This window comes from Collinsella sp. AM44-11, from assembly GCF_003467145.1.
GTDB lineage: Bacteria > Actinomycetota > Coriobacteriia > Coriobacteriales > Coriobacteriaceae > Collinsella.
The window spans coordinates 1-115,343 of the sequence record NZ_QSFE01000007.1 but is presented as its reverse complement, the minus strand read 5'-3'; the positions used below and the strand labels follow the sequence as shown (position 1 = coordinate 115,343).

Below are 115,343 nucleotides of genomic sequence, written 5' to 3'. Positions count from 1 at the left end.
TCCGGCGGTGACCCATACGGAAGAGCGCTCAATTTGCAACGGCTGCGGAGCAGATATCACGGGCAATGAACGAGCTCATGCGTATAATGCACTTATGGCAGGCAATAAAGCATGTGGCGCATATCATACGGTATACAATACCGTAACAGATTCTGCGGCATGGGAGGAAACGGTTACGACTACAGATTCTGCGGCATGGGATGAAACGGTCACCGTGACGGATTCTCCTGCGTACTACACCTGCTCCTGCGGTGCCACGAAGTAGCGGAAGCCGCCGAATTCTAGGCCGTAGCGGTCAGGCATCAGATTGAGATCTAATGATGCCACCCGGGCGCACGAGTCTCAGTATCCTCCATGTTCCCGAGTCACCTTAGCCAAGGTTCCAAGGAGCACCGCCCCTTGGCGCGCAGGGGTTCGGGGATGGCGCGAGGCATCCCCGGAAAAGCTGGCGCGGGCACGCCGATGGCATGCCCGCGTTCTCTGCATGTGCTTCACCCCTCTCCGGCAACGTACACGGTCCGGCCGCTCTCGCAGTCAATGCTCTCCATGTCGCCAAATCCGATGCGGACGGCAGCCCATCCGCCCCCGTCCTCCACCAAGGCGTCGGCCTCGTCGCGTGCTTCCGAGACGAGTCGCCCGAGTTCGGGCGACCCCTCCGGAGCGGTGCCCATCTCGAACGCCCCGCCCTCGCCGCACGACTCGAACTCGACAACGACAGTCAGCCGGACGGCCCCACCCGGGGACTTGCCGAATCTGCCCACGGCGCCAAACTCGTCCATCTCCATGTAGTTACCTCCCCCCGACGGCGCTGAGCGGCTTCGGCTCGAAGTGCTCGTCGCGCTCGACGACGGCAAACCCCATCTGGCGGTTCAGCTCCTCCATCTCCTTGATGCTGAAGTAGCCGAGCTCGTCGTCGTAGCCCTCGACGAGACCGAACGCCTCGTCCGTGCCGTCGAACTCGAGCAGCCACCAGTCCCATCCGTTCACGCACGAGAAGTAGTGGACGTATACCGTGGGGTCCTCCGAACCGTCTTGCTCATAGAGCCTCGGTAGCTCCTCCGCAATCTCCCTCGTCATCAGCTCCCGCATGTCTTCCTCCGTTTCCGGGCACGTTGCCCTGAACATCTCGCCCTTGCGGGCAAAGCCGAATGGCGACGCCGCGCGTCGTCGTCGGCTTTGCTCCCCGCAAAGCCGCACCGGAGCGAAGACGGGTCAAGGGAGTCCATGACGACCTCCACCAACCGGAGCGGAGCGGAGGTTTGTGCGGGGTCTCATGGGCCCCTTGACGCGGCGTAGCGGAGGTGCCACCCACGTAACGGATACGAGGTCATGACCGGCGAATGCCACCGAAACGCTTGAAATCATTGGTCAAGACTGAAGAGAGGCGGCCGCCCCTAACGGACGGCCGCCTTAGCGAGCCTTACTAATTCGGTTCTGGTATATGATCCGAGACGCCTGACGGGCAAATCCCGACAATCCTAGTGATAGTCGTTTGCGAAGGAGCCGTAGAAGAGCGCCTTACAGTCGACATCGCTGTAGCTCATCACGGCATCCTGCACATCGGATCGCAAGAGGTTGAGCACCTTGTACACGCCCTCGCCCATATCCCCAACGAAGAGTACCTGCTTGAACACATCGGGATAATCGCGCAGATAGGTCACATAGCCCCTAAGCTTTGCTAGCGTGTCGCCGAGGAACTCGCCATGAGGGTCAACGATGGACGGCCTGATGACGCCCGCTGCATCCTTCACGAAGAAGAGGAAGTCTGGATGCAGGGCCTTGCGTCCCACCGAAGACATGTACGGAATCGAAAACGCCTTAGCAGACATGCTGCCCGACGGATTGCGATAGAAGGCAACCGTGCGATTCTTTGCCAATTCGTTCCTAACGATATAGTCTTCCGCCGGGTTCAGGTCGAGCGGGCAGAGGCCGTCCTCTTTCTGCACGATATGGCACGGATATTTAGCGAAGTCGTCCGACGTGCTGGTAGACGTGGGCCACTCTATCTTTGTGAGGCGCTTGCCCTCGGTTTCACGGGCCAGCTCGTCGTAGCGCTGCTTTGCCGCGTCGTTAAGGTAGTCATAATCGCCAGATCCATCGACCTTATCGAAGTATTCCTTTCGGCATTGAGCCGCCCAGCCCTCGAGCGCATCAACGATGGTCTGCGTGCGCACCGCTGCGGCAAGGCGCAGGTCGCACTCGGGCCGCCCAAGCTCCTTGAAGTTGGCGCGACGATACTCATTCGCAAACTCCTTAGTGAAATGCATGTCGGCGTCGCGGGCGGCCTTTCTGAGGCCTTCGGCGTCCGTGCGGGCCTCCTCCTGCTCCTGGTCCTCGGTCTCGTTGAGCTTGTCGAGCGTGATCTTGACGGTCTCGGCAACCTCTACGTCGTGTTTGGCTTCGCGGTACTCGTCCTCGTTAGCAACGATGTATCCCTTGAGCTTCTGGACGAACTGTTTTTTCACGTCGGCCGCGGCATTGACATCGAGGCCAGTCTCGACAAGCAGAGTCGCCGTCTTAACCAGGCTCTGGAATTCGTTCCTGGCCTTTTTCGGAATGCGCTGCACGGGAATGGAATCGAAGGCTGTGCGGATACCCTGCCACTCCTGATGCGTGAAAGACTGCTCGCGCTTGGTGGGCGGCTTGGGCTTTGCCATGGGCACGGGTATTACGATCGAGACGGGCTGGGTCGGCTCGGTCCGTGCGGAACTTGGCTCAGGTGTCGCAAGTTGCTGCGGGGCAGACGCTGCAACGTAGTTGCCTGTTGCGGGCTGAGGCGCCAGCTCCGCTTCTGGCGCCGGGACGTCGACGGGCCTGACCGCCGAGGCAAGCGAGGGCTGCGCTCCCTGCATGTCCAACGGCTCCTGAATCGCGATGCCGGCAAGCGACGCCTGGTAGCCGGGTTGTGCCTGCCGCGCCGTCTCGATGGCCTTCTCGTTCTCCTCGTACGCCTTGAGCTCCTGTTGATAGTCGGCTTCGGACTTGGGCACAGCCGCCGTGATAGTCACGGGGTTGAGAACGATGTTCTGCTTGCCGATTGAGCTCTCGCCCATGTCGTCCTTGCGGCCCATGAGGTAGTCGACCACGTCCTGAGTGCTCTCGGGATTGAACTGGGGCAGGTAGCAGGCGACTGAGTTCAAAAGATCATCGGATTCGATGCGCCGCGCAAGTGGAGTGCGTACCATACGTCCCACGAGCTGTGCGATATAGGTCGAGTCCGAACGCCTGCGCTGCGAGAAGATGACCTCCGCTCGCGGGCAGTCCCATCCGTTGGAGACAGCCTCCTTGGCGAAGAGCACGCGAATGCGTGAGGCGTCCTGAACGAACTCGGGCTCGACATAGGGAATGAGGTATTTTCCCGCCGCGATGTCCTTATGCTCGCCGAAGACGTTGGCGAACGACATCGCCTCGGAAAGGCCGGGGACCAGGCCCGTGATCTGGTCGCACATCTCAGCCAGGGCCGAGCTGCTCGCGTTGTCCGCCGCTTGGATGAGCAGCAGCGGGTTGACGGGACTCTCGCCCTCACGGGCACAGTACTCGCCCCACTCGCGGCAGGCCAAGGCATAGCGCTCGCACGCCATAGTGAGGTACTGGTGCTCGACAGGGTCGTCCTTCTCTGGCACGCGCAACTCGATGATGTCCTTGAGCAGACCTGACTCCTGAACCTCGCGAGGGGTCACAGCGACCTTTGGCATACGCACGCGATCGGCGCGCTGGTCCATGGCCGCCTCGAACCTCTGCGGCGTGGCAGAGACCCCAACGACGATGGGCATCGCTGCACGGCCGTCGAGCCCATCAATGAGGCTGGCGTAGATCGTCGCGGTGCCGCGCTCGCTCGAGGCATTGGCCCCCAGACCGCGATGAGCCTCGTCTATGAACAGATAGAGGTTACGCTCCGGATCCCTGATGGTGCGGTCAAGGATGTCCCAGAACACGCGGCCGGAGTTGGCCTCACTACCCTTGGTGAGCAGGCCGTTCTTACTGAGTAGGTCCTTGCTGAGGAAATAGACGTGGCGCGGCTCGAGAATGTCGTGCGCGGCTCCGAAGTCGTTGGTAATTGTGACCAGGTGGCGCCTGTCAAGGATGCTGTCTGCCAGCTTGTCCGCCACGTTTGAGAAACGCACGCTCGTCTGCTCGTTCAGGCTCGGGGAATCCGAGAGCCAAAGAACGACGGCATTCTCGTCGGGCATGAGGCTCAGATCGTCGTCTCCGAAGAAGAGCGCTTCGATCGTCGCTGCGCACATGACCGTTTTGCCCGACCCCGTGGGAGATGCGAGGCATATCGAGGACAGCTCGCCGTCCTGCTCGTAGCGTCGGCGCATCGACTGCAACTTGTTCGCCAGGGTCGCGACCGCACCGGCTTGGAAATCCTTAAGTTCGACTCTCATGTTTACCTCACCGCATCCTCGGCGGCAATCTTGAACGATTGCAGGTAGTTCTCGTACAGGCGGACGACGTCGAGTCCAGGCAGTTGTGCCTTGACGGAGGCGTATCGAGCCGTGTCGTCCGTGATCACATAGGCGCACCCTATGCTGGCATTCTGCTTGACGGCGTCTATGAAAGCGCCGACCGAAGCAAAGTCGAAGAGGACGGCGTAGGCGTCGGCCATGGCAAAGCCCGGCTGCTCGTGCTTGATGATGCTGCCACGCGAACCAGCGCGCAGCCAGAGCAGGGGCGCGATCTCCTCGAAGGCCACGCCCAGCTCGACGGCGTCCGGGTCTTCGTAGGTGAGGTCAAAGAAGACGGCGTTTTCCTCGAAGCCGTCGGCCATGGGGAACTCGTCGGTGAACTTGTAGTCACCCTTGATGGGGTCACCCTCGGGCGTCTTGCCCGTGATGGCCGCCGTGACGCGTGGTTTGGTAACGTACTGGCAGATGCCCAGCGCTTCCCATTCGGGGTCGCCCTGGCGAAGACCGCGCTTGGTGAGCTTTTTGGATTCGTCCTCGGAGACCTCGTTATTCGTTACGCTGATGGAGCGCCTGCGCCCGCCGTCCTGATGGTTCAAGCGCATGACGGCATGTGCCGTGGTGCCCGATCCTGAGAAGAAATCGACTACAAGGGCGTCGGGCTTGTCGGCAACAACGGAAGCGATTGAGAGCTCGGTCGCATAAAGGGACTTTGGAAATGTGAAGCGCCTATCGCCGATGAACTTTTTGATATATCGGCTCCCGTATTCACCGGCAGAGAACTGCGTACCACTCCAAACAGTTGTTGGAATGGCAGAGCGCTCTCCCTGCTCTTCGAGAAGCAAGGACCCATCCTCAGCCTTGCCGATGAGTTTAATTTCTCCATTCTTGAGACGCTCCTCTTGGGAATCTCCTAGGTAAAGGAGGGAGTACCGATTACTCTTTTTGTTGTACTCACCTACTTTTGCGCACCCGCGATCAAGCTTGGCCTGTAGAGCATTCTGGGAGATCCTCCAAGTCGCCTCTCGGCCATCGGTCCTAATAGGCCAAACTGCCCTGAGACCCGTTTTTGTCGGTATCTTTGTCCAGTCTTGTTCAAGGGGGAGAGAAGCGCCGAGCTCCTTAATGGTCGCGGTCTCCTCATCGATATAGATGGGATAGAAGAGATTCGGCCTTGCGGTGCGAGCGGCATTGGGACCGCCCCTCAGCAGCCACTCCCAACGTACTTTACGTTGGGAGCGGCTGCTCGACGCGTCATCAGCCACTTTTTCCTCAAGTTCTCCGAACTCAACGGAATAGAGTCTGCGGTCCACTTGGCACGGCGCGGCGGTGCCAAAAAAGCAAAAGACAGCGTACTCGTCAGCTCTCTTGAACTGGTTGCCGCGGGCAACCCCGTTCTTGTTTATGGTGATTGAAACCGTCTGGATACCGGTCGCGTTGGGAAAAACGCTCTCTAAAAGAAGCTCAAGCCTTGCGTACTCCTTCTCGTCGATCGTCACGATGAGTACGGAATCGTTGGGGTTGAGCAGCTGCTTGGCGAGTTTGAGGCGGCGCTCCATGAAGGCAAGCCACTTGGAGTGGCGATAGGCGTCGGAGCCGTCGACGTAATCGTTGTTGTATTTCCAGTCGCGGGCGCCAGTGTTATAGGGTGGGTCAATATATATGCAGTCCACTTTGCCTGCATAGGCAAAGGCCAAGGTTTCAAGAGCATGGTAGTTTTCGCCGTTAATGACTACTTGATAGGGCTTATCGCCAGCGCGCTCGACACGCCCAGTCTCTTTGAGGCCAGCATAAATCGGCTGGTCATATTCAGCAACAGGCACGACATCGTCGACAGCAACGGAGCGGGGCTCACATTCGTTTTCGTCATATGAGGGCGATTGATATGGCTTTAGATCAGCAACCCCCCCCCCGAACGGCATTTACCAACCATAGCAGTTGGGAGCTAGAGTCCTCTTTTTTACCACGCTCGGGAAGCACCTGTACGACATCGCCCTCCATGATAGGTTTGCCATAAAGGCGAAGTCGCTCTGGACGGTTGTGTTCAAATACAAGCCCAAACTGGCGCTGCGCCGCAAAGGCGCGGATGTCGGCAGCGAGCTGACGATCGCCCAGCTTGACAGCGCGATCAACAAGGTTCTGAACGACTGCTTGCGCCGTCTGAGACATCACTTCTCCCCCTTGCATTTCTCGTCAATCCATTCGCGCAGGACTTTAGCCACCGTCTTATCCTGGCGCGCGGCATAGGACTTAAGAGCCCGCTTATCCTCGCGGGTTATCGAGAGCGTGAACTTATCTAACTCCCTTTCGGCATGAACAGCCTGATCTTCCTCCATGGTCGCCCCTCCGAATTGACCTGTTCTACGTTCCTTAATTGACCGAAATCATTTTACTTCAGAATACGTAATTACGTAATTACGTATGCCAATTTGAGCCATGCATCAATCAATCACTAGTCAGTATTCGTTGACGAATCGTTGGGGATAACGAATATATCGAGGTAGACAGTCGTTTTTACCGTCTGTGAGTACCAGCAAATCGATACTCAAAACGTCGTGAGTACATTTTGAGTACCAGTCCGAGCGGCCTCTTGCGGGCGGACGCAATCTGCCGGTCAGCATTAATTAGAAATAAATTGATGGCGTTGCTTCGGTAATTGAAAACACTTTAAAACATACCAGCAAACAATAATCCCAGCTAAACAGCTTGAGAGATTGCGTGGCTGGTTTGCATGTACCACATACACCACAATGCACAAGCATCCATGGCACGCAAATAAAAAACGAGGGAGGCCGCATCCGACCTCCCTCGCAAAGAGCTATTTACTATTCCCGCTCGATGGCTTTGGTTCTGTCGTCCCGTCATTCCAGTTGCACCCAGTTTTCGGCATCGGCACGGAACGCGTGCCGCCGAATGACGCGATGTCGCGTTTCGTCGGCTTCGGGGACAAAAGTTGGGACAACCTCAAAAACTTTTTTCAAACTCAGGGGTTTGAGTTTTTGTTTTTTGTCCCAAAGGGCGCGGCGGGACGCCTTTGCAAGCTCAATATTGCCGAAAACGCCCGTTTTGAAACTCAATCGCCCTTTTGCCCGCAAGCCGCCAGCTGCAATCGCAAGTGAATTAACGCGGGTGGCTTGCGCGCCATTTGCAAAACCCCAGGTCGCAGGTCTTCGCCATTCGTGAACAAAGTGAGTAGTCTCAGGTGGCTTGCTTATGAGTTGGCGAACGGGCCTTCAGGATTCAGGGCAAACATGCTGGTAGAATAGGATTCTCAAATCAATGACAGGAGACCGAGCATGGCCGAACCCCACGATAGGAAGCCGATCCTCACGATCGAGCAGCAGATAGAGCACCTCAAGCAGAAGGGCGTAGCCTTCGAGCTGTGTTCCGAGGAAGAGGCCGCGGACTACCTGCGTGACAAGTGCAACTTCTTCAAGCTCGCATCCTACCGCAAACTCTTCTCGAAATACGAGGGAGGCCCGCGCGACGGCCGCTACGTAGACCTCGACTTCGGCCAGCTGCGCCTGCTCGCGGCGCTCGACCAGGAGCTGCGCCACGCCCTGCTCGGCATGACGCTCGACATCGAGCATTTCCAGAAGGTGACACTGCTTCGCGAGATGGAGGACCGCGGAGAGGACGGCTACGCCATCGTGGCCGACTACATGGCATCGCTTACCGCTGCAAACAGGGAGTACCGCCTGCGCGAGCTCAAGATGAGCGGCCGCAGCCCCTACAGCTCGAGCCTCTACGCGAAGTACTCCGGCGACATGCCCGCCTGGGCCTTCCTTGAGCTCACCTCGTTCGGCGCCCTCATCGACTTCGTGCGCTTCTGCGCCAGGCGATGGGGCGACAGGCGCCTCGAGGCCTCCCACTACGACCTCAAGCGCGTGAAGTCCGTCCGCAACTGCGCCGCGCACGGCTCGTGCCTGATCAACTGCTTCGCCGAGAGGGGCGCCGCCCGGGGCTCGGCGTCCAGCGGCGTCTCCCGAAGGGTCGCCGCCGTGGGAATTCCCAAGGCGACCAGGAGGAAGTGGATGGGGAATACGGCCATGCAGGAGGTCGCGACCGTGCTCGTGGCGCACTCCGGCTTGGTACCCGAGGGCTCCTCGCGCTCGCGCGCCGCATCCGAGCTCGCCGAGATGTTCGCCAGGGCCGACGGCGGAACCGAGGCGCTGCCCGACAAGGGGCCCGACGCCGCAGCTCGCTCCGCGCTCGAGTTCCTTCGCAGGTTGACAGAATCGCTCGGGTTGGTAGAATAGCCTGCAGATAGCAAAACCTTCACGGTTTTAGGGGCGGACTTGCGCAAGCGACTCTGCCCTATTTTTATATTCACTCGCTATAGGAGACGGGTGATACCTGGGTCAATGACAGAACTGAGAAGCCCAGAATAATGGAGCCAGTTAGAAACCCTCGGGTTTGCGGGGCAGGATCGTGAAAGCGGTTCTGCCCTATTTTTTTCCTCCCTCTGCCCCAAACCAAGTAGTTCGAAGATAGCCTGCAGGTGTCCTCGTGGGCGCCTTTTATCTTCAGGGAATCGATCGTGAGCTAATGAACGCGGCCATCGGCCGTTTCATGATTGAGCGACCAGCTTGACCTAGATCGAACCGCCTTCATCTCCGTCTAGGCGCCGGCGATCAACATCGTAAATCCGCGCGTGCTACAATGCGGGCACCAGAGATGTAACCGATTACCGACCGACAAACAAACGCTTGTGGTTGATCCTGTGGCTTCTGAGGTGGTAAAGCGTATCTTTCTGCTTGCCAATGAGGGAAAAGTCCACGAGCCATAGCGGAAATACTGACCGAAGAAAAGGTTTTAATTCCTGCCGCATATGCAAAGGAATATCACCCGGAACAGTACAACGGGATTAAGTTTGCAGACCCTTTGAGCGACAAATGGAATTTATAAAGGAGAATATTGATGAAACTATTTTTATGTTCGCACTTTTCAAGTGTGGGAAGTCTGATAAAGGAAGAAATTGAAAATAAGAAAGTCGCATTTATTCCAACAGCTTCACTGCGTGAAGGCTACACCGGCTATGTCGGCTCGGCTCGAAAATTATTCAAAAAGTTGGGAGCAACCGTAACTGAAATTGATATTTCAACGGAGGCTTATTCAACGATACAGTCTGTTTTTGAAGAAGCAGATGTTATATATTTTACCGGCGGAAATTCTTTCTTTCTTATGGACCAGCTCCGTAAAACGGGAACTGATGGGCTACTGAAAAAGGAATTGGCAAATGGAAAATTGATGATCGGCGAGTCGGCAGGCGCAATTATATGCGCCCCAAGCATCCAATATATCGAGCAAATGGATGAAAAGCCAGAGGACTACTCACAAGAAGATGATGCAGGGCTTGATTTGATTGATTTCTATGTTCTTCCGCATTATCTTACAGCACCATTTAAGAAAGTTACCGAGAAAATAATGACTGAGTTTTCGGATTTAAATCTATGCCCAATTAACAACCGTCAGGGAATTGTATTTGATGGTGAAGATTCAAAGGTTATTTGCAAAGATTAATTTAAAAATTCCAGTTTATCAGTATCAAAAATAGAATATGACGGCACACGGCGGCATTTCCCCTGGATACTCCCCTCATTGGGACGGCGAGATTCTTTACTCCCTATTAACGACCTGGGAAAACGCTGTGCAGAGACCGCCAAAAAGCCTGTTGAGTTTGATTTGAGTTTCGCGGACCCCGAAACGGCCTCGTTTCGCCCTCGGGGACAAAAACCGCGCGTCCACCCACTTGGGATGAATCCTTACTCCCATTCCTCCGAATACCGCCCTGTACTTTGTTGTCTTGAAACGCGGGGAGTAAATGGCGAAATCGCAGGTGAAAGGGAGTAAATAGCCAAAGAAAAAGCCTCCGTCCCAACATGGGAACGGAGGCTCGATAATCGGTTTTACTCACCAATGTCGCTGGCGGCTTTGCCGTGGCTTTCGTACGAAACGAAACTCAGCAGCACAGTGCGGCACTCAAAATTGCAGGTCAGAACCCTGTCGTCCTACTCAAACTCTACAAAGACTAACGCTTTTTGTTTAGGAATTATTCTCTGTAATGTTTCTCGTTCTTTTGATTATTTGATATATCCATATTATCCTGCCTATACGAGCTAATGTTATCATTTTGTTATCGGCATTGATAACACCTACTCGATAACTGTGGATAATAACTATATGTAGCATGTCAAATTATAAGCTATTTTGCTTAGAGATTCAACACAAAACTGAAATTTTACTTTTCCTTATATTCATCTGGTATTGCTATTTGAAATGTTTCACACAACAGCATCACATCATGCACATCATTTTTATCGTGTTCATATCCCAAATGAAGCATTACCTGACTCAATGGTTCAATACAAGAAACAGTTATATCTCCAACTTTTCCAATACCGGAAAAAGTTTTTGATGGAAATATATCTCCCTCATAAACAATTCCGTCATCTGTAAATTCAAAACAATGTAAATCAATGATTCTTTGTTTATCATCTTTCCAGACAGTATGACCATCCGTTGTATAATCAGTATTTACTTCCTCAAATCCATGCTGCTTAATCACATAAATATAATCATGATAATGTTTCAGTTCAACAAACAAATCAATATCATTGTGTATTCTTGATTCTCTTTTAAGAAGTGCATCAACACCCCATCCGCCATCTAAATATACTTTAATTTCGTTTTGCAAAGCATATTTTATAATTTCACATGCATCTTCTGTACGTACCATAATCTATCCTCCAAATTCAAATCTTTGTATGCTTTCCAACTCACTAAAAGCCTGAAATTTGTCAGTCTTTCATCCTTTTTGTTATCAATCACCAATTAGCTGTAATCCATTAGGATTTAGCTGATATATTTTATCGCACACCTCTTCAATATACTTTCTATCGTGAGAAATGCTAATGACAGCCCCCGGAAATTCTCGGAGCATTTTTCTTATTACCGGACCGGACAATGGTGAAAAATTTCTTGTCGGTTCATCCAGAATAAGAACATTTGCACCACTTAAGCTCATCCTCAAGAGAAGCACTTTCGCCTTTTGTCCGCCTGATAACTCCCGAATCGGATGCTCCATTTCATCTGGTGTGTATTTAAGTGAACCAAGGTATGTTCTAATTCTTGTACGCTCTTCTTTATCTCCTGTTTTATCAAGGTAATCAACCGGTGTAACATCCAAATCCAGCAGGTCTTCATAAGTTTGAGGCATATATTCTGCTTTAATGTCATTCCGATTTAGGAGTTCTTCCGCTATCTTTTTTAGAAGAGTCGTTTTTCCTGCCCCGTTGGCTCCTATCATACAGATTTTTTCTGAACCTTTTATTTTTAAATGAATTCCTTCTGCTAAAATTCTTTTGCCATCCGGAGTCACAAGCTTTGAAAGTTCATATTCTATGACCGTTTTTCCTGCGGGAATGTGTGAGTTTTCATCCCCTAATTTGACAAAGATTGCTTCTTCCTGTTCCGGCATCTGAGTCATATTTTCATCTTCTTTTTCAAATCTTCGTTCCATTGCCTTAACCGTATGCATTTTGTCCTTTAAGTTTTTGGCAACAGACGGTGCTTGTCTGGTACAACTTCTTAATGCACCTTGTACACTCTGCATAACTCTTTGATATTTTTCATCGCGAATCTTTTTCTCCCTACGGTCACTCAGTGCCCGCTGTTTTTGGATTTCAAATTTATGAAGCCGTTCTTCCACATAGCGTCTATAGGGAAGCTTTGCCACGGTATATCTCGCCTTTGTTTTTCGTATAATCTGCTCGATATGTATCACCATGTTGGCAGTACGCTCTATCAGCGTTTCATCGTGTGAAATAAAAAGCACAATGTGCTTCCAGTCATTTATGATTTTTTCCAGTAATGTAAGCGTCGCAATGTCGATGTCATTGGAAGGTTCGTCCAACAACAGCACAGAAACATCGCGAATGAAAAGCCTCATAAGTTGTGTCTTGACTTTTTCGCCTCCTGAAAGACTACCCATTGTCTGGTTACTGTAGAAAAAATCATTTTTCATTCCAAATTTTCCCGCAATAACAGACAATTCTTTAGGCGTTTTCTCCCAGAATATTTCCTCTTCAGAAAAATATTCGTATATTGTTTTTTTCCTTATCTTCATCGAGCATCTCCTGCGGAAGATAACCAAGACGTTCGTGTCCCATTATCCTTTCCCCATCTGCTTCTATATAGTTTTCTACAAGCGACGGATTGTATATCCACTTCATTAATGTCGATTTCCCATTTCCCTCTTCTCCAATAATAACTGCCTTATCTCCATCATTTAGCACAAGGTTGAAATCATTAAGAATTATTCTCAGGTCTTTTTTATGTGTTAAATTTAATTTTTTTATCTGCAACATTAAAGTTTCTCCTTTTCGAAGTCTGAGCCAATTATTATTTTGAACACACAAAAACGAGTCTTTTTTGCATACGCAAAAATAGACTCGCTAAATAGCCCCTTATTTCTTTTCCAAAAGGAAAACAAAGGAAATGCCTCTTGCGATAATCCAACTTAAGCGTACACAAAACAAACCTATTCTCTACAGGCTCAATAACTATATGTGTCTTACTTAAATCAAATTATCTATTAATCATTTCCTCACCTTACACAAAATGTGCCTTTCTTTCTTCTAATGGCAATACTATCATACTGTATTTTTTGTGTCAATACATTTCACCTTATGGAAGTGCAAATTAAAATTTTCACTTCCTAATTATACATCCAACCATTACGAAATTCAATCTTTCACAACCTCTTTACAACCACAACCACAGCACTCCAGCAAACGCAGGAGCACCATACCGTAAAACGCTTATGTGTAAATCAACTCCGTTCCTACAACTTCCCTCACACAAGCCTGAATATTATTCATTCTTCCAATCCATTCGTAGGGATTATCTTTCTTTAATTGTTCCGTCACATCTTGTCTGTCGGCATATTCCTTTACCAGTCGAAGAAACATATCCTCTGCTTGCTTATCGACTTCTGCAAGATAACTATGCAGCTTTCCGCTTGTCAGCAGGTTCATATATAACACTTTATAGTGTTCCTTTAAATGCCTTGCATGTCGTTTCCCCCATAAACCAATCGGCTCTATTTCTTCTTCGGCTGGTACTGTGATGTTCGGCAATAAATAATCACCCACCTGTCTATAAGTTCCGCCCATTTCTTCAAAAATTGTCTTTGTCATTTTCCTTTTCCTCCTGTGATTTTTGTCTATCGTGATCGTGTATTATCACGCTTGCGACCTTTAACTGTTCTTGCCTGCTCCAACAAATCATCTATCTGTTTGCGACCAAAAACCTTACGGAGCAGGCTGTAATCTTTATTTTCTGCTTTTAGGATTTTGTTTTCTTCGGTCAATCTTTCATTGACTTTCTCCAAACGCTGATTGGTGCGGTATAACTGTGCATTCGCTGTATTCAGCCTATGATAGTTGTCCCACCCCTCAAAGCAGCGGGCAAGCACCGTTTTGACAAGTTGCTTCAATTTCCTTACAACCGGCTCTGCCATTTTGGTTTTATATGCCTTTGCAGTCATAAATTTCTCTGGTTCTGGCAACTGATATTTCGGTGCAGTATCAAGCTCTATTTCAAGATTTGACAGCTCGTCTTTTGCCTTATCATAGTTCAATACTCGTTCCGACAACACATCAAATTCAATCTGTTTCTGCTCGATTTTCGCACCTAATGCCGCCACTTCTTTTTCTCTTTCCTGCTTTTTATAATCCAAAACAGAAAGATGTTTTTCGTGTGTGCCTAAATGTTCCCACTCAATCCCATAACGTTCCATCACCGCCGCAAGCTGTTCTTTTTCGGACTGTATCCATTGCGACCACTCCGTATCGCCACGACTGCCGCCCTTAAAACCTTGCGTTGCAAGAGCCTGCTTTAGTGACACTCTTGTATCAAGTCCACGCTTGCTGCCTGTGGTAAAAGGTACAAAATCTATGTGCAGATGTGGTGTAGCTTCATCCATATGCAGATGAGCCGAGAACACCCGAAGCTGTGGATTTCGCTCCTGAAAACCCTGATAGTATTCATCTAAAATCTGCTTTGCCAGTTCTCCGTTTTCCGTATCGGCGTTCATATTTCCCTTACCGCCCACCTGTAAAATGATTTCGTGGAACGGTTTTTCCTGCTTGGAACTTCGGATTTTTTCATAATAATCTTTTATCTTTCGGTCTGACCTTATCTGCTTGGCATTGTATCTTTCCAATGCTTCATCAAACAATTCGTGATAAACTGTCTTTATATTTTCATTGCAGTAGTCGATATTGAGATGAGTACGAGTTCCGTCTACATTTTCTGCTCGGAACTTTCGGCTATTGTGATTGACCGAGCCTTTACCGACCATTGCACTTATCGTTCTCTGCATTTTTTCATCTCCCATCTGTAAATTTCAACATTCTCAGGTTTTGTTACTTTTGTCAAAAGTAACGCAAAAGCACTTTTGACGGGTACACCCATCAAAAATGCGACCTGTAAACAGGTTTTGCGTTCTCCGAAGGCTCTCCGAGGGGTGAGCGTGTGCCGGTGGCACACACGCCTGCGAACCGACCGAGCCAGCAGGCGAGACCAAAGAGCCGCCTTTGAAAAGGCACTCTCTGCACACTCCCCTAAACTTTATCCGGTGTCAAAGTGTGACGATGGTGACAATGTTTTTCACAGCGTGCTGCTCTCAAAAACATTGACACCTTTGACACCGTTTGTCACGCCGTCTGCTCGGTTTCTTTCCAAAGTGAAACCTTTCTTCCGTCGTGTGTGCGGCTGTTCTGATAACGGATACCGTAATCACGAAACAGCCTGCTTGCGTTGATACTGAGCCTTAAAGAAAGTACATTCGGCTTTATATCCACCGCAAGCCTTTCGCAAAGTTCCGAAGCAGTTCCTTCCCATCTGTCACTTTCCGAAAAGAGCGTATCCGCTATCTTCTCAAGCAGAGGTTCGGGCGGTTCTTTCCACATCTCCGTTTCCGATTTTGCAAAGTTCCACACCAATCGCTCGCTGTCCCTTACAAGATGGATTTTCATATCCTGCTGGTCTCTGCCAGCAACATCAAGTGTGGCATTGTTGGAAGTACGCTTGTCCTTACTGAGAACAAATGCACCGTCTGCCGCACCCATCAGACCATTCGTGCCTGAAATCATATCGAATATATCTTCCGATTTTTGTTTGCGTGTATGATGAACAATAAGCATTGAAACCTTGTAACTGTCTGCCAACGCTTTCAGCCTTGCCACAACATCATAATCACTTGCGTAGCTGTAATCTGCTCCGCCTGCTTCACGCACACGCTTTAAGGTGTCTATGATAATCAAGCCTGTGTCTGGGTGTTCCCTCATAAACCCTCTTATCTGTTCTTCCAGTCCGCCATTGACCGTTTTACATTCCGTTGCGAAATACAGATTGCCTGTCTCCTTTGCACCGAACATCTGAAACAATCGCTTCTGCAAACGTGGGTAATCATCTTCAAGGGCAAAATAAAGCACCGTTGCCTTACGCACCTTATACTCCCAAAGCGGTGTGCCTGTGCTGATATGATAGGCAAGCTGTGCCATCATAAAGCTCTTTCCCACTTTCGGGGAACCTACGAAAAGGTAAGTTCCCCTTTGGAGCAGACCGTCGATAAGTGGTGTCTGAACCTCAAACACCGTATCATACAGCGTTGTCATTGATACTGTTTTCAGATAGGAAGGGTCTAACTGTCTGAGTATTTCCCTTTGCATTTCTTCAAAAGATTGCTCGTACCCCTTGAAATCCGTATCCTGATTGACTATACTATTGTCAGTACATTTGGAAAGTGACTGTTCCGCATCTGTTGCCGCAGATACATTTGGAATAGTCATTTCTTTTTTATTCTCCATTCGCATCCTCTCCTTTCAAACCGCCGAGAATAATGGAAATCAGTTCTATTACACTCAGCAGTTCATCATCCACACCTTTTCCTGCTTCAATCCTTTTCAGTTCCGCAAGGACTGTGGCAAATTCCGTTTTCAACGCCTTATACACTCTCGGATTGCCCTGTACCACCACATCCTGATTTAAGCAACGGCGGTAACAATACTCCTGTTTTGGCAATCCTGATAGAGCTACAGCTCTGTTAATGAGTTCGTTTTCTTCGGGCGATACTCGAAACCCTACTGTGATATTCCTCCAACGATTTTTGTTATCTCTGTTCTTAGCTGACATTTTCAAAATCTCCTTTCCCTAAATCATCTAATTTTTCTGCCATCTCAATCTGCTTTGACGGAAAGAGGTGTGCGTACTGATAAGTAATATCAATACTTTCGTGACCAACTCGGTCAGCAATCGCCACCGCAGAAAAGCCCATATCAATCAAGAGTGAAATGTGGCTGTGACGGAGATCGTGAATGCGGATACGCTTCACGCCTGCCGCCTTTGCCCCTCTGTCCATCTCGTGATGAAGATAGCTTTTCGTCACCGTAAAGATACGGTCTTTCTTCTTCAATCCGTAAAGCATACCGAGATATTCTTTCATTTCCTCACACAGAAACTTCGGCATTTTAATCGTGCGGTTGCTCTTTTTCGTTTTCGGAGAAGTAATCACATCCTGCCCTTTCAAACGCTGATAGGATTTATTGATTGTGACTGTTTCCTTATCAAAGTTGAAATCTGCCGGAGTCAAAGCTAACAGCTCGCCCTCTCGGATACCGCACCAGTAAAGCATTTCAAACGCATAAAAGGAAACAGGCTTGTCCATCATCTCAAAAGAGAATTTCTTGTATTCTTCCTTTGTCCAGAACAGCATTTCCTTGTGTTCCTCACGTCCCATATTTCCCACCTTTGCCGCAGGATTGGAACGCAGTTCATAGTAGCGGACAGCGTGATTGAAAATGGCGGACAACTGATTGTGCAGCGTTTTCAGATACGTCTGTGAATAAGGCTTTTTCTTCTCATCACGATAGGCAAGCATTTCATTCTGCCAAGTAATAATCTCCTTTGTGGAAATCTCGCTGATTTTCAGTTTCCCGAAATACGGAAGTATCTTTGTGCGTATGATATGCTCTTTGGTAAGCCACGTGTTTTCCTTCAAACGGTTCTTCACATCATTGATATAAAGCTCCGTAAAGGCTTCAAAACTCATATCAAGGTCTGAAGAAGTCTGCAATTTGAACATTCTTTCCCATTCCTGTGCTTCTCGTTTGGTAGCAAAGCCACGCTTGCATTTCTGCTTGCGTTCCCCTTTCCAGTTCACATACCTTGCCATCACATACCAAGTACCGTTATCTTCATTCTTAAATACCGGCATTTACATTTCCCCCTTTCCTGCTCCGTAGAGCCTTTCGTAAAAATACTGGCGATTTACACGCCCTGCAATCGTAATAAAGCCCTTTGCTTTCAATTCCTCATTTAATTGTCTGATGAGTTTATATGCATAAGGTTTTGATACGTTTAGTTCCTGAGCCACATCTTCGGCTCGGATAAATCTGTTTTCCATATCCTTTTTCTTCCTTTCTTAAAATAATTTTTTGCTTGCCGCTTTCTCCGTGTTAAAGTTCCAACAGGCACTCCTGCTTGTCGGCAGGCGCTGTGCTGTCCCAATGCACCGCAGTACATCAGGCGCTCGCTCGTATAGGGGTTCCCGAAAAGTCGGAGACTTTTGGGGAAGAGGAGGAGCAGTGCAGCGAATGAGCTTTTGTGCTTGCACACAAGCGAACGATACGGAACTTGCTCCGACGAGGTCTTGGCGGTTTGGCTTTTCGGACGGTCATTCAGTTGTCGCATTAAGCATATTTGTTTAATTCGTAATTTATTTTACTAAACATATTTGCTATTGTCAAGTGGTTGCAAAGAAAATATTAAACATTTTTGTTTCGGTTTTTCTTGACTTCCACTAAACATTTCTGCTATACTTATTTCACTAAATATAAAAGGAGCGTATCATTATGGCTATCAGCGAAAGAATACATTTTTTCAGACTAATGCGTGGTATGACACAAAAGTATCTCGGTACAGCAATCGGTTTTCCAGAAAAGAGTGCTGATGTGCGTTTGGCACAGTACGAAACTGGTACACGCAAACCGAAAGCAGACCTTACAAATGCATTGGCACAGGTGCTTGATGTTTCTCCACAGGCTCTTGATGTTCCTGACATAGACAGCTATATCGGTCTTATGCACACTCTGTTTACCCTTGAAGATATTTACGGTCTTACTGTCAGTGAAGCAGACGGAGAGGTATGCTTAAAGGTCAACAAGGACAAAGGCAGAGAAGCATATGAACTCCTCAAAATGCTGTATGCTTGGAAAGAACAGGCAGACAAGCTATCTTCCGAAGAAATCAACAGAGAAGAATACGATAACTGGCGTTACCATTATCCAGAGTTCGACACCACACAGCGTTGGGCAAAAGTTCCATCACAGGAATTAAGTGACGCTCTCGTGGAAGCATTCAAAGACCACTTGAAAGATAAATAAGCACCTACAGGACCTGCCACTGGCAGCTCCCTACAGATGCTTTGGCAACGACAAAAAAGCCCTTAACTATGGTTATTAACCACAGCTAAGGGCTTAGTTTATAATATGGAATTTGTTCAGAGCCAAGCTCCGAACTTTAGTCTGCAAGCCACCTGTTAATTGTTCCGTTACCCATAAACCACTGGATAACAAGAATAATGGCACTTGCTATGACTGTTATCAATTTGTTATCAAAAGACTAATCGAAATCGCTGAAACCCGCATAAACACTGGCTTTTTTAAGCAACTCGATTTATTCCCACTCAATCGTCGCGGGCGGCTTGGACGTGATGTCGTAGCACACGCGGTTGGCGCCGGGAACCTCGGCCACGATGCGGCCGGAGATGCGGGCCAGGACGTCGTAGGGCAGCTTGGCCCAGTCGGCGGTCATGGCATCGCTGGACTCGACGGCACGCAGGATAATTGGGCGCTGGTAGGTGCGCTCGTCGCCCATAACGCCGACGGACTTAATGTCGGGCAGGACGGCGAAATACTGCCAGCAGCTATGCTCGGAGTTGCGCTCGCCGGTCTGCTCAAACAGACGCTGGTTATAGGCGTCGAGCTCCTCGCGCACGATGGCGTCGGCATTCTTGAGGATCTCGAGCTTCTCCTTGTCGACCGCACCGATGATGCGGATGGCCAGACCCGGGCCCGGGAAAGGCTGGCGGAACACGATATGACCCGGCAGACCGAGCGCCAGACCAAGCGCGCGGACCTCGTCCTTAAAGAAGTGGTCGAGCGGCTCAATAAGGTCGAAGTGCACGCCCTCGGGGAACGGGATCAGATTGTGATGGCTCTTGATGGTAGCCGTCTTGCCGCCCGTCTTGCGAGCGCCGGACTCAATGATGTCGGGGTAGATGGTGCCCTGAGCCAAGTACTTGACCGGCTTGCCATCGGTCTCGAGCTGCTGCGCCACGGCGAAGAACTCTTTCCAGAACTGCGTACCGATGATGCGGCGCTTCTCCTCGGGCTCGGTCACGCCGGCCAGAAGCTCGGCATAACGGTCCTCGGCGTGGACGTGGATAAAGTCGACGTCAAACTGCTTGGTGAAGACCTCCTCCACCTGCTCGGGCTCGCCCTTGCGCAGCAGGCCGTGGTTGATGAACACGCAGGTCATCTGCTTGCCCACGGCGCGAGCGCCCAGCGCAGCCACGACGGAGGAGTCGACGCCGCCGGACAGGGCCAGAATCACGCGGTCGTCGCCGACCTTCTCGCGGAACTCGGCTGTCATGGTCTCGACCAGGTTATCCATGCTCCAGTTGGGCTCCAGGCCGCAGATCTCAAACAGAAAGTTGCTCAGCAGCTGCTGACCGTACTCGGAGTGCTTGACCTCGGGGTGGAACTGCGTGGTGAAGATCTTGCGCTCGACGCACTCCATGGCGGCAACCGGGCACACGTCGGTGCTGGCGGTAACGGTAAAGCCCTCGGGCACCTCGGACACGGCGTCGCGGTGGCTCATCCACACGGTCTGCTCCATAGGCGTGGAGTTAAAGAGCTTGGCGCCGGCCGTACGCGTGATGGTGGCGCGGCCGTATTCGCCCACCTCGGAGTGACCGACCTTGCCGCCGAGCGTCACGGCCGTGATCTGATGGCCGTAGCAAAAGCCCAGAACGGGAAGGCCCAGGTCAAAGATGGCGGGATCGATGGACGGAGCGTCCTCGGCATACACAGAAGCCGGGCCGCCAGAGAGGATGAGCGCAGAGGCGTTCATTTCGCGAATCTCATCGGCCGAGATGTCGCAGGGAACGATCTCGGAATACACGTTGAGGTCGCGGACGCGACGGGCAATGAGCTGACCGTACTGCGCACCAAAGTCGAGTACGAGGACCTTTGCGGAAGCCTTTTGATCCATGGTTTCCCCCCTCTTGTTGGCGGGGAGCCTGTGCCCACCCGCGCGAATAAACGAAAACATCTTACATAGTGTACACGTTATATGGGGTTTCTCGTCCCTCGCAGCCATCAGCGCACGGCAAACGCACGACCGGGGCCTATTTGACGGCAATTGAAGTGTTACCAAACGTTACAGATGATGTAATACGTTTGAACATTGGACGCCCTGTGCCACAATACTGCCGAACGACTCCGCCTCTGCGGCGGCAAATACGATAGGAATACCAGCATGAAGCGCATCCTTCTCATCGCCACGGGCGGCACCATCGCATCGACCGAGGACGGCAACGGCCTCTCCCCCGCCCTGACCGGTGAGGAGCTCGCCCAGAGCGTCCCCGAGATCTCGGGCCTCTGCGAGCTCGACGTCGTGCAGCCCATGAACATCGACAGCACCAATATGCGTCCGAGCGACTGGATGCGTATCCGCGACGTCATCGTCGAGGGTTATGCCGACCACGACGGCTTCGTGATTCTGCACGGCACCGACACCATGAGCTACACCGCGGCGGCGCTTTCCTATCTGATTCAGGACAGCCCCAAGCCCATCGTACTCACCGGCTCGCAAAAGCCCATGGGCAATCCCTTTACCGACGCCAAGCTCAACCTGTACCAGAGCCTGCTCTATGCGCTCGACGAGCATTCGCACGACGTCTCGATTGTCTTTGGCGGCGTAGCCATTGCCGGCACGCGCGCCCGCAAGCAGCGCACCATGAGCTTTAACGCGTTCATTAGCGTCAACTATCCGCCCATTGCCTATATCCGCAACGACCGCATCGTTCGCAACGGACTCCACGGCACTCACCAGGACGAGAACCCGGTTCGCTTCTACGACAGCATCGACCCGCGCGTATTTGCCCTTAAGCTGACACCCGGCGTGAACCCGGGTATCCTGGACGCTCTTGCCGATAGCTACGACGCTGTGATTCTGGAGACCTTTGGCATTGGCGGTATCCCCGAGTTTGGTGAGTCGGGCGAGTCGTTCCAAGAGGCAATTTTCCGCTGGGTCGATTCGGGTCGCACTGTCGTTATGACCACGCAGGTCCCCGAAGAGGGCCTTGACCTGGGTGTTTATGAGGTCGGCCGTGCCTACGCCGATCATCCGGGCATTTTGCGCGGCGACGACATGACCACCGAGACGCTCGTGGCCAAAACCATGTGGGCACTCGGCCAGTCACGTGATGCGGCCGAGATTCAGCGCCTGTTCTACAGCCAAGTCAACCACGACCGCATCCCGATGGCGTAATTCAGTTGTCGACGGGTATCCCCTATTCGATCCCCTCGAGAAGCTCTGACACCGTCATGCCGAGTGCGGGCGCGATCTTAAATAGAACCTTGAGCGTGAAATTTGCCGTCCCATCTTCGATTCGGTCGAGGTAGGGTCGGCTGATTCCTGTCGCCACACAAAAATCAACCTTGGAGATACCAAGGTCCCTGCGTGTCTCTTCGACCCGCCTGCCAAGAATCTGTTTCGCACGTTCGTCCATGCAGCCGAGTTTGAAATGGAGCTGAACAAAAACGTAAACTATAGTTTACGTTTTGCCGAATACACAGGAGTTTTCTATGTCGGGTTCTTCGGTCCGCATGTACCGAGCCACGCTTCGCACAAACAGCGCACCGCCCAAGCTCGTCGTCGTTGAAGCCGAATGCCTTTCGCCCGATGAGCGCACAGCATTTGCATTACTATCAAGTCGCGTCGCCGCCGTTCTGGTCCCTTGCCCGGCGCAAGGCGAACTTGCCATCCAATGCCAAGCGCACAGCTGCTCGCTCAATCAGGCTGCCGTAATCGCAACCAGCCAACGCGGCCTGCCGCTCCTTTTAGAAGCCGGTATCGCACTCGCCCTCCGCGGCTCCGGATACGAAAACGAGGCCGCCGCCGATATGGTCTTTAAACCACGATCGAGCGGCGGCCTCGCAGCAGCCATTGAATATGCGTGCAGGCTCGTTGCCTAAAAGGACAGGCTAGAAACCAAAGCCAAAGCCTGTTCCGGTAATAGCCGAGTACATAAAGTAGACGTTGATTACGTTGAGGAACACACCCGTGATGCAGCCGTTTCGCAGGTAGCGCTCGCACACGATGCGCGCCATGGCGGCGGAGTCATCATTGTTTTTAGCCTGACGTCCTGCCGTAAAGTACGTCGCCACGCTCAGCAGCAGGTTGAGCACCGGCAGTGCCAGCAGCTCGTAGCTCTTGCCCCAGCGCGTCACCTCACCGGCCGCGTTAAACTTCGTTGCCACCTCGGGACCAATGTTGGGGATAACACACGCTGCAACCACCAGCGGAATCACCGCAAGTACGAGCAACGCAATACCCATGTAGCCAGCTTTTTTGCCATATTTAAACATATGCGTCGTCCTTACACGTTAAAGCGGAAGTGCACGACGTCGCCATCGGCCATGACATACTCTTTGCCCTCGATACGCAGCTTGCCGGCGGCCTTGGCGCCCTGCTCGCCACCGAGCTCGATGTAATCGTCGTAGCCAATGACCTCGGCCTTAATAAAGCCGCGCTCAAAGTCGGTGTGGATGACGCCGGCGGCCTGCGGAGCGGTTGCGCCCTGACGAACCGTCCAGGCCTTGACCTCCATCTCACCAGCCGTAAAGAACGACTGCAGGCCAAGCAGCTTGTAGGCGGCCTGCGCGAGCACGTCCAGGCCGGGCTGCTCCAGGCCCAGGCTCTCCAGGTAGTCGGCAGCGTCCTCGGGATCGAGCTCGGAAAGCTCGGCCTCAATCTTGGCGCAGATCGGCAGCGGCTTGACGCCATCGATGGGCGCCAGGTCCTCGTTGAGCATATCCTCGTCCACGTTGGCCACATACAGGATGGGCTTCATGGTGAGCAGGAACAGGCCCTTGGCGGCGGCGCGCTCCTCGTCAGTCATCTCCATGGATGCGGCGCGCTTGCCCTCGTTGAGCCAGGCAAGCAGACGCTTGGCGACCTCAAACTTGGGCATGAGCTCCTTGTCGCGCTTGGCCTCCTTCTCGAGCTTGGGCAGCTGCTTCTCGAGCGTGCCCATGTCGGCCAGGATGAGCTCGGTCATGATGGTGTCGGCATCGCCGGCGGGATCGACGAACTCGCCGGTGCGGCCCACCTCACGCATGACGTTGGGGTCCTTAAAGTAGCGCACGACCTCGCAGATGGCGTCGGTCTCGCGGATGTTTGCCAAGAACTGGTTGCCCAGACCCTCGCCCTCGTTAGCGCCCTTCACCAGACCTGCGATGTCGACGAACTCGACCGTAGCCGGCACAATGCGACCCGGGTTGACGATGTCGGCGAGCTTTTGCAGGCGGCTATCGGGCACATCGACGATACCCACGTTGGGGTCGATCGTGGCGAACGGGTAGTTGGCGGCAAGGCCGGTCTTTTTGGTAAGCGCGGTGAACAGCGTCGACTTGCCCACGTTGGGCAGGCCCACGATACCGATGGAAAGGGACACGACAGCTCCTTTTGATACAGGTACTTCAAACTGTATAAGTATAGCGCCGCCGCAGCATCCAGGCGAACCCGGACGCCACGGCGGCGCAAATGAAGCAGAGATAGGGGTCGCTGACTAGTCTGCGAGCTTTTCCACCTGATCGAGCATCTTATCGAGCTTGGCCTTTGCCTCGGCCTTGACCTTCTCGGCCTCCTCGTGAGCCTTCGCCTTCTGGGCGGCCTTTTCCTCGGCCTCGGGATCGGCGACGACCAGATTGGACGCATCGTGTTCGACCAGCTTGAGCGCATGTTCGGGACAAACCTTGACGCAGGCTCCGCAACCCAAACAATACGTGGACTCCAGTGCAAAGCGACCGCTTCCCACCAAATCGCAGGCGGACGTGGGACACGCGTTAACGCACTCGCCGCACGACGTGCACTTGTCAAAATCGCACTCCGGCGTGCTCACCTGCATGTTCTGGGCAAGCTCGGGGTGGTTTTGCAGCGTCGAGAGCACCAGCTGGCGCCCATGGGTGAGCGAACGGCGACGCTTGGTCGTCGTGGTGCCGCACATGGTGTTGAGCGTGCGCTCCAGCTGGGTGATCTGATGGCGATGGGCTTTGAGCTTCTGCGTCACCGAAGCCAGTGCCGCCGTCGCCGGATTGAGTTTGGTCACGGTCAGGCCCGTGGTACGGGCGATCTTTTCCATGTATTCCTTGCGCTCGTACTCGCGGCGCTTATGGCATTTGAGGCTCTTGGGGTCGACCTCCAGGCCCATACCCGTACCAGCCCATTCCTCGGCCTTCGCAATCGCCTCGCCCAGCATGTCCTCGCCACCGGTGTTGCGGCATTTATCGCACACGCCCAGCGGCAGATACACACTCACGTTGGGATAGTCGGCCAGCACCGAGAACCAGGTCTCGGCTGTAATATCGCCCACGCAGGCAACGACGACCTCGTTCTCGCGCGGCATGCGCTTAAGGGCGCGCGTGCAGGTAACGTAGGCGGTCTCGTGACTTGTAGCCGCCGAGACAATGTCGTCATACAGGTTTTTGGGCGCCAGGCGCGGCGAGATGATCGCCTCAGTCGGACAGGCAGCGGCGCACAGGCCACACTTGCGACAGGAATCGAGGATCTCGATGGCATCTTCCTCGACCTCGATGGCGTTGACCGGGCACACGTCCATGCACGCGGTGCAGCCACTCTTTTCGTTTTTGCAGGTCAAGCACGGAATGGTGTTGCCGCGCGGACGCTCCTTGTAGTCAGCAGGATTCCACTGCGGCGCCGACGGATCGAGCGCATCGGTCACACCGCCAAGCGGGTTTTTAAGAAAGTCGAAACCCTTGCTGATCTCGATAATGTCATCAAACAGATCGTGTTCCTGCGCCATGCGCGGCCCCTCCCTGAGCAGTGCAAACAAGCAAGAGATAATGATACGCTATCGGCCCACGCCTCGGGCAAATTACACGCGGAGCATCTTTGCGGCAAATAGCCCATGGCCTATCGCCGCCTCGATTGCACAAGGCCAATCAAGCGCCAAACTATGCCTCGCACATGAGCTGCACGAGCTTTTGCCTGGTCACCTTTGTCTGTTCGTTGGCCATGTTGCGCTCGTTCTTAAAAGTTGCGTCAGCAACGCTCAGCAAATCGGCATCGGTAATCTCATCAAGCCCCAGCTCCTCAAGCGTCGTCGGCAGACCGACGCGCTGGCAAAACTCGAGCACCTGATCAAGCTCGGGTGCACGCTCCAGGCGCAGCTGCACCACCAGACCAAATGCCACGGCCTCACCATGCATGGCCTTGCACTCGGGCAGAATCGTCAGCCCGTTGGCGATGGCATGCGCCAACGCCAAGCCGCCACTCTCAAAGCCGACACCCGAGAGCAAAATATTGCACTCGATCAGGCGTTCAACCGCTGGCGACGTACGCCCCTTTTTGAGATCGCGCTTGGCAGCGACACCGCACTCCATAAGTGTGTCGTAGCAGGCACGAGCCGCAACCAGAGCCAAGTGCCCCGGCGCGCCACCGTGCTCGTTGGCGCCGTGCGCCGCGGCGCACGAACGCGCCTCGAAGTACGTTGCCAGCGCATCGCCCATACCAGCGACCGTCATACGCAGTGGGGCCGCTGCGACCACGTTGGTATCGACCACGACCAGATCTGGATTCTTCTCGAGCATCAGGTAGCGGTCGAACGACCCATCCTCGTGATACAGCACCGAAATCGCGCTGCACGGACCATCCATTGAGGCCGCCGTGGGACATACGCACAACGGCAACTCGGCATAAAACGCTACTGCCTTGGCGATATCGAGCATCTTGCCACCGCCAATACCCACCACCATGTCGCAATACTCAGCCTGGGCTTCCTTAGCCATTTCGGCAACAGCCTCTTCCGTACACGGACCGTTGTAAATTTTAAAGAACGGCTCGCTTAGATCGTCGTCCAGAAATCCATCGACAATCTGCCTGCACAGCCGATCCTCGGTGCCCTGGTCAAACAAGACATAGGCAGCGCAGCCCAACCATGACAAATACCTGCCCTGACGCGAAAGTTCGCCCGGCCCCTGAACATACCGACCGGGACCGCCGTAAACCATAGGAAGCGCCATACGAGAATCCGCCCTTCATCAAACAACGATTGGTGCAAAGTAACCTGACCCCTTTGCACCAACTTGGTGCGATGGGGTCAGGTTGGTTTGCACCATAGCAAAAAGGGGCAAAGCCGTCTGCTGGCTTTGCCCCTTCCTTAGCTTGATTTACTCATCCATAAGGTAGTAGTGACCCAGCGCGTCGGCACCCAGGATGGCGTTTGCGACCATCTCGGGCGTCACCTCAAACGGCATGTTGCACATGGTGTCATCGGGCGCGCAGGCGGCCTCGGCAACAATCATGGCCTGCTCGCGCGTAAGCTCGGCAACGCCAAGTTCCTTCATCGTGACCGGCAGGCCCAGCTCAATGCAGAAGCCCAAGACTTCCTCGAGTTTCTCAGTCGGAGCATCCTCGAGTACCAGCTGAACGATGGTGCCAAAGGCGACCTTCTCGCCGTGATACATGCCGTGGCACTCGGGCAGCATCGTCAGGCCATTGTGGATGGCATGAGCAGCAGCAAGGCCCGAGCTCTCAAAGCCAATGCCCGAAAGCAGCGTATTGGCCTCGATGATATGCTCGACGGCAGGCGTGAGCGCACCCTTCTCCAGCGCGACCTTGGCCTTGACGCCATCGGCCATAAGCGTCTCGTAGCAGAGCTTGGCAAGCGCCAGACCGGCCATGCCGCCTTTGCCACCAGCGCAGGTGCCACCGTCGGCATCGTGCGTCGCCTGGGCCTCAAAGTAGGTTGCGAGCGCATCGCCCATACCTGCCACCGTCAGGCGTACCGGGCTCGCCGCGATAACCGTCGTATCCATAAGAACGATATTGGGGTTCGCCTTAAGGAACAGGTACTTATCGAACTGGCCGTCATCGGTATAGAGCACGGAGAGCGCCGAGCACGGGGCATCGGTCGAAGCGATGGTGGGGCAAATGATGACCGGGGACTCCAGGTAGTAGGCGACGGCCTTGGCGGTGTCGAGGATCTTGCCGCCACCGACGCCGACGATGATGTCGCAGCCGTTGTCGCGCGCGAGCGCAACCAGGCGATCGACCTCGCTCTTGGAGCACTCGCCGTTAAAGTCCTCAAACAGCAACTCGGCCTTAGCCTCGGCAAAACCACCCTCGATCTTGGCACCGACGCGCTTCTTGCCCGAAGGCGTCACGATGACGAGGGCCTTAGCGCCAAGCGGCTCGACATAGGAGCCGAGCTTGGCGAGCTCGTCCGGACCCTGGATGTACTTGCTGGGGCTATTGAAAATTGCAGCCATAACTATCCCATTCTCTAAAAGAAAAAAGAAAGGGGCTCCGTACGGATACGTGCGGAGCCCCTCGTTACGATAACAAGAGTCGATTAGAAATCGATGTCGGTGTCGTAGTAGCAGGCCTTGAGGATCTTCTCGAAGTCGGCAGCCTTGGTCTCACGCGGGTTCTCGGGCGTGCAGGCGTCGGTCTCGGCGTTCGCAGCGATCTCGGGCAGCTTGGCGAGGAACTCCTCCTCGGAAACCATCTGCGGGTTCTCGGCGTCGACCTTCACGCCACCATTCGCGTAATCCTTGATGGACTGCGGAATGTTGAGCTGGTCATTGAGGTCGCGAATCTTCTGGACGAGCGCAGCGATGAGCTCCTCGTTGGTCTCGCCGGGAAGGTGCAGGATCTCCTTGGCCACGTAAGCGTAACGCTCAGCAGCACGCGGGTCCTTGGAGTTCCACTGGATAACCTTGCCCAGGTACATGGCGTTAGCGGCACCGTGGATGATGTGGCCGTTCTCGAAGGCAGCACCGGTCTTGTGAGCCATGGAGTGAACGATGCCGAGCAGGCCCGAGGAGAAGGCGATACCGGCGATGCACTGAGCCTCGTGCATGTGCTGACGGGCCTCATGGTCGCCAGCATAGGACTTGGGCAGCCACTCGACGATCTCGCGGATGCCGTGCAGGGCGTTGGCGTCGGTGAACATAGAGGCGCAGGTGGAAACGTAGGCCTCCATGCAGTGGGTCAGAGCATCCATGCCGGTGTGAGCGCACAGCTTGGCGGGCATGGTGTAGGTGAGCTCGGGGTCGACGATGGCGACATCAGGGGTGATGTTGAAGTCGGCCAGCGGGTACTTGATGCCCTTGGCGTAGTCGGTAATGACGGAGAACGCGGTGACCTCGGTAGCGGTGCCGGAGGTAGAGGAGATGGCGCAGAAATGAGCCTTCTGACGCAGCTCCGGGAAGCTGAACGGCTGGATGATGTTATCGAAGGACTCCTCGGGATACTCGTAGAAGACCCACATGGCCTTAGCGGCATCGATGGGCGAGCCGCCACCGATGGCGATAATCCAGTCGGGCTCGAACTCGCGCATGGCCTCGGCGCCCTTCATGACCGTCTCGATGGACGGGTCGGACTCGACGCCCTCGAACAGCTTGACCTCGAAACCGCCTTCCTTAAGGTCGTTCTCGACGTCCTGCAGGAACCCGCCGCGGCGCATAGAGCTGCCGCCAGAAACGATGATGGCCTTCTTGCCCTTGAGGTTCTTCACCTCGTGGCGAGCGCCCTCACCAAAGTACAGATCGCGAGGATTGGTAAAACGTCCCATACTGTGCCTCCTAAACAAGCCCCTCTTAGACTTGCGTATATAACGGAGCACCCAATTGGCTCCGTTAGGACCGGTTTGCGCGTTGCCGGCGATGACAATGCGCGATGTCTAAACGTCTCAACGCTCAGACAAACACTATTTTACCGTTCTGGTTGGTCAGTTATTCACCTAAAGCCGCCAATGATGAAACGTTTTTTCTATCCCTGAAGACCCTTGTGCGGCATTCATACTCCCAAGCTGGGCAAACGTTTTATCAAGGTTGACTACATATCCTGGGCAGGACTGTGCCCCTCCAAAATATGCACCGTTCGCCGCCAAAAATCGACCGTTTGCGGCACCGTGATACCACTCGGTCGTCCAAGGTGCCGACATTTGTGCGACATCCGTCTTCGTGGTGCAAAGGTGCAAGTCCAAGTGCGACACCCCCGGTGTGCCACATGCGGGTAAACTAGAACCTTATATAGAGACATTTGAACCCTAACCGCAGCAAAGGAGGCCCCATGGCATTCGATCCCATTCAAGAGGATTGCCATCGCCTCGTTCTTGAGGCCTTGCGCCGCGACAATATCCCGCTCACCGATGGCACCGCCGTAGAGCGTCTGATGGAACAATTCACCCGCAACCCCGCGCCGCTCATCGTGCATGATCGCGACCGCGCCGGACATCTGATTGCCAAGGTGGTCGAGGCTGTCGACTACCGCATTCCCTTTATCCCCGACGATGCCCAAGCCGAGCAGGAAGAGGCCGCTGCCGAGAACATGCTTCGCGAGGCCGCCGCGCTCGATCCGACCAACTGGGATGCCCAGCGCATGCTGACGGCCCTCACCGCCGACTCCAACGAGGAATACGTACAGTACCTGGTATCCAAGCGCGATGAAGTCGAGCATGACCTGGCGTTCAAGATCGCCTCGGCGCAGGACCCCTATGAGCGCGAGGCCGCGGGCGACCTTATGCGCCGCCCCTACCTGCGCTGGCTTGCCGCCCTTGCATCGCGCGCCCTCATTAGCGGACGCTATCGCATGTCGCTCGAAGCTGCAAACCGCAGCCTCGACTTTGCCCCCAACGATCCGGCCGGCGTCCGCCACACCGCGATGCTCGCCATGGCGAAGCTCGAATACCCTGCCGAGGAGCTCAAGCGCTTTCGCTCTGCCCACTCCGTCCCCTATCTCGCCAACACGCCGCTGCGTCGTCGTCCCAAGGACGCGGAGCGCGACTTGGACCCGTGGACGCTCATCGCACTGATGAGCGCAGCCTGGCGCGAGCTGGACTACGAGGGTGCCGAGCACTACTTGCGCATCCTTGCACGCTCGTGCCCGCACGCGGCCGAGGCACTCTACTTCCAAACCGAGTTTCCCGATGGCGTCTATGCCCGCGTCAACGTGGGTGTGGGCTCTACCGACGAGCTTGTCCTTGCGCTGTCCGAGGCGACGCCGGTACTGCAGGAGGGCTTGGGCGCCCCCGACAACGCCAGCTTCGCCGCCTGGGTCGCCACCAACGATATCGTGCGTTCCCAGATCGACGAGCGCATCCTGCGGGCGGCCGAGCAGGGCCTGCCGTTTAAGGGAGGAGACCTCTAATGGATCCGAGCGTCTACATCCCCGCCTACCTGGAGCGCGCCTACGTTGCGTCGCACCCCGAACTCACCGATGCAGCACGCGAACTTGTCCATAACGACGTGAGCGTTAACCCTCAAAAGTACGCGCAGACCGAGCATGCGCAGGCGCTGCTTTCCTATGCCGGCGTGCATCGTCATTTGCTCGACGAGCTCCATCGCATCGAGGACATGGGCAGCGACGAGGAGTTTGAGCAGACGCGCAACCGCCTGTTCGACGATATGCGCGATGAGCTGCTCAAGATCGTTCGCGTCGATGCGCTGGCGGTCGATGCCCAGCTGCTCGCCATCATTTTGGCGGACACACCCGTCGACGCCTGCCTGGGCGACCTGATGAAGCTCGAAGCGACCACGACCGATTACCTGCGGCAAAGCGTGCCCGGGTTCGACATGGAGGCCCCACACTACTGGGCCAATAATGTTTTGGCCGACGGTGTCACCGCAGCGGACCTTACCGTGAGCGAGCCGGCCCTTATCGGGTGGCTCCACACACTCGAGGCCATCTCGCAGCTGTGCATGGCAAGCGCCCGCTACCGCGCTGCTGCCAACTACGCCCGCCGCGTCCTTAAGGCAGAAGGCTATCCCACCCGAGCTGCCGGCACCGTGTTGCTCGCTCTCGCTCGCCTGGAAGACCAGGACGGCTTTTTTGCCCTAGCCCACCAGCTCGAGGAACAGATGGGGGCAGACGCACTCGAAAACTCTCCTTGGTACCTGCTCGCCCGCACGATTCTGCTGTTCAAAACAAACAAGATGCGCCCGGCGACGCGCGCGCTGCGTGAGTTCGCTAACCGTTGCGAGGGCGGCGCGTTCTTTTTGCTGAACCCCATGTATCAGACACCGTACCTTCCCTGCCGGCCCGAACCGCACGACCCCTGGGACCTTTCGCATCAGGCAGTTTGGGAAGCCGACGGCATCATCTCGGACACCCCCGACTTTGCCCCCTGGGCCAACGCCTGCGAAGATGTATCGCAGCTTGCCCAGGAATTTGCGCGCCGTTACGGCTTTTAACGGCGCAAACGCCACGACCATGTCATTCACGTTAGGAACGGCTTCATGAACTTCCGCTCATCTCTCGCCTGTGCCTCGAGCGATATCGCCCGCTGGGGGCTGCGCTCCGTCCTTAAGCGCCAGGGCGGCGTACTCCCCGGCCGCATCGCCATGAAGATCGACCCCGAGCTGCTAAGCGACCTCGCGAGCCTGGTCGACCGCAGCGTGGTGATCACCGGCACCAACGGCAAGACCACCACCTCCAACCTCATCGCCGACGCCGTTGCTGCCAGCGGTGCTACCGTGGTGTGCAACCGTGCCGGCAACAATATGGAGCCTGGTGTGGTGGGCGCTCTGCTCGAGGCCCGCGGCAACCTTAAGCGAACCGCCAGCAGCAAGCGCGTAGGCGTTTTTGAATGCGATGAGCTCTACACTGTGCGCGTCCTGCCCAAGCTCAAGCCGACGTACTTCGTGCTGCTCAACCTGTTCCGTGACCAGCTAGATCGCTATGGCGAGATCGATCACACCCAGGAGGTCATCGCCCACGCGTTGGAGCTTTCGCCGGCAACGACGCTCATCTACAACGCCGACGACCCGCTGTGCGCCTCGATTGCCGCGCGCGTTCCCAACGCGAGTATTGCCTTTGGCATCGATGGCGCCACGGGCACCGAGTCCGACCGCATTAGCGACTCGCGCTTTTGCTCGCAGTGCAACGCCCCGTTGGAGTACGACTACGTACAGTATGGTCAACTCGGCGCCTACCATTGCCCCTCGTGCGGCTGGGCCCGCCCTGCGCTTGTCCGTCGCGTGACGGGCGTGGAACTCGGCTGCGACGGCTACGGCTTTGACCTTGTCTTTGGACCCGATACCGACGCACCCGCAACGCACATCGCCACGCGCTACAACGGTCTGTACATGGTCTATAACGTTGCCGCCGCCTTCTTTGCCACACACGAGTTGGGCGTGAACACGGCGCTTCTACAGCCTACGCTCGATGCCTATGTGCCTGCCGGCGGTCGTATGGGGCGCTGGGATATCGCCGGCCGCACCGTCGAGGCCAACCTGGCCAAGAATCCCGTAGGCTTCGATCGACAAATCCAGTCCATCAAGACGGCAGGCGGCAGACTCTGCGCTTTCTTCCTCAATGACAACGACGCCGACGGCCACGATGTCTCGTGGATCTACGACGTCGACTTCGAGCGCATCGCCGATACCCCGGGGCTTGTCGCCTTTGCCGGCGGCACGCGTGCACACGATATGCAGGTGCGCCTCAAGTACGCCGGCATCGACGCCGCCATTATCTCGGACGTCGCGCAGGCAATTGGCGCCATGGCAGACGAGGCCGCCGATGACACCTTCTACGCCGTCGCCAACTACACGGCCTTCCCGCCGCTGGTCAAAGAACTCGACGGGCTGAAGGGTGCCGATGCAGCCACGGTTGCCGCCCGCGCCGCAGTCCGCGCCGACGGCAGCGCTCTTCCTGTCGGTATCGCGCCAGTCGAGCTCTCGCGCCCGCTGCGCATCGTCTACCTGTATCCCGATGCCCTCAACCTCTATGGCGACGGCGGCAACGTCATCGCCCTCGAGCGCCGCTGCGCCTGGCGCGGCATCCCCGTTCGCGTGGATGAGGTCCGCATGGGCGAGGTGCTCGATCTGCATGATGCCGATATCGTCATGATGGGCGGCGGATCCGATCGCGACCAGCTAGCCGTGGCACACGAGCTGCTCGCCCAAAAAGACAAGGTCGCAGCCTATGTTGAGGACGGCGGTTCGCTGCTCGCCATCTGCGGCAGCTATCAGCTGCTCGGCCGTTCGTACTATATGGGCGAAAATCGCATCGAGGGCCTGGGCGTCATTGCCGCCGAGACCGTACGCGGCTCCGACCGCCTGATCGGCAACGTCGCCGTCAAGACCGACCTGGCACCCGAGCCCTTTGTGGGATTCGAGAACCACGGTGGCCGCACGCTTTTGGACGCCGATGCCACGCCGCTCGGAACGTCCGTCGTCACGGGCACCGGCAACAACGGCGACGATGGCTTTGAGGGTCTCATCTACAAGGGTGTCATCGGCACGTACCTGCATGGCCCGGCGCTGCCCAAGAACCCCGAACTCGCCGACTGGCTCATCGCCCACGCCCTCGAACGCCGTGGCGACGCACAGGCCGCCGCCCTGTTGCCGCTCAAACCCCTCGACGACGCCTACGAGCACGCCGCCCACGACGCCGCCATGAAGCTCCTCCCCTAGCACCCCACCACCACAAGGGGGACAGGTACCTTTGTGGTGGTTTTCCAGTTTGCCAACGATATACGCGCCGGCAAAAAAGTCTGCTATACTCTTTCCCGCTGTCCCCATCGTCTAGCGGCCAAGGACGCCACCCTTTCAAGGTGGATATCGCGGGTTCGAATCCCGCTGGGGGCACCATTTAAACTGAGAAGCCCGTTGCCCTCGCGGTAACGGGCTTTTTGCTGCCGATATGCCGGGATTCGAACCCGACAGGGTGCAGAGCTGAGGAAACGCGTAAGCGTTTTCCAGCGCAGCACGCAAGGAGCGGAGCGACGCAGCGAAAGCGGGCGGCGCCAGCCGCACGCGGACATCCCGCTGGGGGCACCACAGAATCTGTGAAGCCCGTTACCAATTCGGTAGCGGGCTTTTTGCTACCCATACGCCGGGATTCGAACCCCGAAGGCATAAAATCACACTGTCATCCAAGGGCCCGTGGACAAAAAATAGCAAATATGAGTACTGTTACCAATTTAGTAACAGCGATTTCATGCCATCAGAAGGCGATTTGGACACAAGGCGTCCTACGGCGGAGGAATTGCAGGCATTTATCAGCTAAGTACTTGGACATATGTTGCGTAACACTGCATATTTTGCAAAAAGATAATGCTACAGGGCTTGTGACAGTACTCATATTTGACGTTTTTTGCCCACGACCCCTTATTGTGTGGGCGAATCAGTTGCAAAGCGGGATCCAAAGCGTCCTTCGCAAACAAATAGCCGGGGCCCGCGCGATGCGGACCCCGGCTCAATACCATGACGATATGTCGGTTACGCTCTACACGTAGAACAGGATGTCGTCGTAGGTCGGAACCGGCCAGTAGTCGGCGGCCACGATCTCTTCCATGGCGTCCACGGCGGCGCGCAGCGTATCCATAGCGGGAACGACCTCGTGCGCGTACACGTTGGCCTGCTCCTGGCCATCGAGAGCCTCGGCCTTCTGATGCACGGCGTCGAGCGCCTTGATGGAGTCGTTAATGGCGGTGATGCCGTTGCAGAGCTTGTTGAGCGTGTTCTGCTCGCACTGCATGGCAGCATCGGCACCGGCAGCGCGGATTGCCTCCAGGCCCTTAGCGACCTTGGTGGCATAGGCGGTGATGACCGGACGATAGGTACGACGCGCCTCGCGAATCATCGTGGTAGCCTCGATGTTCATGAGCTTGTTGTACTTCTCGAGCTTGCAGTCGTAGCGGCACTGGGCCTCGGCCTTGGTCAGGACGCCCGTCTCCTCAAAGAGCGCGATAGCCTTATCGGAAACAAAGGCGGGCAGGGCGTCGGCCGTAGTCTTGTTGTTGGCAAGGCCACGCTTCTCGGCCTCGATGGGCCACTCGTCGGAGTAACCGTCGCCGGAGAACAGGATACGCTGGTGATCGGTCAGCACCTTCTTGCAGTACTCGAGCGCGGCGTCCTGGAACTTATCCTCGGGCGTACCCTCGAGTGCGTCGGCGAAGGACTTGAGCGACTTGGCCACGGCGGCATCGAGCACCAGGTTGGAGTCGGAGACGTTCTGCTCGGAGCCGCAGGCACGGAACTCGAACTTGTTGCCAGTGAAGGCGAACGGGGAAGTGCGGTTGCGGTCGGTGTTGTCTTGCATCAGCTTGGGCAGGGTATCGGCGCCCAGGTCGAGCACGCCGCGCGTGGCATGGACGGAAGCTTTGCCATCGATGATCTTCTCGACGACCTCGGTAAGCTGGTCGCCCAGGAAGATAGACATAATCGCCGGAGGAGCCTCGTTGGCGCCCAGACGATGATCGTTGCCGGCCGAGGCAACGGAGGCACGCAAGAGCTCCTGATAGTTATCGACGGCCTCGATCACCGCGGTGAGGAAGACGATGAACTGCAGGTTGTCGAGCGGGGTGTCGCCCGGGTCGAGCAGGTTCTCGGACTCGGTGCCAAGCGACCAGTTGTTGTGCTTGCCCGAACCGTTGATGCCCTCGAAGGGCTTCTCGTGCAGCAGGCAGACCAAGTCGTGACGGGAGGCGATGAGCTTCATCTTCTCCATCATGACCAGATTCTGGTCGATGGCCTCGTTGACCTCGCCATAGACAGGGGCGAGCTCATGCTGGCAAGGAGCGACCTCGTTGTGCTTGGTCTTGGCGGGAATACCAAGTGCCCACAGCTCATCGTCCAGGTCCTTCATATAGGCCGAGACGGTAGGGCGGATAGCGCCAAAGTAGTGCTCCTCGAGTTCCTGGCCCTTGCAAGGAGCAGCACCAAAGAGGGTGCGGCCGGTGATGACCAGGTCCCTGCGCTTGCGGTAAGCGTCCTTCTTGATCAGGAAGTACTCCTGCTCGTCGCCCACGGAAGGAACAACCTTCTTGGGGGTCTTGCCAAACAGCGCCAAAACGCGCTTAGACTCACGCGAGAGCGCGGTCATGGAGCGCAGCAGCGGGGTCTTCTTGTCCAGGGCCTCGCCCGTGTAGGAGCAGAAAGCCGTGGGGATGCACAGGACGTCGTCCTTGATAAAAGCAGGGCTGGTGGGATCCCAGGCGGTGTAGCCACGGGCCTCGAAGGTGGCACGCAGACCGCCGTTGGGGAAGCTGGAGGCATCGGGCTCGCCCTGGATGAGGTTCTTGCCCGTAAACTTGGTAATGGCGGTGCCGTCGTGGTTGGGCTCGAGGAAGCTGTCGTGCTTCTCGGAAGTAATGCCCGAAAGCGGCTGGAACCAGTGCGCGTAGTGCGTGGCGCCCTTGGAGATGGCCCAGACCTTCATGGCGTGGGCAACGGCGTTGGCCACATCCAGGTCGAGCGGCTCACCGTCCTCGAGGGTTGCAGCAAGGCGCTTCCAAATGTCCTTGGGGAGGTAGTCCTTCATGACTTCCTCAGAGAACACCATGGTCCCGAAGCGGTCAGTAAGATCGGCCATACGGAACTCCCTTCGTATCGGCACCGCGTGAGATGCGGTGTTGATTACTAACGAACGAGTCATAGCTTAGACTCGCCGTGTTTCCGCGACATTACCGTTATGTTGCTGTCGCGAAACCAATCAATGAGGTTACCGCATCACAGCGGCACTGCCGCCCTTAATGGCCAATCAACTGTATAAATTGCAGACCTCTCCCCATGATTTAAGGGCAGTCAATTTGGGACAGGGCTTTCTTAACTGGTATTTCGCATCAGATACCATTCAATATAGCCCTTTCCTACATTGACCGCTCTGCTATAGGCAATGCCGATAGCAAGGCATCTTTGATTGGTATCCCTAAATCGCGAGTAAAACTCCACCGTGGCACAGCGGTGCTGTAGAATCCTTACAACACATCGCACCCAGGCATCTAAAGGAGCACGATATGCGCGTCGACGAGGTTTTTAAGCAGGCAGCATCCCAGGGCACCACGTCCGTTTCGTTTGAGATGTTCCCGCCCAAGGGTGAGCTTACCCTCGACACGGCTCGCGAGGTGGCAGGCAACCTGTGCAAGCTTTCACCGAGCTTTGTCTCGGTCACTTGTTCCGCTGGCGGCTCGGGTAACGGTGCCACCACCGCCCCCATCGCACATATGATTACGAGCGAATTCGATACGCCCTCGGTAGCGCACCTCACCTGCGTTGGCCGCACACATGCCGATATCGCCGCCAAGATTGACGAGTATCGCTCGGCCGGCGTTGAAAACATCCTGGCCCTGCGCGGCGACCTGCCCGCTGGCGCGACCGAGGACGACAAGCCCGCCTCCGACTACGCCTACGCCCGTGACCTCATCCCCGAGCTCGTCGACGCCGGCTTTTGCGTGGGCGCCGCAGCCTACCCCGAGGGCCACATTGCCTGCGAGGATCTCAACCTCTCGGTCGAGCACCTCAAGCAAAAGCAAGACGCCGGCGCGAGCTTCTTTGTGACGCAGCTCTTCTTTGATAACGAGTGCTTCTATCGCTTCCGCGAGCTTGCCGACAAGGCCGGCATCACCGTGCCTATTACCGCGGGCATCATGCCGTTTATGGGCAAGTCGCAGATCAGCCGCATGGTCTTTATGTGCGGCGCGTCGCTGCCCTCCCCCGTCATCAAGATCCTCGCCAAATACGAGAACGACCCCGAGAGCCTGCAGGCAGCCGGTGTAGATTATGCCGCCCGCCAGCTTTGCGACCTCAAGGAGCACGGCGCCGACGGTCTGCACCTGTACACTATGAACCGTCCTGCAATCGCCGCGACCATTATGGAGCGTCTGGGGTAATGGAAAAACCGCACATCGATACAACCGTTGTTGAAGTGCCGGCCGACCTTGCGTCGCCGGCGCTTTACCGTATCGACGCTGCCCACCATCCTCGTGTCGACCGTGCCGAGATGCTGCGGTATCTGGGCTACGGCGGCCAGCAGATTGAGCCCGAGCTAGCGCAGCGTATTGAGCTTGTCGTTGAGCGTCTGGAGCTGGACATTGAGCCCCGTGGCGTGCGCCGCATATTTGCCATCGATGCCACGGGCGTCGATGAACAGGGCGAGCCCTGCATTCGCCTAGTCGGCACCAACGTTGAACTGCGCGGTCGCGATATCTATCGCCACCTCAAAGACGCCCGCTTTGCCGCACTCATGGCATGCACCCTCGGCATGGACGCCGAACGCCGTCTGCGCACCACGGGAGCTCAGCAGCCCCTAGAGGGAGCCGTGCTCGACGCCGCATGCTCCGCCTACGTGGAGGCCGCCGTCGAGCAGATGGACCAGCAAGTCAAGGCTGCGGCCGCTGCACACGGGCTCGCCGGTAACTGGCGCTTCAGTCCCGGCTATGGCGACTGTCCGCTCTCGGCCCAGCGCTCGATCGTGGCTGCACTCAACGCCACGCGCCTCATTGGACTTACCGTCACCCCCACCAGCCTGCTCATGCCCACCAAGAGCGTGACCGCGGTGATCGGCCTGTTTGACGGCGAAGTCCACGACGCCCAGAGCCGCCCCACCTGCAATATCTGCCGCATGCGCGAGCACTGCCGCTTCCGCGCCGCCCACACCACCTGCTATTCCAGCCATTAGGAGCCCCCGATGTTTACTCCGCTTATCACTCATGATCTGGACGGTGCCGCGCTGGCGGCACCCGTTGATGCCGCACGCCGTAATGGCGCCACGTACAAGACGCGCACGATCGACGACCTTCGCATTAAGGACGATCGCCTGTGTGCGGCCATCGAGGGCACGGGACACCTGCTGTTCGACGGCGGCATGGGCACCATGTTGCAGGCCGCTGGCATGAAGGCGGGCGCCCTGCCCGAGCTGCTCAACTTTGAGGAGCCACAGGTCATTACCGATATCCAGCGCCAGTACGTCGAGGCTGGCTGCGACGTAATCACCGCCAACACCTTTGGCGCCAACGCCCACAAGCTCGACGGCGCCGCCACCGTGGCAGATGTCTTTGCCGCCGCCGTCGCCTGCGCCCGCGCGGCCGGCGCCCACTACGTCGCCGGCGATATCGGCCCCATCGGCGCGCTGCTTCGCCCCTTGGGTACCCTCAGCTTCGACGAGGCCTATGACCTCTTTGCCGAGGAAGTGCGCGCCGGCGTCGCCGCGGGTGTGGACCTCTTTATTATCGAGACTATGACCGACCTGGCCGAGATCAAGGCGGCCGTCCTCGCCTGCCGCGAGAACTCCGACCTGCCCGTCTTTGCCACCATGACCTTTGAGGAAGACGGTCGCACCTTCCTGGGCACGAGTCCCGAGGTTGCCGCCATCACGCTCGATGCCATCGGCGCCGATGTCCTGGGCATCAACTGCAGCCAGGGCCCGGCCGAGCTCCGGGGACTCGCTGCACGCATGCTCACCGTTACCGACAAGCCCATCATGGTGCAGGCCAACGCAGGACTGCCCCGCGTGGACGACGACGGCAACACCGTCTTTGATATCCAGACGCCCGAGTACGCCGCGGCCGTCGCCGGCATGATCAAGGATGGCGTGAGCGTCGTGGGCGGTTGCTGCGGCACCACGCCCGTGCACATGGCGGCCTTGCGCACGCTTATCGACAACCACACGCCCAGTCCGCGCCATCGCAAGCCCAGCATGTCGGTCACGAGCGCCCAGACGGTCGTGGACCTTCCCTGCGATGGCCACAAGATCGCCGTCATCGGCGAGCGCATCAATCCCACCGGCAAAAAACGCCTGCAGCAGGCCCTGCGCGACGGCGATCTGGACTACGTCGTAAGTCAGGGCATCAGCCAGCAAGAACAGGGCGCCGATATCCTGGACGTTAACGTGGGCCTGCCCGAGATCGACGAGGTCAAGATTATCCAGCAGGCCACCGAGCAGCTCCAGGGCTCCACGCTCCTGCCGCTGCAGATCGACTCCACCGATCCCGCCGCTGTCGAGGCCGCCGTACGCCGCTACGCCGGCAAGCCCATCATCAACTCGGTCAACGGCAAGCAGCAGATCATGGATGAGATCTTTCCGCTGGTCGCCCACTATGGAACCAACGTCGTCGGCCTCACGCTCGACGAAGGCGGCATCCCCGATACCGCCGAGGCTCGCTTCGCCATCGCCGAGCGCATCGTGGCCGAGGCCGCCCGCTACGGCATCGGCCCGGACCGCATCCTCATCGACTGCCTGGTCATGACCGCCTCGACCAACCAGCGCCAGGCTGAGCAGATCCTGCGCGCCATGTCTATGTGCAAGGAGCGCCTGGGCGTCAAATGCGCACTCGGCGTGTCGAACATCAGCTTTGGCCTGCCCGCGCGGCCGCTGCTGGGCTCGGTCTTTTTGGCCGCCGCCTTTGGTGCAGGTCTGGACGCCCCCATCATGAACCCGGGTTCCAAGCGCTTTATGGATACCGTCTACAGCTATCGCGTGCTGAGCGTTGAGGACGAGGGCTCGACCGGATACATCGAGCGCTACGCTGGCTGGACCGATCCGTATAAAATCGCCGCGAACCCGGCAGCGGCCCAGACCGCATCGACCGACGCCGCGCCCGCTGCTGACACCGCCGGCACCGACGGCAACGACGACCCCATCCGCCACATGGTCGTCTCGGGCCGCAAGGGCGAAATTGCGGCCGAGACCGAGCGCCTGCTGGCCGACCACGACGCTATGGAACTCATCAACAATCACTTTATCCCCGCCCTCGACGAGGTCGGAGTCCTCTTTGACCAGGGCAAGTTCTTCTTGCCGCAGCTCATGGCCTCGGCCGAGGCCGCGCGCGTGGGCTTCGATACCATCAAACGCCTGATGCCCGCCGGAGAGATTGCCGACAAGGGTAAGATCTGCGTGGCCACCGTCAAGGGCGACATCCACGATATTGGCAAGAACATCGTCAAAATGCTGCTCGACAACTACGGCTACACCGTCTTTGACCTTGGCCGCGACGTCGATCCACAGGAGGTACTCAAGACCGTCAAGGAGCGTGACATCAAGCTCGTCGGCCTCTCGGCGCTTATGACTACCACCGTCGTGGCCATGGAAGAGACCATCAAGCTGCTTCATGCCGAGGTGCCGGGCGTCAAGATCATCGTAGGCGGCGCCGTACTCACCCCCGAATACGCCAAGCAGATCGGCGCGGACTACTACGCCAAGGACGCCGCCGAGAGCGCTCGTATCGCCGAAGAGGTCTTTGGGCAGTAACACAACGGAAACAACCAAGCACCAAAACGTGCCGCACGCGCCACTTGGCACGTGCGGCACGTTAGAATAGAAAAGACTATGCTCGTTTTGGCAGATAGGAGCGCAAGGATGGCGATCACGCCCGCAGAAATCGCGGAAACCCGCGGCATGGTTGAGGAGCAGAACCTCGACATCAGGACCATCACCATGGGTGTTTCGCTCATGGGTTGCGGTGACGAGAACCTCGACCGCATGTGCACGAAGATCTACGACCACGTGACGCACACGGCTGAGCATCTGGTCGAGACCGCCGAGAACCTCGAGCGCGAGTACGGTATCCCCATCGTCAACAAGCGCGTCTCCGTCACCCCGGTGGCGCAGATCGCCGCGTGCTGCAAGGATGAGGACCTCACCCCCATCGCGCATGCCCTCGACCGCGCGGCAGAGACGCTCGGCATCGATTACCTGGGTGGCTTCTCCGCACTCGTCCAGAAGGGCATCGGCGACGCCGATCGCCGCGTCATCCAGTCCATCCCCCAGGCGCTCGCTACCACGAGCCGAGTCTGCTCCAGTGTCAACGTCGCTAGCCTGCGCGCCGGCATCAACATGGACGCCGTGCTTATGGCCGCCCAGACCATCATCGATGCCGCTAAACTCACGGCCGACCAGGATTCCGTCGGCGCTTCCAAGTTTGTCTGCTTTGCCAACATGGTCGAGGACTCCCCGTTTATGGCGGGCGCCGTCCACGGCGGTGGCGAGGCCGACGCCGTCATCAACGTAGGCGTCTCGGGCCCCGGCGTTATGGCCGCAGCCCTGGAGACGCTGCCCGATTCCGCATCGATGATGGAAGTCGCCGAGAAGATTAAGCAGACCGCCTTTAAGATCACCCGTGCCGGTGAGCTCATGAGCCGCGAGGCCGCCCATCGCCTGGGTGTCGAGAAGGGCATTGTCGACCTGTCGCTGGCTCCCACGCCTGCCATCGGCGACTCCGTCGCACGCATCCTCGAGATCATCGGCGTGGGCACCTGTGGTGGCCCGGGCACGACCTGCGCGCTCGCCATGCTCAACGATGCCGTCAAGAAGGGCGGCGTCATGGCCAGCTCCAGCGTGGGCGGTCTCTCCGGTGCCTTTATCCCCGTATCCGAGGACGCCGGCATGATCGCCGCCGTCGAGGCCGGTGCACTTTCGCTCGAGAAGCTCGAGGCCATGACCTGCGTGTGCTCCGTTGGCCTGGACATGATCGCCATCCCCGGCGACACCCCGGTCGAGACCATCGCCGGCATCATCGCCGACGAGATGGCTATCGGCGTCATCAACAACAAGACCACGGCCGTCCGCGTGATTCCCGCCATCGGCAAGGGCGTGGGCGACTGCGTCGAGTACGGCGGCCTGTTCGGCCGTGCGCCCATCATGCCGGTGAACCCCAACGCCGGCACCGTGCTTGCCCACCGTGGTGGACGCTTCCCGGCACCGCTGAACTCGCTCAAGAACTAGTCCAGGGATACGAGGCGAGGAACCCCGGAAAGGGCAAATATATAAGGTCGCCTGCTCGGACAGTCCTGACTCGCACGGAGAGCACATTAAGTGCTCTCCGGCTCGTGCGGAACTCGCGATCGACCTTATATATTTGCCCTTCCCGGGGTTCCCGCACATCTCAACCTTGGCTGAGTTCTGTCCCATGTTGCAGTTGCTTCGCTCCTGCACCACATGGTTGATACGGCGGTTTGGCGTTGGATCGGTTCTTTCTGATATATGCTGGTTGCGGCTCTTCTTTTGGGAGGAGTCGCTTTTTTGTTGCTAGGAGGTTGGCCCGTGGCTGATGGGGAGAATCGTTCTGAGCTGCTTTCCACAGATTGGAATCTGGAGTGGATGCGTCTGCAAGCTGATCGGCGGCGGGCTGACGATTCTTTTGAGTGGGATAAAAGGACTCGGCATTTTCGGCCGTTGGAGACTGCCCCTTATGCTCGGGATTTTATAAAGCTGCTGGCTCTTGAGCCTGGTGAGTCGGTGCTCGATATGGGGTGTGGAGCTGGGTCGATTGCCATTCCGCTTGCTCAGGCTGGGCATCCTGTGATTGCTGCTGACTTTTCCCCTGCTATGTTAGGCACGCTTGATGCTGGTATTGAGTACTATGGGCTCGAGGATCGCATTACGCCGCTTGAGCTTGCTTGGGATGATGACTGGGATTTGGTTGGACCGGTCGCGAAAGCGGTAGATGTTGCCTTTGCCAGTCGTTCTGTCACCACGACCAACCTAAAAGGTGCGCTTGCCAAGCTTGATCGTACGGCTCGTCGGCGTTGTGCTGTCACGATGGTCGCTAACTCCAGCCCGCGCTATGATCTGCACTTGATGAACGCTATCGGCGCCTCGGTTACCTGCAGTAATGGCTTTGTGTACGCCTTCAACATCCTCATTCAGATGGGTGCCCTGCCGCAGGTCACGTACTTTGAATCGCCGCGTCGCGATACCTTCGACAGCCTTGAAGCGGGCGTGGCGGACTTTTCCCGCATGCTTGAGCATGGCAACGAGGATAAGGTCGACCGTCTGCGCGACTACATCGCCCAACACATGATCGAGAATCCCCATGCCGGTGAGCCGGGCTCCAAGGGTGTGCCGCAGGGACGCTACATGCTCGACCACGTCCGCAAGGTCCGTTGGGCATTTATTGCATGGGATCCAGTCTCTGCGCCCAGCTCATAGCCTGTTCGCAGCCCACGCCGCCCACTCACTCGGCATCCGCATTCTTTTTGAACTGGGCAAACGCGCTCCACACCGCGCCGTTCCTGCGCTATCGTGGGACAGCTCACGTAGATTAAGGCCCCGTCGCGGGGCGCCCCATACATAGAAAGCGAGAACCCATGGCACTGACAGGAGCCCAGGTCAAGCAGCTTCGCAGCATGGCCCATCACCTCAACCCCGCCATCATCATCGGCAAGTCCGATGTCAACGAGGGCACCGTCGAGCAGACGGTCGCCTACCTGGAGAAGCACGAACTCGTTAAGTGCTCCGTGCTCGATGGCTCCAGTCTTTCCGCCCGCGAGGCCGCCGAAGAGCTTTCCGAACGTTGCCACGCCGAGGTCGTCCAGGTCATCGGCCGCAAGTTCTCGCTGTATCGCGAGTCCTCGCGCAAGGACATCGAGAAGATCAAGCTCGTCTAAGAGCCAATGATCCGGCGAGCCAACACATAGCAAGCTTACGGGTGCCCAAGTACTTCGGGCGCCCGTTTTTTATCGCTCGACCAGCACGCGATTGAGCCGCCCCTCCACCAAGCGCTCGTATAGACGCCGCGTCTCGGGCTCGGGCACGCCATTGACCTGCTCCCTTAGATGGTGCATATGCCCGCTGTACAGCTCGACGATATCGCGCCGCCGCCCCGCCGCACTGTAGACGCGCATGGCGCAGCGCACCATATCCTCACGCGCTGTTTCCTGCCGAAGCCCCGACTCCGCCAGCCAAATCGCCGACTGCAGATCGTTTTCTTCTAGAGCGGCATTTGCTCCCTTAATCATGCAATCGATGAACTTTGACTGCATAATGCGTCGCATACGCAAAAAGTAGGTGGGGTTACAGCCATTGGGAACATACAGCGGCCCGGCATAAAGCTGCTCAATCTTAAGGCACAGCTCAACTAAATGGGGCCCGCGCGCACCCGTGCGATTTCCCAAAACCTCGCGGCTTATCTGGTCAAACAACCGTACATCGGTCTTGACGTAGTCGCCGTTGAGTCCGATGCATTCATTTTGGATGAGCACACACGACTTGCCATCCGGCGTCGGTCCCAAAGCCGACCGCAAGCGCGATATCGTCGAGTACAGGTTGTTGCGGGCGCTATTGAACTCGGCATGGGGCCACAACTCCATGGCCAGCGTCTCACGATCGACGAGCGCATCCATGCCCAGCGCAAGCCGCTCGGCAAGTGTCGCCGCCTTCTTGCGGCGCCACATTTTGTCCGTGATGGGAAACCCGTCGCGCTCGGCGCGAAACGCACCAAACATGCGAATCTCGATATGGTCAATGGTATCAACGGCTTCAACCTCGCCGGCCTGGAACAGGCGCTCGCCCTCCCCTTCCAAATCGTCGCGCAGCGAGTACCGCGACAGCTCGCGCACGGGAAGCTTCTTGCGAATCCTGGTCGCCGGCTCGCCCAGACAATGCATGGCAAGGCGCGCAAAGAGCCGATACGATGGCTCCAGAATCCCCGCACGATTCATGGACATCCAGGCCGCAAGATCGCTGTCTCGGCCCGCACAGGCCAAATGCAGCGCCACCATCCAGGCCTCCGCTCCACCAACCTGCGTCTGGCTTATATCGAGCAACTCCGCTTCCTCACGCACCGAAACCATCGAGGTGTTACGCAGATACGCCGCGCGCTCCAGCAGCAATGCGTTATCGCGCATGTGCGCAATCGACTCCTCGGCAAGTTTGAGCACTTGGACCGCACGGAACTTTGCATTAACCGGCCGTCCCTCTGCCAGCGACTGCCAGCCTTCTAGCAACAGGCCAAACAGCTGAATCTGGTTGTCGCGCATGCGCACGGCAAAACGATCGAGCTCGTTGAATGCCGCGTCGTCGGTTACCGGTAAGCCGGAAAGGAGCCGCCGTGCCGCCAACACCATGCGCACCCAGATAGCCATCGCCTTGAGCCCACGTACGTCGAGCGCCTCCCGCACCACCGTCATCTCGTCGTCGCGCTCGTCGGTTCCCGCAAACGACCCGTCAAAAAGCTCCACCAGCATGCTGTCGGCCCGTATAACAATCCCCGCGATGTCGAGCTCGCAGTCGTAGGCCTTGCTCGTTTTGAGCTGCTGTAGAACGCCGCCGTCATCTCCCCGCTCGGTCAGGCAGCGCTTGACCTCGATATGTGCGGACAACATATCGAGTGCGGTATGGGATGTCTCGATTTCTGGCACGGCCAGGTTCGTAGGAAGCCCAAGCCCGTTGTCCCCATAGCAAACAGCCGTCAGTGTCTGGGCCACCCTCCATGAAACAGGGTCTATTTCGCAGGCCGCCCGTTCGCCCCCGCGCTCGATGACCGATGCCATATAGCGAGCGAGCTTTGTATTGGACACGCTGACCGCTGCCAGATATACGCCAAGCGCCTCGGCAGGCGTTGGCTCTGGAGCCGGATCCTCGGCATCGATCGTGCCCAGCGCTGCTCGGCAGATATCGGCCCCGTGCCCCGTCAGAGCCAGATCGACCCCATACTGCCCAGCAAGTTCAAGGACCGCATCACGGTCCAAAAAGGCGTCCGCCAGGCCCATCGCCGCATCGCATCTACCCGCCTTAAGCAAAATCCGGGCCGCCCTCGGAACAAGTTCGGGGCGAACCTCGGCCACCAACTTACGCAAGCGCAAGCGTCCGTTATCCTCCGTGCCCAGACACGTAAAACTCCGCTCGGCGGGGTCCAAGCCAAAGATCGGGTAGTCGCGTACAAAGTAGGACTGGTCGACCATCGACAGCCTCACCCCGCAAGCCTCGAGTTCTGCGATATTGCCCTCGCCCATCAAAATCATGAGACATGCCACGCAAAACAGCGCATTATTGTCGAGCGAAGCCAGATCGACAAGTGCCGCGCCATATACGTTGACAATCTCGTTTTCGAGCAGACCGGCTACGTCGCCTTGGCCATACAGACCCGTCTGCAATGCCGAAACGAGCTCGGGCACGCCCTGCGTGAGCTGATAAAAGTCGAGCGATGTGCTGATCGAAAACGCCGATGCCCACGCCGAATACTCATAGGCATGCACCTTGAGCATCTGCGCATTGATCTTAACCGAATCGCCCAGCCCATGAATCAGTTGACGATTTGAAGGACGGCAGGAGATAAAGACCCCTACCCCCATAGCGCGCAGGCCGCGAATCCTGTCGATGAGGTCTTCGGTATCGTGCTGATCGAGGTTTGGCACATTATCAATCGCGATAAGGGAGTGCGGTTTGTCTTTGAGTTCTTCGGTAACCACCTCGAGCTGCATAAACACCTCGCGCCCAGTGGCGCGATCGGCCTCGATAATCCGCACAGGGCCTCGCGTCGGGTCGCATTTAACCTCATGGGTGTACTGCAGCAGCACCGAGGTCTTCCCAAACCCGTCGGGCGCATAGAGAACCACGATGCCGGCCTTTCGGCCCTTGGCGAGAAGCTCATTCATCAAGCGTTCGCGTCGCACCATATAGCCTCCGCCCAGCGGCATCAGCTCGAGGTCGTCTATACTGCTCAAATCGTTTACCATGCCCGCTCCTCAACTCGACCGTATGGACACTGTAACCGCAAGACCATACAAGCCGCGCTATGAATAGAGCGACCTTGTGTTTGAGGTTGTCTTTTGGTACGCAAGCGGCAAGTTTTTGTACAGCGAGGGCCGATTGTTATTAATCCCCCGACTAATCGGTCTTTAAGCAGGTAAATGAGCTTGTCAGCTTGTCCCATCCAAGCGGCAGTGTAACGCAAATGAACAAGGTTCAGCCATGTCATTCAACTCGCCTAGCACCCGCTACCGTCTACGACCTTTTAGTGGCATTTTTGCATAGAATCTGGTATGGAATGAATCAAGCTGTTAGGCATCCGGCATTCGTCAAGCTTGCGGCAAGATTTTGGTCAAGCGGGCGGAGAGGGATAACAAAAAGGCCCCCGCAAAGCGGAGGCCTTAGGCAAGGCTATGTCGAGGTGCAGGATTCGCGCTACTCGCAGAGCGAAAGGGCGGCCTCGTCGGCAACGACAACGCAGTTGGTGTGCAGCTGCAGGATCGAAGCCGGGCACGCGGGCGTAACCGGACCATAGCACATGTCATGCACGGCCTGAGCCTTGGCCTCGCCGTTGGCGACGACTAGGATCATGCGGGCATACATGATGGTCTGGGTGCCCATGGTGTAGGCCTGACGGGGAACGTCGTCGATGCTGTCGAACAGGCGGCTGTTGGCCTGAATGGTGCTCTCGGTGAGGTCGACGCAGTGCGTACCCTTGGAGAAGTGGTCATCAGGCTCGTTGAAGCCGATGTGGCCGTTGTTGCCAATGCCGAGCAGCTGCAGATCCGGGTAACCGGCGGCGGCGACGATCTTGTCGTACTCAGAGCAGGCGGCGGCGGCGTCGGGGTTGGAACCGTCGGGCACATGCGTGTTGTTCAGGTCGATGTTGATGTGATCGAAGAAGTTCTCACGCATAAAGTAGTGATAGCTCTGGGGATCGTCGTGCGAAAGGCCGCGATACTCGTCCAGGTTGTATGTGCTGACCTCGGCAAAGTCGACGTCGCCCTTCTCGTACCAAGCAGCGAGCTGCTTGTAGGCACCGATCGGGGTGGAGCCGGTGGCAAGGCCCAGCACGCAGTCGGGCTTGAGGATAACCTGCGCCGAGATGATATTGGCGGCCTTGCGGCTCATATCCTCGTAGTCTTTAGCTTTAATGATCTTCATTACGCGTCCTTTCTCGTACAAGAGAGGCAAGGCTCCCCTTACAAGCACTTGCCCGCGGCCCGCGTCGGCCGCAACCAACGTGTGCGGCCACCAGGGCGAGGTCGCGTAATGTATGTGTCTCGTGTCTAGCCGCGTCGAGGCCCCTGCCCGTCCACGGTGACCCGAAGCCTTTTAGCTTCGGACAAATCCCATCTTGCCACGGAGGGCGTCCTCTTTCAAGGGCGCCCTCCGTAAACGTGTTTGAATTGTAGGCTAATGGCCACGTGCACTTGCTAGCGCTCGCGAGCAACGATGAGCTGGTCCATCTCTTCGACATGCACGCCAACGGAGCCCTTGATGCTCGAGAACTCAACAGAGTTGCACACCAAGATGGGAACCGTCACATCGTAGCCCTCGGCAGCAATTGCCTCGCGATCGAACTCAATGAGCACATCGCCCTTATGGACGATGTCGCCCACTTGCGCATGTACGGTAAAGTGCTTGCCCTCAAGCTGAACAGTGTCCAAACCAACGTGGATGAGCACGTCCAAGCCATCGACCGTGTTAAGCGCAACAGCGTGTCCCGTGGGAAAAATGGCCTCGACCTTGGCATCAGCCGGTGCAATCACACGCGTGCCGGTAGGCTGAATCGCCACGCCCTGGCCCAAAAGGCCGGTGGCAAATGTCTGGTCGTTTACCTCGGAAAGCGGAATGACGTCGCCCGAGATGGGAGCATCCAGCGTAAGGACTCGACCACGCATACCAAAAGACCTTAGGACTTTAGTGAACATGCTCCCCCTCGGACATACCAATCGACCAAAATAGCCTTAACAGTTTACCACTTGGCACTCGTTTTTGACCATTAGGGAAGTTCGCGCTTGACAACCTCGACGATGTCGTCGACAACGCGCTGGGTCAGCTCGTGCGTCTCGGCCTCGGCCATAACGCGGACCAGCGGCTCGGTACCGCTCGGACGCACCAGAATGCGACCGCGGCCGTCAAGTTCCTTCTCGGCAGCAGCGACAGCATCCCAGATGGGCTGGCAATCGTCCAGACCAGCCTTGTTGTCGGAATGCACGTTGACGAGTACCTGCGGGTACTTCTTCATGATGCCGGCAAGATCGGTGAGGGTACGACCGGTGCGCTTGAGCACGGCCAGCAGCTGAAGAGCCGTCACCAGGCCGTCACCGGTGGTGTTGTGCTCCAGGAAGATGATGTGGCCGGACTGTTCGCCGCCGATGACGGCGCCATCCGCGAGCATACGCTCCAGAACGTAGCGATCGCCCACGGCGGTCTGAACCATTTCGAAGCCCTGCTCCTTCATAGCGATGGAGAAGCCCAGGTTGCACATGACGGTCGAGACGATCTCGGAGTTGGCGAGCTTGCCGCGAGCGGCCAGGTCGGAACCGCAGATAGCCAGGATGTAGTCACCGTCGATCTCATTGCCCTCGCTGTCCACGAACAGCACGCGATCGGCGTCGCCGTCGTGGGCCAAGCCGATATCGGCGTGGGTGCGCAGCACGAGCTCGCGCAGGGGCTCAAGGTGAGTGGAGCCGCACTCAACGTTAATGTCGGTGCCGCAGTAATCGGTGTTGATGGCATGGACCGTGGCGCCCAGGCGCTGCAGCGCAGCGGGCGTGGTCTGGCAGGAAGCACCGTGGCCGCAGTCGACGGCAACAACCAGGCCATCGAGCTTAAGGCCGTCGAGCGTGCTGATGGCATGATCGACATAGGCCTTGCGGGCGTCTTTCATCTTGATGATGTGACCCACACCGGCGCCGGTCGGCAGCGTGTCGGCAGCCATGGCCTCCTCGGACATGACCCAGGCGCTGATCTCTTCCTCGACAGCATCGGGAAGCTTCATGCCCTTGCGGCTAAAGAACTTGATGCCGTTGAACTCCGGCGGATTGTGCGAAGCGGAGATGACGATGCCACCGTCGAGCTCATTTTGGACGGTGAGCAGCGCCACGGCCGGCGTAGGGATAACGCCGCAGCAGTGCGGACGGCCGCCCTCGGCCATAATGCCGGCGGTCAGAGCGCTCTCGAGCATGGTGCCCGAAAGACGCGTGTCGCGGCCGATGCAGATGTCCGGGCCAAGGAACTTGGTCGCCGCGCGGCCCAGGCGAAACGCGAGGTCGCACGAGAGGTCGGCATTGGCGACGCCACGGACGCCGTCGGTACCGAAGATGTTCTGGGGCATAGGATCGCTCCTTCCCTAGCAGGCGATATACAACCGCCCACCCTAGTCGAAAAAGAAAAGCGGGACCCGCCGAGGAATCGGCAGGCCCCGCTTGTACATTGTATCTCGAAAGGAGATAAAACCTTAGCGCTTGGAGAACTGGGGAGCGCGGCGGGCCTTCTTGAGGCCGTACTTCTTGCGCTCGACCACGCGAGCATCGCGCGTAAGGAAACCGGCCTTCTTGAGGTCAGCACGGTAGTCGCCAGCGTTCAGAAGAGCGCGAGCGATGCCCAGACGCAGAGCGCCGGACTGACCGGAGATGCCGCCGCCATCGCACAGAGCGATAACGTCGAACTGACCGGCGGTGTCGGTCACCTTGAAGGGAGCAAGGGCGTTCTCAACGAGCTGATGACGGCCGAAATACTGCTCGGCGTCATGCTTGTTGATGGTCACCTTGCCGGTGCCGGGGACGAGACGGACGCGGGCGACGGCGTTCTTACGACGGCCGGTACCCTGGTAGACAACGGTGTTCTCAGCCATCTTTAAGCCTCCAGCTCAATCTTCGTGGGGTTCTGGGCAGCATGCGGATGCTCGGCACCAGCGTAGACCTTAAGCTTGGTCATCTGGGCACGGCCGAGGGTGGTCTTGGGCAGCATACCGCGAACGGCGCGCTCGATGACCTTCTCCGGGTGCTTCTCCATAGCCTGGCGGAAGCTCTCGGCCTTGAGGCCGCCGTTGTAGCCGCTGTGGCGATAATAGGTCTTCGTGTCGGCCTTGTTACCGGTAAGCTGGACCTTATCGGCGTTGATGACGACAACGAAGTCGCCGCAGTCGCTGTTGGGCGTGAACTGGGGCTTGTTCTTACCGCGCAGGATCATTGCGATCTGGGTGGCAAGACGGCCCAGGACAGCACCATCGGCGTCGACGAGAACCCAGTTGCGCTGGACCTCGCCCTGCTTGGCGTAGTGAGTCGATTTCGAAATCACTTAGACTCCTCCATGTACAGTACGTGTTGTTACAGAGATTCACGGGGCTCTGCAAGTAACCCGTCCATATTACCCCGCTCGCCGTACGAGTCAACAGGTATTTTGGCTCCGACCAGAGTTTCTGCACATGTCATCCACGAGCCGTGATGTCGCAGCGTTAACGCTCGACAAACGCCTCGATATCTCCCAGCAAGCGCTTTGCCTCCTGACGGCCCTGGATATACAGGTCCAAAAGCTTTGCCGGATCGTGCTCGACATGGCCGACCTCGACCGGCTTTTGCGGAGCAATGACCAGCGCGCGGCCCTCGCGCTCATACTTCCACAGGTGCATGCGCTGGAGGTCATAGCGGTCGTGGCGCGTCTCGATAGCCTCGAGCAGATAGGGGTAGTCGACATAGCGGGCGCGCGCGGCAGGCATAAACTCGTAGGGCTTTTTCTCGTACGAGCGGTCCTGCGTGACAATGACAACCGCGCGATCGAAGCCCGCCTCCTCCAGCACGTGCTCGATGGGGACCGAATCGGCTACGCCGCCGTCGACGTATTTGTGCCCGTCGATCTCGACCGGCGGCGTCACCAGCGGCAGCGACGTCGAGGCACGCACGGCATCGAGGTCGAGCACGGCGCTTTTGACCGGCAGGTAGGCAGCGGTTCCAAACAGCATGTCCGTCGCGACGGCGTACATCTCGATAGGGCTGGCGTCGAACGTCTCGTTATCAAAGGGATCCAGGCGGTCCTGGATATCGTTGAAGATAAAGTCGTAACCCACGATGGAGCCCGTGGATGCGAAGGATGCGGCACCCATGTAGCGGTTGTCATTGCAGAAGGTCAGGTTGATGCGATTGACGCGACCGATCTGGTGCGACTTGTAGTTGACGCCGTTGAGCGCACCGGCCGAAACGCCGTACACCGCCGGAATTTCGACACCGGCCTCCATGAGAACGTCGAGCACGCCGGCGGTAAACTGCCCACGAAAACTGCCACCCTCCAAGACGAGCGCGACCTTGCCGGCGTTCTTTGCCTTATCTTCTGCAGTCATATTGACCTCCTGCGATTGCGTTTTGGCTTTCTTCTACCCAGTTTTGGGATGGAGGGCGCGCAGGTTTTTCGAGGCGGCAGGTGCAGCGGAAAGTGCGTCCCAGTTTGAGGCGGGATTACGGGATGCGCTTTCCGCTTGGACCGCCGTTGGGAAAGCGCGTCCCGTTCTGAGCGCGGATTCCGGGATGCGCTTTCCGCTTGATGTGTCATCCGGAAACTACGTCCCAGTCTGAGCGCGGATTCCGGGATGGGCTTTCCGCCTGGGCTGCCATTGGGAAAGCGCGTCCCACTCTGCGTCACTGAGGCGTTTTCTTTACGCCCGCGCCCTGCATAGAGTTCGATTCTCCGCGGGTGGGGGAATCCGTTGGTGCTGGGCATGGCTAGCTGAAATACCATCGGCAGCACATCTGTTTTGGGCTGGGGCTTTGCGCGGAGAATCCGCGTGTTCGCTTCGCGAACCCGCACCGGCTTCGGCCGCCTGCCGGCGTCCTTGCCCGCTCGCTACAAACGCTTCGCGTTTGCTTAACGCTCGCGCCCTGCATAGAGTTCGATTCTCCGCGATATCTGTAAGTAATAAAAAAGCAGGTAGAGACACTTCTCTACCTGCCTGTAACTATTGGTGGAGGCGCGGAGAATCGAACTCCGGTCCACGAAAGCCCCCTGATTGGCATCTCCAAGCTCAGTCGCTGGTTTAGTCTCGGACGCTTTGCGCGCAGCGACACGCTCGCGGCATCCCAACCGGTTCGATCTTAGCCCACGCCATACCGATTACGTGCGCAGGAGCATTCCCCTAAGATGACGTCGCGCCGGTGTCGGGGAAATCACCGGGTTGACGCGCCGCTATAAACTAAGCAGCGAGAGCCATAGGCTCAAAAGAAGAGTTGTTGTCAATTCAATTTGACGGTACCCCTGTTTAACGAGGCGAGGAGACCTCGGCTTGCTTCCTCTCTCAGAGCTATCGTGTCGAAACCAGTCGCCCCCGAATGTTGGGAAAGTCTGGATGGTATCGGGCCTGCAAACACCCGATAACCGTCGACTTTTCAAAGAACACGCGAGGTGAGCCCCGCTCGTGGATAGCTATCTTACCACGTTCTAAAGGCAGACAGCTGCTCTATGCACGAGCTGTGAAGACCCTAATGTGCACCATACTTCGCACTTTTGCCACCGAACGCGTCACGTATATTTTCGCCAAGCAAAATTGACCCGTCGAAAGGACCGTTATGGATACCAAGCAGCAGCTCGTCAATGCCCTCGCAGGCCTGGGCTCAACCATTACCGAAGCTATGGATGTCATCGAGGGCTTTGTCCCCTGCGGACATCCCGCCCTCACGGTATCGAACGCACTCGTCGCGCTGGACGTTGACGATGATGCAGCTCTCGCCCAGCAGCTTGAGACCGTCGAGGGCTTTATCGACCACGCGAGTGAGAACCGCGGCGTGGCCGCCTACCACGGCATCGAGGTCGAGCTCGCGGGTCCCAAAGCCGATCTGCTCGCAGCAATCCGCGAGGTAGGCGCCCTTATGCAGACCGCAGGCGTTAAGAACACCCAGGTCAACGAGTGGGTCTACCGCAGCCTGGCAGCACTCGACAGCTCCGACGAAAAGGCAGCCGAGCAGCTCGCAGAAAGTCCCGCCATCAAGGCCGAGCTTTTGTAAATAGCAGGCGCGGGCCCCTTGGCGCATCGTCGTCCAAGAGGCCCGCAAACAGTTCGCGTCAACCGATAGCCGCGCCGCCGCGTTCGGCCAAAGCAAGAATCGGCATCATTTGGCGCGGGGTCTTTGCTGCAAGATCGGCATGTTCGAGCAGCTTGCGATCGTTGGTCACCAAGTAATCGACCTGCGCGCGCCTGCACGCGGCGAGCACCAAGTTGTCCCCGTAATCGCGATGGAGCGCTAAGTATTTGTCGGCCAACCAAAGGTCCGACGCATCTGCACCCACAGCCGTGGCGTTTTCGATCATGTTCCGAACAAACGCCAGCGCCGCATCGCCAATCGCGCTGGCAGAAGCCTCGTCGAGCGCTCCCCCGCTGGCAAGAACGCTACGCTTCAGCTCGTGTTGGACAACGTACAGCACGTCCTTGGCGATATGCACCGGAAAGAACAGCAATGCCCCCGTCTCCGTCGCCTGTCCAATAAACGCACGCGCGGCAAGCGACTCGGCATGGTCGACGCAAAATGAATCAACCCATACGTTGGCGTCCACCATTATTTTGAGGGGAGCCCCGCTCACTGGATCATCCCCTTTTGGCGATAATGCTCATCCATGGCGTCGGAATAGATTGCGTCCCAATCGCGATCGTCTGATACGGGCGACGCAGCGATGCCCAAATCTGCATAAAGCCGGTCGGCCGCTGCCCATGATACGGCGAACGGAGTATCGTGCGCGATGGTCTGTTGCCGGCCATCAACGGCCGCAAGCACTTCCTCGCACTGCCCGCCACCCTGCGCGACCTTGGCCACCACCTTTTTGATGAGTTCGGGCAGTGACCCGCCCGAAAGCCGCAGCGCCTCCTCGGCACGGTTCTTGACCTGGCGATCCACGCGAACGTTCACCTGCGCCATGCCGCTAACAGTACCCACGTCGATCCCGCTCCCTTCAATTGCTAGCGTCGCTAGCAACACTATATAGAGAGGCTAGCACATGGTCAAACGCAAAAGGCCTGCGCCCGGACGACACCGATGCCGTCTGGGCGCAGGCCAGATAACGTGGGTGAACACGTCTGCTAACGCAGGTACGCCTTTGCGTTGCCCAGGCTGTAGGCGATCGTTGAGCCGTTGTGCAGCAGTGACGACGTCTGCGGAGTGATCATGCCGGTAATGCCCAGCGCCAGGAGCGCCGAGTTGGTGAGCATCACCTTGGAATACGAACTCGTCAGACGATCGATAAGCCCCTGACTCATACGGCGCAGGCGCACGATCGCGGCAAGATCCGTATCGGTCAGGATGATGTCGGCAACCTCCTTGGCGATGTCGCTTCCGCCACCCATCGCCAAGCCCACGTCGGCCAAACCGAGCGCCGGCGAATCGTTGACACCGTCGCCCACCATGGCAACGTGGCGCCCCTCGCCCTTAATGCGCTCCACATACGCGTACTTGTCCTCGGGCAGCAGCTCGGCCTTAAACTCGTCGACCCCTGCCTCGCGAGCAATGCGCTCGGCCGTGCGCTCCGAGTCGCCCGTGAGCATAACGACATGCTTAACGCCCAACGCGTGCAGGTCGGCGATGGCCTCACGGACCCCGGCCTTGAGCGGATCCTCGATGCCGAGCACGCCGACGACCTTCCCATCGACCGCCAGATACAGCGGCGACAGGCCCTGCATCTGGGACTCAATGCGCTCCTTAATGTCGGAATCGAGCTGCGCGCTCTCGTCCTCAAACACAAAGTGTGCCGAGCCGATAATCGCGCGACGCCCTTCGATGGACGAAGCAATACCATGTGCCACGATGTACTCGACCGCAGCATGGCGCTCGCGGTGCTCGAGCCCGCGCTCGCGGGCGGCGTTGACCACGGCACGCGCCACCGGATGCGGGAAATGCTCCTCCAGGCAGGCAGAAAGGCGCAGGACCTCGTCCTCGCTCCAGCCGTCGGTCGTCAGCACACAAGCCAGGCGCGGCTGCGCCTCGGTCAGCGTGCCGGTCTTATCAAACACAATGGTGTCGGCCTTGGCAAACGACTCAAAGTACTTCGCGCCCTTGACCATGACGCCCATCTTGGCAGCATCGCTCATAGCGGTCATGACGGCAACGGAACCCGTGAGCTTGAGTGCGCACGAGTAGTCGACCATCAGTGCCGCCGAGGTCTTGATAAGGCTGCGCGTGGTGAGCGCAACCAGGCCCGCGAGCAGGAAGTTCCACGGGACGATCTTGTTGGCAAGGTCCTCCATATGCGACTGGCCCTCGGACTTGAGCGAGTCGGCCGTCTGCACGAGCGAGACGATTGAGCGCAGTTTGGTTTGCGCCGTATTGGCGCGCACGCGCACCAAGATGCTGCCGTCTTCCACGACGGTACCGGCGAACACGTCGTCGCCCACGCTGCGCTCGACGGCCAGCGGCTCGCCGGTCAGGGTCGCCTGGTTGACCATGGCACTCCCCTGCTCGACAACACCGTCGATGCAAATGGACATGCCAGTGCGCACGGCGACCAGATCGCCGGGCTCAAGCTCGGTCGCGGCAACGCTTACCTCGGTGTCACCGACCACTTTTTGCGCCTTGTCGGGCACATCGAGCAGCGAGTTGATGAGCTCGTTTTCGCTCATGGCGCGGGTGTAGTCCTCGAGCAGCTCGCCCACGTTGAGCAGGAACATCGTCTGGCCCGCGGTGTCGACATCACGTTTGACGAACGAAATGCCGATGGCCGAAGCGTCGAGCACGGGAACGGTCAGGCGCGGCTGCGCGAGCTCATGAAGGGCAGCGCGCAAAAATGCCATGTAACCGGCCACGACAAACACCGCGCGCAGAGGCGCCGGCAAGAACCAGCGGCGCGCGTAATGGGCACCGACGAGTGTCGCCAGGTCCATAACGAGTTTGTGCTTGCGCGGCTCAAGCTGCATCACGTAACCCGTCTTTGCGTCGGCAATGGCCTGAGCGTCGAGCGCACCGACGGCGGCCAGCACGGCATCGCGACACGGCTCATCATATTCGAGCGCCATCTGGCCAATGCGGCCATACACGCGCACCTTGTGCACGCCATCGATGTCGCCGCCAAGCTTAAGAAGTGCATCGAGATCGCTCTCTGGCACAGGACCCGCCAACTGGAGGCGGGTCCTGCCGGGGATCTCGCTAATAATCGAGAATCTCATAGTTTGTGCCTGGGAGCGTTACTCGGCTGCCTCGTCAGCAGCGGCTTCGCTCTGGGTGATGTAGGCCGCCTCGGCAACCATGTCGTCGACATTAGCCTTGGCCTGCTCGACCATGTCCTGGTAGCCGTTCTTGATGCGCATGCCGCACGCAATGCCCTGAACGCAGGCATTCTTGACCGGAGCGCTGGTAAGCAGCTTGATGCCGGCCGTGCCAAGCAGAAAACCGCCACCGACAAGCAGGGTATTGAACGTCGACTTCTTCATGTTGCTTCTCCCTTTTGCCGCATTGGACGCGGCATGGTGCTTCAGCACCCGAGTAAACAAGTTTGCTCGAGCACGCTTTTGAAATATCTCAATTTTATCTAACTATCTAGGTCAGCCATGGCTAACCTTTTGAAAATTAACGATGCGGAGTAACCGATTGTCAATGTGAGAAAGGGACTGTCCCTTTGCCCCTTCTTACAACTGCCAGGTAGCTGCTTCCTTTTGCAGCGCCACCATGCGAGCGAATTCTCCACCTGCCGCCTTGAGCTTCGCCGGAGCGCCCTGCTCGGCTACCACGCCGTCCTTGAGTACAACGATCTTGTCGGCATTTTCCACCGTGCGCATACGGTGGGCAATCACGATAACCGTCTTGCCTGCAAGCAAGCGGGAGAGCGCCTGCTGCACCACGGTCTCGTTCTCCACATCCAAGCTCGCCGTCGCCTCGTCCAGCAACACGATCGGCGCGTCTTTGAGCAGCGCACGGGCGATGGAGATACGCTGGCGCTCACCACCGGAGAGCTTGGAGCCGTTCTCGCCGATCATGGTGTTGTAGCCCTGCGGCATGCGGCTTACGAACTCGTCGCAGTTGGCGGCACGCGCGGCGGCAAGCACTTCCTCATCGGTGGCATCGCGACGACCAAGACGGATGTTTCCCATCACCGTGTCGTCAAAGAGCAGCACGTCTTGGAACACAATGGCGTAGTCGCGCAGCAGCACCTCGGGATCGACGCTCGCAACATCCACACCGCCCACGGTAACCTTGCCCGCGGTGGCATCCCAAAAGCGCGCGGCAAGGCGGCTCGCCGTGGACTTACCGGAACCCGAAGGACCGACCAGTGCCGTGACCTCGCCTTCCTTGGCGGTAAAGCTCACATCGGTAAGAACTTTCTCGCCGGCGCGGCCGTCCTCGCCCGCACCATAGCCAAATGCCACGTGATCGAACACCACATCGTGGCCTACGGGCTCAAACTGCTCGCTGCCCCGCGCCACGGGCTCTTCCATGATGGAACGCATGCGCTTGGCCGACGACTCGGCGGCAAACAGCTCGGACATCAGCATCAGCGCCTGGTCAAAGGGTGCATAGATACGGCTCACCATAAGCAGGAAGGCAAACATCACCAAATAGTCGACCTGGCCGGAGGCGACCATCGCAGCGCCCGTGACCAACGTGGTGGCAATCCCCAGGCGCAGGATGGCAAAGGCGGAGTTGACCAAAAGCCCATTGGCGAGCTCGCCTTTGGTGGCCTCGCGCTCCTCGGCATCGATCACGGCGTTGAGCCCCTCAAGATAATGAGCCTCCTGGTTGGTGGCGCGGATCTCGCGCACGCAGTCGAGCGTCTCCTGGATCGCCTCGGTAACCTTGACCTTCTCGGCACGCACATGGTCGAACACCGGGGTCATGGGGCCGCGCGTCAGATACAGCACGGCAAAGGCCACGGGCACGCTCCAAAACGCCGCGATCGCCAGCTGCCAGCAAAAGAACAGCGACGCCACGAACACAATGGCGCTTGCGATGATGGCGCCCCAAAGCTCTCCCAGCACGTGACTGTAGGCGTGCTCCATAGTCTGAACGTCGCCCATGATGGTCTCGGTTAAATCGGCCAGATCACGACGGCCAAAAAACGACAGCGGCAGCTTTCGCAAGCGCTCGGCGATCTCCATACGCTGCTTGCCGCACTCCTCGTAAAAGATGCAGTAGGTGTAGTAATACTGCTGCCAGTTAGAGGCAAAGAGCAACACGAAAAAGACCAGGAGGCGGCCCACGATGGGCAGTGCACTCGGCAGATCGGCCCCACTGGCGAGATGCTCGACAAAGCCGGACATGACCAGGAATAAAAAGCCCATGCCGGCCATGATGATGAGATTGGTGAGCGTGGTCCAGAAAATGCCGCGTTTTACGCCGGCGACGCCTTTATCGGATAGGAAATACTTCTTTTGGAATGAGGCGAACATTTATGCCTCGCCTCCCTTCGTGACGGCGGCATCCGCGGTCGTTGCAGTGATTTTCCAGCTCGCGGCCTGTTCGTATTCGGCCCACATCTTGGCGTATAGACCCTTTTGGGACAGCAGCTCGGCATGGGTGCCGGCCTCCTGCACGCTGCCCTGGTTGAGCACCACGATTTGGTCTGCGCCCACTACAGTCGAGAGTCGGTGCGCGATCATAATGACCGTGCGACCCGCCGCCAGCTTGCTAAAGGCGCGCTGGATGAGCGCCTCGTTCTCGGGGTCGGCAAACGCTGTGGCCTCATCGAGCACCACGATAGGCGCGTCTTTAAGGATCGCGCGGGCAAGTGCCACGCGCTGGACCTCGCCGCCCGAAAGATATGCTCCGCCGGCACCGAGCATGGTATTGATGCCCTGTGGAAGCTTGGCCACAATGTCGTCGCACTGAGCTGCGGAGAGGGCCGCACGCACTTCGTCGTCAGTGGCCGTAGGCTTGGAGGCGCGCACGTTATCGGCAAGTGTTTGCCGGAACAGCTGGTTGGTCTGGAACACGAAGGCGACCTGGTCCATAAGCTCGTGCGGATCCATATCGCGAACGTCTACGCCGCCCACGAGCACACGACCCAAGGAAACATCCCAAAAACGAGGAATCAGGCTTGCGCAGGTTGACTTGCCGCCGCCCGAAGGACCCACCAGCGCGAGGGTGCTACCTGCGGGAACGCTAAAGCTCACATGGTTGACGGCAGGTGCCTCGGCACCCTCGTACGTAAAGCTCACGTCCTCAAATCGCACGTCGCCGCCGACAGGGTGCTTGGGTTGGGCGGGCACGGAGAGCTGCTTGGAATCCATAACGCTTCGGATGCGCGCCAGCGAATCGGCACTCATCTGAGAGGCCTCGCCCACAAACATGAGCTTGGTCATGGCCGTCGGCACCACGGCCGAAAAGATCGCGTAAAACGTGAAGTTGACCATAAAGTGCGCGAAGTCCGTCTCGCCCGGCGCCAACAGCAACGCCACGGGCAAAAGAAATGCCACGAGGCCATTGAGCGCGGTAAGGTTGAGCACCTGCGGACCCCGGCAAAACGTACCCGCATAGTTTTGCGCCATATCGGCGTATTCGGCGATCGCATCGTGGAACGCCTTAAAGGAGTAGACCGTCTGCTGGAATACCTTGACCACGGGGATGCCGCGTACGTATTCGGTGCCGGTCTTGTTCATCTTGACCAGCGCGCCCATGTAGGCCTTCATAAACTCGGCGCCCTTGCCGCTCATCATGGTGGCCATGGCGCAAAACGAAACGACGACCGAGATTAAGCATGCCGCGCCCAAACGCCAATCGAGGGCAAATAGCAGCACAAGCAGGCCCGCGACCATGGCAGTGGCGCCGGCGATATCGGGCAGCATGTGCGCGAGCAGCGTTTCGGTGGAGGCGGCGCATCCGTCTACGATACGGCGCAGCTCACCGGTGGCGTGCGTGTCAAAGTAGCCGAGCGGCAGCTTAAGCAGGTGCTCGCTCGTAGCCTTGCGGATATTGGACGCGCAGCGAAACGCGGACAGGTGCGTGCACATGAGTCCCACGAAATAGACCACGATGCTCGCCAGGGCAAAGCCCACAGCCCACCAACCATACATCGCGATGTCGCAGGCTTCGCTCCAGTTGGGCGCCACGGCGATAAGGTCCCGCGCAACAAGCCAGATGCACACGTACGGGCCAAAGCCCAGCAGCTGCGAGAGCGCCGAGAGGGCCATGCCCAAATACGTTAGGAATTTACGTTCACCGGCATATGCAAGCAGCTCGCCGATGCCGCCCCCTTCCTTTTTTGATCCCTTTGCCATGAGATTCCTTTCTAACGGCTTGAGAGTTAACCGTTAGAAACTTATCATTGGCGTGTTAGCCAAGGCACACAATCGAGCCAGGCGTGGACGTTTCCGCAAAGGAAGGGGACGCTTTTGAAAATGCGGCGGGCAGCAACCGATATAACCGAGCTCTACGCACCGCAGTTTGAGCAGTTTGGTCTGCAGCTTTCCGGCAAGGGCGCCGTCTTTACCGGCGAGGTGGCAAACGATCGGGCACACGGACGCGCATGGATCATGCCCCTTTCCCCCACCTGCATCGTCATGGAGCATTTCATTACCCCGACGCACAACATGCAGCTAGCCGAATACACGCCCGAACCGTACGCGTGCGTGAGCGAGGTCAGCGCGCCCACGCTCATGTGCATGCCCGAAGCCGGCATAACGCCTGCGAACCTCAAGCCGCTGCATGGACCGTGGCCGAACAGCGCGATCTGCAGCTTTGTCCAAGATAGCTGCGGTGAGGAGCTAAGCCCGCTGTTTGCAGGGCAGCTCTACCACTCGCGCTCGGTCCTCTTTTTGCCTGGATATTTTGACGAACTGGAGCACCGCTATCCCACCGAGTTCGCGGGGGTCTTTGAGGCGTTTGCCGAGTCATGGCACGAGGAGGCAGCGTCTGTCATCTGCCACACACTACGTCGAATCAACGAGGACCGCGCTCGCGCCGTAGGCGGGCATGTCTATATGCGAGGCATTGTGGAGGCCATGGTCGCCGAACTCGCATGCTCACACGCGGCTCACAGGCAAGCGCAGCGAGCGGCCGACACGCGCGCCAGCGTGACCATTGCCGCAGAAGCGACGAGCCTGGTAGAGCGCTCACTCGACAAGGGCAAACATACGAGCATCAACGAGGTGGCCGAGGGGCTTTTCTTAAGCCGCTCCAAGCTGTGCGCCACCTTTAAAGCCCAAACCGGCGAGTCTCTGGGCGCCTACATACGAAGGCGCCGCATGGAGCGGGCACAGGACCTTTTGGCCGACAGCTCGCTGACGATAGCGCAGGTGGCAGAGCGGCTCGATTATCCACAACAGGCCGCCTTCGCCCAAGCCTTCAAGCAATACACCGGCACCACCCCCACCGCCTGGCGCTCCCAACATATATAAAGAATGAAGGCGCCAACGGCGCCCTCATTCACCAAATTCCATTCAGCCCGCCTGACCCGAACGGCCGAGTCGTCTGGCCGGGGAAGCCCCGAGTCGCCGGGGTGTTTGCTCCAAATGAGTTCCCTTCAAAACAATGGGCGCGCCAACGGCGCGCCCATTCACTCTATTCAATTCAGCCTGCCTGACCCGAACGGCCGAGTCGTCACGGAACCGAGGGGCCGGGCGCAGGGCCTTGCCTCTCAATGAGTTCCGCACGAACAGGAGGCGCCAGTGGCGCCTCCGTCGTGAGTCAGGACTGTCCGAAATTGAGAGGCAAGGCCCTGCGCCCGGCCCCTCGGTTCCCGCTTACGAGAGCGACGTTCTCAGCAACTCGTTGAAGAGTTTGGGGTTGCCCTTGCCGCGGCTCGCCTTCATGCACTGGCCCACCAAAAAGCCGATGACCTTCTGGTTGCCGTCACGATACTGCTGCGCCTGATCGGCACAGTTTGCCAGCACCTCGTCCACGATCGGCTGCAGCGCGCCGGCATCGCTCACCTGACGCATGCCGCGCTCGTCGACGATCTTGTTGGGGTCGTCGCCGGTCTGGGCCATGGCCTCAAAGACCTCGTGCGCCTGATTGGAGCTGATGGCATCGGTCGCCAGCAGCTTAGCCAGCGCTGCCACCTGAGCCGGCGAAATGCCGGACTCGGCGAGCGACGCACCCGCGCCCTTAAGGTAGGCGATCATCTCATTGACCAGCAGGTTCGCGACCGTCTGGGCCTCCTTGCCAGCCATACCGGCAGCGGCCTCCTCAAAGAAGTCGGCAAACTCGGGGTCGCCGGCGATTTGCTCGGCATCGGCCGTCTTAATGCCAAAGTCGGCCTCAAAGCGGGCGCGCTTGGCATCGGGCAGCTCGGGGATCTCGCCACGGCAGCGGTCGATGAACTCGTCGTCCAGATCGAACGGCGCCAGGTCGGGATCGGGGAACAGACGATAGTCGTCGGCCGTCTCCTTCACACGCATGACCACGGTGCGCTTGCGGCTGGGCTCCCAGTGGCGGGTTTCCTGATAGATGATGCCGCCCTCCTCAAGCACCTCGGCCTGGCGGCAAATCTCGTAGGCGAGGCCGTCGTGCAGGCTCTTAAACGAGTTGAGGTTCTTGAGCTCGGTCTTGGTGCCCAGCTTGGTCTCGCCGCGGCGGCGCAGCGACACGTTGCCATCGCAGCGCATGGACCCCTTCTCCATGGAGCAGTCCGAAATGCCCAGCGTCACAAAGATGCGACGGAGCTTCTCCATAAACAGGCGAGCCTCCTCGGGTGTGCGCAGATCGGGCTCAGTCACGAGCTCAATCAAAGGCGTACCGCAGCGATTGTAGTCAACGAGCGACTCGGCCGCGGCGGTAATGCGGCCCTCGGCACCGCCCACGTGCACCATCTTGGCGGCGTCCTCCTCCATGTGGATGCGCAGGATGCGGATGGGCACCGTGTAGGAACCGTCCTCGCGGCGCTCAGGCATCTGCAGGTTAGATGCATCGTAGCTGGCCAGGTGGCCGGCACGCTGGTTGCCCTCGCGCATGGTCGACGTCATGGACGTGGACAGGCCCTCTGCGTTGGCCGAAGCGCTCGCCAGGCTCTGGGCCTCGGCCTCACCAAACGCGCAATCGGGGCGCTCAGCGGCACCGCGACCGGTCACATCAAGATCCAGGTGGCCGTACATGGCAAAAGCGACCGGACCCTGCGTTGTCTGGAAGTTCTTGGCCATATCGGGATAGAAGTAGTGCTTGCGGTAGAACATCGAGTGGCGCTGAATCTCGCAGTTGGTGGCGAGACCGGCCTTGACGATGCTCTCGATGGCGCGCTTGTTGGGCACCGGCAGGGCGCCGGGCAGGCCCAGACACACCGGGCACACGTTGGCGTTGGGCTCGTCATCGTGGCTGAGCTTGCAGTTGCAGAACATCTTGGTATCGAGTGCGGTGAGCTCGGTATGGATCTCCAGGCCGATCACGGCCTCCCAATCCTGCAGGACCTCGGAAAGCTCCTTCATTACAGCTCGCCTCCCTTCCCGGCAAAATCGGGCGCGACGGAAAGCGCGGGCGCACCCGTGGCGGCATCGGCAAAGCCGCGCTCCAGGGCGCGGGCAAACGTGAGCAGCTGACGGTCCTTAAAGGCCGGACCAACCAGTTGGGCAGAAACGGGCAGCTGAGTGTCCTCGCCCAGGCCCAGCGGCACCGAGATACCGCCGTTGCCGCAAATGTTGAGCGAAATGGTGTACAGGTCGGAGAGGTACATCTGCGTGGGGTCACTGATCTCGCCAAACTTAAAGGCCGTGCGCGGCGAGGCGGGCATGAGGATGGTGTCCACCTTGGCATACGCGGCGTCGTAGTCCTGCGTGATGAGCGTACGGGCCTTTTGCGCAGCGTAGTAGTACTTGTCGTACACGCCCGAGGAGAGCAGGTAGGCGCCGAGCATCTGACGGCGCTTGGCCTCGGCGCCAAAGCCGTGGGCGCGCGAAAGCGAGCTCTGGTCGGACAGGTTGGCGCAGCCCTCCTCCTGATAGCCGTAGCGAATGCCGTCGAAGCGAGCCAGGTTGGAGAACGCCTCAGCCGGGCCGATAACGTAGTAGGCAGCGATGGCGGCGTCCAGGTGCGGCAGGTCAACCTCGACCAGCTCGGCGCCCTGGTTCTGCAGCTCCTGGGCGGCGCGCTGAACAGCGGCCTTGACCTCGGGCGTCAGGCCCTCGGCCTCCATAAATGCGGGGATGATGCCCACGCGCTTGCCCTCGATGCTGTCGTTGAGATGCTCGGTAAAGTCGACGGCGCAATCCTGGCTGGTGCAGTCGTACGGATCATGGCCCGCGCCGGTAAGCGCGTTCATGGCCAGCGCGACATCCTCGACCGTGCGGCCAAAGGGGCCCACCTGGTCGAGCGACGAGCCAAAGGCGACCACGCCGTAACGGCTCACGGCGCCATACGTGGGCTTAAAGCCCACCACGCCGCACAGCGACGCCGGCTGGCGAATGGAGCCGCCGGTGTCCGAGCCCAGCGAGAGCGCGACCTCGCCCGCGGCGACGGCGGCAGCGGAGCCGCCCGAGGAGCCGCCGGGCACGCGCTCGGTATCCCAAGGGTTGTTGGTGCGGTGGAACGCCGAGCTCTCGGTGGAGCTGCCAAAGGCAAACTCGTCCATGTTGGCCTTGCCCATGGGCAGGCAGCCGGCATCGAGCATGCGCTGGACGCAGGTGGCGGTGTAAACGCTCCGGTAGTCCGCGAGCATGCGGGAAGCGCAGGTGGTGCGCGTGCCCACGAGGTTCATGTTGTCCTTGATGGCCAGCGGCACGCCCGCGAGCGGGGGCAGCGGCTTTCCGGCGGCACGGTCGGCATCCACGCGCGCGGCGGCCTCGAGCGCAAGCTCAGGCGACACCTGTAGGAAGGCCTGGACCCCGCCCTCGCGCGCCTCGATGGCGGCAAGGGAGGCCTGGGCCACCTCGGTAGCGGTAAAGTCGCCGGCGGCAACGCCCGCGGCGATCTGGGCGGCGGTAAGGGAATCGAAGCTTAGCGCCATTACTCGCTCTCCCCCTCTCCCAAAATGGACGGCACGCGGAAGTAGCGGTCGCGTGCGCTGCCGGCGTTTTCGAGCGCAACGCCGAGCGGCAGGTCGCGCTCGGGCTCGCGCAGGTCGTCGCCCATCACGTTGGACAGGCTTCCGATAGGATGGAACGTGGGCTCCACGTCGGGCAAGTCATATTGCAAGACGGGCTCGAGCATCTGGACGGCGTCGTTCATGTAGGACGTCATCTGGGTGAGCTCGTCATCGGTCAGTGCGATCTTTGCGTACTCGGCAATGCCGCGCACGTCTTTCTCGCTGAGTGCCATAGGCGCTCCCTTCCGCATAACAGATAAACCGCTCTAGTATACAAGGCAACGCCGCTTGGAGCAGGTGCTTTACCCAAATGCAGCGAAAACGTAACGAGAGCAGTGGTTGACAGGCGACGGGCTGGCGGTTCTGCAACGAAAACCATCCCGCCCACAGCGAAAACCGTCCCGCCCGCAACGATAACCATCACAACATTCGACACTTTTCGCCAAAATCGAGATTTTCATCGAATGTTGTGATGGTTTGGAAGTCCCGACCACCACAAAGGCGCCTGTCCCCATTGCAGTGGTTCTGGAGAATGTCTTATGCCGAGGCCTTGGCCTTGCGGCGCTTGCGGACCGCATGGATCACCACGTCTAGCAGCAACAGCACAATGGCTACGACCACGATGAGCACGGCAAACTCGCGCTTGCCCCAGTGGCGACCGGCCAGCGACTTTTGCTTGTCGACGTCCTTCTTGTTGTACTTGGTGCGCACGCAATGCACCAGCAGGCGATGGTCGTTCACGCCGTAGGGCGTGCAGGTGACGAGCGTCACCTTGTCGGCGCCGGGCTCGATGGTCAGCGACTCCATCTCCTCGGGCAGCACCACCTCGGAGTCCACCATCTTGTAGGCGAGCGTCTTGTTCATGGTGTGCAGCAGCACCAGGTCGCCGGGCTTCAGCGAATGGATGTCGTCGAACATGCTCAGGTTGCGCATGCCCGAGTGCGCGGTGAGCACGCAATGCGTCGAGGTGCCGCCCACCGGCAGGCTCGTGCCCTCCAGGTGGCCGACGCCCGCCATAAGGACTTCTTCGCTCGTGCCGTGGTAGATGGGCATGCTCACGTCGATGGAAGGGATCTCGACCCAGCTCATCATGGGGTCGCGGTCAAAGATGAGCTGCTGAGCGTAGGGCTCGATCTGATCGGCGGGAAGCTCGGTGGCCTCGCCCGCAAGCTGCTCGTTAAAGGAGCGCGCCTGGAGCAGGATGCGCTCGCGCTCCTCGGCAGATAGCGCGTCCACGGTGCTGGACACGGTGCTGATCTGGTTGAACACGCCCGAGGCCTCGAGCCGGTCCAAGATCCACGGCCAGGTCATAAGGCCCACGCCAATAAGGATGATGACGATGGTGATGAGCCGGTCGGCCCAGCGCGGCAGTCGCTTGCGACGGCGCTTGGGCTTTGGTTGAGGTTTGGGCTGAGGGCTTGAGCCGCCGTTGTCCGCGGCGTTATTGCTCTTCATATGTTTGGCGCCCTGCACCATCGCCGGTCACTCCTCTTCAACTCAAGTTGTCTAAACAAATAATAGCCGATTCGCGAGCTCATGCGCCGGACAACGCAGCTAGACTGCACCGTTCGGGCCACGTAACCCCACTCAACCAATCAAGCCATATGTTGCTTTCATCGTCTCGAGCAACTGCGCCATCGTTACGCCCGCAACCCCGATCTGTTTCAGATTGACGTCGCCCACCTCGCAATCTTTAACAAACGCAAGCATATCGTCCTTCAGTTCTCCGCGCAGGTCGACACCTTCCGACTCGCCAAGCAGCTGAGCAAGCCTCAGCGCATCGCGTTTATGCTTTTTTACCTTCTTCGAATCAACGTTCTCCCCCGCCTCCCTTCTAGCTTTTAGGTCGAGATACGCCTTCGCTTTGAACGGAACAATGTATTCCGTACCCAGGACCGAAACGCCGCCTACGGTCCGAATTCCCTGAAGGAACAAGCTGTAGTAAGCATCGTCCAACAAAATTGCCGAAAGACTGCTTATGTTTTCATCAACGTGAATTGGCGCCACATCAATCCCCTCACGACCCTTTAGAAAGTCAGGGCACTTCGCGAAGAGTTCGATCATATGGGGGTAACCCGGCCTCTTAGGCTCTGTAAACCGATAAAAACATGAGTCTTTGCCTTCGCCCCAGCCGCAGCGGTAACCGCCATCACGCACCAAAGTCCATATAGCTTCTGCCGTCTGAGGCAACCGGTCATCGGCGACAATTACCACATCAAAATCGTGAGTCGCCCTAAACGGAAGTCCCGCCTCCGCGAGCAAAATGTCGCATGCCGTGCCGCCGATAAGAGCATACGATCCTGCAGCTTCTTGCATATGCTGCTGAAATTCTTGGAGACCTTCTACAGCGCTTCTTGCCATGGATATTCCTTTCCAAACATGCGATCGACTTCGAGCTGAATTCGCTCATCGTCGATTGCCGCCAAAGATAGCGCAAGCGAAATGTCGTCGACACGGGAGGAGCCGGCAAACACGGGTGCATAGCGCCACACTTGAATCATCGCCGTTTCGTTATCCGGCAACTCCCCGTCTGCGACTTCGAGGTCGCTCAGTTGACGCCATGCACTTCTTAAGACGGCCTTTTGTTCCATGCCCGGTGCAGCGAGCATCGAACGCGCGGCGAGCGCCGTCTCCCCGGCGTCAACAAGATAGTCGATCTGCGGCGTCTTCCTTGCAAAAAAGACCTTCGAGACAGGCGAGGAGAGCTCTGCCATGTGCTCGCTGAGCAAAAGATCAACGGCGACAGGGAGCACGACGACACGTCGCTCGCGACGCTCGCGCCTCGCGAGTCCCCTGTCAACAAGCTCGGTTATGGCCTCACTCGCGCGGCTTGCCGAGATCCCAAGCGCACGACAAAGGTCATGGGGGCGATATGGCTCCTGGGCTGCTCCCCAGATTGCGGCAGCCTGTGCGTTGGGTGACATCTTGGTCGCGTGATTGCGAAACCGGACACTGCCCCTCTCCGTGCAAGCCGTGCCCATAAATGGAAGAAAAGCCTGTCTGCCGGGGCAAACAAACGGAATCCCTTGTGCGACCAATGCTTTGCGCTGACGTGCATCGGCATCAGGAAACGAAACGACAACGGGAGTCTCCGCGCGCAAGGCTAGCTGACTATAGACTCTCTTAGCCTCGGGAAGCCCGACGCCAGTAGGCAAACTTGCAAGCAAAAACGAAAAACCGTTTGCGTCAACAGCGCGGACCTCAATCGCCCGCAGATGCAGCGGCAAGCATGCGGATCCAGGCCAAGTTTTGGTCTTGGCGGAAAGGCCTAGTGCTTCTTGTAAGTAGATTAGTGCTTCGTTCATTTCCATTGTTTTCGTTCGATTCCAGTTTGTATTGGAATTATACATAATTTTCGGAATTAAGGAGATACCGTTCGTGCCTAAGCCTACATTTGGGTTTTCAAAATGTCCCGAATCGCCGGGGCGATTCGGGATACAATGTCTGTAGGAAACGACGCACCCCGCGTAAGTGATCGAAAGCGCGGGCGACCAGTTTCCGGTGTTGTTAAATGCCCGGGCCTCTAACCCCGGGCATTCTTATTTGCGCTTGCGGCGCAAATGCCTTCTACCGTCCGCACCGCGCGTGCGCCTACGGACCTTAAACCGAACCTCATACGAGTCAAGAAACGCGATGACGAACGAGCCCGCATCGGACGATGGAGGCTGGCTGCGTTGTCCAAAAAGAACGGGGCAGACTCCAGTGCGGAGTCTGCCCCGAAAAGAGAATGGCAAAGCAAGAACGTGGATGAACGAGAAAAGTGTCCGCAAGTCTCATGGCCATCACATCCCACCTGCCAAAGGGATGGGTGAGCGAGCGTTACTCCTGCTCGGACTCCTCGGCCTGCTTACAGCTGCGGATGAGGTGCGCCACGCCGATGCACAGTACCGCGCCACCAGCGATCCAAGTGAAGGTCACGCCGTTAAGGCCGGTCAGCGGGAGGCCGGAGCCCTTCTTGTCAACAATGGTGAAGCTGAGTTTGCCGGTAGACGCGGTAGCCGAATTGTCCTTCACAACATCATTTCCTGCGGTGATTGCAGATTCCGTGCTAGGGGTTACATCGGTGCCAGTCTGATTAATATCGCGCTTGATGGTGAACGTCACACCGTTTGCTGCGGAGTTATTATAACCAGGGGCGGGCGTAACCTCTTTAAGGATGTAGATGCCCTCGTCGAGGCCGACAACGTTAATCTTGCCCTGGCTGTCGGTTTTCAGCATAGCTTTTTCTTTTTTGGTCGTCTTGACACCATTTGCCATGATGAAGTTGCCGTCATCGCCCTGCTCCTGCAGCGTGAATTCAACGCCCTCGAGCCCCTTGTCTTCATCATCGGACCCGACCTTGGTGACGTCGATGCCGTAGGTGTAGTCGTAGGCGGGGTGCTCAACCGTGGTACCAGTACCATCAGTAGTGTGCGGGTTGTTAGAATAAGTCAGCTTAACGGTATTTTTCTGGGCTTTACCAACCAAACCATTGAACTCAGTTTTGATCGTACCGTTTTCAAAGATCTTGGTAGAGTCGAGCTTGGCCTTGTACTCGACAGTCACCTTCGAGTCGCCGTTCAGCGCAATGGCAGCCTTGCCCTCAGCCCCGCATTTCTTGAGATCGGGGAAGTCGACAGTAAGCGTATTATCCTCGTACTTGGCGTTATAGCCGGACGCGACCACGGTATCGCCGATCATGACCTTAACATCGGGCGTCGTACCGCCATCCTTGAACTTGGGCGTCATGGAATTGGGGAGTTTGTCCGTAAAGGTGTACTTGTAGGTGCCGTAACTGTTGATGTTGCCCGCGACGGTACCGATGAGCTGGTAGTCGACATATTGGTCCATCTGAGAGTCGGCAGCCATGTTGGGCTTCTCGAATGAACCGAATGTGCCATCCTTAGCGTCATCCTTGACGGCCTTGGTCACAGTGGGGACCTGCTTCTTGGGAGTTAAGTTCTCATCGGAGCCACCGACAACAGCGAAAATCGGCGAGGTGAAAGTATCCGTGTTGCCCGCGGTGGCATTTGCGGTTTCGCCGACACTCGCAGTCACAAAGAGCCAGTAGCCGGCATCCAGGCTGCTGAACTTGCCGTCGGTGCCTGTTCTCCAGCCATTCGTCCCTTCAGCGATTGTGGCTTTTTCCAGTGCCTTGGCAATCTTGTCGAGGGTCGTTCCGGCGTCAAGCTTAGTGCTCGCGTCTGTATCAGACGTGTACTCAGCTTTGGTTTTCTTTTTAATCCATTCTGCCCACTCTTGAGCATCGTTGCCAGAGGGCTTTGTGGAATCGTCGTCGGCAAACGCCCCCGTCACAGCATCCCTAACTGAATCCGACGCCCACTCGATGTCAGAAACCGTCTTAGGCCCATTCCAGGCGCTATTCTTCTGATCCTGCGTAACCTTCGCCTTGAAAATCTGGATGCCCTTAAAAGTCGTATCCGTATAGGTCGAATCCTTAATCGTCACGTCGCCGCTCTGGGCCACCGTCGGCACGCTCTCAGCAAACGCCATGGTCACCGGCGCCATGACTCCACCAAAGCTCAACGCTGCGGTGAGGCCGGCGGTTACTGCCAGGCGTGCGATGTTCTTGCTCATGCTCATCTTCTTTTCCTCCGTTTTCCAGTTAGTTCTCATTCGATCGGTCATCATCTGTCTGTGTCTTAGCATCTACTTCGCTACGTCTCGCCCCGCTCTCTGTGGGGCTGCCAGCTACTCTTTATGGCTGCCACCTCCCCGCTTGACCAGGAGCGCGACCACGATGAGCGCGGCTCCAGCGACCGCTGCGGCGGCCGCGGCGTACATTGCCATATCGCCAGTCGAGGGCATAAAGCCTCCGGTGGTAATGCTAGGGGGTGTGCCGGTGGGCGTGTTGATGAGCGACGCCTCCAGGCTGCCCGTCGACCCGTCCGCGCTGTCGGCGCGCAGGGGCGACTCGGCCGTGACGGTGAGCTTGGGCTTGGCGGCCGCCACCTGGTCGACGTCCAGGCCCTCGGCCTTGACCGTCACGCCGCGCATGCCCTCAAAGGCGGTGTATCCCTTGGGCGCCTTGAGCTCGCGGACCTCCAGCTTGCCCGAGTCCACGCCCGAGACGGTCACGCGGCCGTCCTCGCCCGTGGTGACGGTGGCCTTGCCTTGCGCGTCCCACGTGCCGTCGGCCGCCAGCGTGCGACCGCGGTCGTCGGCGATGCTCAGGACCGCCCCGGACAGCGGCTTGTCGCCGTCGCTGCCGCGCTTGGTGAGTGCGAGATCCCAGGTGTAGGCGCACGCGTCGTCGCTCGGCGTGCGGGTGAAGCCGGCGTCGCCGGACTGGTCGGCAAAGGGAGAGCGCGGGTAGCGCAGGTAGACCTCGTTGGGGTTGCCCTTCGCGATGCCGTGGTTGCATGCGCTGTTGAGCGGCGCGTTGTACACGGCGACCACGCGGGCGCCCGCGGTAAAGGCGTCGGCCCCGCCGAGCGCGGCGATCAGGTCGCCGGTGCGCACGGTGAAGGTCTTGCCGTCCGCCGCTACCTTGGTGGCGCACTGGGCCGTGATATCGGTCCAGCCCTTCGCGGGCTCGGAGCCGGCGCGCCCGTCCTTACCGGTCGAGACGGCGTCGAAGGTGCCATCCGCGCCCGCCGCCACGTACACACGCATGCTCGCGGCCACCTTGGAGGGGTCGAGCCCCGCGCTCATGGTGTCGACGAACTGCACCGCGTAGGTGTCATAGGCGGAAAGGCCCGCCGGGACCGTGGCAGAGAGGCGCCAGTACAGGTCGTCGGCGACCGTGGCGTCGGCGGCCTTGCCCCAGGCGTCGGTACTGTCCTCCAGCACGTGCTTGGCCACCTTGGGAGTGGCGGCCTTGGGCTTGACGGTGACGGCGCCGCCGCCCACCAGGGCCATGATCGGCGCGGTGCCGGCCTCGCCCTGGGCGATGGCGTCGTCGTCGGCGACGATGAGCCAGTAGCCGCAGGGCAGCTCGGCCGCCGTGCCCGCGTTAAGGGCCACGGGCTCGGCGCCAGAGCTCTGGAGGGAACGAGCGAGCTGTGCGCTCAGCACGCTCGTAAGGTGGGAATCGGTGTTGAGCCACTCGGCAGCTTCCTGCGCGGTGGTCTGGGAATTGGGCATACCAGCGCTGTGCAACACAGGCAGTGCGGCGTCGCGCACGGCGTCGCTTGCCCAGGCAAGGTCGGTGGCGATCTTGGCGTCGCTGTCGCCGTCGACGACGTTGGCGCTAAAGATCTGGTAGGCGTCGTAGCTGCTCGCCACGGTGCCGCTCACCGTGATGGAACCGGTCGAGGTCGGCGCGGCCTGCGCGGATGCGGGGAACACAACCGCGCAGGTGCCGATCAAGAGGGCAAGCAGCGCAAACAAGATCGGGAAGGAGCAAACTTTCTTATTCACGACGCTCGCCTCCCTTCGCACTCGCCTTGCGACGAATGTGCATCCAGGCCGCAGCAGCGCAAAGCACCGCCGCGCCGGCAAGGTACGTCAGAGTAACGCCCGACATACCAGAAAGGGGCAAAGAGGTTGAGTAGGTGTTGGTAAAGGTGGGGGTAGAGGTGTCGGTGAGGTTCTGTTCTTTGGCATCGGGGTCTGGTTTCCACTCGCCATCGGAGCCAACGGTTCCCTTCATGTAGGTCACCTCACAGTCGATCCTTCCTTTGGTGTTATCCGTTGCCACAACCTTGAACCTATAGACCGACTGATCAAACTTGTAATGCGGATAGGTCGAGCTTTCGTTCTTCTCGCGCACATAGTACATGAAGGTCTTGGAGGCGCCACGGCCAGTAGAGTCGGTCTTGAGCTTGTCGAGTTGATCGAGTTTGTACTCAATTTCGTCGAAGCTCCGGGTCTGAGACTTCTTGCCGTCGGCAGTGGTGAGAATCTTGCCCTTGGGGTCGGTCTTAACCGTAGTGGCATCTTTGAAGTCCGCGTTATTCGCAAACTCGAGCGTGAACTCCTTCATCTCGCCACCCTTAACGACCTTGGTCGCCTTAGGGATCCAAACGCCAGTCGAGTCGTACGCGGTACATACGTTAGTGAAAGTCGCCGAACCGTCCTCACAGAAAATTTGATAATAGCCGTCGCCATTCTCCACGACACTCCACGTTTTTTTGTTAACCCACTTCCCAGACTTATCGAGTTCGTACTTGGTCCCGTTGACATCTGTAATCGTGTAGTTATGGATGAGAAGTTCCTTCTCTTCGTTCGGATTATTTTTACTCGGAACAGTCATGAGCTTGGTCGGCTTATCCTGGGTCCGTACCACAATCTCATACACACTGGAGTCGTACGTGATGCCAGAATCATCGCCGGCATCTTCGACCAAGTAGTATGTGATTTCGCTACCCGTGCCACCCGTTGCGAACTGTTCACCAAGGTCAAACGTGATATTGCCGCTTGCATCATTTTTTGCAGTTCCTACCTCAGTGCAAACGTCGCGATTGAATGTCCCATTAGCGAAAGGATCACCCGAATCCTTGCGGTAGACCGTAAAGGAGAACTCCCGATCTTCGAGGCGGCGGCCGTTCAGCGCCTTGGTCGCCTTGAGCTTGAGGCTCGGATAGACATACGTGTCCTCAGGCGCGCCCATGTACAGGTCGCCGTTCGACATGATGCCGCCGCCATGGTCCCAGGAATAGTTGCCGGTGATGAACGTTGTCGCAACTTTTTGCGCATTGATCGCGGCTTCGTCTTGAGCTGTAACATCCGAGCTCAGGCCGATGCTCTTATATACCTGCACGCCACCGTTAGCGGGGATAGTAATGGCTTGCGTAAGCTCTTTACTTCCCTTGTATTTGGCGTCACCGCCGCCAAGCATTTTGCCAATCACCGCCGCGATCGGGGTCTTATGACCCTCCGCCGCAAGGAAGAAGTCCGCGTGGCCGTGCTCGCGAAAGACAGAACTATTGTAGGCGTCAGTATCCTGGTTCTTTTTGTGGACAAGGCCTTCGTAGCCACCAGCGGATAGGTGAGGGGTGCCATCGTTGCCTCTATTGTTTTCAGGATCATAGTCATTTGCACCCTGCTGGTTTTGAGCAGACGTATTGCCAAAAATTGCCGTGCCGTCGGTATTCGTCACCAAGGTCTTACCCGTCGGGCAAACCGCAACGCCGCCACCGTAGCCACCGGCCTCATTGCTGCTTATATAGGAGTTATAGACAAATAGCCTGCCCGCATTAGATGCGGTATCCGAATCGCCCTGGACAAAGAAACCGCCTCCGCCCCAGTCAAAGCGAGACATGCAGGAGTTATTAGTGATATAGACTGGAGTAGATTTTGACGCACCTTCTATCATCGCGTCAACCATCTGGCCCACGCGAATGCCAGCACCCTCGGAACGGTTGCTCACATTTGCGGCAATAGTTCCCCCCGTAATGTTGAGCCATGCCATTGTCTCGCGAGAACTCGCCCCGTGTCGATCGACATCGGTAATGTAAACGCCGCCGCCTGCTTCCTCAGAATAGTTGCCCGTGATCTGGCCGCCCGAAATGGTGACATGAGTACCGTTTCTAGCGGCAAGTCCAGCGCCGCCATGATCGCCATAACCATCCTGGCCACAGAAATTGGCATATTTATTGTTAGTGATGTAGCCACCGGAAACAGTGACGCTGCCGCCTTCGGCCATGATGCCGCCGCCGAAACCAGTGCCAGAAGGAAGTGTGCTGTTGCCGGAGATTACGCCACCAGTTATGGTGACCGTGGAACCTCCAGCATACACACCGCCGCCACTAGGAGCGCTGTTGCCGGCAATTACGCCACCGGTCAGTTTTAGGGTCGAGGCCTTACCTTTATCGTTGGACACCTTAATGCCCGCGCCCGCACCCGAGCTAGAAGCGCCACACACATAGCCACCGCTCATGTTGACGGTAGAGCCGTTCTCGGCATAGATGAGGTTGCCAACATTGCAATTACACTGTTGGGTAATTACACCGCTATCAAGATTAAACGTACCGCCCGCATAAACGTTGATGAGCCTCATCGTTGAGCCGGCAGCGGTACCCACGATGGCACCGTTGATGCTGACCTCGTGCCTATAGAGAGTCTCGGTTGTCCCCGTACCGTTCGGCGTCGATTCGGTCACGTAATACGTGAGTTTGGTCGGAATGCCAGAGCTGGTGTCGTAGTCCATCGAGGCAACTCGCCCATTATTGTCGCCATCCGAAGTCTGCTTTTGATCAGACCCTTGGTTAGAATCTTTAACTGTAAGCGCCGCGTTATTGGTGATGTTGAAGAGCGGCTTATTTGAATTGTCGCCCGAATGCGTGATTTTATGGCCGCTTAAGTCCAGCGTTATATTGCTGCCGCTCTTCTCAAGTTTGATTTCGCCGGGATAGTCGATATCGTTTACAAGCTCAAAGCTAACAGCTTGATTTTCCCCAACACCCTGAAGCTTATCTCGCAATTCACCGCCATTAGTAATAGCCGTGGCTGCTTCTTCGTTCTCCGCAGCTTCTTCGGCTACCGAGACAGTGCCATCGTCGACCGCTTCATTATCTTCTGCCTGCGACTCGTCCTTGGGCTGCTCCTCCGGTTGGGCATCGCCCACGCCGTTTTCGACATCGTCACTATTCTGGTTTTCGGTATCCCCGTTGTTGGTGTTTTCTACATCAGTAGACTCACTTGAGGAACCCCCCCCCATCACAGTTTCCTCGGCAGAAACCGTCTGGTCATCGTTGGCAATGGCCTGCGAGATCGGGGGCATGACGAGCGACAGTACCAGGCTCAACACGGAGGCTCCGCACAAAACGCCTGCCAGTACACGGCGCGTCGCTTTATTACTCTGCTTAGATTTGTCCGAATTCGCTTTCATCGATGTCTCCTCCCCAAGAGACCGCGATCTTGCTCTTTCCCTATCAAGCTTGGACGCGCAACCGATATTTGCGCGCGCTTAGTAATGGTATTGTACTTCTTGTTTAAACATCTATGTACTAGATTCTGACATTATTGTAGCAGCAATCCAGCGCTCTTGACATTTGCTCAAATTAATTGTTTTTTATTAACCTTAAATAAAACTAAATTGCTGGTAATTTAGCTATTGCTATTTTTTTATTCGCCAGCGTATTATTTGTACAACATTTAACTCAAATGCAATAATGCTGTGAACGGTGGGCATTTAGCGGTGAGCGGTAGCACTAGCTTATATTACAGGCTACCTCATTAGCAATCTGCGCGGATGTCGCGCCGCTAATTAATGATGTTCGCATATCTATATACACGAAACTAGAAGAATCTCGGCATCATAGGCAAAACCACCCAAACACTTGGCCGCGCTTAGGCAACCACCACAAACGTACCCGCCCCATTGTGGTGGTTCTCCCCCGGCGCTACAGCAGATGCTCCTCGATAAAGATCGCGATGCCGTCTTTGTCGTTGCTGGCGGTTACAAAATCGGCGGCGGCGCGGGTGGCGTCGCTGCCATTTGCCATGGCCACGCCCACGCCGGCGTCAGCCACCATGCAGGTGTCGTTATCAGCATCGCCAAACACGCAGATGTCCTGGAGCTCCATGTCGTTGAGCTCCGCCACGCGCACAAGGCCGCGCGTCTTGGACACGCGCGGATCCATGAACTCGTAGAGCCGCTGCGTGGTTTGCAGAGCCGCCGCCTTAACAGTGTTATCGGCAAACGTCGACGCCCGCTCAATCACCCGCGGCATTACCTCGGGCGCCATGGTAAACATCACCTTGGACTGCGGCTCGCGCAAAAACTCGGCAAAATCGACCACCTGGTAGGGCACGCCGTCGACGCGCGACAGGTGCTCGATGCACGCATTGCTCTCGGGCACGTAGAGCACGCCGTTCCGGGGGCAAACGGGCGTTGCCGGCAGGTCTGCCATGTGCTCGCAGATGCGCGCGATGGTCTCGCCCGGCAGCGGGTAGCTCAGCTCGTTGATGTCGTGCGCGCGGTCGATGACCTCGGCGCCACCGCAGCCCACCAGCACGTCCACCAGGCCCTCGATGCCCCAGAGCTCGTACATGGCCTCGGTCGCGTGGGCATCGCGCCCGGTGCACAGGCCAAAGAGCACGCCGCGCTCGCGCAGGGCGCGGATCGCCGCCACGGTGCGCGGGGACACCGTGTGCTGGCTCGTGAGCAGCGTACCGTCGATATCGCAGAACACGGCTTTGATGTGGCTGAAGGTGGTGTCCATGGGAGCCTTTCTGGGTTGTGCGGCGGTGTGGGGTGCATTCGCAAACGGCGTACATGGTATACCAAGGCGCGGGCGCGGCCCGTCAAAGCAAAAACCACCACAAAGGTGCCTGGCCCCTTTGTGGTGGTTGCGGCGTCTACGGGCCAAACCATCACAACATTCAACGTTTTTCGGCAAAATCGCGATTTTCATCGAATGTTGTGATGGTTTCTTACCTGTTTCTTACTGCTTTACGGCACGTTCCAAGTGATTGCGTCCAAACAGCAGCAACGCCGCGGGAACTGCCGTCACGACCATGCCCGCCCCTACGAGCGTCTGCTGCACGCCAAATGTCGCCGCCAGCCACGGGGCAATCGCCAGCGGGGCCACGCCGGCGAACATGTTGCCAAAGCCCATGACCGAGTTCACGCGACCGAGTTGCTCGAGCGGAGCCGTCGTTTGCACGATAGTGTTGTGGAGCGGGTTGACGATGCCCCAAGCTATGCCCAGTGCAATCTGGCCGACAAGAGCCACGCCCACGTACGGTGTCCCCACATAGAGCAGGCTTCCCAGGCCCACGGACATGAGCGCCACGAGCAGTGTTTTAAGGTTGACCAGGTGCGGCGGCATCCGAAGCGCAACCACGGCGCCCAGCACCGCGCCCACACCGCAGGCCGACGAAAGCCAGCCCATCCACTCAACGCCGACGTGCAGGACATCGCGATAGAAAAACGACTCGAGCGGATCGAAGGCCCCGTAGCCAAAGTTCGAAAGAAAAATGATACAAAACAGCAGGGCGAGGACGCTGTTGGTGAAGACTGTCTTGATGCTGGCTGCGAAGGTGGCGCGGGCGGACGTGCTGGGGTTGGAGCTTTGTCCCGCACGCTCCCCTTCCTCTGCCGAATCGGCATCCGCATCCCCGGCGACATGGCTGGTCTGCGGCCTAAAGCCCCAACCGACGACGAACGCCAGCACGGTAAAGAGCATCATAAGCACAAACACCGCGCGCGACGACGCAGCCGCCGCGACAAAGCCGCCCAACGTGGGTCCGACGATAATACTCACGTTTGAGAACATGGCGATGGCGGAATTGATGTCTTTGAGCTCGACAGGATCGTCGGTGAGGTAGGCCGGATAGGACGTGGCAATGGGCTGGGCGAATCCCATCGTAAAGCCCAGAAACACCGCGCCGAGCAGGACGACGCCGGTCGCGCTACCAAAGGCGATGATTGCCGTGCCAGTTGCAAGCGTGCCGACGATGCTCAGCAAGAAATGGTGGCGCGGACCCCATGCGTCGAGCGCAGCGCCGCCCGCAAAGGATCCCAGGATCACAAATACATTCATAAACAGGACGGCCAGCGATGTCGCGACGACCGAGGCATCGTCTGCATAGGTGAGTGTTCCGATAACGCCGATAAAATAACTGGTCTGAAACCCGGTGTAGATGAGAAAGCGCATCGCCACCAGGCGCTTGGCCTGCACGGACAGCGACGAGCGGACTTTTGGGAATACAAGCGTGGGCATGGGTGCTCCTTATCGCATACGAATAGCGGGCAGCGGCCATTCATCCGCTGTCCATTGGCTCAATCTATCCGTATGCCTGACTAGGGTCGCATCGAACCCCTTCCGTCTTTCCGCCCAGCATGAACTACTTGGTAGATTTTAAGGCATGTCCCAAAAATCTACCAAAGAAAAAAAACCACCACAAAGGTGCCTGGCCCCTTTGTGGTGGAAATGACGTTTGCCCAGATAAAACCTGCCAAAATAAACCTGTCCCTTTTTGGCAGGTTTTAGGTCAGGTGGTCTTGGATGAGGTCGCAGATGGCTCGGGCGTCGTTGATGTTGATGGCTCGGGTCGCAAAGCCGGCGTCGAAGGCCTGACGCGCCAGGGCTTCGTTGCAGGCAAGGGCCAGCGTGTGACCGTCGACCAGGTCGAGCGAGCTCTTGCCGCGCAGACGGTCGACACCGGAGCGCGCGACCACGATGTTGTCGAAGCCCTCGGTCTTGTAGCCCTCGATGATCACCACGTCGACATCGTTGTAACGCGACAGCAGCTCGCGCGCGGGCATCTCGTCCTCCTCGCGCGTGTCGGCGTACTCCGCCCAGCGCGTGGCGCAGATGAGCCCCACGTGCTTGGATCCGGCTTGGTGATGGCGCCAGGTGTCCTTAGCGGGCACGTCGATATCAAAGCCGTGATGCCCGTGATGCTTGAGCGAACCCACGCGCAGGCCGCGGCGTGTGAGCTCGGCGATGACCTTCTCGACGAGTGTGGTCTTGCCCGAGTTTTGGTAGCCGATAAACGCGATCGCGGGAACGGCCGGTGCCGGAGCTGCGGGCGCAACGGCGACGGGTGTGCCCGCGGGTGCATTGCCCGCGGCTCCCACGGCCTCAACAGTAGCGGCCTGGCGTTCGGCACGATCCCACACGCCCGAGCGACCGCCCTCCTTGTGCAGCAGGCGCACGCCGACGATCTCCATGCCGCGATCGACGGCCTTGCACATGTCATAGATGGTCAGACACGCGGCACTCGCGCCGGTCAGGGCCTCCATCTCGATACCCGTCTTGCCCGTCACGCCGGCCGTAACCAGTACGTGAAAGCCAACCTGTCCGTCCGCGCGCGCCGGCGCCCAGCCTTCGGGCACGTCCTCGGCCGGCGTCCCCGCCGGAGCGATGGGCGCAATGTCGCACTTGCTCTTGGTGATGAGCAACGGATGGCACATGGGAATGATGTCGCTCGTGCGCTTGATGGCCATGATGCCCGCCACGCGCGCGCAGGCAAGCACGTCGCCCTTTTTGGCGCGGTCCTGCAGCACCATGGCCTGCGTCTCGGGGTGCATGAGGATGGTGCCCTCGGCGATGGCAATGCGATGGGTCTCGGCCTTATCGGACACGTCGACCATGCGCACCTCGCCCTTGGCGTCCACGTGCGTCAGCTCGTCGCGACGGGCGTCGCGGGCGGTGTCGGTGGCAGCGCTGACAGTCGGCCGCGCGGACGCGTCGGCATCGCCAGCATTCGCCGCGGCTGAAGCTTTATGGGCAGACATCGCGGCCCTGCGAGCGGCCTTGGTGGCATCGGCGTACCTGCTCTTGGCCATATGATCATCCTCCGATTTGGGACATAAATCGTTGCGTGCCCTCAATTATCGCGTGTTCCTGCGGTTTGTGGGCCACGGCATCGCGCCAAATCGAAAGTACCTGCATATCATCACCACGGCGCAACGCCTCGCGCACCGAATACTCGGCATCGCTGAACAGGCACGGACGCACGTTGCCATCGGCCGTCAGGCGCAGGCGGTTGCAGCTCGCGCAAAAATGGTTGGACATGGCGCTGATGAAGCCGACCGTTCCCGCCGCGCCCGGAAAGCGCCAATAGCGCGCGGGGCCCGCGCCGGCAGGAGCGTCGGTGATGTCAAGCGGTTCGAGCTCGCCCAGACCCATCGCGGCGGCCCCGGCATTGACGCGCGCCCGCAGCTCGTCGCTCGGCACGCTGTCGCTCGCATCCCACAACTCGGGGTTGAGCGTGGGTGCGTGAGGGTCCACGGCGCAATGCGAGCTCGTGCGCTCGTCGCCGATGGGCATGTATTCGATAAAGCGCAGGTGGATGGGGCGGTCGAGCGTGAGCCGCGCAAGGGCCGCCACATCCTGGTTGAGCCGGCGCACTACAACGCAGTTGACCTTAACAGGCTCAAAGCCCCAGGCAAGCGCCGCGTCGATGCCGGCCATGGTCTGCTCGAGTCGACCTAGACGCGTGATCTTTCCAAAGAGCGTAGGATCGAGCGTGTCGAGCGAGATGTTGACGCGGTTAAGCCCGGCGTCTTTGAGCTGCGGCGCCAGCTTGGGCAGCAGGGCACCATTGGTGGTGAGCGAGATGTCCTCGATCTGCGGGATCGCGCGGATGTCACGAATGAGCGGGATGATACGGCGGCTGACCAGCGGCTCGCCGCCCGTCAGGCGCACGCGGCGAATGCCCTCCCCCGCCACCAAGCGCACAAAACGGGCGATTTCCTCGGCACTGAGCAGCTCGTCGTGCGCGCGGGGCGCCACGCCATCGGCCGGCATGCAGTAAATGCAGCGGAAATTGCACTTGTCGGTAACGGCAATGCGCAGGTAGTTGATATCGCGGCCAAAGCCGTCATGTTGCACGTGCCCGTCCACGCAGCCCTCCCCTCACGCGGCGTTTTATTCTTCGGAAAACATAATACCCCACGGGAGAATCATGCCGACACCCGTACGACAGGACAAGTCGCTTCGAGCAAAACGGACTTTCCAAGCCCATCCTCAGCACAGACCATCACAACATTCGATGCTTTTCCCGTTTTTGGCAAAAAACGTCGAATGTTGTGATGGTTTGCCTGCCCACGGCACCCCGTAGAAGGACCAAAGCGCCCCTAAAGACCGCCGTCCCAGTGCCGAATCACGAATTCTCGCAGGTCGTTCTGCCGCTTTTGGAAAGCTTCGCTTCGGTCGCACTTAAGGCCTATTGCGAGTGCGATGGCGTTCATCGCCCGGTGCAATTGCAGCTGATGGGCAAACTGAGTCCCGGTGAGGACGATCATCCTAAAGCCCAGCGCGCTCAGCACGGTCATGCGCTCCGCATCCGACGCGCTGCGCTGTTTATCAAGATGGTCCGAGCCGTTGTATTCAATCCCCGTACCGCTCGCAGGCGCATATACGTCGATCTCGAAATACCCAGCCTTAGCGAGATACTTGAACTCGTTGGGAACATCGACCCGACGGTTGAGCTCGATCTTGGCGTATCCCAGCCCGCCCTGGGAACGTTTTGCTACGACCATGATTGCGGTGGCCGTCTCCATGGGCGACCGCGCGCCATCGTGCACGCGCCTGAGCACACCGGCCGCGCGTATAGCCCCCTGACGAGATCGGTTCTCATTGCAATAGGCAATCAAGTCGGCAACGGTATACCTCTGCCCCATCTCGACATAATCGTCCGTCGACAGATGATTCAAATGGTATCGGGCGCAGATTTCGTAGCCATATTCCAGCTGCTCGGGCTCGCTCATCCACGAACCCGCTTGAACAAAGCACATGGCCTCATCAACCACTAGAAGGCCCTCTGCCACCTCGATAAGATGGCCTGGAGGTACCGGCGCCCCAAACACGTGGCACCTAAATCCAGCCGGCGTCGAGCGCTCAAAATCGAAGTTGACGAGCGTGTCGATATGATCGAGCTCTTCTCGTGGAATACCAAGCGAAACCAGATAGTCGGTAACGATCCCAACTGCCGTTGAAGCCCTCAGCCCCTTGGCATCGAGCCCCAATTTGGGCAGGTCCGCAGTCGGCTCCGCCTCGTTAGCAAGCGAGTCCTCATCGTATAGGCTGCTTGCTCGCGAGAGCGGCTCGGACGGGCGCGCCACGTTGTGGTACAGCCAGGCAGTCTTATGGGACAGGACGATCGGCAGGTCCATGAGCCCTCCAATGGAGTCGGATAACCAACCTTATTCCCCTGCCCACGGGTCCGCACACCTTCGCGCGCAAGAAAGCGATTCCGCCCGGTCGAGTGGTAGAAAAACCATCACAACATTCGATGCTTTTCCCGATTTTGGCAAAAAACGTCGAATGTTGTGATGGTTTGAGGCGAGGTGAGAGGCACGGAGGGCCAAAGCATCGTGTTCGAACGGGTTAATCCAACTCTTTTAAGCTATGCGCCAGCTGCCAGTACTCGCCGTGCTGGGCGAGCAGCTCTTCGTGCGTGCCGCGCTCGATAATGCGGCCGTGTTCGAGGACCATGATGGCGTCGGCGTCGCGGACGGTGGACAGGCGGTGCGCGATCATAAACGTGGTGCGTCCGCGCATGATGCGGTCCATGCCGCGCTCGATGAGCTTTTCGGTGCGCGTGTCGATGGAACTCGTGGCCTCGTCCAAGATGAGCACCGGCGGATCGGCCACGGCCACGCGCGCGATGGCGAGCAGCTGGCGCTGGCCCTGCGACAGGTTGGCGCCGTCGGCCGTGACCGGCGTGTCGTACCCTCTAGGCAGGCGGCGGATAAACGAATCCGCGCAGGCGGCCTCGGCAGCGGCGCGCACCTCCTCGTCGGTCGCATCGAGCTTGCCAAAGCGGATGTTCTGCGCAATGGTACCGCTAAACAGGTGCGTGTCCTGCAGCACAATGCCGAGCGACCCGCGCAGGCTGGCCTTGGCAATGTGCTTGACGTCGATGCCGTCGTACGTGATCTCGCCGTCATCGACCTCGTAGAAGCGGTTGATGAGGTTGGTGATGGTCGTCTTACCTGCGCCTGTGGAGCCCACAAAGGCGATCTTTTGGCCCGGCTTGGCAAACAGGTTGAGATCCGTGAGCACACGGGTGCCTGGCACGTAGGAAAAGTCCACGGCATGGAAGCGCACGTCGCCGGCAAGTGGGACCAAGCCGCACGTGAGCTCGGTGCCGTCGGCAGCCACCGCACGGCCCGACTCATCAACGGCAGCCACATCATGCAGGTGCCCGTACGCGCCCACGCCCTGGCCCTCGGGAATCTTCCATGCCCACGCGGCGTCGCCCGTCTGCACCAGCTCCACGCAGCCCTCGTCCACCTCGGGCTTAAGGTCCATGGCGGCAAACAGGCGCTCGGCACCGGCCAGCGCGTTGAGCAAAAAGTTGCCCAGCTGCGTAAACTGGTTGATGGGCATGGCCGCCTGGCGTACAAAGACCAGGTAGCTTGCAAGCGCGCCTACGTCGGCGAGCCCCTTGATGCAGAGCATGCCGCCCGCCACGGCGACGATGGCGTAGTTGGCATAGCCGATCACCACGGTCATGGGCACCATGGAGTTGGCGTAGGCCTGCGCGGCACCACCGGTGCGGCGCAGCTCTTGGTTGCGTGCGTCAAAACCAGCCACATTGGCCTGTTCGTGATTAAAGACCTTGATGACCTTTTGGCCCGAGACCATCTCTTCGATATATCCGTCCAGGTCGCCAAGCGATGCCTGCTGGGCGGCAAAGAAGCGCTTAGAGCGCGCGCCCGAGTAGCGCGCGTACAGCACAATGGCCGCGTCGCACACGAGCGTGATAATCGTGAGCTGCCAGTTGAGGATGATGAGCATGGCCGTGGTGCCGACCACCTGGATGCTCGCCTGAATCACGTTGGCAAAGCTGTTGTTGAGCGCCTCGGAGACAGTGTCGACATCGTTGGTGAAAAAGCTCATGATGTCGCCCGAGCGCGTGCTGTCGAAGTAGCTCAGCGGCAGCATCTGGATGTGCGCAAACAGGTCGCGGCGGATATCGGAGACCACGCGCTGGGCCGCGCGCACCATAATCTGCGAGTAGCCCAGAGCCGAGAGCACGCCCGCGGCGTAGATGGCAGCGGTAAAGATAACCTGCTTAGCGAGCAGTTCCTCGCCGCCCGTTGCCAAACCGTTGACGATGGGGCGCACCATGTAGGTACCGGCAAGGCTCGCGATGGCCGCAACAGAGGCAAGCACACCCACTGCGAGCAGCGAGAACTTGGCGTGTCCCATGTAGGAGAGCAAGCGGCGGAGCGTCTGCGCCAGATTGGCGGGACGGGCCTGAGCGGATGTCTTAGGCATGGCGCTCACCCCCTTCCAAGGGCGATCCGCTGGGAACGCAGGAAAACGGATCATTCGCGCAGCCATCGTCGCAGCCGTCGCCGGTGTCCGCGTTCCCTGCAAATTCCATCTGCGAGGCGTAAATCTCCTGGTAGATGTTGTCGCCCGCCAGCAGCTCCTCATGCGTGCCCACGCCGTGGACACGGCCGTCGTCCAACACAATAATGCGGGCGGCATCCATGACGCTCGCAATGCGCTGCGCAATGACAATCACCGTCGTGTTGGGAATCTGAGCGATATGCTCGCGGATCTTGGCGTCGGTCGCCATATCGACCGCGCTGGTCGAATCGTCAAAGATGAGCACACGCGGATGCTTGAGCAATGTACGCGCGATGCACAGGCGCTGCTTCTGCCCGCCCGAGACACCGGCACCGCCCGGGCCCAGATAGCCGTCAAGGCCGCCGATGCGATCCAGGAACTCGTCCACGCATGCCGCCCGGCAGGCACGCAGGAGCTCCTCGTCGGTGGCATCGGGCGCTCCCCACTGCAGGTTCTCGCGCACGGTACCCGTAAACAGCACGTTCTTTTGCAGCACGATACCCACGGCGTCGCGTAGGGTCGCGAGGTCGTAGTCGCGCACATCGCGCCCGCCCACGAGCACGGCGCCTTCGGTGGCGTCGTACAGGCGCGCGATCAGCTGCACAAGCGAACTCTTGCCCGAGCCCGTGCCGCCGAGCACGCCCACCGTCGAGCCGCCCTCGATGCAAAGGTCGATATGCTCGAGCACGTCCTCGGCAGCATCCGCGCGGTACTTAAACGACACGTCGCGAAACTCGATGCTTCCGTCGGCCACCCCGTGCACGGCAGTGGCAACGTCGGGCGCCTGGATAAGCGAACGCTCGTCGAGCACCCGCGAGATGCGCTCCACGCTGGCAAGTGCGCGCGTGAGCAGCAAAAACACGTTGGAAATCATCATGAGCGAGTTCATGATGAGCAGCACGTAGCTCATAAAGCCCGTGAGCGAGCCCACGCCGAGCTCGCCGGCAAGAATCATGCGCCCGCCGATCCACAGAATGGAAAGCGCCGCCACGTACATCGACAGCTGAAACACCGGCAGGTTGAGCACGGCGTTGCCAAAGGTCTTCGTCGCCGTATGCGCAAGCTCGGTATTGACGGCATCGAACTTGGCCTCCTCGTGCTCGGCACGCACGTACGCCTTGACGGCGCGCACGGCGGTGAGGTCCTCCTGCACCACACCGTTGAGATGGTCCATCGAGGTCTGCAGCTGGCGGTAGAGCGGGCTGACGCGATAGGTGATAACGCCCAGTACAATCGCCAGCACTGGCAGAATAATCGCGAATACCGTAGCGAGCGGGCGCGACAGCACCAGCGCATAGACCAAGCCGACGATGAGCGTCACGGGGCCGCGCACCATGGGGCGAAAGCCGTTGCCGATGGCGTTTTGAATCACGGTGATGTCGGTGGTCATGCGAGTGACGAGCGAGCTGGCGTCGTAGTTGTCCAGATTGCCAAAGGCGAGCGTCTGGATCTTGCGATACTCGGCCTCGCGCAGGTTAGCGCCCAGCCCCGAGGCGACGCGAGCAGACGTGCGCGCATAGCCCAAGCCAAGTACCAGCGAAAATGCGGCACATACCAACATATACGTGCCCTGCAACAGCATGTAGTCGATGTCGCCCGCGGGCACGCCTACATCGATGATATTTGCCATGATGACCGGGATAAACAGCTCGAGCGCCGTCTCGGCCGTCACAAAGAGCACGCCGAGCATGGCATCGCGGCGGTATGCCCCCAGATAGGAAAACAGAATCTTGAGATTGCGCACGCAGGTTCATCCCCCATCAAACGTTGTTCGCAAACCCACGTATTATGGCGCGCCGTGCGGCGGTGTCAAGTGTTCCGAAATCGATTTCTGCAAGGCTAGTGCAGGCACCAAGCTCGCAGGACGCGCCCCTGTATTCAATTAGAAATGAACGCGAGCGTGACTTTTTCGCCCCACTGCCAACATAAACCTTGACTCTATAATCGTTGTAGGGTTTTCACTACACTGGTACGTAAACAGACCAAGCCAGAAAGCCCCGCCCATGGAACACGACCTCACACGCGGCAATGTCCTTAAGACCATCGCGGTCTTTGCCCTGCCTTATATGCTCTCGTACTTTTTGCAGATGCTCTACGGCATGGCCGACCTGTACATGATGGGGCAGTTTAGCGGCGCCGCCGGCATCACCGCCGTGGGCAACGGCGCGCAGACGCTCTATATCATTACCGTGACGCTCGTGGGCCTGGCCATGGGAACGACGGTTATCGTCGGCCACGCCGTGGGTTCGCGTCGGTTTGACCGCGCCGAGACCGCCATCGGCAACACCATCACGCTCTTTATGGGTGTCTCGGTGGTGCTGGCCGCTGTCCTGCTCGCACTGTGTCCGCAGATTGTGGCACTCATTGGCACGCCGGCCGAGGCGGTCGAGGGCACCGCCGCCTACCTGCGTATCTGCTTTATGGGCATTCCCTTTATCGCCGCGTACAACATCCTCTCGGCCATCTTTCGCGGCCTAGGCGATTCGCGCTCGCCCATGTACGTGATTGGCGTGGCATGCATCATCAACATCGCGCTCGACTTTCTGTTTATCGGCCACATGGGGCTCGGCCCCGTAGGCGCGGCACTCGGCACAGTCATCGCGCAGACGGCGAGCGTGGCTCTCGCGCTCGTGTGGCTCAAGAGCCGCCGTACGCACATTCACCTCAAGCGCAGCGACCTACGCCCCCAGCCCGAGGTGCTCGGCAGCATCCTTAAGATCGGCGTGCCCGTAGCCGTGCAGGACGGCTGCATCCAGGTGGCGTTTATGTTCATCACCGTCATCGCCAACCACCGCGGCCTGGTTGATGCCGCCGCCGTAGGCTTGGTCGAAAAGATGATCAGCTTTTTGTTTATCGTGCCGAGTTCCATGGGCGCTACCGTCAGCGCGCTCACGGCGCAAAACGCCGGCGCAGGCAAGGGCGACCGCGCGCGCCAGGTGCTCAAGGATGCCATGACCGTCTCGGTGGTGTACGGCTGCCTGATCACGGTGCTGATGTGGCTGGTGGCGCCGGCGTTTATCGGCTTTTTTGCCAAGGACCCCGCGGTGGTCGCCGCCGGCACCGGCTATATGCGCAGCTATATTTTCGACGCGATTTTTGCCGGCATCCACATTTGCTTTAGCGGCTTTTTCGCTGCATACGGCAAGAGCTACATCGGCTTTGCGCACAACGTGCTGGCCGTGGCGCTCATTCGCGTACCCGGCGCATGGCTGCTGTCGAACGCCTATTCCGACACGCTGTTCCCCATGGGTATCGCCTCGCCGTGCGGGTCGATTCTGTCGGCGGCCATCTGCGTGATTGCATTTACCGTGCTCAACCGCCGCGGAACTTTTGACAAGCTGATGGCGTAGCGGGGCAACGCAGGCCTAGCGCCTCTCCCCTGTTTTACCGAAAGGAGCGGTCCTGTGACCGACATGCCAAGCGAACACACCGAGGGCCTGCTCCGCATTGGCGAGGTGGCGCGCTTGCTCAATTTGAGCGTGGGCACACTGCGCCATTACGAACAGATGGGGCTATTGGAACCGGCATATGTCGATCCGACGAGTGGGTACCGCTACTACGGATCGCGGCAGCTCTCCACCCTCAACACCATCGGCAACCTGCGCGTTCTTGACCTGCCGCTGGCCCAGATTCGCGAGTTTGTCACTACGCGCGATATGGATTTGATGCAACGGCAACTGACCAAGCAACAGGAGTTAATTGAGCACAGGCGGCGTGAGTTGGAGCGCATGTCGCGCAAGATTGACCAGCGGCTTGCCTTGCTTCATGGCGCTTTGAATGCTGATCTCGACACCATTAGCGAAATCGAGGAACCCGAACTTCGCTGCGCCACGCTGCACGAGCGCGTCAATCCCACCGACGCCTATTCGCTGGGATGGCATATCCGCCAGCTTCAGCAGGGGCAGCACGAAACCTTTGCCTATCTGGGCAATCTGGGTGTGGGCATCGCGCCCGAACGCCTCGCCGCCGGCGACTTTGATGGCTACGACGAGGTCTTCCTGCTGCTCGATGACACCGATGATTACTTGGGCGACGTCGAGGTGCGGCCCGCCGCGCGCTGCCTAACCATAAGCTTCCGCGGCACGCACGGACAAGCAGCCCCGCGCTACGAGCGGCTGCTCAGCTATATGCGCGAACACAACCTGACGCCCGCCGGCCCCTCGCGCGAGATCGCCTTGATCGACGACATCATCAGCGACGACCCGGCAACCTACGTAACGCAGATCACGGTGCCGGTTGCCCCAGCAAAGTAAGAACCGCCCGGAAGGCATCGTGCTTCCGGGCGGTTCTTCAATTTGGCTATCGATGCCTTACGCCTCAGGCACCTCGCCGGTAGCCAAGATCTGCTCGAGTGCGTCCTCGTCCAGCACGGGTACGCCCAGCTGCTCGGCTTTGGTGAGCTTGGAGCCCGCTTTGGGACCGGCGACCAGGTAGCTCGTCTTCTTAGAAACACTGCCCGAAACCTTGGCGCCGAGCACCTTGAGCGCCGCACCCGCCTCGTCGCGCGTGCGATTGACGAGCGTGCCGGTGAGCACAAAGGTCAGACCCGCAAGCGGCTGTGCGTCGGCAAGCTCGCCCGCCACCCCAGCGTCGGCTGCGGCTTGCGCGTGCGCGGCGCCCAAGTCGACCTCAAGCGACAGACCAGCCTGGCGCAAGCGCTCCAGCACGGCGAGGTTTTCGGGCACGGCCAGGAACTGTTTGACGCTCGCCGCAATCTTGGGACCGATGCCCTCGCACTCGGCAATATCCTCTTCGCTCGCCAAGATGAGCTTGTCAATCGACAGGAATCGCTCGGCGATGACCTCGCCCACGCTCTTGCCCACATGACGGATGCCCAGGGCAAACAGCACACGCCCGAGTGGCTGGCTCTTGGACTTGTTGAGCTCGGCGATGATTTTCTCGGCCGTCTTGAGGCCTACCGGAATAGGATCGCCCTTCTTAACGCCCTTATTGCTATTGGTGCTCGCGTACACGCGCCCCGTATCCAGGCCTGCGATGTCATCGACCGTGAGCTGGTAGAAGTCTGCGACATCGTGGATCAGGCCGGCAGCGATCATCTTGTCGACGATCTCGTCGCCCAGGCCATCAACGTCCATGCAGCCGCGGCTCACCCAGTGGAGCAAGCGCTCCTTGAGCTGCGCCGGGCAGTCAATGGACACGCAGCGGTAGGCGACCTCGCCATCCTCGTGGACCACGGGGCTGCCGCACACGGGGCAGACCTCGGGCATCTGCCAGTCAACGCTGTCGGCCGGGCGCTTGTCGAGCACCGGGCCCACGACCTCGGGGATTACGTCGCCCGCCTTGTGCACGATGATAGTGTCGCCCTCGCGCACGTTTTTGCGGCGGATCTCGTCGATGTTGTGCAGCGTGGCGCGCGCGATGGTGGAGCCGGCAACCGTCACCGGGTCGAACTCGGCGACCGGCGTGAGCACACCGGTGCGGCCCACCTGGATGCGAATCTCGCGCAGGACGGTCTGCTTTTCCTCGGGCGGGAACTTAAAGGCAATGGCCCAGCGCGGTGCGCGGGCGGTAAAGCCCAAGTCGAGCTGCTGCTGAAAGCTGTCCACCTTTACGACCACGCCGTCGATGTCGTAGTCCAAGTCGCCGCGATGCTCGAGCGCCTGGGCGCAGAACTCGTGAACCTCAGCGGGTGTGGCGCAACGGGCAACGTTGGGGTTGACGCTAAAGCCGGCGCTACGCAGCCAGTCCAGGAACTCGCGCTGGCTGTGGACGTGCAGCGGATCGGTATCGGCAATGGCGTAGATAAAGGTAGCCAGGTCGCGGCGCGCCGTGACCTTGGGGTCCTTTTGGCGCAGGCTGCCGGCGGCGGCGTTGCGCGGGTTGGCAAAGGGGTCGCGGCCCTCGGCATCGGCCTCTTCATTCAGACGAACAAAGCTGCCCTTGGGCATGTACACCTCGCCGCGTACCTCAATGGTACGCTCGCGGTCGGCGCCCATGTGGGTGAGCGCTGCCTCGGACAGATGCATGGGCACATCCTTGATGGTGCGCACGTTGAGCGACACATCCTCGCCCGTGGTACCGTCGCCGCGCGTGGCGGCGCGCATAAAGGTGCCGTTTTGATAGGTAAGCGCCACGCCCAGACCGTCGATCTTAAGCTCGCAGGTATAGGTGACGCTGCCGGCACCGAGCGCATCCTCGGCGCGCTGGAGCCACGCGTCAAGTTCGTCCAGATCCATAGCATCGTCCATGGAATACATGCGCGCCATATGTGTGACCGGTGTAAACTGCTCGCTCACGTAGCCGCCCACGCGCTGGGTATAGCTGTCGGGCGTCACCAGGTCGGGGTAGGTCGCCTCGATCTGCTGCAGCTCAACGAGCATTTTGTCAAAGGCGGCGTCCGTGATCTCGGGCGCATCGAGCATGTAGTAGCGATAGGCGTGGTAATCGAGCTCGTGGCGCAGCTCGGCCGCACGCGCTGCCGCCTGGGCACGGGCATCGGCCGGTGCAGCGGTATCCGTGCTCGCGGGCGTTTCGGTATCGATGTCCACGCCGTCACCAAACAGGCTCGATTGCTCCATAGCGGCACTCCTTCGCTCGATTTCAAACGGATACAAGAGTACCACCGGTCACCATGGGGCCGAATAGCGGTCTCAAACCGCACCGAATCGGCAGCCATCAAACTGGAGTGGATCGCGCGTTCAAACCATGCCCTTGCCGTTTCTAAATGATCCGTTTTCCTCCGTCTCCAAGGGATCATCGCGAAAAGAGGGGCTGTCCCGCGCTGGCGGAACAGCCCCTCTGGCTTCGATATGTGCGATACAGCTCGTTAGAAACCCTGGCCGTTGCCCTGACCCTGGCCCTGCTGGCCAAGCAGCTCCTCCAGATACTGGCGCAGCTGCTCGTCGGTAATACCGCCGTTGCCGGTATCGGTCGCGCTGTCGTTCTGCTGCTGGTTCTGCAGCTCCTCGTCGGAGCCCAGCTCAACCGTGACCTTCTTCTCTTCCTTGCCGCGCATGAGCGTGATCTCGACCTTCTCACCCACCTCGTGGCTGCGCAGTGCGATGATCAGGCCATCGGCGCTCGTAATCTCGTCGTCACCCAGCTTGGTGATGACGTCGCCCTCCTGAATGCCGGCCTTGGCGGCAGGACCGTCTTCGACGACACTTGCCACATACGCGCCGCTATCGGTGCTCAGCTTGTTGGTGCGGGCGTTAAGTGCATTGACGCTCGAAAGCGTGGCGCCCAGGTACGGATGCACCGGCGTCTTGCCGTCGATGATCTGGTCGGCAATGTTCTTGGCATAGTTGACCGGAATGGCAAAGCCCACGCCCGAGCTGGAGCCCGAATAGCTCTCGATGAGCGAATTAATGCCCACAAGCTCGCCATTGTCGTTAACGAGCGCGCCGCCGGAGTTGCCCGGGTTGATGGCGGCATCGGTCTGGATCATGTTGGCATAGATGGTGTTACCGTTGGTAGAGCTCATGGCCGTGGAGCGGTAGAGCGCCGAGACGATACCGGTGGAGACAGACTGCTCGTTGCCAAACGGCGAACCGATCGCCATGACCCACTCGCCCACGTTGAGCTTGGAGGAGTCACCAATCTCGATCGGCGTGAGCTTGGAGGCGTCGGCGTCCTTGAGCTTGATGACGGCTAGGTCGCTCGAGGCATCGTTGCCCACGAACTCGGCCTCGTAGGTGGTGCCGTCGTCCATGGTCACCACGTACTGGTCATAGCCATCGACCACGTGGTTGTTGGTGAGGATGTGGCCCTCGGTATCGAGCACCACGCCCGAACCGACGCTGCCCGAGTTGTCCGACTCGTCGGCAGACTGCGAAAGCGAGCCATTCTGGCCGCCGCTCGAAGTGGCGGTAATGGAAACCACGGAGGGCAGGGCCTTGGCAGAAACGGCCTCGGCCAGCGTGGTGTCCTCGGAATCGATGGTGATCTTTTGCGTCGATGAACCCGAAGCACCCGCCGTCACGGCATTCTTGCCGCCGCCAATGTTGAGCGTACCGCTCATAATGAGCGCAATGACCAGCAGGGCGCCACAGGCGCAGCCGGCGAGCGCCGTAATAAAGATCGGCAGCTTTTTGGTCTTGGTCTTGACCACCGTGTGCTTGTTTACAACCTGCTGGCTGCCCAGCGGCTTTCCGGTCTGCGTGTCGTAGGCCTGCACGTAGGGAATGTTGTTGCCGTCGGCAGGCGTCGACTCCACCTGCACGCGCGGCTGCTGCTGAGTCTCGCCGGCATTGCCAACATCCTGGGGACGCTGGGAATCGTTCTCGCTCATAGCTGCGATCCTTTCGTCAAATAACCAATGGCCCGCCAAACACGTGGCGGGCCATCATTGTTCACGTTGAGTTGTACCCCAATATGCGGGCGTACGTGTACGAGAACGCAATCTTTTAGGAAGGCTTAAGTTCTGCTGCAAACTCGAAGGGAACCCGCACCTGCGGCAAAACCACCACAAAGGTGCCTGTCCCCTTTGTGGTGGAAATCTAGTCCTTAAACAGATATCCCACGCCGCGGACGGTGGTGATGTGCGCCGCGATCTGCGGGCCCACCTTGGAGCGGATGCGTCGGATGTGCACGTCGACGGTGCGCGTGCCGCCGCAGTACTCAAAGCCCCATACGCGGTGCAGCAGCACCTCGCGACTGTAGGCGCGGTTGGGGTGCGTCGCCAAAAAGCTCAGCAGCGAGTACTCCATCAGCGTCAGGTCGATGGGCTCGTTATCGAGTGTCACCTGGTAGGTAGCCAGATTAATCTCGAGGTTATCGATGTTGAGCACATCATCGGCGGTGACGGTCTCCTCCTCGCCCATCAGGCGCTGCGCGCGAGCCTTGAGCTCGTTGGGCGTCGCCGTGGGGCACACAAAGTCGGCATGCGCGTGATTCGGCAGGCGCAGGGTACCGAGCGCCTCGTCGTCAACGATCACCAACATGGGGACGCCACCACGATCGTCAAGCCACTTGGCAATCTGATCGATGCGGTCGCTGCGGATGCCATCTGAATCGAGAATCAGCAGGTCAAAGTCGTGCGCCGCAGTCGGCGAATCGGGGGTTGCCAGGCTCACCTCGACACCCAGGGTGGTCGTCAGGCTGCGGGCAAACTCGTGGAAGCGCGTCGTGCGCGCCATGAACAGGGCACTCTTTTCGGACATATCGGCCTCCAAAGAAATGAGCTCAATCGTACTGGAACAAGCCAGCGCGATTAGGAGTTCGCCAGATAGTGCTTGATCTCCCACTCGGTGATCGTAGACTCAAACTTATGCCACTCGTCGCGCTTCTTTTTGAGGAAGAAGCTGTGGATGTGCTCGCCGAGAGCATCCTTCATAAACTGCGAGTCCTCAAACACGTCGAGCGCCTCTTTGAGCGAGCGCGGCAGCGGCGCGTAGCCGGCCTCGACCATCTGACGGTCGGTAAGCTTGAGCGTCTCGGCCGTGGCCTCGGGCGGGAGTTCCAGCTTGCGCTCGATGCCGTCCAGACCAGCCGCCAGCGTGACGGCGTTGACCAGGTACGGGTTGGCCATGGGGTCGGGACTGCGCAGCTCGATGCGCGTGGACAGCGGCTTGCCGGGCTTGTAGACCGGGATGCGGACCATACTCGCGCGGTTGCGCAGGCCCCACGTGGCGTACTGCGGCACGGAGTCGCCACCCGTGGTGATGCGCTTGTACGAGTTGACCGTGGGGTTGGTGATGGCGCTGATTTCGCGCGCGTGTGCCAGAATACCTGCCATGTAGTGCTTGGCGACGTCGGAGAGATGGTACTTCTCGTCGTCCTCGCCCCAAAAGACGTTGTTGCCGTCATGGTCGAACAGCGACTGGCACAGGAACATAGCACTGCCATCCTCGCCCGCCAACGGCTTGGGCATAAAGGAGGCGTGGCAACCGCTCTCGTAGGCCTGCTGCTTAATGATGAGTTTGGCCGTAGTGATGGCGTCGGACATACTCAGGGCCTCGGCGTGGCGCAGGCTCATGCCGTGTTGCGAGCGGCCGGCGGCGTGGAAGGTGTACTCCACGGGCACGGACATCTTCTCGAGCGTGAGGACCGTGTTGCGACGCAAGTCGCGGGCGGCATCGCTCACCGAAAGATCGAAGTAGCCCACGTTGTCAAGCGGCTCGGGGGTATGCTCGTCGGGGAAGTAGTAATACTCCAGCTCGGCACCCACGTTGAGCAGATAGCCAGCCTTCTCGGCCTTGCGGAACATGCGACGCAGGGCATCGCGCGGGTCGCCGGCAAACGGCTTGCGATCGGGAGTGCACACGTCGCAGAACACGCGGGCGACGCCATTGTGGCTCGGGCGCCACGGCAAAATCTGGAAGGTCGAAGCATCGGGAAACGCCAGCATGTCGGCTTCCTCGGGCGTGGCAAAACCCTCGATGGCGGAGCCGTCAAAGCCAATTCCCTCCTCAAAAGCGACCTCGAGGTCCTCGGGGCTAATGGCAAAGTTCTTGAGGCGGCCGAGAATGTCGACAAACCACAGACGAACAAAGCGGATGTCACGTTGCTCTACGGAGCGGAGTACGTAATCGATGTTCTGCTGGTTCATGTCGCTCCCCTTTCTTTCGGGCGGGTTTCGACTGGTCTATATCGCAGATACTATCGCAGAAAAATGTTTCCGCAGGGTTAAAGCGTATCAAGCGCCCAAAAAACGTGCGCGAACAGGCAGTTGCGAACGAGTAGTTAGCGCGAGGTCGAGGCGCGGTGTTCGATGTGGCCGGGGATCTCGATGCGCTTGGGGGCGAGCTTTGCGGCATCGCCCACCGTAGTGGTAACGATGTCGATACGCTCGGACAGGCGCTCGACTACGCGCTCGGCAATGGTAAGGGTGTCTTGCGCGGCCGTGGTCACACCGCCAAAGAGGACGTGGTTCCAGGGATAGTCGTCAAACGTTGCAATCTTGAGACCCGCCGGCAACGAGGGCCCCAGCTGGGCCAGCGCCTCGGTCAGACGCAGGAAAACCAAGCCGTTGACGGCAATGAGGCCGAGCTTTTTACCCGCATAGCCGCGGATGGTCTCGTCCAGGCGACTGACACCCTCGACGCCACCATCGGCCAGGGTGACGACCTCACCCGCAAGGCCGCGTCGCGAAAGCTCGTCGGCAAAGGCCTCGGCACGCTCGCGACGCACAGGGCTGTCATCGCTTGCCTCGGTGAGCAGGCACAGGCGCTCGCTGCCCGCGACAGCCAAGGCGTCTACCAGGCCGGCGACCAGCTCACGGTTGTTGGAGGTCACCAGATCGACACCGCCGGCGGCAATATCGCGGTCGAGCAGCACGACGGGCAGGCGCCCCGCGGCCGCGGCGATTGCCTCGTCATTGCCGCCACAGGTGTTGACGACCAGGCCGTCCACGCCGGCATCGATAAGTCTGGTGAGCGACTCTGCTTCCTTGGCGGAATCATTGCCGCTAATGGCAGTCATAAGCGAGCAGCCGCGCGCGGCGGCACTGGCGGAAAGCCCTTCGAGCATGGCGCTGGAGAACGGGTTGGCGATGTCGGCCAGGATCACGCCGATGAGGTTGGTGCGCGAGCTGCGCAGATTGCGCGCGGCGGCACGCGGGCGATAGCCGGTGCGCTCGATGACTTCAGCGATGCGCGCACGAGTTTCCTCGGTCATCTGCCCGGGGCGGTTGTTGAGATAGCGCGAAACCGTGGCCGGGCTCACGCCCGCCTCGGCGGCAATGTCCTTGATTCTCATCTGCGCCATAGCGCACCCCGTTTCCTAATTGTCGGCAGTCTGGGCCATGTTAGGCATTTTTTTAAAAATCTCGCTTGCAAAACGCTGTAGGTGAGCAGCATCGTTTTTGCGTCTCGAGCAGATGCGGTGATGGGCTAGATATACGAGTCTTTGGACAGCTCGAAATAGTCGGGATGCAAGGCGATAACCGGGCCCTGCTCCTCGGGCATCAGGTGCAAGTGCGTCTCGGCCAGATAGCTCGCCGTGTCGGTATCGCCCCTCTTAATGGCCTCGAGAATCCGGCGATGCTGCCGACGAATCGGCTCCCAATCCAGATCCTGCGACACCATACGCAACCAGTTGTATCGCTCAAAATGCGTGTTGACGCTCTTCATCCAATCCCACAGCATGTGACGACCGGCAATCTCAAAACACGTCTCATGAAACAGGTTATCCAAGTCGAAAAAGCGACGCGTCTCGCTATGGTCGAGCGACTCGGACTCGGCAAGAATCTGCTCGAGCCGATGCTTTTGCTCGGACGTGGCAGCCGGACAACATTTAATGAGTACGCTTCTTTCGAGTTTCTCGCGCAAGAAACAGGCATTCTCGGCGTGTTCCATGCTGATCTTAGAGACGTAGGTGCCGCTCTTGGGACGCGTTTCCACCAGCTCTTGCTCGCGCAGGCGCACAAAGGACTCGCGAATTGGCGTGCGCCCGATCCCCGTCTCCTTTTCCAGACCAATCGCCGAAAGGCGCGTGCCGGGCTTGAGCTCGGCATAGATAATCTTGGAGCGCAGTGCGTTGTATGCCTGATCTTGCAGGCTCTGATAATGCTGGTGTTGTTCCATAAAGCCCTCGGATGAAGCCCACGGTTTGTCGAATTCCACCACGTAATACTATCGCATCGACACGCCCCGGCTCCCAATCAGTCTTTTTGGGACGGGGCTCTTTTAGCTACCCTGGCTCGCAGATCGGCCCCTTGCCACAAAAGTGGCCCATCTACTACGTTAACACGGATAGCCTCGACCATACCGAAAACCGTGAAAACAAAACCGCAGGTAGACAGCTTGTCAATTATCGAAAAAGCCGACTATGGTTGACCCCTGCGGCTTAAACGTAGTAGATAGGCCCTTTTCGTGACGCAGCACTACCGCACCCCAAATTGGCACCCCGAGCCTGTTATAAGTTGCTGTGAAATACGGACGGTTGATAATCAAGGGTTGATAATCAAGGGTTGATAATCAAGGCGCGCTATACGGCTTGCCATATTTCACTATACTTTGCTGTACGTCGCTATACTTTGCTATAACTTGACAATAATCGGCCCGTTACCATCCGGGATATAACGGACCCCAAGCCAACGCTGGCTTGGGGTCCGTCTTGTACCATGGCTCTTTTGGACTATGAGCGCTCGTATTTCGTGGCCCGCCCGGTTCCCTGCCTTACGATTGCATTCCGTTCAAGCAGAGATTCGAGTGCCGCCAACGTCCGCATGCGGCTCAGCCCCGTCTGTTTTTCAATCTCGCTTCGCGACATAATTCGCCCGCCCGACAAGGCATTGAGAACCTGGATCTCTTCCTCGGACCCTTCAAAGGCATCGGTAGCGGGCAATGTGACGGCCACCATGCCGCCGCGAACATCAAAAATTGGTTGATTGATCGAATCGCGATAGGCACGTCTAATGCGCGCGATTCCCGTGCCAAATTTCTCGATGTAATCCAGCTTTAAAAAGACCTCGGCGACAATTGGGTTTCTGAGCACGGATATCTGCCCATACAGGTATTGTTCCGTCGTCAAACCGGCAGGCAGTGATCCGGGCGAAGTCACAACAACACGATCGTCGTACAAGGCAATTTGAACATTCGCTCGAACGTCCCACGTCCGATGCACCAAAGCGTTTGCAACAGCTTCGCGGAATGCCTCAAGAGAAATTCGATCGGTTTGGACGCGCTCCATCCCTTCGATACGCTCAAAACGGTAGTAGCGTGCAAACATAGCCACCGCCCTGTCCACCTGCTCAATTGCGGATACATTTGTCGCCGTCTCACGGTCCAAGATCACATCCTCGGTATCGCCAAAACGGACGCAGTCGATGCCCGGAAAATCATTCTTATCCGCCAAAATCGCCGCAGCGTTGGTATAGCCATCTTTGCCGAGCAAGCGAAGCGTGCGCATAATATCCGGCGTTAGCTCGGAAATGCCGAGATGTTCAACACACTTATGCTCGAGCGTGTGAAAACTAAAGTCCTGGCGAGCCGACGTGAGCGCGTCGAACGTTACGTTGCTGCCTTCGAGCGTCAGCCTGCCATACTCAAACCGGTCGACCTCCACCGTTGCCGAATCGTTTCGCCTGTAGGCCTTTCCCTTGCTTCGATAGGGTTTGTCCTGGCCCTCATAAACCGTAAGGATTACGGTCCCGTGTTTCTCATCGCGCTCGAGCGTGTAACGGGGAACGGGATCCAAGCTGTCATTAATCATGTTCTCGATGCGGAGACACTCTGCGACCGGATCTGCAAGGCCGACAGCCACGCCCTCGTCATCAACGCCAAACTCAATCTTGCCCGTCCCGTAGTTTGCATAGGCGCTCACCGTTTTAAGAAACGTCGGCGTAACGCTTTCCTCGTATTCGACTGTAGGGCTCTCTCTAACAACCATATGCACAACCCTCTCGTTTCGTACCATTCATAAGCGTATTATAAGACGAAAACCGTTTGCGTACTGATTTATCCAAGACGCAAACGGTTTTCATCTTTATTTGCGTACGGAATTAGGACGCATAATTTCGCTTTCGTATGGCTCAATACCGGACACAGACTGTTTTCGTCTGTCAATACGTCTGCAATCCAAACGAAAAGAGCCCCGAGTTCAGTATGAACTCGGGGCTCTTTGTGCCGCGCATCTATGAGAGGAGAAATTCGATGCGTACGGGCGCTATTCCATGAAGCCGCAATGGCGCGATGGGGCCAGATTTACATGCACCAAGTTGGTGCAAAGTAACCTGCCCCCACGCACCAAGGGGTTGACTAGAGTTCGCAGGCAACCTTGTAGCCATCGCCGATGGCGTCGCGGATGTTGCCGCACTTCTGGGCATCGCCCAGCACGTGGGTGGCAACGCCGGCAGCGGTAAGGTCGTCGGCCAGCTTGGTGTTGGGACGATAGCCCATGGCAAGCACCAGCGTATCGGCATCGGCGATGGTGTGGACCTCGCCGTCCTTTTCGTAGCTGATGGCGTCCTCGGTGATTTCGGTCACCTTGGCCTCGGTCAGCACATGGACGCCCTTGGAGAGCATGCGCGTGATGAGCACCGCGCGACCGGCACCGCCCTCGTTGGCGGCAAGCGTCTTGGTCATCTCGATAACGGTGACATCGCGATTGGCCGGCGAAAGGTCGTTGACCAACGGGGCCAGGTAATCGGCCGTCTCGCAGCCAACGGTGCCGCCGCCCACAATGACGATCTTCTTACCCGGGAAAGCCTTGCCACCCAGCAGGTCGTCAGCCGTCATAACCTGCTTAAAGCCCTGCATAAAGGCCGGGGCGATGGGCTCGGCGCCATAAGCCAGGACAACCTCGTAACCCGCGTAGTCGCGCTGAATGTCCTCGGCCGAGAGCTCGGTGCCAAAGACGCACGTGACGCCTGCCTCGGCCAGGCGACGGTACTGATACTTGATCACGCGGGTGAGCTCCTGCTTTGCCGGCGGAACGGCCGCGATGCGCATCTCGCCACCCGGCTCGTCCTGCTTGTCCACGAGCACCACGTTATGGCCGCGCTTGGCGGCAATGTAGGCTGCCTCCATGCCCGCAGGACCAGCGCCCACAACCAGTACGTTCTTGGCCTCGGCGGCAGGCTCGTAGCCGGCCTCATCGCGTTCCACGTCCGGGTTGACGGTGCAGGAGATGCGCTTGCCAAACATGATGCCGTTCAGGCAGCGCAGGCAACCGATGCAGGGACGGATATCATCGGCATTGCCGGCAGCGGCCTTGTTGCAGAACTCGGCATCGCACAGATTGGCGCGGCCCATCATGCAGATGTCGGCAGCGCCGTCCTCGATCAGCTCCTCGGCAATCCATGCCTCATTGATGCGGCCGACCGTGGCGACGGGAATGTTCACATGCTTTTTGATCTCGCGCGAGCAGGCGGCGTGCGAGGCCTGCTGCGTACCGGCGGCGGGAATCGCGGAGCCGCGCTTGATGGTAGTGCCGCCCGACACGTGGATCATGTCGACGCCAGCCTTCTCCAGGCGACGCGAGACGTAGATCATGTCGTTGAGGGTCAGACCGCCATCGGTGTACTCGTCGCCCGAGATACGGACGTCGATGATGAAGTCCTTGCCGCAGCGCTCGCGAATCTCGGCGATGACCTCGAGCAAGAAGCGCATGCGGGCATCGAGCGAGCCACCGTACTCGTCGGTACGCTTGTTATAGAGCGGGGTCAAAAAGCCGCCGAGCATGCCGTGGGCGTGCGCCGCATGGACCTCGACGCCGTCGACACCGGCCTTCTGCATGCGCACGGCAGCGTCGCCAAACTGATGCGTGAGCTCGTGGATCTCATCGACCGTGATAGGGCGCGGCGCCTCGCGGGCATAGGACGGGCCCACAAAGGACGGAGCGATCAGGCGCGGCGTGCCCGGGATGTTAAAGGCCATGTAGGCGGGGTGGAAGAGCTGCGGCATGATCTTGCAGCCATACTCGTGGACGGCTGCGGCGAGCTTTTCCCAGCCGGGGATAAACGTGTCGTCGTAGCAGCACATATCGCCCGGCAGATAGGTATAGGTGGGCTCGACCGTCACGACCTCGGTGATGATGAGGCCCACGCCGCCCTTGGCGCGGGCACGGTAATGATCGACCAAGTCGTCGGTCACATAGCCGTGATCGGCCAGGTTGGTAGATACCGGCGGCATAAAGACGCGGTTCTTGACCTCGGTTGTACCGACCTTGATCGGGCTAAAGAGCATCGGATAGGCGGAGGACTCCATACAGGGTTCCTTTCGTTTGAGCCGCTCGGCGGCAGTTGCTAACGTACATATCGTATCAGCAACTGCCGTATCCGCAGTCAAACATACCCAAACGCCGGTCGGCTAATGAATACCGCGACCCAAGTCTTCGGCGATTTTGTCCACGCCCTTAAGTGCGGCGCACGTCTTTTTGTTGGAGCAATGCCCCGTGCAAACGCCACCCTGAGCGCAGTCGGCGCAGGTGCCCTTGCGGTAGATGCGCACGCATACCGCGACAAACGCAATGCCGATAACAGCCAGTACAACAATATCGATAGGTGCCATAGCAAGCCTCCTCTAGTTAACCACCACTTACTTTACCCCATCTTTCACCTGCCAAAAAGGGACAGGTTTATTTTGGTCGGTTTTATCTGCGGAAACGCCACATCTCAGCTTTTGGTGCATGGGGGTCAGGTTACTTTGCACCAACCCTTCCCCCTTGCACCAAAAAGCCCGGGGGTCGCTGGGACACCCGGGCTCGTGGAAAGGGGCTAATCCTTATTCGGACTTAAGCGGAAACTGCGGCGGAAGCAGTGTTGGTCTCGTCCTCGTCGGTCCATGCGTGTTTGGGCATGGGACGGAAGATCTGGAAGAGCATCGCAACCAGCAGCACGATGGCCACAACCGTCCAGATACCAAACTGCCCAAGAACAAGCAGGTTATAGAACTGGTTGATGAACAGGCCGATGACCCAAGCAAAGGCACACTCGTAGCCGATGGCAATCGCGGTCCACTTACCGGAGTTCATCTGGTTACGGATGGTGCCGATAGCGGCAAAGCACGGAGCGCACAGCAGGTTGAAGGCACCAAAGGCGACGCAAGCGCCCATGGTCGGGAACATAGCCGCAAACGCGGTCCACAGGCTCGGGTCGGTCTCGCCGGCGTCGGCGACAGAGAGCAGCGAGCCGGCGGTGGCGACAACGTTCTCCTTGGCGACGAGGCCAGAGACGGTCAGCGCGGTTGCCTGCCAGGTGCTAAAGCCGAGCGGGGCGAAGATCCAAGCGACCAGGTTGCCGAACATGGCAAGCACGGAGTAATCCATGAACTCCTCGGGGATGCCCTCCATGGAAGGCAGGTAGCCAAAGGCGCCGTTGTAGCTACCAAAGTTGGAGAGGAACCAAACGACGACGGTGGACGCAAAGATGACCGTGCCGGCCTTCTTGATAAAGGCGAAGCAGCGCTCCCACACGTGCAGCGCCCAAGAGCGGATCGCCGGGAAGTGGTAGGCAGGAAGCTCCATAACAAACGGCGTCGGGCGGCCGGCGAAGAGCTTGGTCTTCTTGAGCATGAGGCCCGAGGCAATGACGGCAAAGACGCCCAGGAAGTAGAAGAGCGGGCTGATCCACGCAGCGGTGGTAGAAGAGTCGCCAATGATGGAACCCATAAGCAGGGCGATGATCGGCAGCTTGGCGCCGCAAGGGATGAACGTGGTGGTCATGACCGTCATGCGGCGGTCCTTCTCGTTCTCGATGGTCTTGGTAGCCATGACGCCGGGGACGCCGCAGCCCGAGGACACGAGCATGGGGATAAAGGACTTACCGGACAGGCCAAAGCGGCGGAACACGCGGTCCATGATGAAGGCGACGCGGGCCATGTAACCGCAGTCCTCCAAGAAAGACAGCATCACAAAGAGCAGGAACATCTGCGGGACGAAGCCCATGATGGCGCCGATGCCAGCCACGATGCCGTCGCAGACCAGCGAATCGACGAGGCCACCGTCCTCGGTACCGCCCGCCACGAGAGCGTCATGCACCGCGGTGGTGATACCCGGGACATAGGGGCCGTACTGTGCCGGGTCGACCGAGTCGGCGTTGTCGCCCGCAGCCTCAACAGCCTCATCGTAGGCGTCGCGACCCTGGCCGAGCACATACCAGCCGTCGGTGCCGAAGAGCTGGTCGTTGGTGAAGTCGGTCACCGTGCCGCCCAAGGTAGAGACGGCAATGTAGTACACGCAGAACATGACGACCACAAAGATCGGCAGGCCCAGGATACGGTTGGTAACCACGCGGTCGATCTTCTCGGAGGTGCTCATCTTGGCAGGGGCCTTGGTGAGGCACTCGTCAATGATGTGGGCGATCACGCCGTAGCGCTCGCCGGTGATGATGGACTCGGCATCGTCGTCGCAATCCTGCTCGCACTGGGCGACCAGCTGCTCAACGCGATCGGCCTTCTCCTTGGTGAGGTTGATGAGCTTGCAGGCGTCCGCATCGCGCTCAAACAGCTTGACGGCGTAGTAGCGACGCTTGTTGGCGGGAACGCTCGCCGGCAGGTTGTTCTCGATGTGGGTCAGAACGTCCTCGATAGAAGAATCGAACTTGTGCTCCGGCACCTGGCCCTTGGAAGCAGCGGACTTCTTGACCTGCTCGAACAGCTCATTGATACCCTTGTTCTTAAGGGCCGAGATCATCATGACCGGGCAGCCGAGCTTCTTGGAAAGCTTGTCCGTGTCGATCTTATCGCCGTTCTTCTCCACGAGGTCGGCCATGTTGAGGGCAACGACCACGGGCAGACCGGTCTCGATGACCTGAAGTGCCAAGTACAGGTTGCGCTCCAGGTTGGTGGCGTCGACGACCTGGACGACCACATCGGGCTCGCCGCTCATGAGGTAGTCGCGCGAGCACTGCTCCTCGGGGCTGTAGGGGGAAAGCGAGTAGATGCCGGGGAGGTCCGTAATCGTGACGTTCTTGTCACTCAGGAGCTTGGCTTCCTTTTTCTCAACCGTGACGCCGGGCCAGTTGCCAACGTAGCCGTTGGCGCCGGTGATCAGGTTGAAAAGCGTGGTCTTGCCGCAGTTGGGGTTGCCCGCCAGCGCGACATGGATCTGAGAGTCCGCCATTCAATCCTTCTTCCTTGTGTGCCTGCGCTGCTTTCTCCGCGCGGGCTGGATAATGTGCTTCAACACTGCATTAATGAGTTAGAAAAACCTAACTTTATCTGCAGAAATATGTGCCGCCGGCCCTTACTGGACCTCGACGACGGCAGCCTCCTCCTTGCGGATGGAGAGCTCGTAGCCGCGCACGTTGATCTCGACCGGATCTCCGAGCGGTGCAACCTTTACGACCTTGAACGAAGTGCCCTTGATGAGCCCCAGGTCCATAAGGTGACGGCGAAGCGCGCCCTCGCCGTGAAGCTTGACGATGGTAGAGCTCTCGCCCACCTTAACGTCACCCAACGTCTTCATATTCTTTTCCCCCTTTCAGCTTTTATGAAATGCTGCGAACTAACCGACGGTCATGATGTGCATGGCGACCTTGGTATCGATACCAAAGCGTGCGCCCAGCACGGTGACGATGATATTGGCGCCACTCGAGCTCACCACGTGAACCTCACTGCCCTCGACAAAGCCGAGGTCCTTGAGGTGGTGCTTCATGTCCTCATTGCCCTTTACACGAGACACGTGCACGGTTTCGCCCGCTTTCACCATCGAAAGCGGCATGGCCGGCATCTGCGGTCCGCAAGACATGAGTGTGCTCCTAACGTCAGTTCGTCCTCAACATCGACGCAGCAAAAGTTAACCACGTCTATGTTCGCTACAGTAAACTAGCACGTGGTTAACTTTTTGGAAAGGGTTCCTATTCAGTTTTCGAAAAAGTTTCCTATACGAAACAAAAGAGGCGCCGCAAAGACCATCTCTTTGCGGTGCCTTGTCATACCAATTTATGCAACAAAGGGGCCTGTCCCCTTGTCACATTGTTGAGGTTAGAGCGAGAGGTTTCTGATCGATGTGACGCAGGAGGCCTCATCCACGCCCGAAACGCGGAACACGATGTCTTCGCCACATTCGCCGTAGAGAGCCATGAGCCCCATCACATCGCGGCCGTCGGTATGGCGATCGCCGATGCTGACCGATACGTTGCTACGATGCTTGGCAATAATGTCATAGAGCAGCGCAACCGGGCGGGCATGCAATCCCAACGGATCTTTAATCGTCTTTGTAAACTCGACCATGTCCCCTCCCGCGGCATCGCTCATTCGGCCGGCAAACCCAGCCACCTGGTAGTTATTGTAGCGTGAGATGCTTGCCGAGGCCCGCCAGAAGCTCAACCGGAAACTGTGTCCCGTTATTTGGTTGGATTCTGGGTCGCACTTTCCCAAAGGGCCCTGTTCGGGAAACCGTATCCCGTTCTGGACGCAAATTCCGGGTCGTAGTTTCCGCGGAACAACCCTAGCGGAAAGCTCATCCCATTCCGGACGCAGATTCCGGGACGCACTTTCCGCCACGTCCGGTCAACCTATGCCCTCGCAACGCCCGCGCATAAAAAACGAGGGAAGGCACACGTCCTTCCCTCGTTACAGGCAATAGGTAGCCGCTTGCCTACATCAAGCGCAGGCTGACGTCCTTGAGCTGGGCGCCGGAAACGGCACTCGGGGCGCCCGACATGAGGTCGGAGCCGCTGGCCGTCTTGGGGAACGCCATGACGTCGCGGATGGAGTCGGAGCCGGTGAGCAGCATGCACACGCGGTCCAGGCCCAGGGCGAAGCCGCCCATCGGGGGCGCACCAAACTTGAGAGCCTCCATGAGGAAGCCGAACTGCGACTCGGCGCGCTCCTCGGTAAAGCCCAGGAGCTTGAGCATGGACATCTGCATTTCGGCGTTGTGGATACGCATACCGCCGCCGCCGGCCTCAAAGCCGTCCATGACAAAGTCGTAGGTGCAGGAACCGGCTGCCAGCGGGTCGGCCTCGATCTTGGCGATGTCGGTCTCGGTCGGCAGGGTAAAGGGCTGGTGCTCGGCAGCATAGGCCTTGCGATCCTCGTCCCAGTGGAACAGCGGGAAGTTGACGACCCACAGGAAGTCGTGGCCCTCGCGCTTGACCTCGAGCGCATTGGCCATGTGGGAACGCATGCCGCCCAGGATCTCGTCGGAGAGCAGGCGCGGGCCGGCGGCGAACATCACAAGGTCGCCGGGCTCGACGTCCATGCGCTCGCGCAGGGCAGCCATCTCCTCGTCCGAGAAGAACTTGACGATGGGGCTGTTGATGGAGCCGTCCTCGCGGAAGGCGATCCAGGCAAGGCCCTTGGCGCCAAACGTGGAGGCCACGCCGGCGAGCTTGTCGATCTTGGCGCGAGCCCAGACACCGGCACCCTTGGCGTTGATGGCCTTGACGACAGAGCCCTCCTCGTTTGCAGCAGTCGCAAAGACCTTGAACTTGGAGTTGGCAAAGATGTCGGTCAGGTCAACCAGGTGCATGCCGTAGCGAGTATCGGGCTTGTCGGAGCCATAGGTGTCCATGGCCTCCCAATAGTCCATGCGGCGCAGCGGCGTGGGCATCTCGACACCCATGCGGCCGAAGGCGTCGGCCAGGACCTCTTCGAGCGCGCTCATGACGTCGTTCTGGTCCACGAAGGACATCTCGATATCGACCTGGGTGAACTCGGGCTGACGGTCGGCACGCAAGTCCTCGTCGCGGAAGCACTTGGCGACCTGGTAGTAGCGCTCGACGCCACCGACCATAAGCAGCTGCTTCAGGAGCTGCGGGGACTGCGGCAGAGCGTAGAAGTTGCCCGGCTGGATGCGGCTGGGGACGATGAAGTCGCGGGCGCCCTCGGGCGTGGACTTGAACAGGGAGGGCGTCTCGACCTCCATGAACTCACGGTTGTGCAGCGCCTCGCGAATGGCAAAGGTAAAGTCGGAGCGCAGCTTGAGGTTGGCCATCATCTCGGGACGACGGAGGTCCAGATAGCGATAACGCAGGCGGGTGTCCTCGCTGGTCTCGATGCCGTCCTCGATCTGGAACGGCGGGGTGACGGACGTGTTGAGCACCTCGGCGTGGTCGGTCAGGACCTCGATCTCGCCGGTCGCGAGCTTGGTGTTGGTGGTCTCCTCGCCACGGGCGCGCACGACGCCGTGGATCTTGATGGGCCACTCGGGACGCATGGTCTCGGCGATCTTAAAGGCGTCGCCGTCGGAGTGCTCGGGGTCGAAGGTGAGCTGCGTGATACCCTCGCGGTCGCGAAGGTCGCAGAAGATAAGGCCGCCGTGGTCGCGGCGACGGCTCACCCAACCGGTGAGGGTGACCTCTTCGCCCACGTTCTCGCTGCGAAGCTCGCCGCAGGTACGGGTGTGCATGGAATGCTCGTCGATGGGACGGGTCTGGCTCATACCAGTGATCCTCCTTTATGGATCTGTGCCGCCCCGTGTCGTTCCGGGCGGCGTCGTACAGATTTGCCCGGCCTGCGTAAACCGCGCAGCCAGACATGGCGTTCTATCTTATCGCACCTGTGTCGATGTGCCGCGGAAAAGTAGCTCCTGCCCAAAGACTTGACGGAGACGAAACAATTGACGCGCCGCGGCACCCGCCCGCGCTCGTCACGTGCGACAATGTGCCCCAATACAACTGCACTCGGAAAGGCCCGTCATGACCGCACACCTCATCGTTATGGATATCGACTCCACGCTCATCAACCAGGAGGTCATCGACCTGTTGGGCGAGGAGGCCGGCGTAGGCGAGCAGGTGGCACAGATCACTGAGCGCGCCATGCGCGGCGAGCTTGACTTTAAGCAGGCACTCGAGGAGCGCGTGGGACTGCTCGCCGGCCTGGACGAGAGCGTGTTCGAGCGCACCTTTGAGCGTGTGACGTTTACCCCCGGCGCGCTGGAGCTTGTGCGCTCGGCGCACAGCAAGGGCTGGAAGGTCGGCGTGGTAAGCGGCGGCTTTCACGAGGTCGCCGATAAGATCGTGACCGCCGCGGGCATCGATTTTTGCCTGGCTAACCGCCTGGAGGTCGTGGACGGCAAGCTCACGGGTAAGCTGGCGGCAGACATCGTGACCAAGGAGTCCAAGCTCATCCAGCTGCTGGACTGGGCAGTTGAGTGCGGCGTCGACATGGCCCATACGGTCGCTATTGGCGACGGGGCAAATGACATCCCCATGATCCAGGCCGCAGGCACGGGCATCGCATTTTGCGCCAAGCCCAAGACGCGCGAGGCGGCCCCGTTTGCCATCGACGAGCGCAACCTGATGCTCGCCATGGACATCATCCTGCGCGACTAGTCAATCCATCTAACAATTGAATCAGTCTGTCCTATAGTTTCCGAACAATTTTGTCTTAGTGTTCGGAAACATACCCTTTGAGTGCTAGACTTTGCGCCGTCGAAGGGAACATATATGGATAAGCGAGATCTTGAGCAATTGCTGAGCGATGTTGCCGGCGGAGCAGTCACCCCTGCCGACGCCCTCACGCGCATCCAGACGGCTCCGACCGCCGATTTGGGCTTTGCGCAGCTCGATCTTTCGCGCGGGGTGCGCCAGGGAGCCGGCGAGGTTGTCTACGGGGCCGGTAAAACCGCCGATCAGATTGCCGCCATTATCGAAGCACTGCGCGATGCCGGCCAGGAGCGCATCCTGGTCACGCGCCTGGATGCCGAAAAAGCCGCGCGCACCGCTGAGCTTCTTGGCAACGGCATCGACTTGGGATATGTCCCGGACGCACAGCTCGCCCTCGTGGGCGGCAAGCCCTCCCCCACCGGCAACGGACGCATCGTCGTCGCCTGCGCCGGCACGAGCGACCTGCCCGTCGCCGAAGAAGCCGCGTTGACGGCCGAGTTCTATGGCAACGAGGTCGACCGCCTCTACGACGTGGGTGTCGCCGGCCTGCACCGTCTGCTCGCGCATGCCGAGGAACTCGCCCAGGCACAGGTGGTCATCGCCATTGCCGGCATGGAGGGCGCACTGGCGAGCGTTGTCGGCGGCCTGGTAAGCTGTCCGGTCATAGCCGTTCCCACCAGTGTGGGTTACGGCGCGAGCTTTGGTGGCGTAGCCGCGCTGCTCGCCATGCTCAACTCCTGCGCCAGCGGCGTTTCGGTCGTCAACATCGACAACGGCTTTGGTGCCGCCTACCAGGCAAGTCTTATCAATCATCTGAGCGCCGGCACGCCCCGCGCCCGTTAAGGAGCATTCCATGTCCAATCATCAGCACACGCTTATCATCGACGGCACCTCGGGCATCAGCGGCGATATGACCGTCGCGGCCCTGCTCGACCTAGGCGCCAGCGAGGAGCACCTGCGCGAGCAGCTCGCCACGCTGCCGGTCGACGGCTTTACGATCGCCGTCACACGCGTAAGCAAGCATGGCATCGACGCCTGCGATTTCGACGTCCAGCTTGCAGAGGAACTCGAGAACCACGATCACGATATGGCCTGGCTCTACGGCAACGAAGCAGCTGCCGAGCACACGCACGAGCATGAGCACCACCATCATGATCATGGCGAGCACGAACACGAGCACTGCCACGAGCATGACCATGAGGGCCACGGCCATGGCCACGAGGGTCACCATCACGCCCACCACCATCACCACCGTTCTTTGGCTGACGTCACCGCCATCATCGATGGCTCGCAGTTAAGCGATGGCGCCAAGCGTCGCGCCCTCGCCATTTTTTCCGTACTCGCCGCTGCCGAGGCCAAGGCTCACGGCAAAACGCCCGAGACCGTCATGTTCCACGAGGTGGGCGCCGTCGATTCCATCGTCGACGTCTGCTCTGTCGCCATCTGCCTCGATGACCTGGGTATTGAGGACATCGTGGTCGAGTCGCTCTCCGAGGGTCACGGTACCATCCGTTGTGCCCACGGTCTCATGCCCATTCCCGTCCCCGCTGTCGTCAACCTGTGCCAGGCGGGCAATATCGCCCTCACGCCCGCACCAGTCGCCGGCGAGCTTGTGACGCCCACGGGCGCCGCCATCGTCGCCGCACTGCGCACGTCCGAGCACCTGCCGGCCCGCTACCGCATCGAGGCCGTCGGCTACGGCGCCGGCAAGCGCCCCTACGAGGGTTGCTCCGGCACGCTCCGCTGCCTGCTCGTTGACGCAGACGCATAGCCATGGATGCCCGCAAGGCAAAAAGCCGCGCCGCCATCGTCGCGGCGTTCTCCGAACTGCTGCGCGAAGAGGACTACGGCAAGATCACCGTCGGCGACATCATCGCTCACGCCCATGTGGGTCGAGCCACGTTCTACGGTCTCTTCAAGAGCAAGGATGACCTACTGTCCGAACTCGTGAGCGACATCTGCACCCACGCCCTCGACGACGATGGCACACCGCTCGACGACCCACTCGTGCAGGTCGAGCATATCCTCAACAACCTCTGGGAGCGCCGCCAGGGCGTCCGAGCCCTCGTAGCCGGCGCCGGCTCACGCGTCTTCGCCGACTGCTTACGCAAGACCATCATGTCGCGCGCAGCCGAAACCGTCCCTACCGACCCAAACGGCCCCGCCGCCACCATGGACCGAAGCTTCCTACTACACCACATAGCCTCAAGCTTCGTAGGAATGGTCCAATGGTGGGCCTGGCACAACTTCCAAGCAGATAAGACCGAAGTAGCCAAAGACTACCTATCAGCCATTAAGCCCCTCTTCAACTAAGTAAGAAGCTCATCCCAAAGCATCGCCCCACCCCAAGGCGCCACGCATCCCAAAGTGTCACTCGCACCTCAAAGCGCCTAACAACAAAGTGCCCACCACATCCAAATTCAGATATATATGTTGGTTGCTTGTTCGAACGCAACTGGATTCCCGCAGGGTCCGGCATAGGTTAACTTTCCGCCGCACTCCGCAGGACGCAAGAAGCTCCCGCCGCACGAAGTGCGCAGCGGGAGCTTCTTGCATGTCCGAGGACGCGGCGGAAAGATAACCTATGCCGGACCCGGGCGTTATATCAATTGTCTTGGACTAGAACATGCCCAAGAAACCATGCACAAACAGCGCGGCCAGAGCGGCACCGACAAACGGAGCGATGCCAGGAACGAGCAGGCCGTACTTCCAGTTGTTGTCAGCCTTGTTCTTGATCGGCAGCACCTGATAGGCCATGCGAGGACCAAGGTCACGAGCCTGGTTCATGGCGAAGCCGGTGATGCCGCCCATGCCCATGCCAACGGCCCAAACGATCAGGCCGACGCAGATTGCGAGCATCAGAACGTTCTCGCCGGCGCGGCTAGCAGCAGCAAGGATAGCGCTGATGAACACGAAGGTGCAGATAGCCTCGCAGAAGAAGTTACGGACATAGTTCGTACCCTCGGTGGTGGGGTTGGTCGAGAAGATGTTGCGCTGGGCAATGGGGTCGACGACGCCCTCGGAAGCCTTGAACTCATCGGCATACATAAACCAGGCGATTACGGCACCCACAAAGCCGCCGAGCATATCGGCAATCATGAAGGGGATGCAGCTGCCCCACGGCACCAAGCCGACGATGCACTGGGCAAGCACCATGGCGGGGTTCATGCACACGGCGCCGCCAAAGACAAACAGGCAGACCGAGATGCCAAAAGACCAGGTGGTGATGGCAAACATATGGCCGGAGCCCTGATACTTAGTGCCCTTGAGCACGGTATCGCAGTGCACGCCCACGCCAAAGATGATCATGAGGGCAGTTGCACCGAATTCGCAGAGGAGTTTGGTAAGCATAAAACCTTATCTTTCTTGTCAGTTAAAAACGATTCGTTTAGGCCGCGTGCTAGTGCTGCGCGACGACAACGCCCAGGCCATCGGGAATAACGGCAACCTTGGCATCGGCACCCTTCATCTCAAAGGCGAGCTTGAGCGCCTCCTCGATAGTGTTGACCGGCGTCATGTGCATATCCTTGAGCATCTGGTGATCGCACAGGTCGGTGACCATGATCACGGGGTGATGCGCCAGGATGCGGGCAAAGATCTGGCTCGTCCACTGATCGGGCAGGGTCTCGTCCTTGGGACGATCGATGCAGGCGCGCTCAAACTCCGCCGGATCGTTGTCGGCGATGTTGTGATAGAAGCCCTCGCCACCGTGACCGTCGGCACAACCGGCGACGTCGATGATCACGCCGCCCTCGGGAAGCGTGGCCTCGGCAGCGCACATGCCCTTTACGGCCTGATAGATGTTCTGATCGAGCGGGTAGCCGCCGTTGGTGGTGATGGCAATCTCGCACTCAACGGGCTCAACGCCGGCAAGGCTCTTCACGAACTCACAGCCAGCCTCGTGCGCCTTGTGGATGTCGCCGGCAAAGGAGCCGATGACCTCGTGCTTGCCGTTGAGCACCACGTTGAGCACAAAGGCAAGGTGAGCCATCTCGGCGGCGGCGAACATGTCCTCGCTCACGTGGTTGTGGCACAGGTTGCCGGCACGCGAGTGGGAATCGTTCACAAACTGACCGTTGTGGTTGTACATGATGGTCTTGTAGCTGGCGATGCCAGGCAGGACGGACTTGCGGCTACCAGAGAAACCGGCAAAGAAATGCGGCTCAATGAAGCCCTCGGCAAGCAGCAGATCGCAATCGGCAGCAATCTTGTTGATGATGCACTCGCCACCAGAAGGCAGGGTACCGATCTTTTTCATCATGCTGTCGTCGGTCGCGACATGCATGACGATCTCCTCGTTAGCGACGATCTCCTCGCCGTACTTGTTAACGAGTTCCTCGTGCGTCGAGGGGCGATGCATGCCGGTCGCGACCAGGATGCGCACACGTGCCTCGGGAGCGGCAGCATGGATGTGATGCAGCAGAATAGGCATCGTCACACGCGAGGGAACGGGACGCGTATGGTCGGAGCTAATGATGACGATATCCTTCTTGCCAGCACAAAGCTCCTCGAGCGAAGGCGAGCCATAAGGGTTGGCAAGCGACTCCTCTACCAGCTCTTCCTGCGATTTCGTAGTCTTAAACTCGTTTTGGTGACCTTCCATCACACCCGCGAAGTTCTTATCCTCGAGTTCCAGATGCAACGTCTTGTGGTCAAACGGCAGTTCACATTCAAACAATGACGAGCGCCCTCTTCCTTTCAACTGACACACTAGTCAAACCGTTGGAAGGATACGCCGCTCACCGAAAAACACCACCGTCCACCGACTCATTAACACAACGTTCATATTTGACCCACAACAAAACAACCGCGATCCCAAACGGAACCGCGGCCGCTGCAGTCGTAAGTCGAGAAGCGCCACATGCATCTCAATCCCGATCGATAAGACGCGTGGCGCGAAGCGCCAAACGCGCCGCCGGGACAAACCCCATCCAAAACGCGCGAAGCGCGCCATTATTCCCCCAGCCAGTAATCCGCCGAAGACCGGACATCGCAGGGGCCGCCGTATGTTTGCTTTCCGGCGCACTCCGCAGGACGCAAGAAGCCCTCGCCGCACGAAGTGCGCAG

General features: G+C 58.6%; 93 protein-coding genes, 1 tRNA gene and 1 other RNA gene (1 of these 95 running past the window's edge). 24 read left to right on the top strand and 71 right to left on the bottom strand.

Features of this window, described 5'->3' with window-relative positions:
• A protein-coding gene (locus tag DW943_RS06190; protein ID WP_233543611.1) for a hypothetical protein crosses the window boundary here: on the top strand, positions 1-265 show its end. It extends 995 nt beyond the left edge of the window; the window shows 265 of its 1,260 coding nt (coding positions 996-1,260); the start codon falls outside the window, past its left edge; the stop codon is at positions 263-265.
• 226 nt (positions 266-491) lie between these two features.
• Here DW943_RS06190 and DW943_RS06185 read toward each other — a convergent pair whose 3' ends face one another.
• From DW943_RS06185 to DW943_RS06165, 7 genes are all read right to left on the bottom strand, one after another.
• Positions 492-785, bottom strand: a complete 294-nt coding sequence (locus DW943_RS06185; protein ID WP_117862494.1) for a hypothetical protein — start codon at positions 783-785, stop codon at positions 492-494.
• 4 nt (positions 786-789) lie between these two features.
• Entirely contained in the window at positions 790-1,089 is a 300-nt protein-coding gene (locus DW943_RS06180; protein WP_158566117.1) for a DUF2958 domain-containing protein, read from the bottom strand.
• A gap of 389 nt (positions 1,090-1,478) precedes the next feature.
• On the bottom strand, positions 1,479-4,388 hold the full coding sequence (locus tag DW943_RS06175; RefSeq protein ID WP_117862492.1) for a DEAD/DEAH box helicase family protein: 2,910 nt from the start codon (positions 4,386-4,388) through the stop codon (positions 1,479-1,481).
• A gap of 2 nt (positions 4,389-4,390) precedes the next feature.
• A complete protein-coding gene (locus tag DW943_RS06170) occupies positions 4,391-6,229 on the bottom strand; it encodes a site-specific DNA-methyltransferase (RefSeq protein ID WP_199572800.1) in 1,839 nt (612 codons plus the stop codon).
• Between the two features lie 73 nt (positions 6,230-6,302).
• Positions 6,303-6,575 carry a hypothetical protein gene (locus DW943_RS10580; protein WP_199572798.1) on the bottom strand — a complete coding sequence of 91 codons (273 nt, stop codon included), beginning with the start codon at positions 6,573-6,575 and terminating at the stop codon, positions 6,303-6,305.
• Positions 6,575-6,742: a hypothetical protein gene (locus DW943_RS10480; RefSeq protein ID WP_158553195.1), complete on the bottom strand. Its 168-nt coding sequence runs from the start codon at positions 6,740-6,742 to the stop codon at positions 6,575-6,577. Before DW943_RS10480 ends, DW943_RS10580 begins: the two co-directional genes overlap by 1 nt.
• 525 nt (positions 6,743-7,267) lie before the next feature.
• A complete protein-coding gene (locus DW943_RS06165; protein WP_117862491.1) occupies positions 7,268-7,483 on the bottom strand; it encodes a hypothetical protein in 216 nt (71 codons plus the stop codon).
• Between the two features lie 219 nt (positions 7,484-7,702).
• Here DW943_RS06165 and DW943_RS06160 point away from each other — a divergent pair, with 219 nt between their 5' ends.
• Together DW943_RS06160 and DW943_RS06150 are read left to right on the top strand one after the other, a co-directional pair.
• Entirely contained in the window at positions 7,703-8,665 is a 963-nt protein-coding gene (locus DW943_RS06160) for an Abi family protein (protein ID WP_117862490.1), read from the top strand.
• A gap of 661 nt (positions 8,666-9,326) precedes the next feature.
• Positions 9,327-9,929: a Type 1 glutamine amidotransferase-like domain-containing protein gene (locus DW943_RS06150; RefSeq protein WP_117862489.1), complete on the top strand. Its 603-nt coding sequence runs from the start codon at positions 9,327-9,329 to the stop codon at positions 9,927-9,929.
• A gap of 718 nt (positions 9,930-10,647) precedes the next feature.
• On the opposite strand, the gene DW943_RS06145 is transcribed toward DW943_RS06150, so the two are convergent.
• The 9 genes from DW943_RS06145 to DW943_RS06110 form a co-directional block, all read right to left on the bottom strand.
• Positions 10,648-11,145, bottom strand: coding sequence for a nucleotidyltransferase domain-containing protein (locus DW943_RS06145; RefSeq protein WP_009247521.1), 498 nt, complete (start codon positions 11,143-11,145; stop codon positions 10,648-10,650).
• Positions 11,146-11,229: 84 nt separating this feature from the next.
• Entirely contained in the window at positions 11,230-12,534 is a 1,305-nt protein-coding gene (locus tag DW943_RS10745) for an ATP-binding cassette domain-containing protein (RefSeq protein ID WP_255415007.1), read from the bottom strand.
• Positions 12,494-12,775, bottom strand: coding sequence for an ATP-binding cassette domain-containing protein (locus DW943_RS10680; RefSeq protein WP_255415006.1), 282 nt, complete (start codon positions 12,773-12,775; stop codon positions 12,494-12,496). The genes DW943_RS10745 and DW943_RS10680 overlap by 41 nt, the downstream gene beginning before the upstream one ends.
• A gap of 453 nt (positions 12,776-13,228) precedes the next feature.
• Entirely contained in the window at positions 13,229-13,606 is a 378-nt protein-coding gene (locus tag DW943_RS06135) for a TnpV protein (RefSeq protein WP_009247523.1), read from the bottom strand.
• A gap of 26 nt (positions 13,607-13,632) precedes the next feature.
• Positions 13,633-14,772, bottom strand: coding sequence for a plasmid recombination protein (locus DW943_RS06130; protein WP_019190307.1), 1,140 nt, complete (start codon positions 14,770-14,772; stop codon positions 13,633-13,635).
• Positions 14,773-15,127: 355 nt separating this feature from the next.
• The gene (locus tag DW943_RS06125) at positions 15,128-16,282 is read right to left on the bottom strand and encodes an AAA family ATPase (RefSeq protein ID WP_009247525.1); all 1,155 of its coding nucleotides are present in this window, start codon (positions 16,280-16,282) and stop codon (positions 15,128-15,130) included.
• Positions 16,272-16,607, bottom strand: a complete 336-nt coding sequence (locus DW943_RS06120; RefSeq protein WP_009247526.1) for a hypothetical protein — start codon at positions 16,605-16,607, stop codon at positions 16,272-16,274. The genes DW943_RS06125 and DW943_RS06120 overlap by 11 nt, the downstream gene beginning before the upstream one ends.
• A complete protein-coding gene (locus tag DW943_RS06115) occupies positions 16,597-17,688 on the bottom strand; it encodes a site-specific integrase (protein WP_009247527.1) in 1,092 nt (363 codons plus the stop codon). The genes DW943_RS06120 and DW943_RS06115 overlap by 11 nt, the downstream gene beginning before the upstream one ends.
• Positions 17,689-17,877: a transcriptional regulator gene (locus DW943_RS06110; protein WP_009247528.1), complete on the bottom strand. Its 189-nt coding sequence runs from the start codon at positions 17,875-17,877 to the stop codon at positions 17,689-17,691.
• A gap of 448 nt (positions 17,878-18,325) precedes the next feature.
• Here DW943_RS06110 and DW943_RS06105 point away from each other — a divergent pair, with 448 nt between their 5' ends.
• Complete coding sequence (locus DW943_RS06105) at positions 18,326-18,856, top strand: helix-turn-helix domain-containing protein (protein ID WP_009247529.1); 531 nt, start codon at positions 18,326-18,328, stop codon at positions 18,854-18,856.
• Between the two features lie 292 nt (positions 18,857-19,148).
• Here DW943_RS06105 and guaA read toward each other — a convergent pair whose 3' ends face one another.
• The gene (gene guaA / locus DW943_RS06100; protein ID WP_035136929.1) at positions 19,149-20,747 is read right to left on the bottom strand and encodes a glutamine-hydrolyzing GMP synthase; all 1,599 of its coding nucleotides are present in this window, start codon (positions 20,745-20,747) and stop codon (positions 19,149-19,151) included.
• 267 nt (positions 20,748-21,014) lie between these two features.
• Here guaA and DW943_RS06095 point away from each other — a divergent pair, with 267 nt between their 5' ends.
• Positions 21,015-22,028 carry an asparaginase gene (locus DW943_RS06095; protein ID WP_117645891.1) on the top strand — a complete coding sequence of 338 codons (1,014 nt, stop codon included), beginning with the start codon at positions 21,015-21,017 and terminating at the stop codon, positions 22,026-22,028.
• Positions 22,029-22,050: 22 nt separating this feature from the next.
• Here DW943_RS06095 and DW943_RS10805 read toward each other — a convergent pair whose 3' ends face one another.
• On the bottom strand, positions 22,051-22,269 hold the full coding sequence (locus tag DW943_RS10805; RefSeq protein WP_035136926.1) for a helix-turn-helix domain-containing protein: 219 nt from the start codon (positions 22,267-22,269) through the stop codon (positions 22,051-22,053).
• A gap of 76 nt (positions 22,270-22,345) precedes the next feature.
• On the opposite strand from DW943_RS10805, the gene DW943_RS06085 reads away from it, so the two are divergent.
• Positions 22,346-22,735 (top strand): hypothetical protein, encoded by a 390-nt coding sequence (locus DW943_RS06085; protein WP_089572787.1) that lies wholly within the window; start codon positions 22,346-22,348, stop codon positions 22,733-22,735.
• Positions 22,736-22,744: 9 nt separating this feature from the next.
• Here DW943_RS06085 and DW943_RS06080 read toward each other — a convergent pair whose 3' ends face one another.
• The 6 genes from DW943_RS06080 to DW943_RS06055 form a co-directional block, all read right to left on the bottom strand.
• Positions 22,745-23,128: a DUF1648 domain-containing protein gene (locus DW943_RS06080; RefSeq protein WP_089572786.1), complete on the bottom strand. Its 384-nt coding sequence runs from the start codon at positions 23,126-23,128 to the stop codon at positions 22,745-22,747.
• An 11-nt stretch (positions 23,129-23,139) separates the two neighbouring features.
• A complete protein-coding gene (ychF, locus tag DW943_RS06075; RefSeq protein ID WP_089572784.1) occupies positions 23,140-24,216 on the bottom strand; it encodes a redox-regulated ATPase YchF in 1,077 nt (358 codons plus the stop codon).
• Positions 24,217-24,330: 114 nt separating this feature from the next.
• Positions 24,331-25,584: a 4Fe-4S binding protein gene (locus tag DW943_RS06070; RefSeq protein WP_089572782.1), complete on the bottom strand. Its 1,254-nt coding sequence runs from the start codon at positions 25,582-25,584 to the stop codon at positions 24,331-24,333.
• Positions 25,585-25,735: 151 nt separating this feature from the next.
• Positions 25,736-26,803 (bottom strand): glycerol dehydrogenase, encoded by a 1,068-nt coding sequence (locus DW943_RS06065; protein ID WP_117645896.1) that lies wholly within the window; start codon positions 26,801-26,803, stop codon positions 25,736-25,738.
• Between the two features lie 147 nt (positions 26,804-26,950).
• Positions 26,951-28,051, bottom strand: coding sequence for a glycerol dehydrogenase (locus tag DW943_RS06060; RefSeq protein ID WP_117635909.1), 1,101 nt, complete (start codon positions 28,049-28,051; stop codon positions 26,951-26,953).
• A gap of 83 nt (positions 28,052-28,134) precedes the next feature.
• Positions 28,135-29,358 (bottom strand): iron-containing alcohol dehydrogenase, encoded by a 1,224-nt coding sequence (locus DW943_RS06055; RefSeq protein ID WP_089572776.1) that lies wholly within the window; start codon positions 29,356-29,358, stop codon positions 28,135-28,137.
• Between the two features lie 500 nt (positions 29,359-29,858).
• On the opposite strand from DW943_RS06055, the gene DW943_RS06050 reads away from it, so the two are divergent.
• From DW943_RS06050 to DW943_RS06035, 4 genes are all read left to right on the top strand, one after another.
• The gene (locus tag DW943_RS06050; protein ID WP_089572774.1) at positions 29,859-30,935 is read left to right on the top strand and encodes a hypothetical protein; all 1,077 of its coding nucleotides are present in this window, start codon (positions 29,859-29,861) and stop codon (positions 30,933-30,935) included.
• Complete coding sequence (locus DW943_RS06045; protein WP_089572771.1) at positions 30,935-31,978, top strand: hypothetical protein; 1,044 nt, start codon at positions 30,935-30,937, stop codon at positions 31,976-31,978. The genes DW943_RS06050 and DW943_RS06045 overlap by 1 nt, the downstream gene beginning before the upstream one ends.
• A 45-nt stretch (positions 31,979-32,023) precedes the next feature.
• Positions 32,024-34,201: a MurT ligase domain-containing protein gene (locus DW943_RS10675; protein WP_233543609.1), complete on the top strand. Its 2,178-nt coding sequence runs from the start codon at positions 32,024-32,026 to the stop codon at positions 34,199-34,201.
• A gap of 100 nt (positions 34,202-34,301) precedes the next feature.
• Positions 34,302-34,378: transfer RNA gene (locus DW943_RS06035), tRNA-Glu, on the top strand.
• A 637-nt stretch (positions 34,379-35,015) separates the two neighbouring features.
• Here the strand turns inward: DW943_RS06035 and DW943_RS06030 are convergent.
• Positions 35,016-37,103: a glutamine synthetase III gene (locus DW943_RS06030; protein ID WP_117862488.1), complete on the bottom strand. Its 2,088-nt coding sequence runs from the start codon at positions 37,101-37,103 to the stop codon at positions 35,016-35,018.
• A 424-nt stretch (positions 37,104-37,527) separates the two neighbouring features.
• Here DW943_RS06030 and DW943_RS06025 point away from each other — a divergent pair, with 424 nt between their 5' ends.
• The 6 genes from DW943_RS06025 (at position 37,528) to DW943_RS06000 (ending at position 44,893) form a co-directional block, all read left to right on the top strand.
• Positions 37,528-38,400 carry a methylenetetrahydrofolate reductase gene (locus DW943_RS06025; RefSeq protein WP_117786381.1) on the top strand — a complete coding sequence of 291 codons (873 nt, stop codon included), beginning with the start codon at positions 37,528-37,530 and terminating at the stop codon, positions 38,398-38,400.
• Positions 38,400-39,188: a hypothetical protein gene (locus DW943_RS06020; RefSeq protein WP_117862487.1), complete on the top strand. Its 789-nt coding sequence runs from the start codon at positions 38,400-38,402 to the stop codon at positions 39,186-39,188. The genes DW943_RS06025 and DW943_RS06020 overlap by 1 nt, the downstream gene beginning before the upstream one ends.
• A gap of 9 nt (positions 39,189-39,197) precedes the next feature.
• The gene (locus tag DW943_RS06015; RefSeq protein ID WP_199572796.1) at positions 39,198-41,756 is read left to right on the top strand and encodes a homocysteine S-methyltransferase family protein; all 2,559 of its coding nucleotides are present in this window, start codon (positions 39,198-39,200) and stop codon (positions 41,754-41,756) included.
• Positions 41,757-41,864: 108 nt separating this feature from the next.
• Positions 41,865-43,229 (top strand): PFL family protein, encoded by a 1,365-nt coding sequence (locus DW943_RS06010; protein WP_035136908.1) that lies wholly within the window; start codon positions 41,865-41,867, stop codon positions 43,227-43,229.
• Positions 43,230-43,487: 258 nt separating this feature from the next.
• Entirely contained in the window at positions 43,488-44,435 is a 948-nt protein-coding gene (locus DW943_RS06005) for a methyltransferase domain-containing protein (protein ID WP_370448071.1), read from the top strand.
• Between the two features lie 158 nt (positions 44,436-44,593).
• A complete protein-coding gene (locus DW943_RS06000; RefSeq protein WP_117563618.1) occupies positions 44,594-44,893 on the top strand; it encodes a YhbY family RNA-binding protein in 300 nt (99 codons plus the stop codon).
• A 69-nt stretch (positions 44,894-44,962) separates the two neighbouring features.
• Here the strand turns inward: DW943_RS06000 and DW943_RS05995 are convergent, their stop codons facing one another.
• The 8 genes from DW943_RS05995 to ssrA form a co-directional block, all read right to left on the bottom strand.
• Positions 44,963-47,962 (bottom strand): BTAD domain-containing putative transcriptional regulator, encoded by a 3,000-nt coding sequence (locus DW943_RS05995; RefSeq protein ID WP_117862486.1) that lies wholly within the window; start codon positions 47,960-47,962, stop codon positions 44,963-44,965.
• 448 nt (positions 47,963-48,410) lie between these two features.
• A complete protein-coding gene (gene nagB / locus DW943_RS05990) occupies positions 48,411-49,139 on the bottom strand; it encodes a glucosamine-6-phosphate deaminase (RefSeq protein ID WP_055251013.1) in 729 nt (242 codons plus the stop codon).
• 272 nt (positions 49,140-49,411) lie between these two features.
• Complete coding sequence (locus tag DW943_RS05985) at positions 49,412-49,879, bottom strand: PTS glucose transporter subunit IIA (protein WP_306421699.1); 468 nt, start codon at positions 49,877-49,879, stop codon at positions 49,412-49,414.
• A gap of 101 nt (positions 49,880-49,980) precedes the next feature.
• Positions 49,981-51,318: a phosphoglucosamine mutase gene (gene glmM, locus DW943_RS05980; RefSeq protein ID WP_117862485.1), complete on the bottom strand. Its 1,338-nt coding sequence runs from the start codon at positions 51,316-51,318 to the stop codon at positions 49,981-49,983.
• A gap of 123 nt (positions 51,319-51,441) precedes the next feature.
• Positions 51,442-51,837, bottom strand: coding sequence for a 30S ribosomal protein S9 (rpsI, locus tag DW943_RS05975; protein WP_117862484.1), 396 nt, complete (start codon positions 51,835-51,837; stop codon positions 51,442-51,444).
• Between the two features lie 2 nt (positions 51,838-51,839).
• Positions 51,840-52,283, bottom strand: a complete 444-nt coding sequence (gene rplM, locus DW943_RS05970) for a 50S ribosomal protein L13 (RefSeq protein WP_022094635.1) — start codon at positions 52,281-52,283, stop codon at positions 51,840-51,842.
• Positions 52,284-52,440: 157 nt separating this feature from the next.
• Positions 52,441-53,319 (bottom strand): patatin family protein, encoded by an 879-nt coding sequence (locus DW943_RS05965; RefSeq protein ID WP_117862483.1) that lies wholly within the window; start codon positions 53,317-53,319, stop codon positions 52,441-52,443.
• 616 nt (positions 53,320-53,935) lie between these two features.
• Positions 53,936-54,299, bottom strand: a transfer-messenger RNA (tmRNA) gene (gene ssrA / locus DW943_RS05960).
• 239 nt (positions 54,300-54,538) lie between these two features.
• Between ssrA and DW943_RS05955 the strand changes: the two genes are divergently transcribed.
• Positions 54,539-54,973 (top strand): hypothetical protein, encoded by a 435-nt coding sequence (locus DW943_RS05955; protein ID WP_117862482.1) that lies wholly within the window; start codon positions 54,539-54,541, stop codon positions 54,971-54,973.
• Positions 54,974-55,031: 58 nt separating this feature from the next.
• Here DW943_RS05955 and DW943_RS05950 read toward each other — a convergent pair whose 3' ends face one another.
• The 6 genes from DW943_RS05950 to DW943_RS05925 all read right to left on the bottom strand — a co-directional run bounded on the left by DW943_RS05950 (position 55,032) and on the right by DW943_RS05925 (position 62,160).
• A complete protein-coding gene (locus tag DW943_RS05950; RefSeq protein WP_147348632.1) occupies positions 55,032-55,547 on the bottom strand; it encodes a PIN domain-containing protein in 516 nt (171 codons plus the stop codon).
• Entirely contained in the window at positions 55,544-55,897 is a 354-nt protein-coding gene (locus DW943_RS05945; RefSeq protein ID WP_147348631.1) for a hypothetical protein, read from the bottom strand. Before DW943_RS05945 ends, DW943_RS05950 begins: the two co-directional genes overlap by 4 nt.
• Positions 55,898-56,040: 143 nt before the next feature.
• Positions 56,041-58,056 (bottom strand): heavy metal translocating P-type ATPase, encoded by a 2,016-nt coding sequence (locus DW943_RS05940; protein ID WP_233543607.1) that lies wholly within the window; start codon positions 58,054-58,056, stop codon positions 56,041-56,043.
• 78 nt (positions 58,057-58,134) lie between these two features.
• The gene (locus DW943_RS05935) at positions 58,135-58,380 is read right to left on the bottom strand and encodes a DUF6110 family protein (protein WP_055250999.1); all 246 of its coding nucleotides are present in this window, start codon (positions 58,378-58,380) and stop codon (positions 58,135-58,137) included.
• Positions 58,381-58,575: 195 nt separating this feature from the next.
• The gene (locus DW943_RS05930; protein ID WP_117862478.1) at positions 58,576-60,333 is read right to left on the bottom strand and encodes an ABC transporter ATP-binding protein; all 1,758 of its coding nucleotides are present in this window, start codon (positions 60,331-60,333) and stop codon (positions 58,576-58,578) included.
• Complete coding sequence (locus DW943_RS05925; RefSeq protein ID WP_199572794.1) at positions 60,334-62,160, bottom strand: ABC transporter ATP-binding protein; 1,827 nt, start codon at positions 62,158-62,160, stop codon at positions 60,334-60,336.
• Between the two features lie 120 nt (positions 62,161-62,280).
• On the opposite strand from DW943_RS05925, the gene DW943_RS05920 reads away from it, so the two are divergent.
• Positions 62,281-63,279 carry an AraC family transcriptional regulator gene (locus DW943_RS05920; protein WP_117862477.1) on the top strand — a complete coding sequence of 333 codons (999 nt, stop codon included), beginning with the start codon at positions 62,281-62,283 and terminating at the stop codon, positions 63,277-63,279.
• A 345-nt stretch (positions 63,280-63,624) separates the two neighbouring features.
• On the opposite strand, the gene gatB is transcribed toward DW943_RS05920, so the two are convergent.
• The 16 genes from gatB to DW943_RS05835 form a co-directional block, all read right to left on the bottom strand.
• Positions 63,625-65,301, bottom strand: a complete 1,677-nt coding sequence (gene gatB / locus DW943_RS05915) for an Asp-tRNA(Asn)/Glu-tRNA(Gln) amidotransferase subunit GatB (RefSeq protein WP_117862476.1) — start codon at positions 65,299-65,301, stop codon at positions 63,625-63,627.
• Positions 65,301-66,815 (bottom strand): Asp-tRNA(Asn)/Glu-tRNA(Gln) amidotransferase subunit GatA, encoded by a 1,515-nt coding sequence (gene gatA / locus DW943_RS05910; protein ID WP_117862475.1) that lies wholly within the window; start codon positions 66,813-66,815, stop codon positions 65,301-65,303. Before gatA ends, gatB begins: the two co-directional genes overlap by 1 nt.
• Positions 66,815-67,126: an aspartyl/glutamyl-tRNA amidotransferase subunit C gene (locus tag DW943_RS05905; RefSeq protein ID WP_117862474.1), complete on the bottom strand. Its 312-nt coding sequence runs from the start codon at positions 67,124-67,126 to the stop codon at positions 66,815-66,817. The genes gatA and DW943_RS05905 overlap by 1 nt, the downstream gene beginning before the upstream one ends.
• 304 nt (positions 67,127-67,430) lie before the next feature.
• Positions 67,431-68,348, bottom strand: a complete 918-nt coding sequence (locus DW943_RS05900; protein WP_158566115.1) for a class C sortase — start codon at positions 68,346-68,348, stop codon at positions 67,431-67,433.
• A 132-nt stretch (positions 68,349-68,480) separates the two neighbouring features.
• A complete protein-coding gene (locus DW943_RS05895; protein WP_117862472.1) occupies positions 68,481-69,254 on the bottom strand; it encodes a hypothetical protein in 774 nt (257 codons plus the stop codon).
• Positions 69,236-70,204, bottom strand: a complete 969-nt coding sequence (locus tag DW943_RS05890; RefSeq protein ID WP_117862471.1) for a MarR family transcriptional regulator — start codon at positions 70,202-70,204, stop codon at positions 69,236-69,238. Before DW943_RS05890 ends, DW943_RS05895 begins: the two co-directional genes overlap by 19 nt.
• Positions 70,205-70,712: 508 nt before the next feature.
• Positions 70,713-72,470: a SpaA isopeptide-forming pilin-related protein gene (locus DW943_RS05880; protein ID WP_158566113.1), complete on the bottom strand. Its 1,758-nt coding sequence runs from the start codon at positions 72,468-72,470 to the stop codon at positions 70,713-70,715.
• Positions 72,471-72,584: 114 nt separating this feature from the next.
• The gene (locus tag DW943_RS05875; RefSeq protein WP_117862468.1) at positions 72,585-74,255 is read right to left on the bottom strand and encodes a SpaA isopeptide-forming pilin-related protein; all 1,671 of its coding nucleotides are present in this window, start codon (positions 74,253-74,255) and stop codon (positions 72,585-72,587) included.
• Positions 74,248-77,667, bottom strand: a complete 3,420-nt coding sequence (locus DW943_RS05870) for a Spy0128 family protein (protein WP_117862467.1) — start codon at positions 77,665-77,667, stop codon at positions 74,248-74,250. The genes DW943_RS05875 and DW943_RS05870 overlap by 8 nt, the downstream gene beginning before the upstream one ends.
• 514 nt (positions 77,668-78,181) lie before the next feature.
• Positions 78,182-79,003, bottom strand: coding sequence for an HAD family hydrolase (locus DW943_RS05865; protein WP_117862466.1), 822 nt, complete (start codon positions 79,001-79,003; stop codon positions 78,182-78,184).
• A 222-nt stretch (positions 79,004-79,225) separates the two neighbouring features.
• Positions 79,226-80,506 (bottom strand): MFS transporter, encoded by a 1,281-nt coding sequence (locus DW943_RS05860; protein ID WP_117862465.1) that lies wholly within the window; start codon positions 80,504-80,506, stop codon positions 79,226-79,228.
• Between the two features lie 266 nt (positions 80,507-80,772).
• Positions 80,773-82,077, bottom strand: coding sequence for a molybdopterin-guanine dinucleotide biosynthesis protein B (mobB, locus tag DW943_RS10770; RefSeq protein WP_117862464.1), 1,305 nt, complete (start codon positions 82,075-82,077; stop codon positions 80,773-80,775).
• 4 nt (positions 82,078-82,081) lie between these two features.
• On the bottom strand, positions 82,082-83,137 hold the full coding sequence (moaA, locus tag DW943_RS05850) for a GTP 3',8-cyclase MoaA (RefSeq protein WP_233543606.1): 1,056 nt from the start codon (positions 83,135-83,137) through the stop codon (positions 82,082-82,084).
• Between the two features lie 233 nt (positions 83,138-83,370).
• Positions 83,371-84,408 (bottom strand): hypothetical protein, encoded by a 1,038-nt coding sequence (locus tag DW943_RS05845; protein ID WP_117862463.1) that lies wholly within the window; start codon positions 84,406-84,408, stop codon positions 83,371-83,373.
• A gap of 214 nt (positions 84,409-84,622) precedes the next feature.
• Positions 84,623-86,521, bottom strand: a complete 1,899-nt coding sequence (locus DW943_RS05840) for an ABC transporter ATP-binding protein (protein WP_117862462.1) — start codon at positions 86,519-86,521, stop codon at positions 84,623-84,625.
• Positions 86,514-88,289 (bottom strand): ABC transporter ATP-binding protein, encoded by a 1,776-nt coding sequence (locus DW943_RS05835; protein WP_117862515.1) that lies wholly within the window; start codon positions 88,287-88,289, stop codon positions 86,514-86,516. Before DW943_RS05835 ends, DW943_RS05840 begins: the two co-directional genes overlap by 8 nt.
• Before the next feature lie 313 nt (positions 88,290-88,602).
• On the opposite strand from DW943_RS05835, the gene DW943_RS05830 reads away from it, so the two are divergent.
• Both DW943_RS05830 and DW943_RS05825 read left to right on the top strand, forming a co-directional pair.
• Positions 88,603-89,949: an MATE family efflux transporter gene (locus DW943_RS05830; protein ID WP_117862461.1), complete on the top strand. Its 1,347-nt coding sequence runs from the start codon at positions 88,603-88,605 to the stop codon at positions 89,947-89,949.
• Positions 89,950-90,012: 63 nt separating this feature from the next.
• Positions 90,013-90,852 (top strand): MerR family transcriptional regulator, encoded by an 840-nt coding sequence (locus DW943_RS05825; RefSeq protein ID WP_233543612.1) that lies wholly within the window; start codon positions 90,013-90,015, stop codon positions 90,850-90,852.
• Positions 90,853-90,909: 57 nt separating this feature from the next.
• On the opposite strand, the gene ligA is transcribed toward DW943_RS05825, so the two are convergent.
• The 14 genes from ligA to aspS form a co-directional block, all read right to left on the bottom strand.
• Positions 90,910-93,138: an NAD-dependent DNA ligase LigA gene (ligA, locus tag DW943_RS05820; RefSeq protein WP_117862459.1), complete on the bottom strand. Its 2,229-nt coding sequence runs from the start codon at positions 93,136-93,138 to the stop codon at positions 90,910-90,912.
• 248 nt (positions 93,139-93,386) lie between these two features.
• Entirely contained in the window at positions 93,387-94,850 is a 1,464-nt protein-coding gene (locus tag DW943_RS05815) for a S1C family serine protease (protein WP_117563646.1), read from the bottom strand.
• A gap of 208 nt (positions 94,851-95,058) precedes the next feature.
• Positions 95,059-95,721 carry a response regulator transcription factor gene (locus tag DW943_RS05810; protein ID WP_006234733.1) on the bottom strand — a complete coding sequence of 221 codons (663 nt, stop codon included), beginning with the start codon at positions 95,719-95,721 and terminating at the stop codon, positions 95,059-95,061.
• Between the two features lie 50 nt (positions 95,722-95,771).
• On the bottom strand, positions 95,772-97,109 hold the full coding sequence (locus DW943_RS05805) for a glutamine synthetase family protein (protein WP_117765404.1): 1,338 nt from the start codon (positions 97,107-97,109) through the stop codon (positions 95,772-95,774).
• Positions 97,110-97,243: 134 nt separating this feature from the next.
• The gene (locus DW943_RS05800) at positions 97,244-98,266 is read right to left on the bottom strand and encodes a LacI family DNA-binding transcriptional regulator (RefSeq protein WP_117862458.1); all 1,023 of its coding nucleotides are present in this window, start codon (positions 98,264-98,266) and stop codon (positions 97,244-97,246) included.
• A 125-nt stretch (positions 98,267-98,391) separates the two neighbouring features.
• Entirely contained in the window at positions 98,392-99,084 is a 693-nt protein-coding gene (locus DW943_RS05795; protein WP_117862457.1) for a GntR family transcriptional regulator, read from the bottom strand.
• 553 nt (positions 99,085-99,637) lie between these two features.
• Positions 99,638-100,891 carry an ATP-binding protein gene (locus DW943_RS05790; RefSeq protein ID WP_158566111.1) on the bottom strand — a complete coding sequence of 418 codons (1,254 nt, stop codon included), beginning with the start codon at positions 100,889-100,891 and terminating at the stop codon, positions 99,638-99,640.
• A 368-nt stretch (positions 100,892-101,259) separates the two neighbouring features.
• Positions 101,260-103,209 carry an NAD(P)/FAD-dependent oxidoreductase gene (locus DW943_RS05785; protein ID WP_117862455.1) on the bottom strand — a complete coding sequence of 650 codons (1,950 nt, stop codon included), beginning with the start codon at positions 103,207-103,209 and terminating at the stop codon, positions 101,260-101,262.
• A gap of 102 nt (positions 103,210-103,311) precedes the next feature.
• Positions 103,312-103,512, bottom strand: coding sequence for a hypothetical protein (locus DW943_RS05780; protein ID WP_117634210.1), 201 nt, complete (start codon positions 103,510-103,512; stop codon positions 103,312-103,314).
• A 223-nt stretch (positions 103,513-103,735) separates the two neighbouring features.
• The gene (locus tag DW943_RS05775; protein ID WP_117862454.1) at positions 103,736-106,063 is read right to left on the bottom strand and encodes a ferrous iron transporter B; all 2,328 of its coding nucleotides are present in this window, start codon (positions 106,061-106,063) and stop codon (positions 103,736-103,738) included.
• A gap of 123 nt (positions 106,064-106,186) precedes the next feature.
• Positions 106,187-106,408 (bottom strand): FeoA family protein, encoded by a 222-nt coding sequence (locus DW943_RS05770; protein ID WP_006234774.1) that lies wholly within the window; start codon positions 106,406-106,408, stop codon positions 106,187-106,189.
• A 39-nt stretch (positions 106,409-106,447) separates the two neighbouring features.
• Entirely contained in the window at positions 106,448-106,690 is a 243-nt protein-coding gene (locus DW943_RS05765) for a FeoA family protein (protein ID WP_231500839.1), read from the bottom strand.
• A 236-nt stretch (positions 106,691-106,926) separates the two neighbouring features.
• Complete coding sequence (locus DW943_RS10475) at positions 106,927-107,175, bottom strand: HPr family phosphocarrier protein (protein ID WP_158564421.1); 249 nt, start codon at positions 107,173-107,175, stop codon at positions 106,927-106,929.
• A 367-nt stretch (positions 107,176-107,542) separates the two neighbouring features.
• Positions 107,543-109,330 carry an aspartate--tRNA ligase gene (gene aspS, locus DW943_RS05755; RefSeq protein WP_117862452.1) on the bottom strand — a complete coding sequence of 596 codons (1,788 nt, stop codon included), beginning with the start codon at positions 109,328-109,330 and terminating at the stop codon, positions 107,543-107,545.
• Positions 109,331-109,586: 256 nt separating this feature from the next.
• Between aspS and serB the strand changes: the two genes are divergently transcribed.
• The 4 genes from serB (at position 109,587) to DW943_RS05735 (ending at position 112,589) form a co-directional block, all read left to right on the top strand.
• Positions 109,587-110,222: a phosphoserine phosphatase SerB gene (serB, locus tag DW943_RS05750; protein WP_117862451.1), complete on the top strand. Its 636-nt coding sequence runs from the start codon at positions 109,587-109,589 to the stop codon at positions 110,220-110,222.
• 114 nt (positions 110,223-110,336) lie between these two features.
• Positions 110,337-111,119 carry a nickel pincer cofactor biosynthesis protein LarB gene (gene larB, locus DW943_RS05745; protein WP_117862450.1) on the top strand — a complete coding sequence of 261 codons (783 nt, stop codon included), beginning with the start codon at positions 110,337-110,339 and terminating at the stop codon, positions 111,117-111,119.
• A 10-nt stretch (positions 111,120-111,129) separates the two neighbouring features.
• Positions 111,130-112,047 carry a LarC family nickel insertion protein gene (locus tag DW943_RS05740; RefSeq protein WP_117862449.1) on the top strand — a complete coding sequence of 306 codons (918 nt, stop codon included), beginning with the start codon at positions 111,130-111,132 and terminating at the stop codon, positions 112,045-112,047.
• Positions 112,048-112,049: 2 nt separating this feature from the next.
• Positions 112,050-112,589: a TetR/AcrR family transcriptional regulator gene (locus DW943_RS05735; RefSeq protein WP_117862448.1), complete on the top strand. Its 540-nt coding sequence runs from the start codon at positions 112,050-112,052 to the stop codon at positions 112,587-112,589.
• Between the two features lie 306 nt (positions 112,590-112,895).
• On the opposite strand, the gene larD is transcribed toward DW943_RS05735, so the two are convergent.
• Together larD and larA are read right to left on the bottom strand one after the other, a co-directional pair.
• Positions 112,896-113,627 (bottom strand): D/L-lactic acid transporter LarD, encoded by a 732-nt coding sequence (larD, locus tag DW943_RS05730; RefSeq protein ID WP_117862447.1) that lies wholly within the window; start codon positions 113,625-113,627, stop codon positions 112,896-112,898.
• A 49-nt stretch (positions 113,628-113,676) separates the two neighbouring features.
• On the bottom strand, positions 113,677-114,954 hold the full coding sequence (gene larA / locus DW943_RS05725) for a nickel-dependent lactate racemase (protein ID WP_117778829.1): 1,278 nt from the start codon (positions 114,952-114,954) through the stop codon (positions 113,677-113,679).
• Between the last annotated feature and the right edge of the window lie 389 nt (positions 114,955-115,343).

Coding starts and splice junctions, on each gene's coding strand:
- rpsI (WP_117862484.1), bottom strand. CDS start 51,837: ATGGCTGAGAACACCGTTGTCTACCAGGGTACCGGCCGTCGTAAGAAC.
- DW943_RS06055 (WP_089572776.1), bottom strand. CDS start 29,358: ATGGGACGTTTTACCAATCCTCGCGATCTGTACTTTGGTGAGGGCGCT.
- DW943_RS06070 (WP_089572782.1), bottom strand. CDS start 25,584: ATGGCGCAGGAACACGATCTGTTTGATGACATTATCGAGATCAGCAAG.
- DW943_RS05795 (WP_117862457.1), bottom strand. CDS start 99,084: ATGGAACAACACCAGCATTATCAGAGCCTGCAAGATCAGGCATACAAC.
- mobB (WP_117862464.1), bottom strand. CDS start 82,077: ATGGCCAAGAGCAGGTACGCCGATGCCACCAAGGCCGCTCGCAGGGCC.
- DW943_RS05860 (WP_117862465.1), bottom strand. CDS start 80,506: ATGCCCACGCTTGTATTCCCAAAAGTCCGCTCGTCGCTGTCCGTGCAG.
- DW943_RS05735 (WP_117862448.1), top strand. CDS start 112,050: ATGGATGCCCGCAAGGCAAAAAGCCGCGCCGCCATCGTCGCGGCGTTC.
- DW943_RS05905 (WP_117862474.1), bottom strand. CDS start 67,126: ATGGCACTCAGCGAGAAAGACGTGCGCGGCATTGCCGAGTACGCAAAG.
- aspS (WP_117862452.1), bottom strand. CDS start 109,330: ATGAGCCAGACCCGTCCCATCGACGAGCATTCCATGCACACCCGTACC.
- DW943_RS05985 (WP_306421699.1), bottom strand. CDS start 49,879: ATGCGTGGTCGAGTCCTTACGCTGGATGCTCCCATCTCGGGCGACGTC.
- DW943_RS06175 (WP_117862492.1), bottom strand. CDS start 4,388: ATGAGAGTCGAACTTAAGGATTTCCAAGCCGGTGCGGTCGCGACCCTG.
- DW943_RS05790 (WP_158566111.1), bottom strand. CDS start 100,891: ATGGTTGTTAGAGAGAGCCCTACAGTCGAATACGAGGAAAGCGTTACG.
- DW943_RS05930 (WP_117862478.1), bottom strand. CDS start 60,333: ATGTTCGCCTCATTCCAAAAGAAGTATTTCCTATCCGATAAAGGCGTC.
- DW943_RS05920 (WP_117862477.1), top strand. CDS start 62,281: ATGCGGCGGGCAGCAACCGATATAACCGAGCTCTACGCACCGCAGTTT.
- DW943_RS06080 (WP_089572786.1), bottom strand. CDS start 23,128: ATGTTTAAATATGGCAAAAAAGCTGGCTACATGGGTATTGCGTTGCTC.
- DW943_RS05800 (WP_117862458.1), bottom strand. CDS start 98,266: ATGGCGCAGATGAGAATCAAGGACATTGCCGCCGAGGCGGGCGTGAGC.
- DW943_RS05935 (WP_055250999.1), bottom strand. CDS start 58,380: ATGAAGAAGTCGACGTTCAATACCCTGCTTGTCGGTGGCGGTTTTCTG.
- DW943_RS05835 (WP_117862515.1), bottom strand. CDS start 88,289: ATGCTCGGCGTGCTCTTTGTGACGGCCGAGACGGCGCTCGAGCTGTTT.
- DW943_RS05840 (WP_117862462.1), bottom strand. CDS start 86,521: ATGCCTAAGACATCCGCTCAGGCCCGTCCCGCCAATCTGGCGCAGACG.
- DW943_RS05925 (WP_199572794.1), bottom strand. CDS start 62,160: ATGGCAAAGGGATCAAAAAAGGAAGGGGGCGGCATCGGCGAGCTGCTT.
- DW943_RS10675 (WP_233543609.1), top strand. CDS start 32,024: ATGAACTTCCGCTCATCTCTCGCCTGTGCCTCGAGCGATATCGCCCGC.
- DW943_RS06125 (WP_009247525.1), bottom strand. CDS start 16,282: ATGGAGAATAAAAAAGAAATGACTATTCCAAATGTATCTGCGGCAACA.
- DW943_RS05845 (WP_117862463.1), bottom strand. CDS start 84,408: ATGGACCTGCCGATCGTCCTGTCCCATAAGACTGCCTGGCTGTACCAC.
- gatB (WP_117862476.1), bottom strand. CDS start 65,301: ATGAAGGAGCTTTCCGAGGTCCTGCAGGATTGGGAGGCCGTGATCGGC.
- DW943_RS06065 (WP_117645896.1), bottom strand. CDS start 26,803: ATGGCGCTTCCTATGGTTTACGGCGGTCCCGGTCGGTATGTTCAGGGG.
- glmM (WP_117862485.1), bottom strand. CDS start 51,318: ATGCCCCAGAACATCTTCGGTACCGACGGCGTCCGTGGCGTCGCCAAT.
- larD (WP_117862447.1), bottom strand. CDS start 113,627: ATGCTTACCAAACTCCTCTGCGAATTCGGTGCAACTGCCCTCATGATC.
- DW943_RS06185 (WP_117862494.1), bottom strand. CDS start 785: ATGGAGATGGACGAGTTTGGCGCCGTGGGCAGATTCGGCAAGTCCCCG.
- DW943_RS05770 (WP_006234774.1), bottom strand. CDS start 106,408: ATGAAGACGTTGGGTGACGTTAAGGTGGGCGAGAGCTCTACCATCGTC.
- DW943_RS05775 (WP_117862454.1), bottom strand. CDS start 106,063: ATGGCGGACTCTCAGATCCATGTCGCGCTGGCGGGCAACCCCAACTGC.
- DW943_RS05825 (WP_233543612.1), top strand. CDS start 90,013: ATGCCAAGCGAACACACCGAGGGCCTGCTCCGCATTGGCGAGGTGGCG.
- DW943_RS06045 (WP_089572771.1), top strand. CDS start 30,935: ATGGATCCGAGCGTCTACATCCCCGCCTACCTGGAGCGCGCCTACGTT.
- DW943_RS06030 (WP_117862488.1), bottom strand. CDS start 37,103: ATGGCCGATCTTACTGACCGCTTCGGGACCATGGTGTTCTCTGAGGAA.
- DW943_RS05965 (WP_117862483.1), bottom strand. CDS start 53,319: ATGACTGCAGAAGATAAGGCAAAGAACGCCGGCAAGGTCGCGCTCGTC.
- DW943_RS06095 (WP_117645891.1), top strand. CDS start 21,015: ATGAAGCGCATCCTTCTCATCGCCACGGGCGGCACCATCGCATCGACC.
- DW943_RS05810 (WP_006234733.1), bottom strand. CDS start 95,721: ATGTCCGAAAAGAGTGCCCTGTTCATGGCGCGCACGACGCGCTTCCAC.
- DW943_RS10805 (WP_035136926.1), bottom strand. CDS start 22,269: ATGGACGAACGTGCGAAACAGATTCTTGGCAGGCGGGTCGAAGAGACA.
- ligA (WP_117862459.1), bottom strand. CDS start 93,138: ATGGAGCAATCGAGCCTGTTTGGTGACGGCGTGGACATCGATACCGAA.
- DW943_RS05865 (WP_117862466.1), bottom strand. CDS start 79,003: ATGGACACCACCTTCAGCCACATCAAAGCCGTGTTCTGCGATATCGAC.
- DW943_RS05815 (WP_117563646.1), bottom strand. CDS start 94,850: ATGAGCGAGAACGATTCCCAGCGTCCCCAGGATGTTGGCAATGCCGGC.
- DW943_RS10680 (WP_255415006.1), bottom strand. CDS start 12,775: ATGTTGCAGATAAAAAAATTAAATTTAACACATAAAAAAGACCTGAGA.
- DW943_RS06020 (WP_117862487.1), top strand. CDS start 38,400: ATGGAAAAACCGCACATCGATACAACCGTTGTTGAAGTGCCGGCCGAC.
- DW943_RS05955 (WP_117862482.1), top strand. CDS start 54,539: ATGGATACCAAGCAGCAGCTCGTCAATGCCCTCGCAGGCCTGGGCTCA.
- DW943_RS05995 (WP_117862486.1), bottom strand. CDS start 47,962: ATGGTAAACGATTTGAGCAGTATAGACGACCTCGAGCTGATGCCGCTG.
- DW943_RS10580 (WP_199572798.1), bottom strand. CDS start 6,575: ATGTCTCAGACGGCGCAAGCAGTCGTTCAGAACCTTGTTGATCGCGCT.
- DW943_RS06025 (WP_117786381.1), top strand. CDS start 37,528: ATGCGCGTCGACGAGGTTTTTAAGCAGGCAGCATCCCAGGGCACCACG.
- DW943_RS05780 (WP_117634210.1), bottom strand. CDS start 103,512: ATGGCACCTATCGATATTGTTGTACTGGCTGTTATCGGCATTGCGTTT.
- DW943_RS06050 (WP_089572774.1), top strand. CDS start 29,859: ATGGCATTCGATCCCATTCAAGAGGATTGCCATCGCCTCGTTCTTGAG.
- DW943_RS06160 (WP_117862490.1), top strand. CDS start 7,703: ATGGCCGAACCCCACGATAGGAAGCCGATCCTCACGATCGAGCAGCAG.
- DW943_RS06150 (WP_117862489.1), top strand. CDS start 9,327: ATGAAACTATTTTTATGTTCGCACTTTTCAAGTGTGGGAAGTCTGATA.
- DW943_RS06120 (WP_009247526.1), bottom strand. CDS start 16,607: ATGTCAGCTAAGAACAGAGATAACAAAAATCGTTGGAGGAATATCACA.
- DW943_RS06110 (WP_009247528.1), bottom strand. CDS start 17,877: ATGGAAAACAGATTTATCCGAGCCGAAGATGTGGCTCAGGAACTAAAC.
- DW943_RS05740 (WP_117862449.1), top strand. CDS start 111,130: ATGTCCAATCATCAGCACACGCTTATCATCGACGGCACCTCGGGCATC.
- DW943_RS06115 (WP_009247527.1), bottom strand. CDS start 17,688: ATGCCGGTATTTAAGAATGAAGATAACGGTACTTGGTATGTGATGGCA.
- DW943_RS06130 (WP_019190307.1), bottom strand. CDS start 14,772: ATGGTCGGTAAAGGCTCGGTCAATCACAATAGCCGAAAGTTCCGAGCA.
- DW943_RS06010 (WP_035136908.1), top strand. CDS start 41,865: ATGGCGATCACGCCCGCAGAAATCGCGGAAACCCGCGGCATGGTTGAG.
- DW943_RS10480 (WP_158553195.1), bottom strand. CDS start 6,742: ATGGAGGAAGATCAGGCTGTTCATGCCGAAAGGGAGTTAGATAAGTTC.
- gatA (WP_117862475.1), bottom strand. CDS start 66,815: ATGGCGCTAAGCTTCGATTCCCTTACCGCCGCCCAGATCGCCGCGGGC.
- DW943_RS05805 (WP_117765404.1), bottom strand. CDS start 97,109: ATGAACCAGCAGAACATCGATTACGTACTCCGCTCCGTAGAGCAACGT.
- DW943_RS10475 (WP_158564421.1), bottom strand. CDS start 107,175: ATGGTCGAGTTTACAAAGACGATTAAAGATCCGTTGGGATTGCATGCC.
- DW943_RS06060 (WP_117635909.1), bottom strand. CDS start 28,051: ATGGCTGCAATTTTCAATAGCCCCAGCAAGTACATCCAGGGTCCGGAC.
- DW943_RS06135 (WP_009247523.1), bottom strand. CDS start 13,606: ATGACAAAGACAATTTTTGAAGAAATGGGCGGAACTTATAGACAGGTG.
- DW943_RS05830 (WP_117862461.1), top strand. CDS start 88,603: ATGGAACACGACCTCACACGCGGCAATGTCCTTAAGACCATCGCGGTC.
- larB (WP_117862450.1), top strand. CDS start 110,337: ATGGATAAGCGAGATCTTGAGCAATTGCTGAGCGATGTTGCCGGCGGA.
- DW943_RS05900 (WP_158566115.1), bottom strand. CDS start 68,348: ATGAAGAGCAATAACGCCGCGGACAACGGCGGCTCAAGCCCTCAGCCC.
- DW943_RS06085 (WP_089572787.1), top strand. CDS start 22,346: ATGTCGGGTTCTTCGGTCCGCATGTACCGAGCCACGCTTCGCACAAAC.
- DW943_RS05890 (WP_117862471.1), bottom strand. CDS start 70,204: ATGGAAATGAACGAAGCACTAATCTACTTACAAGAAGCACTAGGCCTT.
- nagB (WP_055251013.1), bottom strand. CDS start 49,139: ATGAAGATCATTAAAGCTAAAGACTACGAGGATATGAGCCGCAAGGCC.
- DW943_RS06180 (WP_158566117.1), bottom strand. CDS start 1,089: ATGCGGGAGCTGATGACGAGGGAGATTGCGGAGGAGCTACCGAGGCTC.
- DW943_RS05895 (WP_117862472.1), bottom strand. CDS start 69,254: ATGGCAAGAAGCGCTGTAGAAGGTCTCCAAGAATTTCAGCAGCATATG.
- DW943_RS06105 (WP_009247529.1), top strand. CDS start 18,326: ATGGCTATCAGCGAAAGAATACATTTTTTCAGACTAATGCGTGGTATG.
- DW943_RS05785 (WP_117862455.1), bottom strand. CDS start 103,209: ATGGAGTCCTCCGCCTATCCGATGCTCTTTAGCCCGATCAAGGTCGGT.
- DW943_RS06000 (WP_117563618.1), top strand. CDS start 44,594: ATGGCACTGACAGGAGCCCAGGTCAAGCAGCTTCGCAGCATGGCCCAT.
- DW943_RS06145 (WP_009247521.1), bottom strand. CDS start 11,145: ATGGTACGTACAGAAGATGCATGTGAAATTATAAAATATGCTTTGCAA.
- guaA (WP_035136929.1), bottom strand. CDS start 20,747: ATGGATCAAAAGGCTTCCGCAAAGGTCCTCGTACTCGACTTTGGTGCG.
- DW943_RS05880 (WP_158566113.1), bottom strand. CDS start 72,470: ATGAGCAAGAACATCGCACGCCTGGCAGTAACCGCCGGCCTCACCGCA.
- DW943_RS10745 (WP_255415007.1), bottom strand. CDS start 12,534: ATGAAGATAAGGAAAAAAACAATATACGAATATTTTTCTGAAGAGGAA.
- DW943_RS05870 (WP_117862467.1), bottom strand. CDS start 77,667: ATGAAAGCGAATTCGGACAAATCTAAGCAGAGTAATAAAGCGACGCGC.
- DW943_RS06005 (WP_370448071.1), top strand. CDS start 43,488: ATGCTGGTTGCGGCTCTTCTTTTGGGAGGAGTCGCTTTTTTGTTGCTA.
- DW943_RS05765 (WP_231500839.1), bottom strand. CDS start 106,690: ATGTCTTGCGGACCGCAGATGCCGGCCATGCCGCTTTCGATGGTGAAA.
- serB (WP_117862451.1), top strand. CDS start 109,587: ATGACCGCACACCTCATCGTTATGGATATCGACTCCACGCTCATCAAC.
- DW943_RS06015 (WP_199572796.1), top strand. CDS start 39,198: ATGTTTACTCCGCTTATCACTCATGATCTGGACGGTGCCGCGCTGGCG.